The 108,781-nt window shown below is 62.9% G+C and carries 105 protein-coding genes, 3 tRNA genes and 1 pseudogene; 72 read left to right on the forward strand and 37 right to left on the reverse strand.

The genetic code is table 11. The features are described 5' to 3' along the window. The coding region (locus A3AC_RS29520) for an FAD-dependent oxidoreductase (RefSeq protein ID WP_035475900.1) at positions 1-182 on the reverse strand (182 nt) is incomplete at its 3' end. 187 nt (positions 183-369) lie between these two features. Here A3AC_RS29520 and A3AC_RS0126010 point away from each other — a divergent pair. Beyond that, positions 370-1,146: an SDR family oxidoreductase gene (locus tag A3AC_RS0126010; RefSeq protein ID WP_013339934.1), complete on the forward strand. Its 777-nt coding sequence runs from the start codon at positions 370-372 to the stop codon at positions 1,144-1,146. A 65-nt stretch (positions 1,147-1,211) separates the two neighbouring features. Beyond that, positions 1,212-1,655: an acyl-CoA thioesterase gene (locus tag A3AC_RS0126015; protein ID WP_025602366.1), complete on the forward strand. Its 444-nt coding sequence runs from the start codon at positions 1,212-1,214 to the stop codon at positions 1,653-1,655. 18 nt (positions 1,656-1,673) lie between these two features. Here A3AC_RS0126015 and A3AC_RS0126020 read toward each other — a convergent pair whose 3' ends face one another. After that, positions 1,674-2,219: a LuxR C-terminal-related transcriptional regulator gene (locus tag A3AC_RS0126020; RefSeq protein WP_025602367.1), complete on the reverse strand. Its 546-nt coding sequence runs from the start codon at positions 2,217-2,219 to the stop codon at positions 1,674-1,676. A gap of 242 nt (positions 2,220-2,461) precedes the next feature. Here A3AC_RS0126020 and A3AC_RS0126025 point away from each other — a divergent pair, with 242 nt between their 5' ends. The 15 genes from A3AC_RS0126025 (at position 2,462) to A3AC_RS0126095 (ending at position 16,446) form a co-directional block, all read left to right on the forward strand. After that, positions 2,462-3,166, forward strand: coding sequence for a CoA transferase subunit A (locus A3AC_RS0126025; RefSeq protein WP_025602368.1), 705 nt, complete (start codon positions 2,462-2,464; stop codon positions 3,164-3,166). Positions 3,167-3,168: 2 nt separating this feature from the next. Further along, complete coding sequence (locus tag A3AC_RS0126030; RefSeq protein ID WP_025602369.1) at positions 3,169-3,810, forward strand: CoA transferase subunit B; 642 nt, start codon at positions 3,169-3,171, stop codon at positions 3,808-3,810. A gap of 317 nt (positions 3,811-4,127) precedes the next feature. Beyond that, positions 4,128-5,039 (forward strand): alpha/beta fold hydrolase, encoded by a 912-nt coding sequence (locus A3AC_RS0126035; protein WP_025602370.1) that lies wholly within the window; start codon positions 4,128-4,130, stop codon positions 5,037-5,039. A gap of 86 nt (positions 5,040-5,125) precedes the next feature. Continuing rightward, positions 5,126-5,479, forward strand: a complete 354-nt coding sequence (locus tag A3AC_RS0126040; RefSeq protein ID WP_025602371.1) for a RidA family protein — start codon at positions 5,126-5,128, stop codon at positions 5,477-5,479. 82 nt (positions 5,480-5,561) lie between these two features. Next, a complete protein-coding gene (locus tag A3AC_RS0126045) occupies positions 5,562-7,805 on the forward strand; it encodes a RelA/SpoT family protein (RefSeq protein ID WP_025602372.1) in 2,244 nt (747 codons plus the stop codon). 138 nt (positions 7,806-7,943) lie between these two features. Beyond that, positions 7,944-8,020 (forward strand) — tRNA-Val (locus tag A3AC_RS0126050). 268 nt (positions 8,021-8,288) lie between these two features. Continuing rightward, a complete protein-coding gene (gene thrS, locus A3AC_RS0126055) occupies positions 8,289-10,196 on the forward strand; it encodes a threonine--tRNA ligase (protein WP_025602373.1) in 1,908 nt (635 codons plus the stop codon). A gap of 49 nt (positions 10,197-10,245) precedes the next feature. Further along, positions 10,246-10,770, forward strand: a complete 525-nt coding sequence (infC, locus tag A3AC_RS0126060) for a translation initiation factor IF-3 (protein ID WP_075643713.1) — start codon at positions 10,246-10,248, stop codon at positions 10,768-10,770. Positions 10,771-11,017: 247 nt separating this feature from the next. Continuing rightward, entirely contained in the window at positions 11,018-11,215 is a 198-nt protein-coding gene (gene rpmI / locus A3AC_RS0126065) for a 50S ribosomal protein L35 (RefSeq protein ID WP_006052501.1), read from the forward strand. A 29-nt stretch (positions 11,216-11,244) separates the two neighbouring features. Further along, a complete protein-coding gene (rplT, locus tag A3AC_RS0126070) occupies positions 11,245-11,604 on the forward strand; it encodes a 50S ribosomal protein L20 (protein ID WP_006052502.1) in 360 nt (119 codons plus the stop codon). A gap of 158 nt (positions 11,605-11,762) precedes the next feature. Continuing rightward, the gene (gene pheS / locus A3AC_RS0126075) at positions 11,763-12,776 is read left to right on the forward strand and encodes a phenylalanine--tRNA ligase subunit alpha (protein WP_025602374.1); all 1,014 of its coding nucleotides are present in this window, start codon (positions 11,763-11,765) and stop codon (positions 12,774-12,776) included. A gap of 162 nt (positions 12,777-12,938) precedes the next feature. Continuing rightward, entirely contained in the window at positions 12,939-15,374 is a 2,436-nt protein-coding gene (pheT, locus tag A3AC_RS0126080) for a phenylalanine--tRNA ligase subunit beta (protein ID WP_025602375.1), read from the forward strand. Positions 15,375-15,443: 69 nt separating this feature from the next. Beyond that, the gene (locus A3AC_RS0126085) at positions 15,444-15,854 is read left to right on the forward strand and encodes an integration host factor subunit alpha (protein ID WP_006052505.1); all 411 of its coding nucleotides are present in this window, start codon (positions 15,444-15,446) and stop codon (positions 15,852-15,854) included. Positions 15,855-15,900: 46 nt separating this feature from the next. After that, positions 15,901-16,308, forward strand: a complete 408-nt coding sequence (locus A3AC_RS0126090; RefSeq protein ID WP_025602376.1) for a MerR family transcriptional regulator — start codon at positions 15,901-15,903, stop codon at positions 16,306-16,308. Positions 16,309-16,369: 61 nt separating this feature from the next. After that, positions 16,370-16,446: transfer RNA gene (locus A3AC_RS0126095), tRNA-Pro, on the forward strand. A 99-nt stretch (positions 16,447-16,545) separates the two neighbouring features. On the opposite strand, the gene rng is transcribed toward A3AC_RS0126095, so the two are convergent. The 9 genes from rng to upp form a co-directional block, all read right to left on the reverse strand. Further along, entirely contained in the window at positions 16,546-18,015 is a 1,470-nt protein-coding gene (rng, locus tag A3AC_RS0126100; protein WP_025602377.1) for a ribonuclease G, read from the reverse strand. A gap of 9 nt (positions 18,016-18,024) precedes the next feature. Beyond that, the gene (locus A3AC_RS0126105; protein WP_025602378.1) at positions 18,025-18,654 is read right to left on the reverse strand and encodes a Maf family protein; all 630 of its coding nucleotides are present in this window, start codon (positions 18,652-18,654) and stop codon (positions 18,025-18,027) included. Positions 18,655-18,971: 317 nt separating this feature from the next. Beyond that, a complete protein-coding gene (gene rlmH / locus A3AC_RS0126110) occupies positions 18,972-19,442 on the reverse strand; it encodes a 23S rRNA (pseudouridine(1915)-N(3))-methyltransferase RlmH (protein WP_025602379.1) in 471 nt (156 codons plus the stop codon). A gap of 50 nt (positions 19,443-19,492) precedes the next feature. Then, positions 19,493-19,948, reverse strand: coding sequence for a ribosome silencing factor (gene rsfS, locus A3AC_RS0126115; RefSeq protein ID WP_025602380.1), 456 nt, complete (start codon positions 19,946-19,948; stop codon positions 19,493-19,495). Between the two features lie 4 nt (positions 19,949-19,952). Further along, on the reverse strand, positions 19,953-20,693 hold the full coding sequence (locus A3AC_RS0126120; protein WP_084515584.1) for a nicotinate-nucleotide adenylyltransferase: 741 nt from the start codon (positions 20,691-20,693) through the stop codon (positions 19,953-19,955). Positions 20,694-20,730: 37 nt separating this feature from the next. Next, entirely contained in the window at positions 20,731-21,654 is a 924-nt protein-coding gene (hemF, locus tag A3AC_RS0126125; RefSeq protein WP_025602382.1) for an oxygen-dependent coproporphyrinogen oxidase, read from the reverse strand. 110 nt (positions 21,655-21,764) lie between these two features. Then, positions 21,765-23,063 (reverse strand): phosphoribosylamine--glycine ligase, encoded by a 1,299-nt coding sequence (gene purD / locus A3AC_RS0126130; protein WP_025602383.1) that lies wholly within the window; start codon positions 23,061-23,063, stop codon positions 21,765-21,767. A 247-nt stretch (positions 23,064-23,310) separates the two neighbouring features. After that, positions 23,311-24,039 (reverse strand): YebC/PmpR family DNA-binding transcriptional regulator, encoded by a 729-nt coding sequence (locus A3AC_RS0126135; protein ID WP_013339911.1) that lies wholly within the window; start codon positions 24,037-24,039, stop codon positions 23,311-23,313. A 503-nt stretch (positions 24,040-24,542) separates the two neighbouring features. Then, positions 24,543-25,193 carry a uracil phosphoribosyltransferase gene (gene upp / locus A3AC_RS0126140; RefSeq protein WP_025602384.1) on the reverse strand — a complete coding sequence of 217 codons (651 nt, stop codon included), beginning with the start codon at positions 25,191-25,193 and terminating at the stop codon, positions 24,543-24,545. A gap of 254 nt (positions 25,194-25,447) precedes the next feature. Here upp and A3AC_RS0126145 point away from each other — a divergent pair, with 254 nt between their 5' ends. From A3AC_RS0126145 to A3AC_RS0126215, 15 genes are all read left to right on the forward strand, one after another. Next, positions 25,448-26,227 (forward strand): SDR family oxidoreductase, encoded by a 780-nt coding sequence (locus A3AC_RS0126145; protein ID WP_025602385.1) that lies wholly within the window; start codon positions 25,448-25,450, stop codon positions 26,225-26,227. A gap of 91 nt (positions 26,228-26,318) precedes the next feature. Continuing rightward, positions 26,319-26,708 (forward strand): methylglyoxal synthase, encoded by a 390-nt coding sequence (locus tag A3AC_RS0126150; protein ID WP_025602386.1) that lies wholly within the window; start codon positions 26,319-26,321, stop codon positions 26,706-26,708. Between the two features lie 63 nt (positions 26,709-26,771). Next, positions 26,772-27,746 (forward strand): quinone oxidoreductase family protein, encoded by a 975-nt coding sequence (locus tag A3AC_RS0126155; protein ID WP_025602387.1) that lies wholly within the window; start codon positions 26,772-26,774, stop codon positions 27,744-27,746. Positions 27,747-27,922: 176 nt separating this feature from the next. Then, positions 27,923-28,036, forward strand: coding sequence for a hypothetical protein (locus tag A3AC_RS31120; RefSeq protein WP_025602388.1), 114 nt, complete (start codon positions 27,923-27,925; stop codon positions 28,034-28,036). Further along, entirely contained in the window at positions 28,033-28,125 is a 93-nt protein-coding gene (kdpF, locus tag A3AC_RS0126165; protein WP_025602389.1) for a K(+)-transporting ATPase subunit F, read from the forward strand. The genes A3AC_RS31120 and kdpF overlap by 4 nt, the downstream gene beginning before the upstream one ends. Then, on the forward strand, positions 28,122-29,927 hold the full coding sequence (kdpA, locus tag A3AC_RS0126170; protein ID WP_025602390.1) for a potassium-transporting ATPase subunit KdpA: 1,806 nt from the start codon (positions 28,122-28,124) through the stop codon (positions 29,925-29,927). The genes kdpF and kdpA overlap by 4 nt, the downstream gene beginning before the upstream one ends. A 103-nt stretch (positions 29,928-30,030) precedes the next feature. Beyond that, positions 30,031-32,127, forward strand: coding sequence for a potassium-transporting ATPase subunit KdpB (kdpB, locus tag A3AC_RS0126175; RefSeq protein WP_025602391.1), 2,097 nt, complete (start codon positions 30,031-30,033; stop codon positions 32,125-32,127). Positions 32,128-32,157: 30 nt separating this feature from the next. After that, positions 32,158-32,736, forward strand: a complete 579-nt coding sequence (kdpC, locus tag A3AC_RS0126180) for a potassium-transporting ATPase subunit KdpC (RefSeq protein ID WP_025602392.1) — start codon at positions 32,158-32,160, stop codon at positions 32,734-32,736. Positions 32,737-32,825: 89 nt separating this feature from the next. After that, positions 32,826-35,717: a sensor histidine kinase gene (locus A3AC_RS0126185; protein WP_025602393.1), complete on the forward strand. Its 2,892-nt coding sequence runs from the start codon at positions 32,826-32,828 to the stop codon at positions 35,715-35,717. Next, positions 35,710-36,408: a two-component system response regulator KdpE gene (gene kdpE, locus A3AC_RS0126190; protein WP_025602394.1), complete on the forward strand. Its 699-nt coding sequence runs from the start codon at positions 35,710-35,712 to the stop codon at positions 36,406-36,408. The genes A3AC_RS0126185 and kdpE overlap by 8 nt, the downstream gene beginning before the upstream one ends. A gap of 120 nt (positions 36,409-36,528) precedes the next feature. Then, complete coding sequence (gene sugE / locus A3AC_RS0126195; RefSeq protein ID WP_025602395.1) at positions 36,529-36,849, forward strand: quaternary ammonium compound efflux SMR transporter SugE; 321 nt, start codon at positions 36,529-36,531, stop codon at positions 36,847-36,849. Positions 36,850-37,135: 286 nt separating this feature from the next. Further along, positions 37,136-37,747: a DUF4126 domain-containing protein gene (locus A3AC_RS0126200; protein ID WP_025602396.1), complete on the forward strand. Its 612-nt coding sequence runs from the start codon at positions 37,136-37,138 to the stop codon at positions 37,745-37,747. Further along, positions 37,744-40,326, forward strand: a complete 2,583-nt coding sequence (locus A3AC_RS0126205; protein ID WP_025602397.1) for an ABC transporter permease — start codon at positions 37,744-37,746, stop codon at positions 40,324-40,326. The genes A3AC_RS0126200 and A3AC_RS0126205 overlap by 4 nt, the downstream gene beginning before the upstream one ends. Before the next feature lie 22 nt (positions 40,327-40,348). Continuing rightward, the gene (locus tag A3AC_RS0126210; protein ID WP_025602398.1) at positions 40,349-40,762 is read left to right on the forward strand and encodes a group II truncated hemoglobin; all 414 of its coding nucleotides are present in this window, start codon (positions 40,349-40,351) and stop codon (positions 40,760-40,762) included. Then, on the forward strand, positions 40,755-41,447 hold the full coding sequence (locus tag A3AC_RS0126215; protein WP_025602399.1) for a DUF924 family protein: 693 nt from the start codon (positions 40,755-40,757) through the stop codon (positions 41,445-41,447). The genes A3AC_RS0126210 and A3AC_RS0126215 overlap by 8 nt, the downstream gene beginning before the upstream one ends. Before the next feature lie 101 nt (positions 41,448-41,548). On the opposite strand, the gene A3AC_RS0126220 is transcribed toward A3AC_RS0126215, so the two are convergent. From A3AC_RS0126220 to A3AC_RS0126270, 11 genes are all read right to left on the reverse strand, one after another. Continuing rightward, entirely contained in the window at positions 41,549-43,693 is a 2,145-nt protein-coding gene (locus A3AC_RS0126220; protein WP_025602400.1) for an ArnT family glycosyltransferase, read from the reverse strand. A gap of 357 nt (positions 43,694-44,050) precedes the next feature. Beyond that, on the reverse strand, positions 44,051-44,797 hold the full coding sequence (locus tag A3AC_RS0126225; RefSeq protein WP_025602401.1) for an SDR family oxidoreductase: 747 nt from the start codon (positions 44,795-44,797) through the stop codon (positions 44,051-44,053). Positions 44,798-44,901: 104 nt separating this feature from the next. Then, entirely contained in the window at positions 44,902-45,486 is a 585-nt protein-coding gene (locus A3AC_RS0126230; RefSeq protein WP_025602402.1) for a TIGR00730 family Rossman fold protein, read from the reverse strand. Positions 45,487-45,496: 10 nt separating this feature from the next. Then, positions 45,497-46,210, reverse strand: a complete 714-nt coding sequence (locus tag A3AC_RS0126235; RefSeq protein WP_025602403.1) for a TetR/AcrR family transcriptional regulator — start codon at positions 46,208-46,210, stop codon at positions 45,497-45,499. 218 nt (positions 46,211-46,428) lie between these two features. Further along, positions 46,429-47,154 carry a diacylglycerol kinase gene (locus A3AC_RS30260; protein WP_025602404.1) on the reverse strand — a complete coding sequence of 242 codons (726 nt, stop codon included), beginning with the start codon at positions 47,152-47,154 and terminating at the stop codon, positions 46,429-46,431. Positions 47,155-47,174: 20 nt separating this feature from the next. Further along, positions 47,175-48,206 (reverse strand): glycosyltransferase family 4 protein, encoded by a 1,032-nt coding sequence (locus tag A3AC_RS0126245; RefSeq protein WP_025602405.1) that lies wholly within the window; start codon positions 48,204-48,206, stop codon positions 47,175-47,177. A 52-nt stretch (positions 48,207-48,258) separates the two neighbouring features. Next, positions 48,259-49,206, reverse strand: a complete 948-nt coding sequence (locus A3AC_RS0126250) for a UDP-2,3-diacylglucosamine diphosphatase (protein WP_025602406.1) — start codon at positions 49,204-49,206, stop codon at positions 48,259-48,261. Positions 49,207-49,370: 164 nt separating this feature from the next. Next, positions 49,371-49,952 (reverse strand): RDD family protein, encoded by a 582-nt coding sequence (locus A3AC_RS0126255; protein ID WP_025602407.1) that lies wholly within the window; start codon positions 49,950-49,952, stop codon positions 49,371-49,373. A 13-nt stretch (positions 49,953-49,965) separates the two neighbouring features. Then, positions 49,966-50,730 carry a DUF3106 domain-containing protein gene (locus A3AC_RS0126260; RefSeq protein ID WP_025602408.1) on the reverse strand — a complete coding sequence of 255 codons (765 nt, stop codon included), beginning with the start codon at positions 50,728-50,730 and terminating at the stop codon, positions 49,966-49,968. A gap of 16 nt (positions 50,731-50,746) precedes the next feature. Next, a complete protein-coding gene (locus A3AC_RS0126265) occupies positions 50,747-51,169 on the reverse strand; it encodes a DUF3619 family protein (protein WP_025602409.1) in 423 nt (140 codons plus the stop codon). Beyond that, positions 51,166-51,729, reverse strand: a complete 564-nt coding sequence (locus tag A3AC_RS0126270) for an RNA polymerase sigma factor (RefSeq protein ID WP_025602410.1) — start codon at positions 51,727-51,729, stop codon at positions 51,166-51,168. The genes A3AC_RS0126265 and A3AC_RS0126270 overlap by 4 nt, the downstream gene beginning before the upstream one ends. Before the next feature lie 354 nt (positions 51,730-52,083). Here A3AC_RS0126270 and A3AC_RS0126275 point away from each other — a divergent pair, with 354 nt between their 5' ends. From A3AC_RS0126275 to A3AC_RS0126300, 6 genes are all read left to right on the forward strand, one after another. Further along, on the forward strand, positions 52,084-53,847 hold the full coding sequence (locus A3AC_RS0126275; protein ID WP_025602411.1) for an acetolactate synthase 3 catalytic subunit: 1,764 nt from the start codon (positions 52,084-52,086) through the stop codon (positions 53,845-53,847). A gap of 111 nt (positions 53,848-53,958) precedes the next feature. Further along, entirely contained in the window at positions 53,959-54,450 is a 492-nt protein-coding gene (gene ilvN / locus A3AC_RS0126280) for an acetolactate synthase small subunit (protein ID WP_025602412.1), read from the forward strand. A 145-nt stretch (positions 54,451-54,595) separates the two neighbouring features. Then, entirely contained in the window at positions 54,596-55,612 is a 1,017-nt protein-coding gene (gene ilvC, locus A3AC_RS0126285) for a ketol-acid reductoisomerase (RefSeq protein ID WP_025602413.1), read from the forward strand. A gap of 134 nt (positions 55,613-55,746) precedes the next feature. Further along, a complete protein-coding gene (locus tag A3AC_RS0126290) occupies positions 55,747-56,385 on the forward strand; it encodes a phosphatidylserine decarboxylase (protein WP_025602414.1) in 639 nt (212 codons plus the stop codon). 24 nt (positions 56,386-56,409) lie between these two features. Continuing rightward, positions 56,410-57,276 (forward strand): CDP-diacylglycerol--serine O-phosphatidyltransferase, encoded by an 867-nt coding sequence (gene pssA / locus A3AC_RS0126295; RefSeq protein WP_025602415.1) that lies wholly within the window; start codon positions 56,410-56,412, stop codon positions 57,274-57,276. Between the two features lie 525 nt (positions 57,277-57,801). Continuing rightward, a complete protein-coding gene (locus A3AC_RS0126300) occupies positions 57,802-59,349 on the forward strand; it encodes a 2-isopropylmalate synthase (protein ID WP_025602416.1) in 1,548 nt (515 codons plus the stop codon). A 136-nt stretch (positions 59,350-59,485) separates the two neighbouring features. On the opposite strand, the gene A3AC_RS0126305 is transcribed toward A3AC_RS0126300, so the two are convergent. From A3AC_RS0126305 to A3AC_RS0126315, 3 genes are all read right to left on the reverse strand, one after another. Further along, the gene (locus A3AC_RS0126305) at positions 59,486-61,054 is read right to left on the reverse strand and encodes a SulP family inorganic anion transporter (protein ID WP_025602417.1); all 1,569 of its coding nucleotides are present in this window, start codon (positions 61,052-61,054) and stop codon (positions 59,486-59,488) included. Positions 61,055-61,132: 78 nt separating this feature from the next. Further along, entirely contained in the window at positions 61,133-61,768 is a 636-nt protein-coding gene (locus tag A3AC_RS0126310; RefSeq protein ID WP_025602418.1) for a carbonic anhydrase, read from the reverse strand. A gap of 236 nt (positions 61,769-62,004) precedes the next feature. Then, positions 62,005-62,568: a hypothetical protein gene (locus tag A3AC_RS0126315; protein WP_035475926.1), complete on the reverse strand. Its 564-nt coding sequence runs from the start codon at positions 62,566-62,568 to the stop codon at positions 62,005-62,007. Positions 62,569-62,757: 189 nt separating this feature from the next. On the opposite strand from A3AC_RS0126315, the gene A3AC_RS0126320 reads away from it, so the two are divergent. The 30 genes from A3AC_RS0126320 (at position 62,758) to A3AC_RS0126465 (ending at position 91,353) form a co-directional block, all read left to right on the forward strand. Next, positions 62,758-64,071 (forward strand): branched-chain amino acid ABC transporter substrate-binding protein, encoded by a 1,314-nt coding sequence (locus A3AC_RS0126320; protein WP_025602420.1) that lies wholly within the window; start codon positions 62,758-62,760, stop codon positions 64,069-64,071. 253 nt (positions 64,072-64,324) lie between these two features. Next, on the forward strand, positions 64,325-64,597 hold the full coding sequence (rpsO, locus tag A3AC_RS0126325) for a 30S ribosomal protein S15 (RefSeq protein ID WP_006048211.1): 273 nt from the start codon (positions 64,325-64,327) through the stop codon (positions 64,595-64,597). Positions 64,598-65,001: 404 nt separating this feature from the next. Continuing rightward, positions 65,002-67,149, forward strand: a complete 2,148-nt coding sequence (gene pnp, locus A3AC_RS0126330; RefSeq protein ID WP_025602421.1) for a polyribonucleotide nucleotidyltransferase — start codon at positions 65,002-65,004, stop codon at positions 67,147-67,149. 258 nt (positions 67,150-67,407) lie between these two features. Then, positions 67,408-68,424: an NAD(P)H-quinone oxidoreductase gene (locus A3AC_RS0126340; protein WP_025602422.1), complete on the forward strand. Its 1,017-nt coding sequence runs from the start codon at positions 67,408-67,410 to the stop codon at positions 68,422-68,424. Positions 68,425-68,602: 178 nt separating this feature from the next. Continuing rightward, entirely contained in the window at positions 68,603-69,382 is a 780-nt protein-coding gene (gene tpiA, locus A3AC_RS0126345; protein ID WP_025602423.1) for a triose-phosphate isomerase, read from the forward strand. A gap of 81 nt (positions 69,383-69,463) precedes the next feature. Beyond that, positions 69,464-69,850 carry a preprotein translocase subunit SecG gene (gene secG, locus A3AC_RS0126350; RefSeq protein ID WP_025602424.1) on the forward strand — a complete coding sequence of 129 codons (387 nt, stop codon included), beginning with the start codon at positions 69,464-69,466 and terminating at the stop codon, positions 69,848-69,850. Positions 69,851-69,962: 112 nt separating this feature from the next. Then, positions 69,963-70,047: transfer RNA gene (locus A3AC_RS0126355), tRNA-Leu, on the forward strand. A 160-nt stretch (positions 70,048-70,207) separates the two neighbouring features. Continuing rightward, positions 70,208-70,567 carry an NADH-quinone oxidoreductase subunit A gene (locus tag A3AC_RS0126360; RefSeq protein ID WP_025602425.1) on the forward strand — a complete coding sequence of 120 codons (360 nt, stop codon included), beginning with the start codon at positions 70,208-70,210 and terminating at the stop codon, positions 70,565-70,567. A 63-nt stretch (positions 70,568-70,630) separates the two neighbouring features. Continuing rightward, positions 70,631-71,110: a NuoB/complex I 20 kDa subunit family protein gene (locus tag A3AC_RS0126365; protein ID WP_006052903.1), complete on the forward strand. Its 480-nt coding sequence runs from the start codon at positions 70,631-70,633 to the stop codon at positions 71,108-71,110. A 21-nt stretch (positions 71,111-71,131) separates the two neighbouring features. Further along, a complete protein-coding gene (locus A3AC_RS0126370; protein WP_025602426.1) occupies positions 71,132-71,734 on the forward strand; it encodes an NADH-quinone oxidoreductase subunit C in 603 nt (200 codons plus the stop codon). A 9-nt stretch (positions 71,735-71,743) separates the two neighbouring features. Continuing rightward, on the forward strand, positions 71,744-72,997 hold the full coding sequence (locus A3AC_RS0126375; protein ID WP_025602427.1) for an NADH-quinone oxidoreductase subunit D: 1,254 nt from the start codon (positions 71,744-71,746) through the stop codon (positions 72,995-72,997). Positions 72,998-73,128: 131 nt separating this feature from the next. Next, positions 73,129-73,614, forward strand: a complete 486-nt coding sequence (nuoE, locus tag A3AC_RS0126380; protein WP_013339869.1) for an NADH-quinone oxidoreductase subunit NuoE — start codon at positions 73,129-73,131, stop codon at positions 73,612-73,614. Then, complete coding sequence (gene nuoF / locus A3AC_RS0126385; protein WP_025602428.1) at positions 73,611-74,939, forward strand: NADH-quinone oxidoreductase subunit NuoF; 1,329 nt, start codon at positions 73,611-73,613, stop codon at positions 74,937-74,939. The genes nuoE and nuoF overlap by 4 nt, the downstream gene beginning before the upstream one ends. Before the next feature lie 171 nt (positions 74,940-75,110). Beyond that, positions 75,111-77,444: an NADH-quinone oxidoreductase subunit NuoG gene (gene nuoG / locus A3AC_RS0126390; RefSeq protein ID WP_025602429.1), complete on the forward strand. Its 2,334-nt coding sequence runs from the start codon at positions 75,111-75,113 to the stop codon at positions 77,442-77,444. Next, the gene (gene nuoH / locus A3AC_RS0126395; RefSeq protein ID WP_013339866.1) at positions 77,445-78,509 is read left to right on the forward strand and encodes an NADH-quinone oxidoreductase subunit NuoH; all 1,065 of its coding nucleotides are present in this window, start codon (positions 77,445-77,447) and stop codon (positions 78,507-78,509) included. Between the two features lie 15 nt (positions 78,510-78,524). Then, positions 78,525-79,013, forward strand: coding sequence for an NADH-quinone oxidoreductase subunit NuoI (gene nuoI, locus A3AC_RS0126400; RefSeq protein WP_013339865.1), 489 nt, complete (start codon positions 78,525-78,527; stop codon positions 79,011-79,013). Positions 79,014-79,227: 214 nt separating this feature from the next. Then, positions 79,228-79,911, forward strand: a complete 684-nt coding sequence (locus A3AC_RS0126405) for an NADH-quinone oxidoreductase subunit J (protein ID WP_025602430.1) — start codon at positions 79,228-79,230, stop codon at positions 79,909-79,911. A gap of 20 nt (positions 79,912-79,931) precedes the next feature. After that, positions 79,932-80,237 carry an NADH-quinone oxidoreductase subunit NuoK gene (gene nuoK / locus A3AC_RS0126410; RefSeq protein ID WP_013339863.1) on the forward strand — a complete coding sequence of 102 codons (306 nt, stop codon included), beginning with the start codon at positions 79,932-79,934 and terminating at the stop codon, positions 80,235-80,237. A 17-nt stretch (positions 80,238-80,254) separates the two neighbouring features. Continuing rightward, on the forward strand, positions 80,255-82,324 hold the full coding sequence (nuoL, locus tag A3AC_RS0126415; protein WP_025602431.1) for an NADH-quinone oxidoreductase subunit L: 2,070 nt from the start codon (positions 80,255-80,257) through the stop codon (positions 82,322-82,324). Positions 82,325-82,338: 14 nt separating this feature from the next. After that, positions 82,339-83,829 carry an NADH-quinone oxidoreductase subunit M gene (locus A3AC_RS0126420; RefSeq protein ID WP_025602432.1) on the forward strand — a complete coding sequence of 497 codons (1,491 nt, stop codon included), beginning with the start codon at positions 82,339-82,341 and terminating at the stop codon, positions 83,827-83,829. 24 nt (positions 83,830-83,853) lie between these two features. Continuing rightward, a complete protein-coding gene (gene nuoN, locus A3AC_RS0126425) occupies positions 83,854-85,326 on the forward strand; it encodes an NADH-quinone oxidoreductase subunit NuoN (protein WP_025602433.1) in 1,473 nt (490 codons plus the stop codon). Further along, positions 85,326-85,622 carry a DUF2818 family protein gene (locus A3AC_RS0126430; protein WP_025602434.1) on the forward strand — a complete coding sequence of 99 codons (297 nt, stop codon included), beginning with the start codon at positions 85,326-85,328 and terminating at the stop codon, positions 85,620-85,622. The genes nuoN and A3AC_RS0126430 overlap by 1 nt, the downstream gene beginning before the upstream one ends. Before the next feature lie 43 nt (positions 85,623-85,665). Next, a complete protein-coding gene (locus A3AC_RS0126435) occupies positions 85,666-86,250 on the forward strand; it encodes an NUDIX domain-containing protein (RefSeq protein ID WP_025602435.1) in 585 nt (194 codons plus the stop codon). A gap of 320 nt (positions 86,251-86,570) precedes the next feature. Beyond that, a complete protein-coding gene (locus A3AC_RS31125) occupies positions 86,571-86,828 on the forward strand; it encodes a hypothetical protein (RefSeq protein ID WP_084515585.1) in 258 nt (85 codons plus the stop codon). Between the two features lie 37 nt (positions 86,829-86,865). After that, on the forward strand, positions 86,866-87,390 hold the full coding sequence (locus A3AC_RS0126440) for a helix-turn-helix transcriptional regulator (RefSeq protein WP_025602436.1): 525 nt from the start codon (positions 86,866-86,868) through the stop codon (positions 87,388-87,390). 184 nt (positions 87,391-87,574) lie between these two features. Beyond that, positions 87,575-88,000, forward strand: a complete 426-nt coding sequence (locus tag A3AC_RS0126445) for a DUF1178 family protein (protein ID WP_025602437.1) — start codon at positions 87,575-87,577, stop codon at positions 87,998-88,000. A gap of 48 nt (positions 88,001-88,048) precedes the next feature. Continuing rightward, positions 88,049-89,245 carry an acyl-CoA dehydrogenase family protein gene (locus tag A3AC_RS0126450; RefSeq protein ID WP_025602438.1) on the forward strand — a complete coding sequence of 399 codons (1,197 nt, stop codon included), beginning with the start codon at positions 88,049-88,051 and terminating at the stop codon, positions 89,243-89,245. A gap of 10 nt (positions 89,246-89,255) precedes the next feature. After that, positions 89,256-90,383 (forward strand): acyl-CoA dehydrogenase family protein, encoded by a 1,128-nt coding sequence (locus tag A3AC_RS0126455; RefSeq protein ID WP_025602439.1) that lies wholly within the window; start codon positions 89,256-89,258, stop codon positions 90,381-90,383. A 35-nt stretch (positions 90,384-90,418) separates the two neighbouring features. Further along, positions 90,419-90,877, forward strand: a complete 459-nt coding sequence (locus A3AC_RS0126460) for a MaoC family dehydratase (protein WP_025602440.1) — start codon at positions 90,419-90,421, stop codon at positions 90,875-90,877. Then, positions 90,874-91,353, forward strand: coding sequence for a MaoC family dehydratase (locus A3AC_RS0126465; RefSeq protein ID WP_025602441.1), 480 nt, complete (start codon positions 90,874-90,876; stop codon positions 91,351-91,353). The genes A3AC_RS0126460 and A3AC_RS0126465 overlap by 4 nt, the downstream gene beginning before the upstream one ends. A gap of 199 nt (positions 91,354-91,552) precedes the next feature. Here A3AC_RS0126465 and A3AC_RS0126470 read toward each other — a convergent pair whose 3' ends face one another. The 6 genes from A3AC_RS0126470 to A3AC_RS0126495 all read right to left on the reverse strand — a co-directional run bounded on the left by A3AC_RS0126470 (position 91,553) and on the right by A3AC_RS0126495 (position 97,964). Continuing rightward, positions 91,553-92,254, reverse strand: coding sequence for a glutathione binding-like protein (locus A3AC_RS0126470; protein ID WP_025602442.1), 702 nt, complete (start codon positions 92,252-92,254; stop codon positions 91,553-91,555). 162 nt (positions 92,255-92,416) lie between these two features. Beyond that, positions 92,417-93,676: an acyl-CoA dehydrogenase family protein gene (locus A3AC_RS0126475; protein WP_025602443.1), complete on the reverse strand. Its 1,260-nt coding sequence runs from the start codon at positions 93,674-93,676 to the stop codon at positions 92,417-92,419. A gap of 92 nt (positions 93,677-93,768) precedes the next feature. Continuing rightward, positions 93,769-94,875, reverse strand: a complete 1,107-nt coding sequence (locus A3AC_RS0126480; RefSeq protein ID WP_025602444.1) for a phosphotransferase — start codon at positions 94,873-94,875, stop codon at positions 93,769-93,771. A gap of 20 nt (positions 94,876-94,895) precedes the next feature. Then, positions 94,896-95,612: a histidine phosphatase family protein gene (locus tag A3AC_RS0126485; protein WP_025602445.1), complete on the reverse strand. Its 717-nt coding sequence runs from the start codon at positions 95,610-95,612 to the stop codon at positions 94,896-94,898. 10 nt (positions 95,613-95,622) lie between these two features. Next, complete coding sequence (locus tag A3AC_RS0126490) at positions 95,623-96,411, reverse strand: oxepin-CoA hydrolase, alternative type (RefSeq protein ID WP_025602446.1); 789 nt, start codon at positions 96,409-96,411, stop codon at positions 95,623-95,625. Then, positions 96,408-97,964 carry a 3-hydroxyacyl-CoA dehydrogenase gene (locus tag A3AC_RS0126495; RefSeq protein WP_025602447.1) on the reverse strand — a complete coding sequence of 519 codons (1,557 nt, stop codon included), beginning with the start codon at positions 97,962-97,964 and terminating at the stop codon, positions 96,408-96,410. The genes A3AC_RS0126490 and A3AC_RS0126495 overlap by 4 nt, the downstream gene beginning before the upstream one ends. A gap of 127 nt (positions 97,965-98,091) precedes the next feature. Between A3AC_RS0126495 and A3AC_RS0126500 the strand changes: the two genes are divergently transcribed. Next, a complete protein-coding gene (locus tag A3AC_RS0126500; protein WP_025602448.1) occupies positions 98,092-98,739 on the forward strand; it encodes a glutathione S-transferase family protein in 648 nt (215 codons plus the stop codon). A 121-nt stretch (positions 98,740-98,860) separates the two neighbouring features. Here the strand turns inward: A3AC_RS0126500 and A3AC_RS0126505 are convergent, their stop codons facing one another. Next, positions 98,861-100,033 carry a pyridoxal phosphate-dependent aminotransferase gene (locus A3AC_RS0126505; RefSeq protein WP_025602449.1) on the reverse strand — a complete coding sequence of 391 codons (1,173 nt, stop codon included), beginning with the start codon at positions 100,031-100,033 and terminating at the stop codon, positions 98,861-98,863. Positions 100,034-100,302: 269 nt separating this feature from the next. Beyond that, positions 100,303-100,779: pseudogene (locus A3AC_RS0126510) on the reverse strand (putative toxin-antitoxin system toxin component, PIN family); the annotation flags it as partial. 57 nt (positions 100,780-100,836) lie between these two features. Here A3AC_RS0126510 and yaaA point away from each other — a divergent pair. Continuing rightward, positions 100,837-101,619, forward strand: coding sequence for a peroxide stress protein YaaA (gene yaaA / locus A3AC_RS0126515; protein ID WP_025602451.1), 783 nt, complete (start codon positions 100,837-100,839; stop codon positions 101,617-101,619). 49 nt (positions 101,620-101,668) lie between these two features. Further along, complete coding sequence (locus A3AC_RS0126520; RefSeq protein ID WP_025602452.1) at positions 101,669-102,823, forward strand: M14 family metallopeptidase; 1,155 nt, start codon at positions 101,669-101,671, stop codon at positions 102,821-102,823. A 215-nt stretch (positions 102,824-103,038) separates the two neighbouring features. On the opposite strand, the gene A3AC_RS0126525 is transcribed toward A3AC_RS0126520, so the two are convergent. The 4 genes from A3AC_RS0126525 to A3AC_RS0126540 form a co-directional block, all read right to left on the reverse strand. After that, positions 103,039-103,671, reverse strand: a complete 633-nt coding sequence (locus A3AC_RS0126525; RefSeq protein ID WP_025602453.1) for a BspC domain-containing protein — start codon at positions 103,669-103,671, stop codon at positions 103,039-103,041. A 197-nt stretch (positions 103,672-103,868) separates the two neighbouring features. Beyond that, positions 103,869-104,543, reverse strand: coding sequence for an energy-coupling factor ABC transporter permease (locus tag A3AC_RS0126530; protein WP_025602454.1), 675 nt, complete (start codon positions 104,541-104,543; stop codon positions 103,869-103,871). Between the two features lie 110 nt (positions 104,544-104,653). Then, positions 104,654-105,532 (reverse strand): helix-turn-helix transcriptional regulator, encoded by an 879-nt coding sequence (locus tag A3AC_RS0126535; protein WP_025602455.1) that lies wholly within the window; start codon positions 105,530-105,532, stop codon positions 104,654-104,656. A 205-nt stretch (positions 105,533-105,737) separates the two neighbouring features. Beyond that, positions 105,738-106,952: a DUF2863 family protein gene (locus tag A3AC_RS0126540; RefSeq protein ID WP_025602456.1), complete on the reverse strand. Its 1,215-nt coding sequence runs from the start codon at positions 106,950-106,952 to the stop codon at positions 105,738-105,740. Positions 106,953-107,221: 269 nt separating this feature from the next. Between A3AC_RS0126540 and A3AC_RS0126545 the strand changes: the two genes are divergently transcribed. Further along, the gene (locus A3AC_RS0126545) at positions 107,222-108,352 is read left to right on the forward strand and encodes an AI-2E family transporter (protein WP_025602457.1); all 1,131 of its coding nucleotides are present in this window, start codon (positions 107,222-107,224) and stop codon (positions 108,350-108,352) included. The last annotated feature ends 429 nt before the right edge of the window (positions 108,353-108,781 follow it).

A 108,781-nucleotide genomic window follows, 5' to 3' on the forward strand; every position in this document is an offset into this window, starting at 1 on the left:
TGCGCCCCGATTTCCGAGCCTTTTTCAAGCACGCAGACGCCAAGTTCGACCCCCTTGTCGGCCGCCAGCTGCTTCAGGCGGATCGCGGCAGACAGGCCAGCCGGGCCGCCGCCGACGATCACGACGTCGTATTCCATCGACTCGCGCGGGCCATACTGCTCGATGAGACTTGCGGGGGTCATTGAAGCTCCTCTTACCGTTAGAATGCTTTTTTCGGGATCGTATTGTGGGCGATGGATTCTTGCACCGCAACCGGGTCAGCAGAGATTAGCACGATCGTTCTATTTCTGTGATACGGTATTGACCCGAGCTTAAGCTCGGCCGCAACTGACAACCGCATCCGTAACAATCACCGAACAAGGAACGACAATGGGCCGTTCGATCAATCTGGAAGGCAAGGTCGCGCTGATAACCGGCGCCTCGAGCGGGTTGGGCAAGCGCTTTGCACAGGTATTGTCGCAGGCGGGCGCCAAGGTCGTGCTCGCGAGCCGGCGCACGGAGCGCCTCAAGGAACTGCGCGCCGAGATCGAGGCGTCGGGCGGCGCGGCGCACGTCGTCTCGCTCGACGTGACAGATTATCAAAGCATCAAGGCGGCCGTCGCGCACGCGGAGACCGAGGCGGGCACGATCGACATTCTGGTGAACAACTCGGGCGTGTCCACCACGCAAAAGCTCTCGGAAGTCACACCCGCCGACTTCGAATACGTGTTCGATACGAATACGCGCGGCGCATTCTTCGTCGCCCAGGAAGTGGCCAAGCGCATGATCATGCGCGGCAACAATGCGCAAAAGCCGTCGTATCGCATCATCAATATAGCCTCCATGGCGGGTCTGCGAGTGCTGCCGCAAATCGGCCTGTATTCGATGAGCAAGGCGGCCGTCGTGCACATGACCAAAGCGATGGCGCTCGAATGGGGCAAGCACGGCATCAACGTGAACGCGATCTGTCCGGGCTATATCGATACGGAGATCAACCATCATCACTGGTCGACCGAGCAGGGACAGAAGCTCGTGTCGATGCTGCCGCGCCATCGCGTCGGCAAGCCGGACGACCTGGACGGACTCCTGCTGCTGCTGGCGGCGGACGAATCGCAGTTCATCAACGGCTCGGTAATCGCTGCCGACGACGGCTTCGGCCTTGCGTGAGCCTTGCCGCTTTCCAGTTCGACGCCGGATTCAATCACTGAAGAAGCAGGAAGAGTAGAAGCACAATGAGCGATTTTCACGCAGTTTTCGAAATGTCGATGCCGATCCGCTGGGGCGACATGGACGCGTTCGGCCATGTGAACAACACGGTCTATTTCCGTTATATGGAGCAGGTGCGCATTTCCTGGTTCGAGCAACTGGGCTTGACCGGCAGCAACGCGGACGGCCAGGGGCCGGTGATCGTCAATGCGTCGATGGAATTTCTCAAGCAACTGCATTATCCCGGCGACGTGATCGGCCGCATGAGCGTCGCGACGCCCGGCCGCAGCAGTTTCGATACCGGCTTCGAGCTGGTGCGCGCGGACGATCCGAACACCGTTTATGCGCGCGGCGCCGCCCGTTGCGTGTGGATCGATTACGCGGCAGGCAAGTCGGTGCCGGTCCCGGACGTGCTGCGCGCGACGATCGAGCGTGCGGCTCTCGTCAAAACGGCCGAGCCGGCGGCATAAGTTCGCGAAGTGCGGCGCTTAATGGCCGAGCAGCCGCTGCAACAACTCGGTCGCATTCCCCGTATCGTATTTGCGCATCAGCCGCGCGCGGTACACGTCGACCGTCCGCGGGCTGATGTCCAGCGCCCGTCCAATCTGCTTACTCGTTTTTCCCGTCACCAGTTGTGCGGCGATTTCGCGCTCGCGCGGCGTCAGTTCGACGGCCACGCGGCGCGTCGCGCTCAGATCCTCGAAAGTCCAGACGCCCGCCGCGTGCGGGTCGGCGCGCCGCTGTGCGCGGCCGGTCACGTGGCACCAGAACAGTTCGCCGTTGGCGCGCTTCATGATGCGGTCGTCGGCGTAGCTGCCTTGCGCGGTCATGATGGGCGGAATGCGTGCGCCGATCCGCTCGAATTCGTCCGCGGACGGGTAGAGTATCTGGAACGACTGGCCGATCAGCGCCTCGCGCGGACAGCCGAAGATGGACGCAAGCTCGTCATTGCAGTCTTCGATAATGCGTTCACGCGACAGCACGAGCCCGATCGGCGCGAGATGAAAAGCGGTTTGATAATCCAGTGCGGGCATGGGCTGGCGGCAAGTACTTATGTATTTTTGCGTATTGTGCCGCATGGCGCGGCGAGCGTACTCTTTCGGGCACATGAGAACGCGGTGAGGCGTCCGTGGCGGCGTGTGCACGAGCCTTTAGCCAGGCCTCGCGCCCAGTGCGTCGTGGATGACTGCAATGACGTCTCGGGCCACGGCCTGTACGCGTCGTATCAGCCGCAACAAAACCGGTTTCGGGTTTCCATAAAGGAAGGGACAAACTGATGAACAAGGTCTATCCAGGCGCCGCCGAGGCGCTGAAAGACATCGTCAAGGACGGGCAGACGTTCGCCGTCGGCGGCTTCGGGCTGTGCGGCATTCCCGAGGCGCTGATCGCAGCGCTGCGCGACACGAAGGTGCAGGGCATCACGTGCATCAGCAACAACGCGGGCGTCGACGGATTCGGCCTTGGTCTGCTGCTCGAAACGCGCCAGATCAAGAAGATGATTTCGTCGTATGTCGGCGAGAACAAGGAGTTCGAGCGCCAGTATCTGGCCGGTGAGCTTGAGCTCGAATTCACGCCGCAGGGCACGCTTGCCGAGAAGCTGCGCGCGGGCGGCTCGGGCATTCCGGCTTTCTTCACGAATACCGGCTACGGCACGCTGATTGCCGAGGGCAAGGAAACCCGCCAGTTCGGCGAAAACCACTACGTGCTCGAACGTTCGCTGACCGCTGATATCGCCCTCGTCAAGGCATGGAAGGCCGACAAGTCGGGCAACCTGATCTATCGCCGCACGGCGCGCAACTTCAACCCGATGTGCGCGATGGCCGGCCGGATCACCGTGGCGGAAGTCGAGGAAATCGTCGAGGTGGGCGAGCTCGATCCGGACGCGATTCATACGCCTGGCATCTTCGTTCAGCGCATCGTGCTCAATGCGCATCCGGAAAAACGCATCGAACAACGCGTCGTCCGCGCGAAAGGAGACTGATCATGGCATGGACTCGTGACCAAATGGCCGCGCGCGCGGCGAAGGAATTGCAGGACGGCTTCTATGTGAACCTCGGCATCGGCCTGCCGACGCTGGTGGCGAACCACGTGCCGCCGGGCGTCGAAGTATGGCTGCAGTCGGAGAACGGCCTGCTCGGCATCGGCCCCTCGCCGACCGAAGACGAAGTGGATCCCGACCTCATCAACGCCGGCAAGCAGACTGTGACCACGTTGCCCGGCTCGTCGATTTTCTCGTCGGCGGATTCGTTCGCGATGATTCGCGGCGGCCACATCAACCTGGCGATTCTCGGCGCGATGCAGATCAGCAAGAAGGGCGATCTCGCCAACTGGATGATCCCGGGCAAAATGATCAAGGGCATGGGCGGCGCGATGGATCTGGTCGCGGGCGTCAAGCGCGTCGTCGTGCTGATGGAGCACGTCGCGAAGGGCGACCAGCACAAGATTCTCGAGGAATGCACGTTGCCGTTGACGGGCGTGGGCGTGGTCGATCAGATCATCACCGACCTCGGCGTGATCGAAGTCACGGAAGACGGCCTGAAGGTGACCGAACTGGCGCCGGGCGTGAGCGTCGACGAGATCAAGGCGAAGACGGGCGCGCCGCTGGATGTGAGCGCGGTTAGCTGATTCGCGGTTGTCCGGTCTATTGCCGGCTGACGTGTGTGACGCGTGAGCGTTGGCTGGCGGCATAGACAGCAGCGGGCATGCTTGACGTAGGCGTGCAGCGTGCATTGAAGCGGGCGAGGCGTAAGTCTCCTCCGCTTTTTTTCTTATGGGGCGGACGTTTTGCTTTGCTCGTCCTATGCGGTTTGGCCGATCGTTGCCATGTGCAAAGCGGTTTACAATCGTTCGAAGGCATCAATGGAGATTCGCCGCGAGCCGCTTCCTACCGCGTTGCGGTCCGCGCCCGCACCAGATCCGCAGCGCTTTTGCAAGGACCACAGATGACCGCAACGACAGCCTTCGCCGGCGAGCCGCCCACGCCTCGCCAACGTTACGTGCAGTGCGCGAGCGTCGCGGGCCTGCATCGTATCGCCTACACGGAGTGGGGCGATCCGGACAATCCTCGCGTGCTGTTGTGCGTGCACGGCCTGACGCGTTCGGGGCGCGACTTCGACCGGCTCGCCGCGCAGTTTGCGGGCACGTACCGTGTGGTCTGTCCGGATGTCGCCGGGCGGGGCTTGTCGTCGTGGCTCGCCAACCCCAACTTGTATGGCGTGCCGCAGTATGTCGCCGACATGGTCACGCTGATTGCTCGCCTGAACGTGGAGACGGTGGACTGGTTCGGCACGTCCATGGGCGGGCTGATCGGGCTCGGCCTGGCGGGCCTCGCCGACACGCCCATCCGCAAGCTGTTGTTGAACGACGTCGGCCCGCATCTGGAGCCGGAGGCCGTCAAACGTATCGGCGATTATCTCGGCAAGCCCGTGCGTTTCGACTCGCTGCGGCAAGGCGTCGACCACGCGGCTTTTCTTGCGCGCACCTTCGGCCCGCTCACGCCGGACGAATGGCGCGAGATCAATACGCCGCTGCTGCGCGAGGAAAACGGCACATGGCTGTTCCGTTACGATCCGCGCATCGCCCAGCCCTTCGCCGCAACCACCGAAGAAACCGCGAAGCTCGGCGAGGCCGCGTTATGGCATTCGCTTGCGTCTTTCCAGGGGCCGGTGCTGGTGGTGAGGGGCGAGTTGTCCGACTTGCTGTCGCGTGAGACGGTCGCGAAGATGGTCGAGACGGGGCGTGATGTTTCCAGCGTCGAAATCAGCGGTGTCGGGCATGCGCCGGCGTTTTTGTCGGCACATCAGATCGACATTGCGCGGCGGTTCTTCATCGGCCCAGGCGGCGACGCGTCATAATATGTGGTTGCGCGTGACGCTGCGCTGCGGGCGTCATGCAAGCCGTATTTCCATTCAACTCTCTTCTATCTACATCAGGATCTTCCATGGCAGTCATTCGTCACCATGTCGGCAAGCGCCTCTCGGAAATCGCCGTGCACAACGGCACCGTGTACCTCGCCGGCCAGATCGCGGAAGACGCGGACCAGGACATCACGGGCCAGACGCGCGAAGTGCTCGGCCACATCGACCGTCTGCTTGCCGAGGCCAACAGCGATAAATCGCATCTGCTGTCGGTGCAGATCTATATCTCGGACATGGTGCACTTCGCGGGCATGAACGCAGTGTGGGACGAGTGGGTCGCACAAGGGGCGACGCCGCCGCGCGCTACCGTCGAAGCCAGGCTCGCGAATCCGAAGTGTCTGGTCGAGATCGTCGTGGTCGCGGCGCAGCGCAGCTAACCACGGCAGTCAAGCCGCGCAGAACCGAGCAGTTGCAGTTGAAATTTCGTTGATTTGCCTCGCCCCGCTGGGCCGCCGCACCATGAATACCGAAACCGTTACGAGCGCGCCGCATTCCCTCCCGTCTTTCGACGAGGCGATGGCATTCGTACGGCAGCACGCGGGCGAGGTGCGCCTGTCATCGGGCGAATTGCTGGCGGATCACGCGGCGGGTACCGCGTCCATCATGCGTACGCTCAATGTCGATCCGCCGGCCGTGCTGGCGGCCGCGCTATTCGCATTGACGCCGCATTTGCAGGACCCCGAGCGCCTGATTGCCGACAAGTTCGGCGAAGAGGTCGCGCAACTCGTCTGCGACGTGCGCAAGCTTCTGCGCCTTGGCACCGTGAGCTTGCGCGCGGCGCAGAACGCGATGCCCGAAGCGGGGCGCGACGCGCAGGCCGCGCGGCGCGCGCAGGTCGAGGCGCTGCGCAAGATGCTGCTTGCGTTCGCGCAGGACATCCGCGTGGTGTTGATCCGGCTCGCGTCGCGGCTGCAGTCGCTGCGCTTTTACGCGGCGGCGAAGCTCACGCCTTCGCCCGACGTGGCGCGCGAGACGCTCGATATCTACGCGCCGCTCGCGAACCGTCTGGGCATCTGGCAACTGAAGTGGGAACTCGAAGACCTCGCGTTCCGCTTCGAGGAACCGGCCGTCTACAAGCGCATTGCGAAGCTGCTGGACGAGAAGCGCGTCGAGCGCGAAAGCTATGTGGCGCAGGCCATCGAGCGCCTGCAGCGCGAACTCGCCGCGGCCAACATTCGCGCCGAAGTGAGCGGGCGCCCGAAGCACATCTACAGCATCTGGCGCAAGATGCGCGGCAAGGAACTGGACTTCGCGGAACTGTACGACGTGCGCGCGTTTCGTGTGATCGTGCCGGACATCAAAGACTGCTACACCGTGCTCGGCATCGTGCACAACCTGTGGCAACCGGTTCCCAAAGAGTTCGACGACTACATCTCGCGACCCAAGCCCAATGGCTACAAGTCGCTGCATACAGTCGTGATCGGCGACGACGGCCGCGCGTTCGAAGTGCAGATCCGCACGCATGAGATGCATCAGTTCGCGGAATACGGCGTGGCCGCGCACTGGCGCTACAAGGAGGCTGGCACGCGCGGTTACGGCGGGCAGTTTGCGGCCAATGAGAAGTACGACGAGAAGATCGCGTGGCTGCGTCAACTGCTCGCGTGGAAAGACGACGTGTCCGAAGGCGAGCACGGCGAAAAGCGCGCTACGCAGCCGTGGGAGCAACTGCGCCAGGCCACGCTCGACGACGACCACATCTACGTGCTGACGCCGCAGGCGCGTGTGATCGCGTTGCCGCACGGCGCGACGCCCGTGGATTTCGCGTATCACCTGCATAGCGAGTTGGGGCACAGGTGCCGCGGCGCGCGTGTGGACGGCGCGATGGTGCCGCTCAACACACAGTTGCAGAACGGCCAGACGGTTGAGATCGTCGCCGTGAAGGAGGGCGGCCCGTCCCGCGACTGGCTGAACCCGCAACTCGGCTATCTGCATAGCTCGCGCGCGCGTCAGAAGGTGCGGGCCTGGTTCAACGCGGTGGAATTGCAGGAGCATATTGCGAGCGGACGCGCGATGGTCGAAAAGACCTTGCAGCGTGAGGGCAAGACCTCGGTCAATCTGGATCAGCTTGCCGCCAAGCTCGGCTTCAAGACGACCGACGATTTTTTCTCGGTCGTGGGCAAGGAAGAATTCAGTCTGCGGCTCGTCGAACAGGCGCTGCATGATGCGCCGCCGCCGGAACCGGTGGTCGAGGCGCCGGAGCAATTCGAGAAGCGCAGCAGTGGCGCGAGTGTCGCGCGGGGCGCGTCGACGGGCGTGCTGGTGGTCGGCGTGGACGCGCTCCTCACGCAGCTTGCACGTTGCTGCCGGCCGGCGCCGCCCGACGACATCTCGGGCTTCGTGACGCGCGGCAAGGGCATGTCGATTCACCGCAGCGATTGCCCAACGTTTTTGCGCATGGCCGAGCGCGCGCCGGAGCGGGTGCTGCAAACGGCATGGTCGGCGGATGTGATGAGCGGCCGCGGGCAATCGGTCTATCCGGTCGATCTGTCGATCGAGGCAACCGACCGTCAGGGCCTGCTGCGCGATATCTCCGAAGTGTTCGCGCGCGAGAAAATGAATGTGATCGGCGTGAAGACGCAGACACGCCGCAATGCCGCGTTCATGCAATTCACCGTCGAAGTCTCGAGTGCCGCGCAAATTCAGCGCGCCTGCACGCTGCTTGGCGAAGTGACGGGCGTCGTGCGGGCATCGCGCAAAGGCTGAGAGCGAACGAGCTTAATGAACTCCTGAGAATGCGGCCGTTGTACGAGTCGCGGAATGATCACGGGTCCGGGGATTCTAAAGTCGGTGCATAAAAGTACTTGCCAAGCAGTGTGGGGCTCCATATAATCTCGTTTCTTCAGGCTCGTAGCTCAGCTGGTTAGAGCACCACCTTGACATGGTGGGGGTCGTTGGTTCGAGTCCAATCGAGCCTACCAACGAAAAAGAAATTCCGGCATTGCCGGGGTTTCGCAAACTGCAGTAAGCGCCTGTGGCGCAATAGGCGAATACGGCGAAGGGCGAATACGGTTATGGCACCGCGAACGTTGACCGAAACCACTTCGGAGCGACGCTAGTCGAGGACCACTTTCGCCAGTGCAGTTTGCAGGAAATGTGAATGCGGCCCCTCGAAAGCGGGGCCGCATTTTTTTTGGCTTTTTCACCTGGTTGTATGTGCCGCCGCCGGTCGGCACCACGGAGAACGCAATGGTTTCGATACGTCTGCCTGACGGTTCTGTTCGACAGTACGAGCATCCGGTGACCGTCGCCGAAGTGGCCGCGTCCATCGGCCCCGGCCTCGCGAAGGCTGCGCTCGGCGGCAAGATCGACGGTGAACTGGTCGACACGTCCACGCTGATCGATCACGACGTGGCGCTGGCCATCGTCACCGAAAAAGACGCAGACGGTCTCGATATCATTCGCCACTCCACGGCGCACCTGCTCGCGTACGCGGTGAAAGATCTGTACCCCGAGGCGCAGGTCACCATTGGTCCGGTGATCGACAACGGCTTTTACTACGACTTCGCCTATAACCGTCCCTTCACGCCTGAAGATCTGGAAAAGATCGAAAAGCGCATGCAGGAGCTCGCGAAGAAAGACGAGCCCGTGTCGCGCCGCGTCGTGTCGCGCGACGAAGCGGTGGACTACTTCAAGAGCATCGGCGAAAAGTACAAGGCGGAGATCATCGAGTCGATTCCGGCGACCGACGAGATCAAGCTCTACTCGCACGGCGGTTTCACCGACCTGTGTCGTGGTCCGCACGTGCCGTCCACGGGAAAGCTCAAGGTCTTCAAGTTGATGAAGGTCGCTGGTGCGTACTGGCGCGGCGATTCGAAGAACGAGCAGTTGCAGCGCATCTACGGCACGGCCTGGACGAAGAAGGAAGACCAGGAAGCGTATCTGCACATGCTCGAGGAAGCGGAAAAGCGCGATCACCGCAAGCTCGGCAAGCAACTCGACCTGTTCCATATGCAGGACGAGTCGCCCGGCATGGTGTTCTGGCATCCCCGCGGCTGGACGTTGTGGCAGCAGGTCGAGCAGTACATGCGCCGCCGCGTGAACGAGGCCGGCTACCTCGAAATCAAGACGCCCATGATCATGGACCGGTCGCTCTGGGAAGCGTCCGGCCACTGGCAGAACTATCGTGAAAACATGTTCACGACGGAATCGGAAAAGCGCGACTACGCGATCAAGCCGATGAACTGCCCCGGTCACGTTCAGGTGTTCAACCACGGCTTGCGCTCGTATCGCGATCTGCCGCTGCGTTACGCAGAGTTCGGCTCGTGCCACCGCAACGAATCGTCGGGCGCGCTGCATGGTTTGATGCGCGTGCGCGGTTTCGTGCAGGACGACGCGCACATCTTCTGTACGGAAGATCAGTTCATCAGCGAGTCGATCGCCTTTAACACGCTCGCCATGAGCGTGTACAAGGACTTCGGCTTCGACAATGTCGAGATCAAGCTGTCGTTGCGCCCGGACGCGCGCGCGGGCACGGACGAAACGTGGGACCGCGCCGAGCAGGGCTTGCGCGAAGCGCTGACCGCGTGCGGCGTGACGTGGGAAGAGCTGCCCGGCGAAGGCGCTTTCTACGGTCCGAAGGTCGAGTATCACATCAAGGACGCGCTTGGCCGCTCGTGGCAATGCGGCACGTTGCAGCTCGACATGGTGCTGCCCGAGCGTCTTGGCGCGGAGTACGTCGCGGAAGACAACGGTCGCCGCCGGCCCATCATGCTGCACCGGGCAATCGTCGGATCAATGGAGCGCTTTCTCGGCATCCTGATCGAGCACCACGCCGGTGCAATGCCCGCATGGCTGGCGCCGATGCAGGTGGTGGTGATGAATATCGCCGAAAGTCAGGCGGAATACGCCCAGTCTCTCGCCCAAACGTTGCAAAAACAAGGGGTTAGAGTGGAGGCTGATTTGCGCAACGAGAAGATTAGCTATAAAATACGTGAGCACACGCTCGAGAAGGTGCCGTACCTGCTTGTGGTCGGCGACAAGGAGCGTGAAGCCCAAACGGTAGCCGTGCGTGCCCGTGGTGGTGTCGATCTTGGCGTGATGCCTGTCGATGCCTTCATTGAGCGTCTGCGCCAGGACGTGCAGTCGTTCAACTGAGCCACTTGGCAGCCCGGCTCGTTTTTTTAATTTTTAGAGGAAACGTAACATCGCTACTGATAAGTCTGCGCACCGCATCAACGGTGAAATTACGGCACCCGAGGTGCGTCTGGTCGGCGTCGAGAACGAACCGCTCGGCATCGTGAAACTCGCTGATGCGTTCCGCATGTCGGAACAGCAAGATGTGGATCTGGTCGAAATCGCTCCTCAAGCGGTCCCGCCGGTTTGCCGTTTGATGGACTACGGCAAGTTCAAGTACCAGGAAGCGAAGAAGCAACACGAGGCCAAGCTCAAGCAGAAGGTCATCCAGGTCAAGGAAGTCAAATTCCGCCCGGGTACTGACGACGGCGACTACAACGTCAAGCTGCGTAACCTCGTCCGCTTCCTCGAAGACGGCGACAAGACGAAAATCACGTTGCGTTTCCGTGGCCGCGAAATGGCTCACCAGGAAATTGGCATGCGCATGCTGGAACGCCTGCGCACCGACCTCGACGAAGTGGGTCAGGTCGAGCAAATGCCGAAAATGGAAGGGCGCCAGATGATCATGGTGCTCGCTCCGAAGAAAAAGAAGTAAGCAGTCAGGGCAACTGCGCGCCATGAGCGCGCGAGTTCTGGTTGTGACAGATACAATGACGCCGCGCCGGTTGCCCGGTGCAGCGTCAGCAGATTTCGGAGCAGCGCTTTTGCAAGTGAGCGCCGTTCCCGAAAAGCGGCTGCCGGCGGTATCGGCGGTCTGCATACCAAGTGGAATGGGTTTCGAAGGGCGGGTAATGGCCATCAGGCCGACCGCACACCCATGTCCATCAAATAATGGAGTTGTCATGCCGAAGATGAAGACCAAGAAGAGTGCTGCAAAGCGCTTCGTGGTGCGTCCGGGCGGTACCGTCAAGCGCGGTCAAGCCTTCAAGCGCCACATTCTTACCAAGAAGACCACCAAGAACAAACGCCATCTGCGCGGCTCGACGGCAGTTCATGATTCCGATCTGAACTCCGTGCGCGCAATGCTGCCGTTCGCTTAACCCTTAACCGAAACTCATAGGAGCGAAACATGCCTCGAGTAAAACGTGGGGTTACCGCACGGGCCCGTCACAAGAAGATTATCAAGCTGGCCAAGGGTTACCGCGGCCGTCGCAATAACGTCTATCGCATCGCCAAGCAGGCGGTCATGCGCGCAGGCCAGTACGCCTACCGCGATCGCCGCAACAAGAAGCGTGTGTTCCGCGCACTGTGGATCACGCGTATCAACGCGGCGGTGCGTCAGCACGACATGACGTACAGCGTGTTCATCAACGGCCTGAAGAAGGCTTCGATCGAACTGGACCGCAAGGTGCTGGCCGACATGGCTGTGTTCGACAAGGCTGCTTTTGCTGCGATCGTTCAGCAGGTGAAAGCCGCCGTTGCAGCCTGATTGCGCTTCTGGCAATTAACACTGCGTGGTTCGTTGCAGCGAACATCCGGTAGTCCCGGTGACGCTGCAACAAAAACGGGGCTCCTCACCGAGCCCCGTTTTTGTTGGTAGAACCGGTTTTGTTTCGATAGAACACTGACGTTGAAATGATGGGATCAATGGATCTGGACCAGATTGTCGCCGACGCGCAAAAAGCCTTCGCAGAAGCCTCCGACGTCACCACGCTCGAGAACGAGAAAGCGCGCTTTCTCGGCAAGTCGGGCGCGCTGACCGAACTGTTGAAGGGCCTTGGCAAACTCGATCCCGAAACGCGCAAGACCGAAGGCGCACGGATCAACCTCGTCAAGCAGCAAGTTGAAGCCGCGTTGACGGCGCGCCGTCAGGCGCTGGCTGACGCGTTGCTGAACCAGCGCCTCGCCGCTGAAGCAATTGACGTCACCTTGCCGGGCCGTGGCGCCAATACGGGCAGCCTGCACCCGGTGATGCGCACGTGGGAGCGCGTCGAACAGATTTTCGGCAGCATCGGTTTCGACGTGGCTGACGGCCCGGAGATCGAGACCGACTGGTACAACTTCACCTCGCTGAACAGCCCGGAAAATCACCCGGCGCGTTCAATGCAGGACACTTTCTACGTCGACGGCAAAGACGCCGACGGCCGCCAACTGCTGCTGCGCACGCACACGAGCCCGATGCAGGTGCGTTACGCGCGCACCAACAAGCCGCCCATCAAGGTGATCGTGCCGGGCCGCACGTACCGCGTGGACAGCGACGCGACTCACTCGCCCATGTTCAACCAGGTGGAAGGCTTGTGGATCGACGAGAACATCAGCTTCGCGGACCTGAAGGGCGTCTATACCGACTTTCTCAAGAAGTTCTTCGAGCGCGACGATATTCAGGTTCGTTTTCGTCCGTCCTACTTTCCGTTCACCGAACCGTCGGCTGAGATCGATATGCTGTTCGAAACGGGCAAGAACGCGGGCAAGTGGCTCGAGATTTCGGGTTCAGGCCAGGTTCACCCCACGGTGATCCGCAACATGGGCCTCGACCCGGAGCGCTACATCGGCTTTGCATTCGGCAGCGGCCTCGAGCGGCTGACCATGTTGCGCTATGGCGTGCAGGACTTGCGTCTGTTCTTCGAAAACGACCTGCGCTTCCTGCGTCAATTTGCCTGAGTGAGTGCGTGAGCGCGCGCGGCGCGCTCCGCATAGAGCGCGGCGATGCACCCGAAAGTGCATACCGCCAGAGCGTCCCGGCAGTGACTTGCAGTGAAGCTCGCATCTGCCTCATGCGGATTTAACCCGCGGACCTAACCCGATCAGAACGTACACAGAACCATGCAATTCCCGGAATCCTGGCTGAGAACCTTTGTCGATCCGCAACTCACGACGGACGAGCTGTCGCACGCATTGACAATGGCGGGTCTCGAAGTGGAAGACCTGCGACCCGCTGCGCCGCCGACCTCGAAGATCGTGGTCGGTCAGGTGCTGGAAGTCGTCAAGCATCCGGATGCGGACAAGCTTAACGTTTGCCAGGTCAACGCCGGCACTGGCGCGACGCTGAACATCGTATGCGGAGCACCGAACGTGGCGCCTGGCATCAAGGTGCCGGTCGCGCTGGTCGGCGCGCAACTGCCGCCGGCCGAAGAGGGCGGCGCGCCCTTCGCAATCAAACTGTCGAAGCTGCGCGGCGTGGAAAGCCAGGGCATGCTGTGTTCGGCGCGCGAACTGAAGCTATCCGAAGATCATAGCGGCCTCCTGATCCTGCCGGAAGATACACCGATTGGCCAGGACATCCGCGAGACGCTCAATCTCGACGACACTATTTTCGAAATCAAGCTGACGCCGAACAAGGCGGATTGCCTGTCGGTGTTCGGCGTGGCGCGCGAAACGTCCGCGATCACCGGTGCGCCGTTGCGTCCGCTCGAGATCAAGCCGGTCGAGGTCAAGCTCAATGAGACGCTGCCGGTCCGCATTTCCGCGCCCGATCTGTGCGGCCGTTTCTCGGGCCGTGTCATCCGCGGTGTGAATGCGCGTGCGAAGTCGCCGCAGTGGATGGTCGAACGTCTGGAGCGTTCCGGTCAGCGCAGCATCTCGGCGCTCGTCGATATTTCCAATTATGTGATGCTCGAGCTGGGCCGTCCGTCGCACGTGTTCGATCTGGACAAGATCCACGGCGGCATGGACGTGCGTTGGGGCCGCAAGGGCGAAACGCTGAAGCTGCTGAACGGCAACACGGTCGAACTGGACGAAACGGTCGGCGTGATCGCCGACGAGCGGCATATCGAAAGTCTCGCGGGCATCATGGGCGGCGACAGCACGGCCGTCACGCTGGACACGACCAACATCTATCTCGAAGCCGCATTCTGGTGGCCCGACAGCATTCGCGGCCGCTCCCGCAAGTACAACTTCTCGACGGACGCCGGCCATCGCTTCGAGCGTGGCGTCGACTACGCGAGCACCGTCGAACATATCGAGCGCATCACGCAGTTGATCCTGGATATTTGCGGCGGCGAGGCGGGGCCTGTGGACGACCAGATCGTCAACGTGCCGCAGCGCGAGCCCGTGAAGATGCGCGTGTCGCGCGCGAACCGCATCATCGGCGTTGCAATCAGCGCCGAGGAAATCGCGCAGATTTTCGTGCGCCTGGGCCTTACGTTCGAACGCGACGGCGACGCCTTCTCAGTGATGCCGCCGTCGTACCGCTTCGATATTGAAATCGAAGAAGACCTGATCGAAGAAGTCGCGCGCATTTACGGCTTCGAAAAGATTCCGGCGCGCCCGCCCGTTGCGAAAAGCGAGATGCGCGCAACCAACGAAACGCGCCGCTCGATCCACACAATCCGCCACACGCTCGCTGCTCGCGACTACGCCGAGACGGTGAACTTCAGTTTCGTGGACGCTGAGTGGGAACAGGACTTCGCCGGCAACGACAAGCCGGTGCGCCTGCTGAACCCGATCGCGAGCCAGTTGTCGGTCATGCGCACGACGCTGTTCGGCAGTCTGATCCACGTGCTGCGTACCAACCTGAATCGCCGCGCCGCGGATCGCGTGCGCGTGTTCGAAGCCGGCCGCGTGTTCCTGCACGATCCGTCGATCAAGGCCGGCGAACTGACTGTGGAAGGCTTCGCGCAGCCGAAGATGATCGGCGGCCTCGCCTACGGTCCGGCGCTCGAAGAGCAGTGGGGCGCGCCCGCGCGCACGGTCGACTACTTCGACGTGAAGGCCGACGTCGAGGCGCTCCTCGCGCCCGCGGTAGCGCGCTTCGTGAAAGCGGAGCATGCGGCGCTGCATCCGGGGCGCAGCGCGCGCATTGAGCTGAATGGTCGCGCGATCGGCTGGATTGGCGAACTGCATCCGCGCTGGATGCAAAAATATGATTTACCGCATGCGCCGATTCTGTTTGAACTGGAAGCGGACGCATTAATGCAACGGGTATTGCCCACACCGTCGGAAGTGTCTAAATTCCCGCCGGTGCGACGCGATATCGCGGTGGTTGTCGATCAGAAAATCGAGGTGCAGGCGCTTCTCGACGAGCTCCAGAAGGCCCAGTCAGAGCCCGCCTGCAAGACGGTTCAGAAGGTTGCGCTTTTCGACGAATTCCGTCCAAAATCAAACACTTCCGGTGGTCTGGCGGCTCACGAGAAAAGCCTTGCGTTCCGAGTTACCTTGCAAGATACTGGCGGGACCCTTCAGGACGAAACGGTCGATCTGGCCATTCAGACTCTGGTGGAACGTCTGGCTCGAGTATATGGCGCACGGTTGCGCGGATAACCCGCATTTAACAATTGCACGGCTGTTTCCGCATCCTTTGTTTTCTGTCTGGCGCGCCATTTGATAGATATGAATGAAATGAACTCGAGTGATTTCGAAGCCCTTCTTACGGCGCAACGCAGCGCCATGATTCGAGAAATTCCGACATCACCCGCCGCCGTTTCAACTGAAACGCCGACGCTCACCAAAGCGGAACTTGCCGAGTTGCTGTTCGACAATGTCGGGCTCAACAAGCGGGAAGCGAAGGACATGGTCGAAGCGTTTTTCGAGGTGATCCGCGACGCGCTGGAGAGCGGCGACAGCGTCAAGCTCTCGGGCTTCGGCAACTTCCAGTTGCGCGACAAGCCGCAGCGTCCCGGCAGAAACCCGAAAACCGGCGAGGCGATTCCCATCGCCGCGCGCCGCGTTGTGACGTTCCATGCAAGTCAAAAGCTGAAGGCTCTGGTCGAGAACGGCGCGGAAGCAAGCTTCACGCGTTGATCGACTGGCGCGTTCCTGCGCAACCCACCACGACGGCTAACTGACGATGACAGCGACGATGGAAAAAGTCGTCTTGCCTCCGATTCCGGCGAAACGCTACTTCACGATTGGTGAGGTCAGCGAACTATGCGGTGTCAAGCCGCACGTGTTGCGCTATTGGGAGCAGGAGTTTACGCAGTTGCGGCCGGTCAAGCGGCGCGGCAATCGCCGGTACTATCAGCATCATGAGGTGCTGTTGATCCGGCGGATTCGCGAGTTGCTGTACGAACAGGGCTTCACGATCAACGGTGCGCGCAACCGGCTCGATTCGCATGGCGGCGGCGCGCATGGTGCGCCGGCTGAAGTGGGCGAGCAGGTCGAGGGCATCGCTCCGCCGGCGCCCACTACCGTCGCGGTCGACGTCGAGCAGTTGCGCAAGGAACTGCTGCATGTGATCGATCTGTTGAATCGCTAAGGGCTTTGTTGGCGCGAGCGGTTCTCATCGAACGAAGTGTCTGTTATAATTTCTTGCTGTTCGGGGCGTAGCGCAGCCTGGTAGCGTACCTGCATGGGGTGCAGGTGGTCGGAGGTTCAAATCCTCTCGCCCCGACCAAAGAAATCAAGGCCTTATGGATGCATGTCCATAAGGCCTTTTTCGTTGGTATGGAGTGAGGGAGCCACTCAGTGCGCGCGCTACCTCGAAGCGCCGCTCCTACATCAGCACAATATCGTACTGCTCCTGACTCAGATTCGACTCCACCTGCAGCGAAACCGGCTTGCCAATAAAGTCGATCAACATTGCCAGATGCTGCGACTCTTCCTCGAGGAACAGATCGATCACCTGCTGCGACGCCACCACGCGAAATTCGCGCGGATTGAACTGCCGCGACTCGCGCAGAATCTCGCGCAGCACGTCATAGCAAACGGTACGCGGGGTCTTGACCTGGCCCTTGCCCTGGCAGACCGGGCAGGGCTCGCACAGCACATGCGCGAGCGATTCGCGCGTGCGCTTGCGCGTCATCTCAACGAGCCCGAGCTGCGAGAAACCATTGACGGTCACACGCGTCCGGTCGCGCGACAACGCTCGCTTGAGTTCGCCCAGCACCTGATCGCGATGCTCGACGTTTTCCATATCGATAAAGTCGATGATGATCACGCCGCCAAGATTGCGCAGCCGCAATTGACGCGCAATGGTATGTGCCGCCTCGAGATTGGTCTTGAAGATCGTGTCGTCGAAATTGCGCGCGCCGACATAGCCACCGGTATTCACGTCGATGGTGGTCATCGCTTCAGTCTGGTCGATCACCAGATAACCGCCCGACTTCAGATCCACGCGGCGCGATAGTGCGCGCTGAATTTCGGCCTCGATGTTGTACAGGTCGAAGAGCGGCCGTTCGCCCGTGTAGTGATGCAGTTTCGCGGATACCGCTGGCGTGAACTCGGCCGCGAAATCGGCCAGCATCTGATACGTTTCGCGCGAATCCACCTGGATGCGCGACGTCTCGTCGTTGACGAAATCGCGCAGCACACGCTGCGCAAGGTTCAGGTCCTGATAGAGCAAACTGGTAGGCGGCATGCGCTGACCTTGCGACAGGATCGTCGCCCACGTCTTGCGCAGATACGCGACGTCGGCGGCAAGCTCTTCACTCGTCGCGTCTTCAGCAATGGTGCGCACTATATAGCCGCCTTTCTCGTCGGCGGGCAGCACGGCGGTCAGGCGCGCGCGCACCGCTTCGCGCTCGGCCTCGCTCTCGATCTTCTGCGAAATGCCGATATGCGGCTCCTGCGGCAGATACACGAGCGTGCGCCCGGCAATGCTCACTTGCGTGGAAAGCCGTGCGCCTTTGGTGCCGATCGGGTCCTTGACCACCTGAACCATCAGCGTCTGCCCTTCGAAAACGATCTTCTCTATTGGCTGATGCGGGGTCTGATGTTGTGGCTCACCGGCAATCCGCGGATGCCAGATGTCGGCTACATGCAAAAACGCGGCGCGCTCCAGACCGATGTCGATAAACGCCGATTGCATGCCCGGCAACACGCGCACCACCTTGCCGAGATAGACGTTGCCGACGCGGCCGCGCGACAGCGTTCGTTCGACGTGAAGTTCCTGGACGGCGCCTTGCTGGACGAGCGCGACGCGCGTTTCCTGCGGCGTGACATTGATCAGGATTTCTTCATTCATGGTGTTGTTCTAGAAGTCGATGCGCGCTGCACGCAGAAGGGCAGCGGTTTCAAAAAGCGGCAAACCCATGATACCTGAATAGGACCCGTCGATATGCTCGATAAACTCCGCGGCGCGTCCCTGCACACCGTATGCGCCCGCCTTGCCGAGCGGCTCGCCGCTCTTCACGTAGCGGCGAATCGCGTCTGCGTGCAACGCAGCAACGCGCACCTTGGACACGGACAGCGCGGCAGGCAGCAACTCGCCCTGTGCATCCACCACGGCGACGGCGGTCAGCACTTCGTGAGCGCGGCCCGCGAGACGTGTGAGCATCGCCGCGGCGTCGTCGGCGTCGAGAGGTTTGCCGAGGATCGCGTCGTCGATCGTGACCGTTGTGTCCGCAACGAGAATGGGCCGCGCGACATGACCGCCGGCTACGAGGCGCGCATGCGCGGCACGCGCTTTGGCCACGCAGACGCGCTCTACATAGTCGCGCGCCCGCTCGCCGGGCAGCTCGGCTTCGAGCGCTTCGGCGTCTTCATCGGGGCGGGGCAGCAGCAGTTCAAAGCGCACGCCGATCTGCTGCAACAACTCCTGACGGCGCGGACTCTGCGAAGCAAGATAGACGAACGGATGCAGCGAAGCGGCGGACGTTGGCATGGAGAGTCTCGAACAAACGGATTATGTGAGCGTGCGATGAGGGTGGTGACGATTGCGCAAGCCGAGCGTGGCGAGTGTCGGTCAGCGATCCACCGTATCCACGTGCTAGCCGAACCGCAAGCCCGCCCAGGCACTCGCCGCACTGCACGATGATGCGCGCGGCTGAAACGCGTGGACAAGCAGGTGAGCGCTTCGCCACGCCTGCCGTTCGCGAGCGCCGTGAACCCTTGCGGCAACTGGGCAATGAAGGCCACCACGCCAGCAGACACCGGGACGCAAAACGCCTCCAGCGCCTCGGGCAGCCCGACCCCTCCCGCTCACGCGCGATGATAAGGATGATTCTGCGTGATGGTCCACGCGCGGTAAAGCTGTTCGGCGAGCAGCACGCGCACCATCGCGTGCGGCAACGTGAGGCTGGAGACGCGCAGCAGCATGTCCGCGCGCGCCTTCAGTTCGGGGTCCAGTCCGTCCGCGCCGCCGATCAGAAACGCGATGTCGCGTCCGTCCTGTTGCCAGCCGGGCAGGGCGCCCGCAAGCTGCATCGTGGTCCAGTCCTTGCCGCGTTCGTCGAGCGCGATAATGCGCGCGTTTTTCGGCAATGCGGCTTCGATCTTCACGCGCTCGGCGGCCATCACACTCTCGGCCGGCCGCCCGGACGAACGCTGCTCCGGTTTGATCTCGCGCAGTTCGATGCGCAGTTCAGCCGGCATGCGTTTCGCGTATTCGTCGAAGCCGGTGGCGATCCAGTCCGGCATCTTGTGGCCGACGGCGAGAATGTGCAGTTTCATGAAGGCTCTGAAGCTCTGGCCGCGGACTCGTACCGCGGCCGATCAGCCGCTTACTTGCGGCGCGCGGCGGTCTTGCGCGCGGGCTTCTTCACGGCCGGCGCTTCCTCGTCCTCGTCTTCTTCGTCGGGCTCGCTCGAACGCGCGCCGCCGAACGGGTCAGGCGTGGACAGCTTGATGCGCACCGGCTTTTCGCCCCAGATTTCCTCGAGGTTGTAGTACTGGCGCAGCGCCGGTTGCAGGATGTGGACGATCGCGTCGCCGCAATCCACCAGCACCCATTCGCCGATGTCCTCGCCCTCGGTGCTGACGATTTCGCCGCCGGCTTCTTTCACGCCTTCGCGCACGCTCGAGGCGAGCGCCTTGGTTTGCCGGTTCGAGGTGCCGCTCGCGACGATCACGCGATCGAACAGCGCGGTCAGATGGCTGGTGTTGAACACCCTGATGTCTTGCGCCTTGACGTCTTCGAGAGCGTCGACGATCACGCGTTGCAGTTTGCGAATATCCATAGGGTTACCGGTGGTACAGATGATGTTGAAGGATGTAGTCCCACACCGCGGTGGGGACATGGCTTGCGGCCTCGCCGTGCTGTTCGCCGCCCACATGAGCAAGCCGCTGGCTCACCTGCTCGCGCAGATGCGCGCGAATGTCGGTGGCCGAGACATTGAACGCAAGCGTCGTGTCGATCAGCAAATGGCCGCAAGGTGTGGCTTGCAGAACTTCGGCGCTGGCGCGGCGCGCGTCGATTTCTTTCGCGACCGCGGGCGGAATCGACGCGAGATCGAAACCGGGCCGCGTGGCCGCGCAGATGTGCGCGAGGTCGAACAGGCGCCGCCAGTCGCGCCATGTGTCGAGATGCACGAGTTGATCGGCGCCGATCAGCAAGGCAATCGATACGTCGCTGCCTTCCCGTTCGCGCCAGCGTTGCAGCGTGTCGACCGTGTAGGTCGGGCCTTCGTGCTCGATTTCGTCGGTTGCGACGCGTACCGTGACGCCAGGCACCTTCAGTTCGCTTGCCGCGGCGCGCGTCATCGCCAGCCGATGCACAGCGGGCGACACGTCCGCTTTCTGCCAGGGCTGGCCGGCCGGCAGCAGCACCAGCTCGGTCAGTCGCAGCACGTCGGCGAAACGCCGCGCGAGCGCGAGATGGCCGTCGTGGATGGGGTCGAAGGTGCCGCCGAGCAAACCGATCCGGCGAGGCAATGCAACGGGATGAGCGTTAGGCTTCAGGTGAAGATCCTTTGTCGTAGCCACGTATGAGGCAGTGCGCGGGTCCGGGTGTCCGGAGCGCTCACACCCACTCGCGCGGCACGAGAAAATCGCTGTAAAGGCGCGCCTCAGGCGTGCCCGGTTCGGGCTGCCAGTTGTAGCGCCAGTTCACCACAGGCGGCATCGACATCAGAATCGATTCGGTGCGTCCGCCGCTCTGCAGCCCAAACAGTGTGCCACGGTCGAAGACCAGATTGAACTCGACGTAACGTCCGCGCCGGTAAGCCTGGAAATCGCGCTCGGCCTGGCCGTACGGAATGTTGCGGCGCTTTTCGATGATCGGCAGATACGCCTTGAGGAATCCCTCGCCCACGCTTTTCAGCATCGCGAACGATTGATCGAAGCCCGGCGCCGAGTAATCGTCGAAAAAAATCCCGCCGATGCCGCGCGGCTCGTTCCTGTGCTTGAGGAAGAAGTACTCGTCGCACCAGCGCTTGAAACTCGGGTAGAGGTCGGCGCCATAAGGTTCGAGCGCGTCGCGGCAGGTGCGGTGAAAGTGTTGCGCGTCTTCTTCGTAACCGTAGTAGGGCGTCAGATCCATGCCGCCGCCGAACCAGAACACGGGTTCTTCGCCCGGCTTGGTCGCGATCAGCAGGCGCACGTTCATATGCACGGTCGGGCAGTGCGGATTGTGCGGATGCAGCACGAGCGACACGCCCATCGCTTCGAAGCCGCGCCCGGCCAGTTGCGGACGCGCCGCGCTCGCGGAGCCCGGCAGCGCGTCGCCGGCCACATCCGAAAAACCGATGCCCGCGCGCTCGAAGAAGTTGCCGCCCTCCAGAATGCGGGTGCAGCCGCCGCCGCGCAGCTTTTCGCCGGGCGTGCGCTGCCATGCGTCGGTGGCGAACGGCTTGCCGTCGAAAGCGCCCAGCGTGTCCGCGATATGGGTTTGCAGGCCTTGCAGCCAGGTGCGCACGGCCTGTGCGTCGTAGCTCGAATCGGTCATCAATGCAGGTGCAGAAGGCGGCACGGGTGCCGCAGGTTCGTCGTGAAGCGCCGCCGCGCACCCGCAGTGTAGCGCCGTTGACGCCACGCCCGGGCGCGGCGGCCGGCGTCTCAGTGCTTCCCTTCCGCTCTGGCGTCGTGCTTGCGGGTCAGCGCGCGGTAGCCGATGTCGCGCCGGTACTGCATGCCGTCGAATGAGATCTGGTTGATCGTTTCGTACGCGACCGACTGCGCGCTGCGCACCGAGTCGGCCAGACCCACCACGCACAGCACGCGCCCGCCCGAGGTGACCAGCTTGCCGTCCTTGAGCGTGGTGCCCGCGTGGAAGGTGACCGAATCCACGGTTTCCGCGGGAATGTCGTTGATGCGGTCGCCCTTGCGCGGCGTATCCGGGTAGTTGTACGCGGCGAGCACCACGCCGAGCGCGGTGCGGCGGTCCCACTCCAGTTCCACCGTGTCGAGCGTGCCGGCGATGGCCTGCTCGACCACCTTCGAGTAGTCGCCCTTCAGACGCGCCATGATCGGCTGCGTTTCCGGGTCGCCCATACGGCAGTTGAACTCGAGCGTCTTCGGGTTGCCTTGCGCGTCGATCATCAGGCCGGCGTACAGGAAGCCGGTGTAGCGGATGCCTTCCTTTTCCATGCCGCGCACCGTCGGCAGGATGATCTCGCGCATCACGCGCGCGTGCAGTTGCGGCGTGACGATCGGCGCGGGCGAATACGCGCCCATGCCGCCGGTGTTCGGGCCCTGATCGCCGTCGAGCAGACGCTTGTGGTCCTGGCTCGACGCGAGCGGCAGCACATGCTTGCCGTCCACCATCACGATGAAGCTCGCTTCCTCGCCGGCCAGAAACTCCTCGATCACCACGCGCGCGCCCGCGTCGCCGAGTTTGTTGTCCGAGAGCATCATGTCCACGGCGGCGTGCGCTTCTTCCAGCGTTTGCGCAACCACGACGCCCTTGCCGGCAGCGAGGCCGTCGGCCTTGATGACGATCGGCGCGCCCTTGGCGTTCAGATACGCGTGCGCGGCGGCGACGTCGGCGAAGGTTTCATACTCGGCCGTCGGGATCGCGTGACGCTTCATGAACGCCTTCGCGAAGTCTTTCGAGCTTTCGAGCTGCGCCGCTTCCCTGGTCGGCCCGAAAATCTTCAGCCCGCGCGAGCGGAACAGATTGACGATGCCCGCTGCGAGCGGCGCTTCCGGCCCGACCAGCGTGAAGGCAATCTGTTCTTTCTCGACGAAATCGGCGAGCGCGGCCGGCTCGGTGATGTCGACGTTGCGCAGGCGCTCGTCCTGGGCGGTGCCGCCGTTGCCAGGAGCCACGTAGACGAGCTGGACCCGCGGCGACTGCGCGAGCTTCCATGCGAGCGCATGTTCGCGACCGCCGGAACCGACGACGAGTAACTTCATGTGAATCCCCGAAACTTAGAAACCAAAAACGGCGGCCGCCCTATGCGGCGGCGAGCCGTGCAATAACTGTGAGTCCGCCATGCCGGCCGCCGGGTGAGGCGGGCGCAGCGCACGGCGGGACCGGATGAAGGCAGCGCACAGGCGCCGGCGCCGACGCGCCGGCTCGGCTACGCCCGTTCAGCAGCAACGTTGAAGCGAGCCGGCGGCATGCGCGGCACAAGCGCCGCGCGCGCCGGCAAGCAGTGCTTCATTCGTCGGCGATCGCGGCGTTTGTATAGACTTCCTGCACGTCGTCCAGATTTTCCAGCGCGTCGAGCAGCTTCTGCATTTTTACGGCGTCGTCACCGGTGAACTCGACTTCCGTCTGAGGTTTCATCGTGACCTCGGCCACTTCGGCCTTGAAGCCTGCTGCTTCCAGCGCGGCCTTGACCTTCGGGAAATCGTTCGGCGGACACAGCACTTCAATGCTGCCATCTTCGTTCGTGACCACGTCGTCGGCGCCGGCTTCGAGCGCGGCTTCCATCAGCTTGTCTTCGGGCGTGCCCGGCGCGAACAGGAATTGGCCGACGTGATCGAACATGAACGACACCGAGCCGTCCGTGCCCATATTGCCGCCGTTCTTCGAGAACGCGTGGCGCACTTCCGCCACCGTGCGCGTACGGTTGTCGGTCATGGTGTCGACGATCACCGCCGCACCGCCGATGCCGTAGCCTTCGTAGCGGATTTCCTCGTAGTTCGCGCCGTCCACACCGCCCACGCCGCGCTGGATCGCACGGTTGACGTTGTCTTTGGGCATGTTGGCGTCGTACGCCTTTTCGACGGCGAGCCGCAGACGCGGATTCGAGTCGATGTCGCCGCCGCCCATGCGCGCCGCGACCTGGATTTCCTTGATGAGCCGCGTCCAGACCTTGCCGCGCTTGGCATCGGCCGCTGCCTTCTTATGCTTGATGTTGGCCCATTTCGAATGACCCGCCATACCTTTCTCCGTCGCGCGCGCCAGCGGGGCGCACGCATTGTGCAATTGTCGTTGCGATTTTCCGGGCGCTCGTAAAAGGCGCGCCTCGATGTCAAATTCTTGCCGGTGGTTCTGTCTGACCGCTTTGCGCCGCGTTCGGCTGGCGGCCGCGCCTGTTTTTGCGTCTGCCTGACAAGCCATGGCCGATAAGCATGGCCAATAAGCATGACCAATAAGCGGGGGCCGGCTGCTCGTCACGCGGCACACGCCGCGCGGGCTTTTGCAGCTTTCCCGGTCAGCTCGCGAGGCGCACCGGAATGCCCGCCGCGCCTCGCGTTGCGCGCGAGGCCGTGGTTCGGGCGGATTCGAATTTTATCACGCCGCGGGGCTGCGGCAGTGGCCGGCGTGGCTTGAAACTGCACGAAAAGTGTGCGGAAAGTGTGCTTTTGGGGCGTGAATCCACACACCGCACGGCTGTTTTCCGACGTGAATCCACACACCGCACGGCTGTTTTCCGACAACCCTTAGTTCTTCGTGCCGAACAGGCGGTCGCCCGCGTCGCCAAGACCCGGCACGATGTACGCGTGCTCGTTCAGATGCGAGTCGAGCGACGCGACGTAGAGCTTCACGTCCGGATGCGCGTCCTGGAACACCTGCACGCCCTCGGGCGCGGCAACCAGCGCGAGGAAAAGAATGTTCCCGGCGGCCACGTTGCGGCGCTTGAGCACGTCGACCGCATGCACGGCGGAATAGCCGGTTGCGACCATCGGGTCGCAAAGAATGAACACGCGGTCTTCCAGGTCCGGCAGGCGCACCAGATATTCCACCGGCCGGTGGTCCTCGGCGCGATAGACGCCGATGTGGCCCACGCGCGCCGACGGCACCAGCTCCAGCAAGCCGTCCGACATGCCGATACCCGCGCGCAGCACCGGCACGATGGCGAGCTTCTTGCCTGCGATCACGGGCGCGTCGATTTCGACGAGCGGCGTGTTCAGGCGGCGCGTGGTCATCGGCAGATTGCGGGTGATTTCGTAGCCCATCAGCAGCGTGATCTCGCGCAGCAGTTCGCGGAACGTGCGCGTGGACGTGTCCCGGTCGCGCATGTGCGACAGCTTGTGCTGGATCAGCGGGTGATCGAGGATGAAGAGATTGGGGAAACGGCTGTCCTGAGTCATGGCGGGGGCACAAGCGGCGGGTGAAAGGTCGATCCGGCCGATCCATGTCGGTCCGGAAATCGGTTCGGCGCGCCGCCGGCCGGCCAAACGACCTTGCAACGACCGGGCAAACGCGCCACGCCGCAAGTTTACCGAAAGAGTGCCACCCGAAGATACCGGAGATTGCAGCCACCCGGCGCAGCCCGGCACCGATTCTTTTAGAATCGGCTGTAACTGACAATCATCGGCACGAGGCCAACGAGGAGAACGCATACATGGATATGGGAATCGCGGGGCGCACGGCGCTCGTCTGCGCAGCCAGCAAAGGTTTGGGGCGCGGCTGCGCCGAAGCGCTCGCGGCCGAAGGCGTCAACGTGACGATCGTCGCGCGCACTGCCGGGACGCTCGAGGCGACGGCCGACCACATTCGCCGCCAAAGCGGCGTGGAAGTGAAGACGGTCGCGTGCGACATCACCACGCCGGAAGGCCGTGCCGCGGCGCTGGCGATGTGTCCGCAGCCGGACATCCTCGTCAACAACGCGGGCGGACCGCCGCCGGGCGACTTCCGCAACTTCACGCACGACGACTGGATTCGCGCGCTCGAAAGCAACATGCTCACGCCGATTGAACTGATCCGCGCGACCATCGACTCGATGAGCGCACGCGGCTACGGGCGCATCGTCAACATCACCAGTTCGGCGGTGAAGGCGCCTATCGACGTGCTCGGCCTCTCCAACGGCGCGCGTTCGGGACTGACTGGCTTTGTCGCGGGCCTCGCGCGCAAGGTGGCGCCCACCGGCGTCACGATCAACAATCTGCTGCCGGGCATGTTCGACACGGACCGGATCGCCGTGACCATGGCGGCCACGGCGAAGTCGCATGGCATTTCCGTCGACGAAGCGCGCCAACGGCGCATGAAGTCAATTCCCGCAGGCCGTTTTGGCACGCCCGACGAATTCGGCCGCGCCTGTGCCTTCTTGTGCAGCCTGCATGCGGGCTACATCACAGGCCAGAACTGGTTGATCGACGGCGGCGCGTATCCCGGCACTTTCTAGTGCGCCTTCGTGCGTCGTCCCAGCACCCAGCGCAGTAGTTCAAGCAGCATTACAACAACGACAATCACAACGGTTTGAGGAGTCTTACGTCATGACTACCCGCATTGCGCTGATCGCGCACGATCACAAGAAGGACGACATCGTCCGCCTCGCCGGCGAATACGTCGACACGCTGCGGCGCTGCGACATCATCGCGACCGGCACGACGGGCGGGCGCATCAGCGACGCGCATGGCCTGCAGGTGGAGCGCATGCTGTCGGGTCCGCATGGTGGCGACCTGCAGATCGGCGCGCAACTCGCAGAAGGCCGCGTGGACATGGTGATCTTTCTGCGCGATCCGATGACACCGCAACCGCACGAGCCGGACATCAATGCGCTGGTGCGCGCGTGCGACGTGCACAACATTCCGTGCGCGACCAACATTTCGACGGCACGCATGGTTCTCGACGTGCTCACGCTGCGTCTCACGCAACAGGTCTGACGCCGCATGGGCCGGGTACATTGGCAAGACAATCAGCCCGCATTCGCCATCAAGGAGACGTGAATGGTCAAAGCAATCCGATTCGATAAAACAGGCGGCCCAGAAGTGATGAAATGGGTCGACGTCGAGGTGGGTGAGCCCGCAGCGGGCGAAATCCGCATCCGTCAGACGGCGGTCGGGCTCAACTATATCGACGTGTACTTCCGCACGGGCCTGTATCCACTGCCTTTGCCGGGCGGCCTCGGCATGGAAGCCGCGGGTGAAGTGACGGCGGTCGGCGCGGGCGTGAGCGATCTGAAAGCGGGCGACCGCGTCGCTTACGTCGCGCGGCCGCCGGGCGCGTATGCGCAGGAGCGCGTGCTGCCGGCCGCGCAGGTCATCAAGCTGCCGGACGCGATCAGCAACGAGCAGGCCGCCTCGGTGATGCTGCAAGGGCTCACCGCGCAATATCTGCTGCGCCGCACGTATCCGGTGAAAGCCGGCGACACCATCCTGATTCAGGCCGCGGCGGGCGGCGTCGGCCTGCTGGTGTGCCAGTGGGCGAAGGCGCTCGGCGCGACGGTGATCGGCACAGTCGGCTCGGACGAGAAAGCGGAAATTGCCAGGGCGCACGGCTGCGATCACGCCATCGTCTACACGCGCGAGAACTTCACGAAGCGCGTGCGCGAGATCACCAACGGCGCGGGCGTGCCGGTGGTGTACGACTCCATCGGCAAGGACACGTTTGCCGGCTCGCTGGATTGCCTCGCGCCGCTTGGCATGTTCGTGAGCTTCGGCAATGCGTCGGGGCCGCTGCCGCCCATCGACTCGTCGGAATTCGCCGGACGCGGCTCGCTGTTCTTCACGCGCCCCACGTTGTTTACGTATATGGGCAAACGCAGCGATTATGAGGCGATGGCCGCCGATCTCTTCGACGTGCTGGTCTCCGGCAAGGTGAAGACGAGCATCAATCAGCGCTACGCGCTTGCCGACGTCGCACAGGCGCATGCGGACCTGGAGGCCCGTAGGACCACGGGGTCGACGATTCTGCTGCCGTAGTCTTCTCACGCTTTTATTGCCGACCGAAGGGCCGCTCCATCTCGCGATGGAGCGGCCCTTTCCTTTATCTCCTCTGTTTACGCGATCTTTACGCGGCCTGCCCGAGCTTTGATCAGGTCTTTACGCGCCTGCGCCTATCGTTGCACCTATCCGGAATCCGTAATTGGAGAACAAAAATGGATGTGGTGTATGTCGGCGCCATTGCGCTTTTTTCCGCGCTGACCTTTGCAATGATTGCCGGCTGCGAGAAGCTGCTGCTGTCCCGGCGCGGTCAGGGAGCGCGCTCATGAACTGGATCTTGTGGATGTCCGGCGCGGCTACCGCGCTCCTGTTCGCGTACCTGGTTTACGCGCTGTTGCGCGCGGAGGACATTGAATGAACTCTAACAACGTCCTGCAGGCCGGGCTTTTCATTGTCGTATTGCTGGTCGCCGCGGTGCCCCTATCGCGCTATCTCGGCGGCGTGATGGACGGCACTTCGCGCGTGCTTCGCATCGGTGGACCGATCGAGCGCCTTTTGTACCGCATCGCCGGCGTCGATCCATCGACGGAAATGAACTGGAAGCACTACGCGATCGCCACGATTGCGTTCAACACACTGGGTGTCGTCTTTCTTTATCTGCTATTGCGCGTGCAAGGCTGGCTGCCCGGCAATCCGCAACAATTGGGCGCCATGACTGTCGACGGCGCATTCAACACGGCAGTCAGCTTCGTGACCAACACGAACTGGCAGGACTACACGCCTGAACAGACGGTGGGTTATCTCACGCAGATGCTCGGCTTCACCGTGCAGAACTTTTTCTCGGCGGCCACCGGGATCGTCGTGGTCATCGCGCTGATTCGCGGCTTCGCGCGCCATACCGCGCAGACCATCGGCAACTTCTGGGTCGACCTTACGCGGGTCACACTGTACATATTGCTGCCGATGTCGGTCATCGTCGCGGCGGTGCTGATGAGCCAGGGCGTGATCCAGAACTTCAAGGCCTATCAGGAAGTGCCGACCTTGCAGACCACGAGCTACGCCGCCCCGAAGCTCGACGCGCAAGGCAATCCGTTGAAGGATGCGAAGGGCAATCCGGTCACCGTCGACACGCCGGTTAAGACGCAGACCATTGCAATGGGCCCGGTCGCATCGCAGGAAGCGATCAAGATGCTCGGCACCAACGGCGGCGGCTTTTTCAACGGCAACTCGGCGCATCCGTATGAGAACCCGACGCCGTTCGCGAACTTCGTTCAGATCTTTTCCATCCTGATCATTCCGGCCGCGCTCGCGCTGGTGTTCGGCCGCATGATCGCGGATCGCAAGCAGGGCGTCGCGGTGCTCGCCGCGATGACGATTGCGTTCGGCGTCTGCGTGTTCGGCGAGATCCATGCGGAGCAAAGCGGCAATCCGGCGTTCGCCGCGTTGCACGTCGATCAGTCGGCGAACGCCATGCAATCGGGCGGCAACGCGGAAGGCAAGGAAACGCGCTTCGGCATTGCCCAGTCGGGCATCTTCACGGTCGCGACGACGGCGGCTTCGTGCGGCGCGGTCGCGAATACGCATGATTCGCTGACGCCGATCGGCGGCCTCTATCCGATGCTGCTCATGCAACTCGGCGAAGTGATCTTCGGCGGTGTCGGTTCGGGCATGTACGGCATGCTCGTATTCGCGCTGCTCGCGGTGTTCGTGGCGGGTCTGATGATCGGCCGCACGCCCGAATACGTCGGCAAGAAGATCGAAGCGTACGAGATGAAGATGGTGTCCATCGTCGTGCTTCTCACGCCGCTGCTCGTGCTCGTGGGAGCGTCCATCGCGGTGCTGAGCGCCGCGGGCAAGGCGGGGATCCTCAATCCGGGCGCGCACGGCTTTTCCGAAATTCTCTATGCGTTCAGCTCAGCTGCCAACAACAACGGCAGTGCGTTCGCAGGGCTCACCGTAAGCACGCCGTTCTACAACTGGCTTACCGCGATCGCAATGTGGTTCGGCCGCTTCGGCACCATCGTTCCCGTGCTCGCGATAGCGGGTTCGCTCGCGGGCAAAAAGCGTATCGGCGTGACGGGTGGAACGTTGCCGACGCACGGACCGCTCTTCGTCGTGCTGCTGCTCGGCACGGTGTTGCTGGTCGGCGCGCTCACTTATGTGCCTGCGCTTGCGCTCGGCCCAGGCGTCGAACATCTGATGATGATGGGCGCTCATTGACGGGGCTCTGTGCGCACTCAAGAGTCGATACGCGCACTAGCGCACAGGGTGGCAGTGCACGTATCGGCGCGCATCAGCAAGCAAAGCGAATTTCGAGGATTCAATGACTGAACATAATGCAACGCGGTCCATGTTCGATCCGGCGCTCGTGCGCCCGGCGATCGTGGACTCCTTCAAGAAGCTCACGCCACGCACGCAGTTCCGCAATCCGGTGATGTTTTGCGTGTACGTCGGCAGTATTCTGACGACGGTTTTGTGGATAGCGGCGCTCGGCGGCCAGGCGGAGGCGCCCGCAGGTTTCATCCTCGCCGTCACGCTGTGGCTGTGGTTCACGGTGCTGTTCGCGAACTTCGCGGAAGCGCTCGCGGAAGGCCGCTCCAAAGCACAGGCGGCGTCACTGCGCAGCGCGAAGAAAGACGTGATGGCGAAGAAGCTCAACGAGCCGCATCCGAAGTCGCCGATCCGCATTCTCACGGCTTCGGACTTGCGCAAGGGCGACGTGGTGCTGGTCGAAACCGGTGACGTGATACCGGCCGACGGTGAAGTAGTCGACGGCGTTGCGTCCGTCGACGAATCGGCGATTACCGGCGAATCCGCGCCGGTGATTCGCGAGTCGGGCGGCGACTTTTCGTCGGTGACGGGCGGAACGCGCGTGCTGTCCGACTGGATCGTCGTGCGCGTCACGGCGAATCCCGGCGAAGCGTTTCTCGACCGCATGATCGCGATGGTCGAAGGCGCAAAGCGCCAGAAGACACCGAACGAGATCGCACTAACCATTCTGCTCGTCGCGTTGACTATCGTCATGCTGCTGGCCACTGCAACACTGCTGCCGTTTTCGATGTTCTCCGTCGAAGCGGCGAAAGCAGGAAACGTGGTGACGATCACCGCATTGGTCGCATTGCTCGTATGCCTGATTCCGACCACCATCGGCGGATTGTTGTCGGCAATCGGCGTGGCCGGCATGAGCCGCATGATGCAGGCGAACGTCATTGCAACATCCGGCCGTGCGGTGGAGGCGGCGGGCGACGTCGACGTGCTGCTGCTCGACAAGACCGGCACGATCACGCTCGGCAATCGCCAGGCGTCGCAGTTCATTCCGGCGCCCGGTCTTGCCGAAGAAGCGCTCGCGGACGCGGCCCAGCTTTCATCGCTCGCCGACGAAACGCCCGAAGGCCGCAGCATCGTCGTGCTCGCGAAGCAGCGCTTCAATATTCGCCAACGCGATATGGCTTCGCTGCACGCGGTGTTTCTCGCGTTCACCGCGCAAACGCGGATGAGCGGCGTCGATCTGCCCAACCGCGAAATCCGCAAGGGCGCGGCTGACGCCGTGAAGCACTACGTCGAAGCAAACGGCGGCCGCTTTCCGGTTGAAGTCAGCAATGCCGTGGCCGAGGTCGCGCGGCGCGGCAGCACACCGCTCGTGGTTGCCGAAAAGGTCGCCGGAAATGGCGCGATGGGCGCGCGCGTGCTCGGCGTGATCGAGCTGAAGGACGTCGTGAAGGGCGGCATCAAGGAGCGCTTCGCCGAGCTGCGCAAAATGGGCATCAAGACGGTGATGGTGACGGGCGACAACCGCTTGACCGCGGCGGCGATCGCTGCGGAAGCGGGTGTCGACGACTTCCTCGCCGAAGCCACACCCGAAGCGAAGCTCGCCACAATCCGCGCGCACCAGGCCGAGGGCCGTCTCGTGGCCATGACCGGCGACGGCACCAACGACGCTCCCGCGCTCGCGCAGGCCGACGTCGCGGTGGCGATGAACACCGGCACGCAGGCCGCGAAAGAAGCGGGCAACATGGTCGACCTCGATTCGAATCCCACCAAGCTCATCGAGATCGTCGAAATCGGCAAGCAGATGTTGATGACGCGCGGCTCGCTCACCACGTTCTCGATTGCGAACGACGTTGCCAAGTACTTCGCGATCATTCCGGCCGCGTTCGCCACCACCTATCCGGCGCTCAACGCGCTGAACGTGATGCATCTGGCCACGCCCGCCTCCGCGATCATGTCGGCGGTGATCTTTAACGCGCTGATCATCGTGCTGCTGATCCCGCTCGCGCTCAAAGGTGTGCGCTATCGCGCGCTCGGCGCGGCGATCCTGCTGCGGCGCAATCTGCTGGTGTACGGCCTGGGCGGAATCGTGGTGCCGTTCATCGGCATCAAGTTGATCGATATGGTGCTGGCCGCGTTCGGCTGGGTTTGAGACACCGCGACTTACGAGGAATAAATCATCATGAAGAATCTGTTGCGTCCGTTGATCGTGATTTTCGCGGTGCTGAGCGCCGTGACCGGTCTGGCTTATCCGGCGGTGATGACCGCGGTCGGCCAGACGGTGTTTCGGCAAGAGGCCAATGGCAGCCTGATCGAGCAGGACGGCAAGGTGGTCGGCTCAAAACTGATCGGCCAGCAGTTCGACGCGCCCCAGTATTTCTGGGGACGTCTTTCGGCAACCGCTCCAATGCCGTACAACCCGCAGGCTTCCGGCGGCTCGAACCTGGGGCCGACCAATCCCGCGCTGCTCGATGAAATGAAAGGCCGCATCGACGCATTGAAAGCCGCGGGCACCGATATGTCCAAGCCGGTGCCGGTCGACCTCGTGACGTCGTCGGGGAGCGGTCTCGATCCTGAGATCACCCCGGCCGCTGCCGCTTACCAGATCGCGCGGGTCGCAAAGGCGCGCGGGCTTCCGGCGAACGAGGTGCAAGCGCTGGTTGACCGCTACACGACTGGCCGTCAGTTCGGCGTTCTGGGCGAGCCGCGTGTAAACGTGCTGGAACTGAACCTCGCACTCGACGAGATGAAGCGTGGTTGAGCGTGAACTTGTCATGGGCGATTTGCGGCCGAACCGCCGTCGTGCCACCATGCGTACACCGCCGCTCGCGATGATGAATCCACCCAGGCATGAACCGCCCCGATCCTGACGAACTCCTGGACAAACTGCAGCGTGACGAAGAAAAACGTCAGCGGGGCAAACTGAAGATTTTTTTCGGCGCGTCGGCGGGCGTCGGCAAGACGTATGCGATGTTGCAGGCGGCGCGCCGCCGTCACGACGAAGGTGTCGAGGTGGCGGTGGGCGTCGCGGAAACGCATGGGCGCAGCGAAACCGCTGCGCTGCTCGAGGGCCTGGACGTGCTGCCGCTTGCGCACATCGAATATCGCGGCCGCAAGCTGGCGGAGTTCGATCTCGATGCGGCGCTCGCCCGCAAGCCGCAACTGATTCTCGTCGACGAACTCGCGCATTCCAACGTGCAAGGCGCGCGGCATCTGAAGCGCTGGCAGGACGTCTATGAACTGCTCGATGCCGGAATCGACGTCTATACGACGGTCAATGTTCAGCACCTCGAAAGCCTGAACGACGTGGTAGGACAGATCACCGGCATCCGCGTGTGGGAGACAGTGCCCGACCGCGTGTTCGATCGCGCCGACGAAGTCACGCTCGTCGATCTGCCCGCGGAGGAACTGCTCGACCGCATGCGCGACGGCAAGGTGTACATGCCGCAGCAGGCCGAGCGCGCGGTGCGCAATTTCTTTCGCAAGGGCAATCTGATCGCGCTGCGCGAGCTCGCCTTGCGCCGTACCGCGGACCGTGTGGACGCGCAAATGCGCGAGTATCGCGCTGACCGGTCAATCGAACGAATCTGGCGGGCGCGCGAACGCCTGCTGGTGTGCGTCGGTCCCGGTCCCGAAGCGCCGATGCTGGTGCGCGCGGCGGCGCGTCTAGCCGCCAGTCTGAAAGCCGACTGGATCGCCGTGTATGTGGAAACGCCCGCCTTGCAGCGTTTGCCCGACGCGCGCCGCGAACGCACGCTCAACGCGCTGAAGCTCGCCGCCGAGCTGGGCGCTGAAACGGCGACGCTCGCCGGCGCCGACGCGGCTCTCGCACTGACCGGTTACGCGCAGGCTCGCAATGTGTCGAAGCTGGTGGCGGGCGCATCGACGCGCACGGGTTTCATGCGCTGGCTGCGCCGGCCGCTTGGCGAGCGCCTCGCTGAGCAGGGAAGTCATGCCGACATCACACTGATTCGCACATCGGCCGAAAGCGGCAATGGCGAGCAGCGCCGCCTGCTCAATACCACCGCGAATGCGTGGCGCGACGCGTTGAGCGCCGCCCGCGAGCGCCGCTCGCCGCCGCGCGCATACGGACTGGCGCTTGCCATCTGCGCGGGCATTACCGCGGTGGCGAGCCAACTGATCGATCGCATCGACCTGACGAACCTCGTCATGCTGTATCTGCTCGGCGTGATCTTCGCGGCGGTGAGGTTGGGGCGTGGGCCGGGCGTGCTGCTGTCGTTCATGAGCGTCGCCGCGTTCGACTTTTTCTTCGTGCCGCCGCGTTTGTCATTGTCGGTGTCGGATACGCAGTATCTGCTGACGTTCTTCGGCATGTTGCTGACCTCGCTCGTCATCAGCCATCTGACGTCGAGCCTGCGGCGCGAGGCGCGCGTCGCGCGGCGCCGCGAGCAGCGCACCGGCGCGATGTATGCGATGGCGCGCGAACTCGCGGCGGCTTTGACCAGCGAGCAGATCGTTGGCATAGGCAGCCGCCACGTGAGCGAGGTGTTCGGCGCACGTGTTGCTGTCCTGTTGCCGGACAGCGCCGACCGGGTGAAGCAGAAAATCGAGGACCCCGATGCGGCGATCACGCTCGAAGGCGAATTGCTCGATACCGATGTCGGCCAGTGGGTCTACGATCATCAGAAGCCGGCCGGGCATGGCACCGACACGCTGCCGGCGGCCGCCGCGCTGTATCTGCCGCTCAAGGCGCCGATGCGCACGCGCGGCGTGCTCGCCGTGGTTGCGCGCGACGAACAGGAGCTGAACGTGCCCGAGCAGCAACGCATGCTCGACGCATTCGCCGCGCAGATCGCACTGGCGCTGGAACGCGTGCATTACGTGGACATCGCGCGTGATGCGCTCGTCAATATGGAATCCGAACGATTGCGCAACTCGCTGCTGTCCGCGATCTCGCACGATCTGCGCACGCCGCTTACGACGATCGTCGGCTTTTCGTCGATGCTTGCACAAACGCGCGAGCATGGCGGCGACGCGCAGCGCGACGATGAACTGGTGGGCGCGATCCATGAAGAAGCGCTCCGCATGACCGCCATCGTGACGAATCTGCTCGACATGGCGCGCCTGCAGGCCGGCAGCCTGCAACTGAACAGGCAGTGGACGCTGCTCGAGGAAACCGTGGGCGCCGCGCTGCGCGCATGCAAGCGTGTGCTCAGCGGGCATCCCGTCAAGGTCGATCTCGCTCAGGATTTGCCGTTGCTGCATCTCGACGCCGTGCTGATGGAGCGGCTCTTCGCGAACCTCTTCGAGAACGCGGCGAAATACACTGCACAGGGGACACTCCTGACGATCGGCGCGCAACGTTTGGAGGCGGACGGCAAGTCGTTCGCGCGCGTCACAATCGACGATAATGGGCCGGGTCTGCCCGCCGGCATGGAAACGCGCGTGTTCGAGAAGTTCACGCGCGGCGAGAAGGAGTCGGCGAAGCCCGGCATCGGTCTCGGCCTCGCGATCTGCCGCGCGATCGTGGAAGCGCATGGCGGCAGCATCGGCGCGCTCAATCGCATGTCGGCAGGGGCTGCGGGATCCGCAGGGCAGGCCGACAACCGCGTCGAAGGCGCGCGTTTCTGGTTTACGCTGCCGGTGGAAACGCCGCCCGACATGTCCGAAGCGCCCGATGCGCTGGATGACGAAACCTCCGGCGTCCCTGCTTCAAACACGCTTTCAGATCCGCTTTCCAACACGCTTTCAAACGCGCTTGCCAAGCCAGCCCATGAGTGACCCGAGCATCACCGTCGTTCTTATCGAAGACGAAAAGCAGATCCGCCGTTTCGTGCGCGCGGCGCTGGAAGGCGAGGGCATCGTCGTGCACGACGCCGAGACCGGCAAGCAGGGTCTCGTGGAGGCCGCAACGCGCAAGCCCGACCTCGTGATCGTCGATCTTGGCCTGCCCGACACCGACGGGCTCGACGTGATCCGCGAATTGCGCGGCTGGAGCGAATTACCGGTGATCGTGCTGTCGGCGCGCACCCAGGAAAGCGAAAAGGTAGCGGCGCTAGATGCCGGCGCCGACGATTACCTGACGAAGCCGTTCGGCGTGTCGGAACTGCTCGCGCGGATTCGCGCGCATCTGCGGCGGCGCAATCAGGGTGGCGCGAACGAAATGCCGCAGGTGCGCTTCGGCGCGGTCAGTGTCGATCTCGCGTTGCGGCAGGTCACGCGCGAAGGCGCGGCGGTTCATCTGACGCCAATCGAATACCGGCTCCTCGCGACGCTGGTGCGCCATGCCGGCCGCGTGCTTACGCACCGGCAACTGCTGCGCGACGTGTGGGGGCCGTCGCACGTGGAGAGTCATCACTATCTGCGCATCTACATGGCGCATCTACGCGGCAAGCTCGAGCGTGATCCGGCGCAGCCCGAGCACATCGTCACGGAGACGGGCGTGGGCTATCGGCTCGTCGGCGTCGCCTGAGCATCGCGGCGCGCGCCGCCCCGGCACAATCGCGGCGGTGCCGTTATACTTACGGATCGTAAGGACGACCTTGCGCTATTCACAAACGGGGACGGCCCCATCTGATCATGGAGCTGTTTCATGTCCTGGATTCTTCTGTTCATCGCCGGTCTGCTCGAAGTCGCCTGGGCGGCTGGTCTCAAGAGTTCCGAAGGTTTCACTCGCCTGTGGCCTTCTGTTTTCACCTTGATTACGGCAACCGGCAGCTTCATTCTGCTTGCCATGGCAATGCGGCAGTTGCCGCTCGGCACTGCGTACGCGGTGTGGACTGGCATCGGCGCGGTCGGCGCTTTTGTGTTCGGCATCGTCATGATGGGCGAAGCGCTGACGCTCGCGCGCGTGGCGAGCGCGGCGCTGATCGTCGTCGGACTGATCGGGCTCAAGCTGTCGTCCGGACACTGAGCCCGCTGCTTGAAGCCTGCCTGAAGCCTGCCTGAAGCCCGCTGCCTCAGCATGCACCTGCACCGGTCGCAACCGGCGCGGCCCGTGTCGCCTGGCCCGCCATTTTGCGAACCACTCTGCGGTCTGCGAATTAACGTGGCTATAATGGGATGGAAACCAACCTGAAATTGCCCGCGGCCTGCTCGGCGCGGCCGGCTTGGCGCGGGTCTGACGACTTCGGTGTGGCGGCTCATCGCTGATTGGCCTCCCGGAGCGCCCGGCACGCGCAGCGAGCCTGGAGGCGGCCATGCTTGAATCACTTTCGCTTGCTGCGGGGCTCTCATGGGGCAGCGGCCTGCGCCTCTACCTGACGGTCCTGCTGGCCGGCGTATTCGAGCGCCTCGGCCTGATTCATCTTCCCGATACCTTGTCCGCGCTGTCTTCGCCGTGGGTGATCGGCGTGGCAGGCGTGCTGACCGTGACTGAATTTGTCGCTGACAAGATTCCCGCGTTCGATTCGCTGTGGGACGCGATCCACACCTTCATCCGCATTCCGGCCGGCGCGATGCTCGCGGCCGGCGCGTTGGGCCACGCCGATCCGGCGCTGCTGACGGTTGCCGCGCTCGCGGGCGGCACGCTGGCGGGCACCGCGCATCTCACGAAAGCGGGCACGCGTGCGCTGATCAATCTGTCGCCGGAACCGGTGTCGAATGTGGTGACTTCGACCGCTGAAGACGGTTTCGTGTTCGGCGGCATCCTGCTCGCGCTGTTTGTGCCGCTGCTGTTTCTGGTGCTGATCGTGGGCTTTCTCGTGCTCGCCGGCTGGGTCTTGCCGCGCTTGTGGCGCGGCGTGCAGGGCGGCTTTCGCGGCATGGCGACGCACATGGTGTCGCGCCTCGCGAGGAGCCGGCACGATTGAGCGATACGGTTCGACGTTCCTCGGCGCGGGTCGCCATACCGGCGGCGCGCCGCTTTAGCCGCGGCGATCTGTTGCGCCAGGCGCTGCGCATGACGGCGCGCGACTGGCGCGCCGGCGAACTCACCATGCTGCTGCTCGCGCTCGTGCTTGCGGTGGCGGCGCTTTCGAGCGTCGGTTTTCTCGCCGACCGTTTGCATCAGGGGCTCGAGCGCGACGCAAGGCGCATGATCGCCGCCGACTTCATCGTGCGCGCCGATCATCCGGTAGATGCGCAGTTCGCGCGCGAGGCCGCGGCGCTCGGCTTGAACACCGCGACCACAGCCATCTTTCCCAGCATGATCAACTCGACCGGCGCGCAGCCGGTGTCGCGGCTTGCCGCGATCAAGGCTGTGTCGCCTGGTTATCCGTTGCGCGGCGCGCTGCGCATCGCGGACAGGGTAGGCGCAGCGGATCGCCCCGCGCAATCCATTCCGGAGCCGGGCACCGTGTGGGTCGATCAGCAACTGCTCGACGCGCTGAAGGTACGCGTCGGCGATACGGTGAAGGTTGGCAACCGCCGCTTCACGATCGGCGCGATGATCACGCGCGAGCTGGACCGCGGCTTCTCGTTCGTCAACTTTTCGCCCCGCCTGATGATGCGCGCCGACGAAGTGCAGTCCACCGGCCTCATTACGTTCGGCAGCCGCGTGACTTACCGGCTGCTGGTGGCGGGCGCGGATGCGTCGGTGGCGCGCTTCGCGCAGTTCGCGCACGGCAAGGTGGATGGCGGCAAAATGCGCGGCGTCGCGCTCGAATCGTTGCAGGACGGCCAGCCTCAGGTGCGGCAGACGCTCGACCGTGCGAGTCATTTCCTGACGCTCGTGTCGCTGCTGACCGCGCTGCTCGCGGCGGTTGCGATCGCCATGGCCGCGCATCGGTATATGCGCCGGCATCTGGACGGCTGCGCGGCAATGCGCTGTCTCGGCGTCAGTCAGGCCACGCTGCGCGCACTGTTCACCCTCGAATTCGTCGGCGTGGGCGTCGCGGGCGGCGCGCTCGGCGTGGCGCTGGGCTTTCTCGGCCACCTCGCGTTGCTCACCTGGCTCGGCAGTCTGATCGATGTCGAACTACCCTATCCGACAGTATGGCCCGCGCTCCAGGGGATTGCCGCGGGTCTCGTGCTGCTGCTGGGTTTCGCGTTGCCGCCGCTGTTGCCGCTCACGCGTGTGCCGCCGGTGCGTGTGCTGCGCCGCGAGTGGGGCGAAGCAGGGCGCACCGCGTGGGCCGCGTACGGGCTCGGCATCGTGTTGTTCGCCGCGCTGCTGATCGTCGCGGCGGGCGAACTGAAGCTGGGCGGCATTGTTGCCGGCGGTTTCGCGGGCGGTCTGCTGGTGTTCGCGTGCATCGCGCGGCTCGCGCTGTGGGCGGCGGCGCGCGTGGTGCGCAGCGAGCGCGTGAATGCGGGAATCGGCTGGCGCTACGCGCTTGCGTCGCTGGAGAGGCGCAGCAGCGCGAGCGCGTTGCAGATCACCGCGCTCGGCATCGGCCTGATGTGTCTGCTGTTGATCGCGATGACGCGCAACGATCTTGTCGCCGGCTGGCGTAAATCGACGCCGCCCGATGCGCCGAACGAATTTATCATCGACATTCAGCCGGATCAGCGCGAAGCGGTCACGCATTATCTCGACACACACGGCGTGCCGGGCACGGTGCTTTCGCCGATGGTGCGCGGCCGGCTCACCGCGATCAACGACAAGGCCGTCAATCCAGATTCGTTCAAGGGCGACGACGCGAGACGGCTAGTCGACCGCGAATTCAATCTGTCGTACACGACGCAGTTGCCGGACGACAATCGCATTTCCGCCGGCACTTGGTACGGCGACACGAAGACTCCGCAGATTTCAATTGAAGAAGGGCTCGCGAAGCTGATCAACGTGAAGCCCGGCGACGTGCTGCGTTTCGACGTCACCGGCTTGCAGATCGACGCGCCGGTCACGAGCGTGCGCAAGCTCGACTGGGGTTCGTTCAAGGTCAACTTCTTCGTGCTGATGCCGCCCGCCTCGCTGCAGGATTTCCCGGCCACCTTCATCACCAGTTTCCATTTGCCGCCGGAAAAGCGCGCGACCATCGACGGTCTGATTGCCGCCTATCCGAACCTCACGGCGATCGACACCGGTCCGATTCTCGCGCAGGTGCAGCGCGTGCTGCAGCAGGTGATCGGCGCCGTGCAGTTTCTGTTCGCGTTCACGCTCGCGGCGGGCGTGCTCGTGCTGTACGCGGCGCTCGCCGGCACGCGCGACGAGCGTATGCGAGAATCCGCGCTGCTGCGCGCGCTGGGCGCGTCGCATGGCCAGGTGCGCACGGTGCAGGTCGCAGAGTTTGTCGCGGTCGGTGCGCTCGCCGGATTGATGGCCGCGGCCGGCGCGCAGGTTATCGGCTGGGTGCTCGCGACTCGCGTGTTCCAGTTCTATCTGGACTTCAACCCGTGGCTGCTGCCGGCCGGCGTCGCGGCCGGGATTGCCTGCGCGGCTGTCGGCGGCTGGCTGAGTTTGCGGCATGTGTTGTCGCGTCCCGCGTTGCAGTCGCTGCGGGAGGCCTGATTATTTCTGTTGACGAGTGGTTATGAGTGAGATCGACAACGAAGTGTCCGCGGCGCAGCCGACGGCCTTCGAACTGGTGGGCGGTGAAGCGCGCGTGCGCGAACTCGTCGACCGTTTTTACGACCTGATGGATCTCGAAGCCGAGTTCGCCGGCATTCGCGCGTTGCATCCCGAGTCGATGGACGGTTCGCGCGACAAGCTGTTCTGGTTTCTGTGCGGGTGGCTGGGCGGCCCGGATCACTACATCAGCCGCTTTGGGCATCCGCGCTTGCGGGCGCGGCATTTGCCGTTCGCGATCGCATCGAGCGAGCGTGACCAGTGGCTGCGCTGCATGGCCTGGGCGATGCAAGACATAGGACTCGATGAGCCGCTCAGGGAACGCCTGCTGGGTTCGTTCTTCGAAACGGCCGACTGGATGCGCAACCGCAATGGCTGATGCAGAAGGCGCGGTGCCGGATGGGGCGCCGGTAGACCGCCCGCCGGTAGACGACACCGCTTACAGCGCGCTCGCGCCGCAAGCGCGCGAGGTGCTCGACTGCTGGTTCGGCTCCCCGGATGCGCCGGGCTTCGGTCAGGCGCGCAAGCTGTGGTTTTCCGTCGATGAATCGTTCGACGCGATGCTGCGCGAACGTTTCGGAAACCTGATCGATGCCGCGCGCGATTCGCGCCTCGACAGTTGGGCGGCCACGCCGCTCGGTGCGTTGGCGCTCGTGATCGTGCTCGATCAGTTTTCGCGCAACTGCCATCGCGATACGGCGCGCGCATTCGCGGCAGATCGCAAAGCGCTGCAGATCGCGCAGCAGATGGTGGCGAGCGGTGCGGATCGCTGCTTGCCTGGCGTGCATCATCGCGCGTTCGCCTATCTGCCGTTCGAACACGACGAAGCGCCGGCGAGCCAGCAGGAATCGCTGCGCCTTTTCAAGGCGCTCGCCGATGAGCCGGGCGGCGAGTCCTATTATCCGTTCGCCGTGCGGCACGCCGAGATCGTCGCGCGTTTCGGACGCTTTCCGCATCGCAACGCGGTGCTCGGGCGGCAGTCGACGGCCGAGGAAACCGCTTTCTTGCGCGAGCCGGGCTCGTCGTTCCAGTCGCGGACGAAGAAGCGGGCGCGCAGCGGTTAGGAGGCCGCGTTGGCTTGTTTCAAGAGCTGCGCCGAGTACTTCATGCGCTGCGCTACCGGGTTATCCCCCTGGCGTTACTTGAACAGGCACCGGGCGGCGACTTACGGACCATCAGCATCAGCGTCAGCCGCAGCCGGCGCGGCGGCCGGCGTGCGCACGAACACGCGCAACAACTCGTCGGTATCGCCGGGACGTGCGCCGCTCCAGAAGAGCCGCCAGTCGCCCGCCGGCATGAGAGCGTTGTTGCGGCGGCTTTCGACTATCAGCCACGTGCACTCGGTCGTGCGCGCATTAGCAGTCGGCTGATGCTCGATGCCCGCGTAGTAGTCGAGCATCGGCGCCTCGGATTCGCCGAGCCCGACGCTCGCCATGCAATCGCCGTCGTTCCATTCCACATTCAAGGCGGCGCCGAGGTTTTCGAACACCGAGCGGTAGCTCTTCGCATAGTCGAGCCAAGGCAGCAGCAGCGTGCTGACGAGTCCCCACGCGATGATCGCGCCCGCGCACCAGCTCAGCGCACCGCGCCACTTGCCCGCGTATTTGAATACCGGCAGCAGCCAGAGCCAGCCGAGCGTCATCAACAGCGCGGCGGCGATCAGGCCGGGTCTCACCGGCAACACCCAGTCGAGCGGCAACCATCGGCCGAGCCGATGCAGCGAAGCGTGCGCGTTGACCGGACCGCTCATGATCGACCACACGATCCATGCGAGCGCCGCCGTGCTGCCGAACAGCACGCGGCTCATCATGTCCCAGACCGTGTGCAGACGCCGCGGCAGCCGCTCGACGCCTTGCATCGCGAGCAACGCAAGCGGCGCGATGAACGGCAGGATGTAGAGCTCGCGGATCGTCGCCGAGTTTTGCAGCACCGCGAAGCCGACGCCCGCGAAGATCGCCGGCAACGCGACGCGCGGATCGCGCCAGCGCCGCCAGGCACCGCCTGCCAGCGCGGCCAGCGCGAGCGGCACGGCTGGAAAACCGACGCTTAGCACGGTGCGCAGTACGAAGAGCCGGCTTTCGCTTTCCGAGCCCAGTTCCGCGACCGAAAAGCCGAAAAAGCGGCCGATGTTGTTGTCCCAGAGCCAGATCCTGAAGAGCGCCTCGGAGCGCAGATAGAAGCAGATCGGCCAGATCAGCGCGAACGGTGCGGAGACCAGCGCCGCGATGCCCAGCGCGGCGGCGAAACTGCGGCTGCGGCAGGCGGGATACAGCACAAGCAGGGCGCAGGTCGTCGCGCCGAATACCAGCGGCACAAACAGGCCCTTGGCGAGGAACGCCACGCCCACGCCTGCGCCGAACATCGCCGCGCCGCTCGCAATCGCATGCCGGCGCACGCGCGCGGCGTCCCCGGAGAGGCTGCTCTGCGCGCCGTCGTCGCGAAGATGCACCAGCACCAGTTCGAAGAGCCCGCAGAAGCCGATGGCCGCGCCGGCCATCAGCGCGACGTCGGTCATCATGTCGTGAACATGCTTCACGACGACGAGCGTGCCGCCGAACAGCGCTACCGTGCCGATCACGCGCACGTCGAACCAGTTCGACGCATCCACCGCGCGGCGTGCGACGCGGGCCGTGTAGTACACGGTCAGGCCCGCGAACAGCGCGCTCGCGAGCCGTGCCGCGTCGTGCAGCGGCAGATAGCGGCCGAACATCCATGCAAGGCCCGCGGCGACCCAGTCGTAGACAGGCGGTTTTTCGACGAACGGCTGGCCGGCATTGGTCGGCACGACGAGGTCGCCGGTGTCGAGCATGTGCTGGACGATGCCGAACGTATAGGTCTCGTCCTGCTTCCAGGGATCGTGCCCCAAGGTGCCCGGCAGCAACCATGCGCACAGGATCGCCAGCGCGACAAGCCACATCAGCGGACGGACGGTGCTCAGCGAGCGCCAGCGTTCGCTGCCGCCGCTCGCGCGTTCTGCTGCCGGCGAGCCGAAGGCGGGTTGGCCGGCCGCGCCGGATACGCGCGGTCGGGCAGGCTTCGCGGGGCGCGTGGGCGCCGCAGCTTCGGAGGTCTGGGTGTCAGCCGCGCTCAGGTTGTTCGGGATGGTTGCGCTGTTCAGGCTCTTGGGGTTGAGCGAGCTGATCGGGCTGATCGGGCTGATCGGGCTGTTTGGGCCGTCCAGGCCGCTCACGCCGGTCGTGGTGGCGCGCGCCGACCGCGCCTGTTGCGCGCTGTCGACGAGGCCGCCCGTCGCGGACACCGCCGCCGCGACGCTCCCCTGGCGCCGCACTGTGGAAGACTTTTCTTGCATGAAACGATCTCTGGTCGCGGTGCGCGGCAACAGGTTGGCGCGCACGATGTTCTAGCTTTGCGTCGCGCGAGTCCGCGCAATCGTCGCGATTGTAGTCTTCCATTATTACGATTGATTACAGGCGCGGTGGCGCACAGATGCAGCCATTGCGCGTGCCGCGGCGATGGCTGGCACTGCTCATGAGGCAACGGAGAGCGTGGAAGGCGTGGAAGGTGTGGACAGCGGGGAAAGAGCGGAAAGAGCGGAAAGAGCGGAAAGCGCAGACAGCTGCAGAAACCCGGCGCGTGTTCCTGTCACCGCATATTCGAAGACGGCGCATGAAACCGGGCACCGCACGAAGCGGCGAAAGAAGCGCGGCTAACGGCCGCCTGCAACGTCGAGCAGCGCGCCGGTGACATACGACGCCGCGTCGCTCAGCAGCCAGACGATGGTTTGCGCGACTTCGTCGGCGCGGCCCGGACGCCCCAATGGCGTGGCCGCGCCGAGCTGGGCCGCGCGCTCCGGCTTGCCGCCGCTCGCGTGGATCTCGGTATCGATGAGGCCGGGCCGTACCGCGTTCACGCGCACGCCTCGCGGCCCGAGTTCTTTCGCGAGACCGAGCGTCATGGTGTCGACTGCGCCTTTGGAGCCCGCATAGTCGACATATTCGTTGGGCGAGCCCAGCCGCGCCGCCGCGGAAGACACATTCACGATCACGCCGCCCGCGCCGCCGCGATCCGTCGACATGCGCCGCGCGGCTTCGCGCGCGCACAGATACGCGCCCAGCACGTTGACATTGAACATGCGCGTGAGGCGCGCGAGATCCATGTCGGCAAGCGGCATGGACGGGGCAACGATGCCCGCGTTGTTGACCAGCGCGTCGAGGCGCCCGAACTGCCGTGCGACCGCGTCGAACATGGCGAGCACGTCGGCTTCGTTGGCGACGTCGCCGGCAACCGGCAGCGCGCGTCCGCCGGCACGCTCGACCTCGGCGACGGTTTCTTCCGCCGCCTCGAGGTTCTGCGCGTAGTTCACGCCCACCGACCAGCCGTGCGCGCCAAGCAGGCGCGCGGTCGCGCGGCCTATGCCGCGGCTGCCGCCGGTGATCAGAACGGTTTGGGTCATCGCAGCCTCGACGGGCAAGTAGAGTAAGAGCCTGAATCCTGCGTAAGGCGAACCGAAACGCGCGGTCCGTCAGCGACAGCGGTAGCCGCAGCCAGATCCGCGCATCAAACGGCGTCGCGCTTGATGGCCCACTTGTCCGCGGCGGGCGGCTGATAGCGTTGCAGCTTGCCGATTAGGCCGGCGGGATCGGCGTCGATCTGCAGAATATCCAGATACGTTTGCCGCATGAAGCCTTCTTCCACCGTGTGCTGCAACAGCTTGATCAGCGGATCGTAAAAGCCGTCGATATTGAGCAGTGCCACGGGTTTCTGGTGGTAGCCGAGCTGCGCCCACGTGTAGACCTCGAAGAATTCCTCGAGCGTGCCGGCGCCGCCTGGCATCGCGACGAACGCATCGGACAGATCGGCCATCATCTTCTTGCGATGATGCATGTCGGGCACCACGTGCAATTCCGTCAAGCCGTTATGGCCGACTTCCTTGTTGACGAGCAGCTCCGGAATCACGCCGATCGCGCGGCCGCCTTCGGCCATGACTGTGTCGGCGATCACGCCCATCAAACCGACCTTGCCGCCGCCATACACGAGCGCGAGATCGGCCTCTACCAGCGCACTTCCGAACGCGCGCGCGGCCTCTGCATACAAGGGCCTGGCTCCATTCGCGGAGCCGCAATACACACACACCGACTTCATGAAAAACGTCCTATTCGTTGCGGGGCGCGGCGCCTTCCTTTGGCGGGAGATAGTCGTAGAACTCGCGCTTTTGCAGCTTGCCCGACACGAGATCGTCGAAAATCTGCCGTGAGCGGCCGCGCAGGTAAGGCGCCATCAACGACACGATCTGCACGCTCACCTGGTGCAGCTCCGCGCGAATCGCCTCCTGCTCGTTGTATTTGCGCGGATTCATCACGAACTGATACGACAGCCAATACGTTGCGATCACACCGATATTCGTCGCGATCACCTGCAGCTCGTCTGGCGTGGCGACCATTTCGCCGTCCGCGACGAGCTGGTCGCAGAACTGGCTCGCAAAGCGCACCTTGTGGCTGATGATCTGCTTGAAATGCGTTTCGAGCGTGCGGTTGCGGGCAAGCAGGTCGTTCAGGTCGCGATACAGAAAGCGGTAGCGCCAGGTGAAATCGACCATGTACTGCAGATACGACCACATTTCGTCGATGGTCGCGCGGTGGTCGTCGGGGAAACGCAGACGCTTTTCGATCTCCTGCTCGAACTGGCTGAAGATGCTGTTGATGATGTCGTCTTTGTTGCGGAAGTGATAGTACAGGTTGCCTGGACTGATTTCCATTTCCTCGGCGATGGTCGTCGTCGTGACGTTCGGCTCGCCGATTTCGTTGAATAGTTTCAACGACAGTTCGAGTATCCGTTCGCGGGTGCGGCGGGGAGGTTTGGCTTCCATGTCGTCCGGCCCTGGTTACGCCGGGTTGGGCGCGCGGCGGCGTGCCGCTGCTTTTCGGTCCACCCGGACGCGGTTGCTATTTTGAGACTGCCGGACGATTATAAACCGAGCGTTCTAATCTCAAGCGGGCACTCAGGGTTTTCATTGTCCGGGACGGCGTAGCGCGTTGCTGCGCGGGGCTTGCAGCGCCCTGGCTTCGCCCGTCGCCCCGGCGTAGATCAAAGCCACGCGTTCACCCAACGCACGACGAGCGGGCCGACAATCAACCCCCACGTCATCAGGCACATGCCGAGCGCGACCATCACCGCGGCACTGCCCAGGTCTTTCGCGCGACGCGAGAGCTCGTGCCGTTCGAGCGAAATGCGGTCGATGGCGGCTTCCACGCTCGAATTCAGCAACTCGACGATCAGCACGAGCAGCACCGAGCCGAGCAGCAACACGCGCGATACCGGCTCGACCGGCACCAGCACGCCGCACGGCAGCAGGATTGCGGCGAGCGTCAGCTCCTGACGAAACGCACTTTCCTCGCGGATCGCGACGCGAAAACCCGCGAGCGAGTTCTTCATCGCGTGCCAGGCCCGCGTGAGGCCGCGATTGCCCTTGTACGGATTGAAGGGCAGCGGCGCGAGCGGATCGTCGGGGCCGAGCGGTTCGTGCGGTGTTTCGTTCGGCGCGTGCGCGCCGCCGTCGGCGTCAGGATGGCCAGGACGGCCACGGTCGGTGCGGCCGTGCTGGCCATTGCGGCCATGTACGTCGAGGTGATCGAGTGCGCTCGCTTCATGGACGTCGTCGAACGGCTCGACGCCCGCGCTGTCGCGCTCGTCACGCTGGTCGCGCTCGTCGCTCTGGTCTCGCTCGTCGTCACGATGCGCGTCGCCGGCGTGTACGGCGCGCAGCGCGCCATTCGTGGATGCGCGGCTCGCGGGGAAGGATCGGCGTTGCATGGGCAGCCTGGCGCGCCGCCTCACGCGGCTGCGCTTTCCTCGCGATACGAGGCATGCGGCAATGGCTTCAGATGCGCGGCGAACTGCTCCGAGGCCGCCGCCCACGAGAAGCGCTCGGCCCACGCCCTTGCATGCGCGCGGTCGATCTTGAGCGCTTCGAGGCAGGCTTCGCGCAGGTCTTCGTTCATCGCTCCGGCGCCGCCGTCGCCGAGCACGTCGATCGGGCCGGTGACCGGATAGGCCGCCACCGGCGTGCCGCACGCGAGCGCTTCGAGCAGCACGAGCCCGAACGTGTCGGTGCGGCTCGGGAACACGAACACGTCCGCTGCCGCATACACCTTCGCGAGTTCTGCCTGCGTGAGCACGCCAAGATAATTCGCCTGCGGATAGCGCGACTTCAGTTCGGCGAGCGCCGGGCCTTCGCCCGCAACCCATTTCGAGCCCGGCAAGTCGAGCTTCAGGAAGGCTTCGACATTCTTCTCGACGGCCACGCGTCCCACGTAAAGAAAAATCGGGCGAGCGGTGTTGAGCACCTTCGAATCCATCGGGTGAAAAATGTCGAGATCCACGCCGCGCGTCCACAGCACGACGTTCGTAAAACCGTATTTTTCGAGGTCGCTTTTCACCACCGGCGTGGGCGCCATCACCGCGAGCGACGGCTTGTGGAACCAGTGCAGGAACTTGTACGTCGCCGCGAGTGGAATGCCGAAACGCGCCTGCACATATTCGGGAAAGCGCGTGTGATAGGCGGTAGTGAAGGGCAGCTTGTGCTGGATCGCGTAGGCACGCGCGGCCATGCCGAGCGGGCCTTCCGTGGCGATATGCAGTGCGTCGGGCTGGAACGCGTCAATACGCTCGCGCAGCTTGCGGCGCGGCAGAAGCGACAGACGGATTTCGGGGTAGGTCGGGCAGGGTATCGTTCTGAATTCGAGCGGCGTCAGCAGATCGACGCGGTGGCCGAGCCCGGTGAGCTCACGGGTGGTGTTCTTGAGCGTGCGCACGACGCCGTTGACCTGCGGTTCCCATGCGTCGGTGACGATCATGATCTTCATCGATTCGTTCCTCGATTGTGTGCCCGCTCCCGACGAGAGCAGTAAGGATGCGTTACGCGGTCGCCCGGGCTTTCTGCAGGCCCGCTTGCGGCGCGCGCATCACGGTCCAGTAGATCACCTTGAGTTCGCCCTCGTACGTTTCGACGAGTGCCGACAGGCTTTCGACCCAGTCGCCGTCGTTGCAATACAGCACGCCGTCTATGTCGCGTATCTCGGCTTTGTGAATGTGCCCGCAGACCACGCCGTCGCAGCCTCGGCGGCGCGCTTCGTCTGTCATCACGCGTTCGAACGACGAGATGAAGTTCACCGCGTTCTTCACCTGATGCTTCAGGTATTGCGACAGCGACCAGTACGGAAAGCCGAGCCGGCTGCGGATCCGGTTGAACCAGCGGTTCAGGATCAGGATCATCGTGTAGAGCGTGTCGCCCAGATACGCGAGCCATTTCGCGTGCTGGATCACGCCGTCGAACAGGTCGCCGTGCACGATCCACAGGCGCTTGCCGGCGAGCGTCGTATGAAACGCCTCGCCGCGCACGTGGATATCGCCGAACGCGAGGTCGCAGAACTGGCGCGCGGCTTCGTCGTGATTGCCCGGCACGTAGACGACCTGGGTGCCCTTGCGAGCCTTGCGCAGCACCTTCTGCACGACGTCGTTGTGCGCCTGCGGCCAGTACCAGCCTTTCTTCAACTGCCAGCCGTCGATGATGTCGCCGACGAGATACAGATACTCCGACTCGTTGTGACGCAGAAAATCGAGCAGATACGGCGCCTGGCAGCCGCTCGAGCCGAGATGGATGTCGGACAGCCAGATCGTGCGGTAGCGGTGCGGCTCGGCATGATCGTCGTCATGCTGAGGAGTGGGCGCGGGCGTGTCGAGCTGCTGCGGCGCGGCGGGCAGCGGCAAGCCGTGGCTATGAGTGGGGCCGGGGCGGAACGCGACGGGGTCGACGCTCGGGCCGGTCTGGCGGAACAGGGAAGTCGCGGACGTTCTGGAGTCCATGGCTCACGCGTCGAGTTGCAGTGCCCGTATTGGGCCTACGGCGCGTGACTGTGCCGTGACAGTCATGAGAAGTTCTTATTACTAAGGCGGGGCGCCGGGCGCGCATTCCGATGCGGCGCGCAACGCAGGTGGCGCACGCGTGGCGCGCCGCACTCATCCGGCGCCTAGCGCGCGACGTCGATCACGCGGGTGCCGGCAAGGCGGTCATGCAGGAACTGCCGGCTCGCGCCCACGCGGCCGGTTGCCGCCCAGAGTACGAACCAGACGCCGGCAAGCGCAAGGGTTTGCGGCAGGCGCAACCCGAAGAGCGGATGCAGCGCGAGCGGCGGCAGAAACCATAGCCAGGCCAGCACGTAGCGCGCGATGGCGCGCCATGCGGAAAGCGGCGCGCCGTCGGCGGTTACCACGCGCAGGCGCCAGGTTTTCATCGGCAGCGTCTGGCCGCTGTGGGTCCAGAACCACACGAAATACAGACCGACGACAAGGCCGATCCACGCCGCGAGCAGGTTGTGGTGCGTGAGCCCGTTGCGCTGCTGCGTGAGCGTGCTGAACAGATAGCCCGCGACGAATACGACGCCGAACAGCAGCAGCGCTTCGTACAGCAGCGCGGCGAGGCGGCGGCGCACGCTGGGCGGCCTGACGCCGGCCGACGGTGACGCCGCCGCCGGCCCTGCCGCAGGCGTACTTGCGCTGGACGCCGAACCGGCTTCCGGGTTGGGTTTGGAGGTCGCGCGCGGCTCGGACACGGGCAAGCGCGGCTTAGGAACCATTGAAGATGGACGGCGCTTCCGCCGGCGAAACCGGCACCGGCGTAGCCGGCACGAAGCTGCCGGCCGCCGGAATGCCCGGCAGCGACGCCGGGCTCGGCAACGACGCGGCAGCCGCCGCGCTCGCCGACGGCGTGCCGCTTGCAGCGCGCTCGCGCGCATTGACCAGCCGGTCGAGGCCCTTGATCTCACTGCGGCCCGACGGCGGCGCGCTGACCACGCTGGGGCGCCGCTTATGCTCGCTCGCGGCCAGCCGCTGCTTGAGTTCTTCCGGCAACTCCTGATACGCCTTCCAAGCGTTCTGACGTGCTTCGCGCGGCAACTGCTTCGAGACCTGATAATTTTCCCGCGCAACGCGCCGCTGATCGGGCGTCATGCGAACCCATTCGGTCATCCGCTCGTGCAGGCGTTTTTGTGCTTCAGGCGATAACTTCGAGTAACGCGACGCGATTTTCAGCCATTTGCGCTTGCGCTCGTCGCTAAACGAATCCCACTGCGACTCGAACGGCGCAAGGGCGATATGTTCGGCCGGGCTCAGGCGCGACCAGGCCAGCGGGCTTTTGCTGCCCGGCAGGCTGGGCAACTCGACGCCGAGCGTGGTCGTGGGCGAGGGTGCAGGCGCCGCGCCGCTGCCGTTCGCGGCAGGCGCTCCGGCGGGTGAGGGACTCGGGTAAAAGCGCGGATACGTCGCGGCAAACGACACGAGCGCCGCTATCGCACATCCGAAAACAACGGCAAGACCGCGCTTATAGCTCACCCGAACGATCTCCCGCTCAGTGGGCGCGCGAAAGATACGCGTTGAAGCCGTGGTCGAGATAGGCATTGAGCGGCAGGTCGTCGCTTAACATGGCGGCATCGATGTCGGCGAGCTCGGCCGTGCGTTGCTGGTCTTCCCAGTAGGCAATGCCGACGAGGCTCACAAGGAGCGCGGCGAGCGGCCACGCCAGCGCGAAGCGGCGCAGCGGCGAGCGGCGGCGCTGCGGCCGTGCTTCGTTCGGGACGCCGGACGGCACGCCGGCGAAGGCCGGGACGAAGACCGGCGCATTCACGGTTTCGGGCTTCTTGCGGGCAAGCGCGGCGCGGCGGGCGGCGGCCAACCGGTCGACGGTGGCGGACGGAATGCCGGCCGCGTTTTCGTCGAGCGCGCGGCGCACCTGGCGGGCGAACTCGAGTTCTTTTGTTTCGAGGGAGCTCATAGCGTGATTCCTTTGGCCTTGAGCGCTTGCGCCAGCGTGTGGGTGGCCCGCGAGCAGTGCGTCTTCACACTTCCTTCGGAGCAGCCCATTGCGGCGGCAGTCTCAGCGACATCCATATCTTCCCAATAACGCATGAGAAACGCCTCCCGTTGACGTGCCGGCAATTTTTGGATCTCGTCGTCGATTGTCTGCAGGACCTGTTCGCGCTCCAGTTTGCGCTCGTTGCTCTCGGCGCCCACCGAGCCTTGCTCGGCCTCGAACGTTTCGAGCGGATCGAATTCATCGTCGTCCGAATTGCCGAGCGACGAGAACAGACTCACCCACGTATTGCGCACTTTCGCACGACGGAAATAGTCGTGCATCGCATTCTGCAGAATACGCTGAAACAGCAGCGGAAGCTCGGCCGCGGGACGGTCGCCGTATTTTTCGGCGAGCTTGATCATCGCGTCCTGCACGATATCCAGCGAGGCGTCGTCGTCCCGCACGGCGTAGACCGTCTGCTTGAATGCGCGCCTTTCGACGCCCGCCAGAAAATCGGCGAGTTCCTTGTCTGATGCCATCCGTTTGGGGGTCGGCGCAGCGAGCGTGCGCGTAATCGGTCGAAAAATGTCGTAAAACTCGCGGATGCTAACAAATTTTTGCGTAACCAGGGGCGAAACGTGGGCCGGCGCGTGTCGTCACGACGCGCCGCGTCGGTCAGAACGGCTGCGCGCGGCGGGCGTTCGGGCAATATTTGCTTGACCGCGCGGGCGTCTGCCGCTATCGTCGCTGGTTCGCAACATAAGTGACTTGTCTCATTGAGGTGTGGCCCAAGAAGCTCACCTGTCAACTGGACGCGCCGCTTGAACCCGAGCCACAAGCCCGGCAGAGAGCACCCGATCAATTTTTTGCCGAAAATTCGAAAGGTGAATTGAATGAATATGCCCAGCGCGGAATTCTCCACGTCGGATACCACTCCACACCACGAAGCTGACTCTATCGGCGCCACCGTGCTCATGAAGGCACTGGCCGACGAAGACGTCGAGTTCATCTGGGGTTATCCGGGCGGTTCGGTACTCTACATTTACGACGAGCTGTACAAGCAGGACAAGTTCGAGCACATCCTCGTGCGCCACGAACAGGCCGCCGTTCACGCCGCCGACGCCTACGCGCGTTCCACCGGCAAGGTCGGTGTGTGCCTCGTCACCTCCGGCCCCGGCGTCACCAATGCGGTGACCGGCATCGCCACCGCCTACATGGATTCGATCCCGATGGTCGTGATCAGCGGCCAGGTGCCGACTGCCGCGATCGGCCAGGACGCGTTCCAGGAGTGCGACACGGTCGGCATCACGCGTCCCTGCGTGAAGCACAACTTCCTCGTGAAGGACGTGCGCGACCTGGCCGCTACCGTCAAGAAAGCGTTTTTCATTGCCCGTACCGGCCGTCCCGGCCCGGTGCTGATCGACATTCCGAAAGACGTGTCGAAGGCGCCCTGCCAGTACGAGCCGATCAAAAGCGTGTCGCTGCGCTCGTACAACCCGGTCACGAAGGGCCACTCCGGTCAGATCCGCAAAGCGGTCTCGCTGCTGCTGTCGGCGAAGCGCCCGTACATCTACACCGGCGGCGGCATCATCCTCGCGGACGCGTCGCGTGAATTGAACCAGTTCGCCGATCTGCTCGGCTATCCCGTCACCAACACGCTGATGGGTCTGGGCGGCTACCGCGCGAGCGACAAGAAATTCCTCGGCATGCTCGGCATGCACGGCACGTACGAAGCCAACATGGCGATGCAGCACTGCGACGTGCTGATCGCGATCGGCGCACGCTTCGACGACCGTGTGATCGGCGACCCGACGCACTTCGCGTCGCGCCCGCGCAAGATCATCCATATCGACATCGATCCTTCGTCCATTTCCAAACGCGTCAAGGTCGACATTCCGATTGTCGGCGACGTGAAGGAAGTGCTCAAGGAACTGATCGAGCAGTTGCAGACGGCCGAACATGGCCCGGACACCGCGGCGCTCGCCGACTGGTGGAAGGACATCGAAGCCTGGCGCGCGAAAGACTGCCTGAAGTTCGACCGCAAAAGCGACGTCATCAAGCCGCAGTACGTGGTGGAAAAGGCGTGGGAGCTGACCGACGGCAACGCGTTCGTCTGTTCCGACGTCGGCCAGCACCAGATGTGGGCCGCGCAGTTCTATCGCTTCAACAAGCCGCGCCGCTGGATCAATTCGGGCGGCCTCGGCACGATGGGCTTCGGCCTGCCGGCGGCGATGGGCGTGAAGATGGCGCACCCGGACGACGACGTGCTGTGCATCACCGGCGAAGGCTCGATCCAGATGTGTATTCAGGAGCTGTCGACCTGCAAGCAGTACGACACGCCTGTGAAGATCATCTCGCTGAACAACCGCTATCTTGGCATGGTGCGCCAGTGGCAGCAGATCGAATACAGCAAGCGCTATTCGCATTCGTACATGGACGCGCTGCCCGATTTCGTGAAGCTCGCCGAAGCGTACGGCCACGTGGGCATGCGTATCGAACGCACGGCCGATGTCGAGCCGGCGCTGAAGGAAGCGCTGCGCCTGAAAGATCGCACGGTGTTTCTCGACTTCCAGACCGACCCCACCGAAAACGTCTGGCCGATGGTCCAGGCCGGCAAGGGCATCACCGAGATGCTCATGGGTTCGGAAGATCTATAACGGCGGTTTTTAGTGTCGGCTTCGTCGCGCACGTCTTCATAAAAGGCGAAAGCGCACGAAGCGGCGCCCAACCGTTCGCAGACATCGACAAACATCTGGAAGAAGCGAAACATGAGACACATTATTTCCGTCCTGCTGGAAAACGAACCGGGCGCGCTCTCGCGCGTGGTCGGTCTCTTCTCGGCACGCGGCTACAACATTGAAACCTTGACGGTGGCTCCGACCGAAGACCGTTCGCTGTCGCGCATGACCATCGTCTCCATTGGCTCGGACGACGTGATCGAACAGATCACGAAGCATCTGAACCGCCTGATCGAGGTGGTGAAAGTGGTCGACCTGACCGAGGGCGCCCACATTGAGCGCGAGCTGATGTTGATCAAGGTGAGGGCGGTCGGCAAGGAACGTGAGGAAATGAAGCGGATGTCGGATATCTTCCGCGGCCGCATCATCGACGTCACCGAAAAGACCTACACGATCGAACTGACGGGCGCTAGCGACAAGCTCGACGCTTTCATCGAAGGGCTCGATTCCACGGCGATTCTCGAAACGGTCCGTACGGGCAGCTCGGGCATCGGTCGCGGCGAGCGCATCCTGAAGGTGTAACGCCAGAAGGAATTTTCGCGCCGTCAGGCGTTATCCGATCAGGCCGGTTTGTGCCTCAGGAATCCGGCCACGCAACACACACGCAACACACTATTCGCAGCATTTGAATTTCACTGAATCATCCGAATTTAGCCAAGGAACCGACATGAAAGTTTTCTACGACAAGGACGCCGATCTCTCCCTCATCAAGGGCAAGCAGGTCACCATCATCGGCTATGGCTCGCAAGGCCATGCGCACGCGCTGAACCTGAAGGAAAGCGGCGTGAACATCACGGTCGGTCTGCGCAAGGGCGGCGCATCGTGGAGCAAGGCCGAGAACGCCGGCCTGCAGGTGAAGGAAGTGGCGGAAGCCGTGAAGGGCGCGGACGTCGTCATGATGCTGTTGCCGGACGAGCAGATCGCTGAAGTCTACGCGAAGGAAGTTCACGCGAACATCAAGCAAGGCGCGGCGCTCGCGTTCGCGCACGGCTTTAACGTGCACTACGGCCAGGTGATTCCGCGTGCGGATCTGGACGTCATCATGATCGCGCCGAAGGCGCCGGGCCACACGGTTCGCGGCACCTACTCGCAAGGCGGCGGCGTGCCCCACCTGATCGCAGTCGCGCAAGACAAGTCGGGCGCAGCACGTGACATCGCGCTGTCGTACGCAGCGGCAAACGGCGGCGGCCGCGCCGGCATCATCGAAACGAATTTCCGCGAAGAAACGGAAACCGACCTGTTCGGCGAACAGGCCGTGCTGTGCGGCGGTACCGTCGACCTGATCAAGGCCGGTTTCGAAACGCTGGTCGAAGCAGGCTACGCGCCGGAAATGGCGTACTTCGAGTGCCTGCACGAACTGAAGCTGATCGTCGACCTGATCTACGAAGGCGGCATCGCGAACATGAACTACTCGATCTCGAACAACGCCGAGTACGGCGAGTACGTGACGGGTCCGCGCATCGTGACGGCTGAAACGAAGAAGGCGATGAAGGCCGTGCTGACCGACATTCAGACAGGCGAGTACGCGAAGAGCTTCATCATCGAAAACAAGGCCGGCGCTCCGACGCTGCAATCGCGCCGCCGTTTGACCGCCGAGCACCAGATCGAGCAGGTCGGCTCGAAGCTGCGCGCCATGATGCCGTGGATCGCGAAGAACAAGCTGGTCGACCAGTCGAAGAACTAAGAAGTCCGTTTTATCGCACAAAGCCGGCGCGGTGCGTCGCCGCATGCGCCGGTAATGCAAATAGCCGCCCAAGGGTGCTGAACCCTGGGCGGCTTTTGCTATCCTACGGTTTTACAAAAACACTGAAGCCATCCATGAATTACCCACATCCGATCATCGCGCGAGAAGGCTGGCCGTTCATTGCCATCGCGGCCGTCGTAGCATTACTGGTTCACGCTTTCGCGGGGTTCGGCTTTGCTTGGATCTTCTGGCTGATCCTGATCTTCGTCGTGCAGTTCTTCCGCGATCCGGCGCGCCCGATTCCCACGCAGGCAAACGCCGTTCTGTGTCCTGCCGACGGGCGCATCGTCGCGGTCGAGACCGCGCACGATCCGTATGCCAATCGTGAAGCGCTCAAGATCAGCGTGTTCATGAACGTATTCAACGTGCATTCGCAACGCTCTCCGGTGGACGGAGCGATCTCCAAGGTCGAATACTTTCCGGGCGCCTATCTGAACGCGGCAGTGGACAAGGCTTCGCTCGAAAACGAGCGTAATGCGGTCGTGATCGAAATGGCCGGCGGCCACACGGTGACCTCCGTGCAGATCGCCGGTTTGATTGCGCGGCGCATTCTTTGCTACGTCCGTGCAGGTGAGCCGCTTACGCGCGGTCAACGGTACGGCTTTATCCGCTTCGGCTCGCGCGTCGACGTGTATCTGCCGGTGGGCAGCCGTCCGCGTGTGTCGATCGGCGAGAAGGTGTCGGCGTCGTCGACGATCCTCGCTGAACTGTAAAGCGGCACAAAGGAGGTTGTCCGAATGGCCGCATTCAAACCGCGCCGCCCGCGCACCAGTGGACCGCTGCCGCGTCCGTTCCGCCGCAACAAGCCGATCGTGACGGAGTCGCCGGCCGTGGACAGCCGGCGCGCGCAGCGTCAGCAGTTCCTGAGAAAGCGCGGCATCTATCTGCTGCCGAACGCGTTCACCACCGCAGCGCTCTTTTGCGGTTTTTTCGCCGTCGTCCAGGCAATGAACGTGCGCTTCGAAATTGCCGCCATCGCGATCTTCGTGGCGATGGTGCTCGACGGCATGGACGGCCGGGTCGCCCGTATGACGCATACGCAAAGTGCGTTCGGCGAGCAGTTCGACAGTCTGTCGGACATGGTGTCGTTCGGTGTCGCGCCGGCGCTCGTCATGTATGAGTGGATCCTGAAAGACCTCGGGCGCTGGGGCTGGCTCGCTGCGTTCGTCTATTGCTCGGGTGCGGCGTTGCGGCTCGCGCGTTTCAATACCAACATCGGCGTGGTCGACAAGCGGTTCTTCCAGGGCATGCCGAGCCCGGCCGCGGCCGCGCTGATCGCGGGCTTCGTGTGGCTCGCCACCGACAATCGCGTGCCGCTCAAGCTCGTCTGGCTGCCATGGGTTGCCTTCGTGCTGACCATTTACGCGGGCGTGACAATGGTCTCAAACGCGCCGTTCTATAGCGGCAAGGCGCTCGACGTGCGGCATCGCGTGCCGTTTGGCGTGATCCTGCTCGTGGTGGTGGCGTTTGTGCTGGTGTCGTCCGATCCGCCCTTGATGCTGTTCGGCCTGTTCGTGCTGTACGGCTTGTCAGGCTATGTGTTCTGGGCTTACCAGGCGGTGCGGGGCAGGGGCAATCCGGCTCGTTCGGTCGCGCACGACTGATGATCGGCTGATAGGCGTTTCGCGCGTTCTCGTCGCGACGTGCGGGCATGAGACAACGGCGTCGTTCGGGGCGCCGTTTCTTTTTTGGAGTCTGCTTGCGAGGCTGTTTGCACGCGCCCGCATGACGCTCGAGGAAACACCCGCCCAACGCTTGAGGACTGCTCATCAAGCGCATATCAAGCGCACAGAAAGCGCCCGCCAGGCAGGCCTGGCGCCAATTGCACGGCGGGTGGATTGTCGCTATAGTCGTTGGATGACTGCGTCCACGTTCCCTTTTTGGATCGACGCCGCGGCTGCGAGCCGGGCCGGCATCAACCCGCGCTGACGGGCCTGCCGACTGGCGGCAACCACCGCGGCAACCACCGGCGGCAACCACCGCGGCGACTACCGGCGGCAACCAGGTCAACCGGCAATGTCGCTGTTCGCCTCGTGCGGGCCTCGGCGCCGCTCCTCGTGCAGACCACAACCGCATCCTGATTCCAACATCCACTTCCCCCAATTGAACGACTCCGCAGGAGACCCGACATGTCCGACAAACTGATCATATTCGACACTACGCTGCGCGACGGCGAGCAATCGCCTGGCGCCTCGATGACGAAAGAAGAAAAAATTCGTATCGCGAAGCAACTCGAGCGGATGAAAGTGGATGTGATCGAAGCCGGCTTCGCGGCCAGTTCAAACGGCGACTTCGACTCGATTCACACCATCGCGGGATTGATCAAGGAGAGCACGATCTGCTCGCTCGCCCGCGCGAACGACAAGGACATTCAACGCGCGGCGGACGCGCTCAAGCCCGCCGAGCGCTTCCGCATTCACACGTTCATCGCGACCTCGCCGTTGCACATGGAAAAGAAGCTGCGCATGACGCCGGACCAGGTGTTCGAGCAGGCGAAGCTTGCCGTGCGCTTCGCACGCAAATTCACGGACGACGTGGAGTTTTCCCCCGAAGACGGCAGCCGCTCGGATATGGACTTCCTGTGCCGCGTGCTGGAAGCGGTGATCGCGGAAGGCGCGACCACCATCAACATCGCGGATACGGTCGGCTATGGCGTGCCGGAGCTGTACGGCAATCTCGTCAAGACGCTGCGCGAGCGCATTCCGAACTCGCATAAGGCGGTGTTCTCCGTGCATTGCCATAACGACCTCGGCATGGCCGTCGCGAATTCGCTGGCGGGCGTGCAGATTGGCGGCGCGCGTCAGGTCGAGTGCACGATCAACGGTCTCGGCGAGCGGGCGGGCAATACGTCGCTCGAGGAAATCGTGATGGCGGTGAAGACCCGCAAAGATTATTTCGGGCTTGAACTGGGCCTCGACACGACGCAGATCGTGCCGGCGTCCAAGCTCGTGTCGCAAATCACCGGTTTCGTCGTGCAGCCGAACAAGGCCGTGGTCGGCGCGAACGCATTCGCGCATGCGTCGGGCATCCACCAGGACGGCGTGCTGAAGGCGCGCGACACCTACGAAATCATGCGGGCGGAAGACGTGGGCTGGAGCGCGAACAAGATCGTGCTCGGCAAGCTGTCCGGCCGCAATGCGTTCAAGCAGCGTCTGCAGGAACTGGGCATTGCGCTCGACAGCGAGGCGGAACTCAACACCGCATTCGCACGCTTCAAGGAGCTGGCCGATCGCAAGGCAGAGATTTTCGACGAAGACATCATCGCGATCGTCACCGAGGAATCGGCCGAGGCACAGGAGAGGGAGCACTACAAGTTCGTGTCGTTGTCGCAGCATTCGGAGACCGGCGAGCAGCCGCACGCGAAGATCGTGTTCGCGGTGGACGGCAAGGAAATCACCGGCGAGGCGCGTGGCAACGGTCCGGTGGATGCCACGCTCAACGCGATCGAAACGGAAGTGGGCAGCGGTTCGGAATTGCTGCTGTACTCGGTGAACGCAATCACCACCGGCACGCAGGCGCAAGGCGAAGTCACGGTGCGGCTCTCGAAGAGCGGGCGCATCGTCAATGGTGTCGGCACCGATCCGGACATTGTCGCCGCGTCGGCGAAAGCGTATATCTCGGCGCTCAACAAGCTGTACTCGAACTCCGACAAGCTTAATCCGCAGCGCTCGGAGTGAAGCTCTACCAAGCGCTTGCCATTAGCAGCCTGGCAGGCGCGCAACTGCTAAAGGCAGGAAGCCCCGCACCTCGAACGGCGCGGGGCTTTTTCCATGCGGCGTGCGGGTGCCGCTCGCACGCCGCAGTCTCCCCACGTTACTCGGTTGCCGGTCGCCGCATCGACCAGCTGCGCGCGGCGCGCGTCCTGGTGCGGGCCTGATGCCGCACTTCTACTGAAATGCCGCGGCGGGGCGCATCCTCGGCGAAACTGTCGAGCATTTCACGCACGTCGTGATCGACGAAGTCGGCGCGCGTCGCATCCGCGATCAGCGTTGCGCCGTCGGGAATCTGCTGCAGATAGTGCTTGAGCGGCACCTTGCCGAGAAACGACACGTCCTTGCGGAACGACAGCAAGTAGTGGTCGCCATGTTGCGCCAGCACGATAGGGCGGCGCAGATTCGCATACAACGCGAACAGCACGCTGCACAGAATGCCGAGCACGATGCCGATCAACAGGTCCGTCGCGAGCACGCCGACCAGCGTGACGATAAACGGCGCGAAGGGCGCGAATCCCTGCCTGGCGACCGCGACGAACAGCGACGGCTTGGCGAGCTTGAGTCCCGTGAAAATCAGAATCGCTGCAAGGCAGGCGAGCGGGATCAGGTTGATGACGCTCGTCAGCGCGAACACGCTGACGAGCAGCAGCACGCCGTGGATGATTGCCGACAGCCGGCTTTGCGCGCCGGCATGCACGTTCGCGGAACTGCGCACGATCACCGCGGTGATCGGCAGGCCGCCGATAGCGCCGGCAATCAGATTGCCCACGCCTTGGGCCTTCAGTTCGCGGTCCGGCGGCGCGGGGCGGCGCTCAGGGTCGATCTGCTCGACCGCTTCCAGACTCAGCAAGGTCTCGAGACTCGCGACGATCGCGAGCGTAATTGCCACGCGCCACACATCCGGATTGACGAGCTGGGCGAAATGCGGACCGAAGTCGGCCCATTCGAGCGCGACGCTCAAGGCAGCGAACGATTCGAGCGACGGCAACGCGACCCGGTGTTCGGCCTGTGGCGCGAGCGACGGCGCGAGCAGATTCAGCAGCAGCGTCGCGCCGATACCCAACAGCACGACGGCGAGCGGCGCGGGCACGATGCGCACGAGCGCGAAGCGGCGCATGGGGCGCGTTTCCCACGCCATCAGGATCGCCAATGAGAGCAGCGTGATCACGCACGCCACCACCGAAACGCCGCCGAACGGCGCCATGATCGTGCCGGCCGTCTGAGCGGCGCCTTGCGCTTGCCCGTTGACGAGCCCGAGCGCGAGCGGGAACTGCTTGACGATCAGCAGGACACCGATCGCGGCGAGCATGCCCTTGATGACCGGCGACGGCACATACGCGGCGAAGCGGCCCGCCTTAAGCATGCCGAAGCCGAACTGGATCGCGCCGGACAGCAGCACGGCCGCGAGGAACGCGGAAAAGCTGCCGAGCTGCGCAATGCCGTCGACGACGATCACGACGAGGCCCGCCGCGGGTCCGCTGACGCTCAGGCGCGAGCCGCTCAGAACGGCGACGACCAGCCCGCCGACGATGCCTGAGACGAGCCCGGCGAACGGCTCGACGCCGGACGCATTGGCAATGCCGAGGCACAGCGGCAGAGCCACCAGAAAGACGACGGTGCCCGCAAGCGCGTCGCGCTGAAACGTTGAAAAGAATTCTCGAAGATTCATGGTGTCGGGGCGCATGGGTTGATGCCTGATGACAGGCGAGGGCTGTACCGGATATGGCCGGCGCGAGGCGGCGCCGCGCTAGGCCGCGCTGTGGGCGGCTGTCTCGCAGGTCATCGCGTCGTCGGCCTCGTAGCCCGACGTGAGCACCTTCAGGCGCCCGTCTTCGAGCGCGAAGATCCAGCCGTGCACCAGCGGCGCGGGCTGTGCGTCGCGCACGATCGGATTCGCGCGAAGCTGGCGCACCTGCTCGAGCACGTTCAGTTCGGCGAGGCGGTCGACGCGCTCGCGTTCGCTCGCCCGCGCGTCGAGTTCGTCGCGATGCGTTCTCGCGAGCGAGCACAGCGGCGCGATACGGCGGTTCACATGTGGCAGCCCCGGATCGGGCGGCAGCAGCGAGGCGCGCACGCCGCCGCAGCCGTAGTGTCCGCAGACGATCACATGGCCGACCTGCAGCACGCGCACGGCGTATTCGAGAACGCTCGCGGAGTTGTCGTCGTCGGGATGAAAAAGGTTGGCGATGTTGCGGTGGACGAACAGGTCGCCCGGCTCGCAATGCGTAATGGTTTCAGCGGGCACGCGGCTGTCCGAGCAGCCGATCCACAGCACATGCGGATTCTGACCGCGCGCGAGATCGCGGAAAAACTCGGGGTTGCGCTCGGCGGTGTCGTGCGCCCATGCGACGTTGGCAACGAGAAGGCGTTTTGGACGATTCATCGATAGCGGCTCCATAAAGGGGCGCATCGTCCGGTGCAGGAATCACGGCCGTGCCGTGTGGCCGCGCTTCATTTTGAAGGGCTCGGCCAGCACCGGATCAATGCTTACAAAAGCCTTTCTATCAAAAAATTAACCGCTTGTGTGTGAAATAAAATTCGTCGCCATGCAAAATAAATAAAAAAAAGCCGCTTCGGGAGCGGCTTTTGGAGATGCATGCATATCGAATCACGCGCGGCCTAGAACAGGTTCCGGCGATCGGGATCGTGCAGCGGGTCGGGCGTTTTTTGCGTGAGACGCAGCACGCCCTGGTCGTCGAAATAGAAGCTGAACATCATGTACCAGTAGTTGTCTTCGAGATAGCGATAGGTCCAGACTTCGCGCTTCATCAACGGGAAATACGAGGTCTCCACCGGGCGGCCGAAATTCACCAGCACCTCGCCCCTGGTCCACTTGCCGACCTCGGCGCGATAGAACTCGTTGGGCTGCAAGACCTGGCGCACATTCACGATCTTGCCCGACGCATCGATGTCGGCCGCGGTGGTGGTTTCTCCCATCGGCTGGGTGGGCCACATCAGCCGCTTGCCGCCGTTCGGCAGATCGTAGGTTTCGCGCGGCGGGCCGAGGCGTGCAACGATCGTCGACGCGTCCGCGCCCTGCTGATACTGCTGCCAGGGCTGCGCGCAGCCGGCTAGCGTCAGCGCGGCGAGACAGACGAGTGCCGCGCGGTGCGCGCGCCGGGCGGCCGGCGCCCCCGAAGAGGCCGCCTTGCGGTGACGGCGGGCAAGCAGGCGGTTGAGCATGAATTCCTCCAGTGACTTTTTCAAATAGCGGTTTTTATCGTCAACATGGATCATTTTGACATGCGCCGCCGCAAAATGATTTGCTCGCCTGCACATCGGCCGGCTGCAAGATAGCGGCGCGAGCGGCTTGCCTATTGCGTTGCCGACGCCCTATGATCCGCGCTTTGACGAATCAGACGGGCACGGACGATGGCGATGTGGCACAGGAAGACGGCGGTGGTATTGGCGGCAATCTCGGTGGCGGCCGCGAACTGGGCCGTCGCGGCCGACATGGCGGCCACGGGGGCCACGACGCCGGCGCTGCCCAAGCCGGCCGGCGCGCCGATCCAGCTTGCGCTGATCGAGGGCATGTCCGGCCCGTTCGCGAACGCGGGCGCGGCGGTGGAGCGCAATCTGCGCTTTGGCGTCGAGCAGGTCAACGCGCGTGGCGGCGTGCGGCTCGCCGACGGTGCGCATCCGCTCGAGCTTGTCGTGCTGGACAGCAAGGGCGGCACCGAAGAGGCGCTCACGCAACTGCGCGCGGCGGCCGATCGTCGCATCGGCTATATCCTGCAGGGCAACAGCTCGGCGGTCGCCGCCGCGCTGATCGGCGCAATCGACAAGCAGAACGCCCGCGAGCCAGGCAATCGCGAGCTGTTCCTCAATTATTCCGCCGACGACCCCGCACTGACCAACGCCAACTGCAGCTTCTGGCATTTTCGCTTCGACGCGCACGCCGGCATGCGCATGGACGCACTCGCTGACGTGATCCAGCGCGACAAGACGCTGAAGAAGGTGTACCTGCTGAATCAGGACTACAGCTTCGGGCATGACGTCAGCAGCCTCGCGCGTTCCGCGCTGCGGGCGAAACGCCCGGACATCGCCGTGGTCGGCGACGAGTTCCATCCGATCGGCCGCGTCAAGGACTTCGCGCCGTACATCGCCAAACTGCGCGCAAGCGGCGCGGATGCCGTAATCACCGGAAACTGGGGCAACGACCTGACGCTGCTCGTAAAGGCGGCGCGCGAGCAGGGTCTCGACACCAGGTTCTATACGTTCTACGGCAACAGCCTGGGCGCGCCGGCCGCGCTCGGCGAGGCGGGCGTCGGGCGCGTGGTCGCGGTGGCCGACTGGCATCCGAACGCGGGCGGCCCGGCCTCGGACGCCTGGTACGAGGCGTTCCGCGCGCGTTTCCCGGCCGCGCAGGACGACTACCCGGTATTGCGCATGCCTTTGATGATCGAAACCCTGGCCGCGGCGATGAACCGCGCGAAGAGCGCCGACCCGACGGCGGTCGCGCGGGCGCTGGAAGGCATCCGCTTCGACAACGGCTTTCACGCGTCGTGGATGCGGGCGGAGGATCATCAACTGATTCAGCCCCTTTACGTGATGGAAATGGACAAGGCCGGCACGCGCGACGTGCGTTTCGACAACGAAGGCTCGGGCTTCGGCTTTCGCACGGTGCTGGCGCTGCCGGCGGAGCGCACCGTGCCGCCGACCGTGTGCAGGATGAAGCGGCCCTGAACGTCCAGCGGCGCAGGCTGGGGCGCTGTGCGGCGCGGTGCCCGCGGTGTCTTGCGTTGCCGTCTGCGGCCACGATCGGGCCTTACTCGGCGGGTTCGCGGCGGGTTCGTGCTGTGCTACAATACGCGTCCCGTTGCGGTGCAGGCGGTCCGCAAGCTGTCTGAAAAGGCGGTTTGCAGCGCCAGTTCGCATGGGTAATTCACGGCACGGCCTTTCTTCCGTGACCGCCTGTCCAGTTCTCAAGGAAATCGACATGTCCGCAGTTGACACAAGCAAGAAGTCCGAAGTCGTCGCGCAATTCGCACGCGCAGCCAACGACACCGGCTCCCCCGAAGTTCAGGTCGCGCTGCTCACGACCCGCATCAACGAACTCACCGTTCACTTCAAGGCACACGCGAAAGATCACCACAGCCGCCGCGGTCTGCTGCGCATGGTGAGCCGCCGCCGCAAGCTGCTCGACTACCTGAAGGGTAAGGACGCGGATCGTTACCGCGCACTGATCGAGAAGCTGGGCCTGCGTAAGTAAGCGGCCGGTAAGCGGCCAGTCGTTCAGCAAGATGCCTGTGTCAGTTCCGCTGATGCAGGCATTTTGTTTTTGCGCGGTGTGCTTCGTGTGAGGCGCACCGCCGCTTCGCAGCGGCGTGTCGGTTCGTGCGGCGGAGCGCGAGGCGGTAAAAGCAGTCAAAGCAGTAAAGAGCAGGTTCAGGAAGCAAAAAGCAGTAGTAGAACAAGCACAAATAGAAACATGGCCGGGCTTCAGGGCGGAGCTTTGTGTCATTCCAGCGGTTCGCGCGCTCAACTGGCGTTCGCATGTCAGCGACGCAGCACGTGGCTCTCTGGAATGGCATAACACTACTCTTCCCATGCGGCGCCGGTCCTGGCGTTGCCGCGCCGCTTCTGTTCCGCGCGGCATTACGATGAGGAAAAGCAATGACTATGTTCAGCAAGGTCGTCAAAGAATTTAAGTGGGGACAACACAACGTTCGCCTGGAAACCGGTGAAATCGCTCGCCAGGCGAGCGGCGCGGTGATCGTCGACGTCGAAGACACCGTGGTTCTCGCAACCGTGGTCGGCGCGAAGACTGCCAAGCCGGGCCAGGACTTCTTTCCGCTGACCGTCGACTATCTCGAGAAGACCTACGCCGCCGGCAAGATTCCGGGCGGCTTCTTCCGCCGCGAAGGCCGTCCGTCGGAAGGCGAAACGCTGATCTCGCGCCTGATCGACCGCCCGTTGCGTCCGCTCTTCCCGGAAGGCTTCTACAACGAAGTGCAGGTCGTCATCCACGTTCTGTCGCTGAACCCGGATATTCCTGCTGACATTCCCGCGCTGATCGGCGCGTCGGCGGCGCTCGCCGTGTCCGGCCTGCCGTTCAATGGGCCGGTCGGCGCAGCGCGCGTGGCTTACATCAACAACGAATACGTGCTGAACCCGACGCGTCCGCAAATGAAGGACTCGGCCCTCGACCTCGTGGTCGCCGGTACGGAGCGCGCGGTGCTGATGGTGGAATCGGAAGCGCAGCAACTGAGCGAAGAAGTGATGCTCGGCGCCGTTGTGTTCGGCCACGAGCAGATGCAAGTCGCGATCGACGCAATTCACGATCTGGTCCGCGAAGGCGGCAAGCCGGAATGGGATTGGCAGCCGGCCGCGAAGAACGAGCCGCTGATCGCGCGCGTGACGGAGCTGGCGCAAGCTGAAATGCTTGCTGCCTACCAGATCCGCGACAAGCAGGCCCGTTCGACCAAGCTGAAGGAAGTCTACGCAGCGGTTTCCGCAAAGCTGGAAGAAGAAGCCGCGGCAAGCGGCACGGTGGCCGCCGACAAGGCAACCGTCGGCAATGTGCTGTTCGACATCGAAGCGAAGATCGTTCGTACGCAGATCCTGAATGGCGAGCCGCGTATCGACGGCCGCGACACCCGCACGGTGCGCCCGATCGAAATCCGCACCGGCGTGCTGCCGCGTACCCACGGCTCGGCGCTCTTCACGCGCGGCGAAACGCAGGCGCTGGTGGTGGCCACGCTCGGCACGAAGGGCGACGAGCAGAACATCGACGCGCTCGAAGGCGAGTACCGCGAGCGCTTCATGCTTCACTACAACATGCCGCCGTTCGCGACCGGCGAAACGGGCCGCGTCGGTTCGCCGAAGCGCCGTGAAATCGGTCATGGCCGTCTGGCCAAGCGCGCGCTGGCGGCATGCCTGCCGAGCGCCGACGAATTCGGCTACTCGATCCGCGTCGTGTCGGAAATTACGGAATCGAACGGTTCTTCGTCGATGGCTTCGGTGTGCGGCGGCTGCCTCGCGCTGATGGACGCCGGCGTGCCGATGAAGGCGCACGTCGCCGGCATCGCGATGGGCCTGATTCTGGAAGGCAACAAGTTTGCCGTGCTGACCGACATCCTCGGCGACGAAGACCACCTCGGCGACATGGACTTCAAGGTGGCGGGCACCGAGCAAGGCGTGACCGCGCTGCAGATGGACATCAAGATCCAGGGCATCACGAAGGAAATCATGCAGGTTGCCCTCGCGCAAGCGAAGGAAGGCCGCATGCACATCCTCGGCAAGATGACTTCGGCTGTGTCGGGCGCGAACACGCAGTTGTCGGAATTCGCACCGCGCATGATCACCATCAAGATCAATCCGGAAAAGATCCGCGACGTGATCGGCAAGGGCGGTTCGGTAATTCGTGCGCTGACGGAAGAAACCGGTACGACGATCGATATTTCCGACGACGGCGTAGTCACCATCGCTAGCACCAGCAGCGAAGGTATGGCCGAGGCGAAGAAGCGTATCGAGAACATCACGCTGGAAGTCGAAGTGGGCCAGGTGTACGAAGGTACGGTGCTCAAGCTGCTCGATTTCGGCGCGATCGTGAACATTCTGCCAGGCAAAGATGGTCTTCTGCACATCTCCGAAATCGCCAACGAGCGCATCAAGGACATCAACGACTACCTGAAGGACGGCCAGCAGGTGAAGGTCAAGGTCATCCAGACGGACGAGAAGGGCCGCGTGCGTTTGTCGGCGAAGGCGTTGCTGAACGACGGCGCGCCGAGCGCACCGCAAGGCGAGCCGACGCAGCAGTAAAGCGTTAGCAGCATGACGGCCGGCAGCGCGAATGCGCGCCGGCCGTTTTTCTTGGTGGCCACAGGCTGGATTGCGTTGCAGATGGATGCCGGCGCCCGCAAGCGGTACTCTGCCTGCATCGGGCGGTTTGGCGAAAATCGGACGACCCGCACGTGATTGCCGCGATCCAGCGACAATGCGAATCAGGTCCACATAAGCGTCGACGAAAGCGCGGACCAACCCGGTATGCAACGCAATCCAATCTTGGAGCTGACGCAGATGAAAGCGATTGAAATCACGGAATTCGGAGCGCCGGAAGTGCTCAAGCTCGCCGAGCGGCCTACGCCGCAACCGAAGGCGGGCGAGGTGCTGATCAAGGTGACGGCTTTTGGCATCAATCGTCCCGACGTGTTTCAGCGCAAGGGCGCCTATGCGCCGCCTCCGGGCGCATCCGACCTGCCGGGGCTGGAAGTGGCCGGAGAGATCGTCGGCGGCGACATCGACGGGAAGAACAATCCGTTCGGGCTGAAAATCGGCGACCGCGTGTGTGCATTGCTGGCGGGCGGCGGCTACGCCGAATATGCCGTGGCGCCGCTTTTGCAGTGCCTGCCCGTGCCGAACGGTTTGTCGGATGTCGAGGCGGCCTCGCTGCCGGAGACATTCTTCACCGTGTGGAGCAACGTGTTCGACCGCGCGCAGCTCGGCAAGGGCGAGGGTGGCGCGAACGAAACGCTGCTGGTGCAGGGCGGTTCGAGCGGCATCGGCGTGACCGCGATCCAGATCGCGCATGCGCTGGGCTTTCGCGTGTTCGCGACCGCGGGCTCGGACGAGAAATGCCGCGCGTGCGAAGCACTGGGGGCCGAGCGGGCGATCAACTACAAGACCGAAGATTTCGTCGAGGTGATCAAGTCGCTGACCAACGACCGTGGCGTCGACGTGGTCCTCGACATGGTGGCGGGCAGTTACGTGTCCCGCGAGCTGACGGCGCTGGCGGACGGCGGGCGCATCGTGCTGATCGCGCTGTTGGGCGGCGCGAAGGCGGAACTGAATCTGAACGAGGTGCTGCGCCGCCGCTTGACGCTGACCGGTTCGACCTTGCGTCCGCGGCCGGTGGAATTCAAGGCGAAAATCGCCGCGCAGCTCAAGGAGCAGGTGTGGCCGCATCTGGAAGCCGGGCGGATCAAGCCGGTGGTGCATCGCGTGTTTCCCGCTGCCGAGGCCGCCGAGGCGCACACGTTGATGGAGAGCAGCACGCACGTCGGCAAGATCGTGCTGACGTGGGGTCAGGAGGCTTGATGTAAGCCGTCCGGGTGCGGGTCGGCGCGTACGTGTTCGTTTGACCCGATCTCCCCCACGCAGTAAAATTGCGCGTTTTGCGCGCGCCGTATGAATCCGAAAGGCGGACTGTAAGCGCAACGAAACACGCGCCACAACGCCCAAGGCCCGCCGTCAACAGAAACGACAAGACGAGACAATGTCGACACAACGAGCCAAACTGGTAGTTGGAAACTGGAAGATGCACGGGCGCCTTGCCGACAACGCGGGGCTGCTGCAGGCCGTGGCGAAAGGCGCGGGCGAACTGCCGGCCGCGGTGCGCGTGGGTGTATGCGTGCCGAGCGTTTATCTCGCGCAAGCGCATTCGCTGCTCGAAGGCAGCCGGGTGGCGTGGGGTGTGCAGGACGTCTCGGCGTTCACGCACGGCGCCTATACCGGCGAAGTCGCTGCGCAAATGGTGACGGATTTCGGCGCCACGTTTGCCATCGTCGGGCATTCGGAGCGCCGCGCCTATCATCGCGAAAGCGCCGAACTCGTCGCGGTCAAGACGCAGCGTGCGCTCGAGGCAGGCCTGACGCCGATCGTCTGCGTCGGTGAAACGCTCGAAGAGCGGGAAGGCGGCGCGACCGAGCAGGTGGTTGGCGCGCAGCTAGACGAGGTGGTGGCGAAACTGTCGGTGCAAGAAGCGGCGCGTATCGTTGTCGCCTATGAGCCCGTTTGGGCAATCGGCACGGGCAAGAGCGCGAGCTCGGAGCAGGCGCAGGCGGTCCACGCATTCCTGCGCGCGCGTCTGGCGGCGAAAGGCGCTGAAGTTGCGGATGTACCGCTGCTGTACGGCGGCAGTGTGAAGCCGGACAACGCGAAAGAATTGTTCTGTCAGCAGGATATCGACGGTGGTCTGATCGGCGGCGCGTCGTTGAAGGACCAGGATTTTCTGGCGATCTGTAAGGCGGCGGCTGAAGCGACAGCCGCCGGTTGAGCAGGGCGCCTCGTCGAGGATGACCCATCCCGAGCCTCGCGGTCCGCGAGGCTCGGCTAAATAAAGACTCAGGTGAGTGTGATGCTGTATTTGAAAACTTTGATTATCGTCGTTCAGCTGTTGTCGGCACTCGGGGTCATCGGCCTCGTCCTGCTGCAGCACGGCAAAGGCGCCGATATGGGCGCTGCGTTCGGCAGCGGCGCGTCGGGCAGCCTGTTCGGCGCGACCGGCTCGGCGAACTTCCTGTCGCGCACAACGGCCGTGCTCGCCGCAGTATTTTTCGTCACCACCCTGGCGCTTACGTACCTCGGTGCTTATCGGGCGAAGCCTTCTGCCGGCGTGCTCGGTGCTGCGGTTACTGCGCCGGTCGCTGCTTCGGCTGCTCCCGCCGCCTCGGTAACGGCTGCTGGTTCTGCCGCGCTGGCGGCGTCGGCTGCATCCGTGCCCGCTACGGACGTGCCGAAATAAATTTTCGTGGAAAGTGCTTTTGTGCGTTGAACAAACTGTTTAAAGCAGTTACAATCTAAGTCTTGAAGCGATTCGCGGGTTTTATAAGTTGTTTTCCCGGATTGCATACAGTGCCGACGTGGTGAAATTGGTAGACACGCTATCTTGAGGGGGTAGTGGCGAAAGCTGTGCGAGTTCGAGTCTCGCCGTCGGCACCAAATGTTATCTAAATGCCAGCCGCTTGCTTCGCTTCGGCTGGCATTTTCACTTCTGGCGCGCCGTTTGCGTTGGTCTGCGGCGTGTACGTCCCGGAAGTGATTTCGCGTCAGGGGTGCTATGCTCCTGACGGCACTCAGAACCAACCGATTGAGGATAGTCTTGAACCTCGCAGCCTATTTCCCCGTCTTGTTGTTCCTCGTTGTGGGCACTGGTTTAGGCGTAGCACTGGTCAGTATCGGCAAGATCCTCGGTCCCAACAAGCCCGATACCGAGAAAAACGCACCGTACGAGTGCGGCTTCGAAGCATTCGAAGATGCGCGCATGAAGTTCGACGTGCGCTATTACCTCGTCGCCATTCTCTTCATCATTTTCGATCTTGAAACCGCGTTCCTGTTTCCGTGGGGTGTTGCCCTGCGCGACATCGGCTGGACTGGCTTCATGGCGATGATGATTTTCCTGCTCGAATTCCTGCTGGGCTTCGCCTATATCTGGAAGAAGGGCGGCCTCGACTGGGAATGATGGTTTAATCGCCGGTTTGCGTGGGTGGCCAAGGCTTGCCGCCCCGTCTGGAGTGGAAAGCAAATGAGTATCGAAGGGGTCTTGAAGGAAGGGTTTGTCACCACGACCGCTGACAAACTGATCAACTGGACGCGCACCGGTTCGCTGTGGCCGATGACGTTCGGTCTGGCGTGCTGCGCGGTCGAGATGATGCATGCGGGCGCGGCCCGTTATGACCTCGACCGTTTTGGCGTGGTGTTCCGTCCGAGCCCGCGTCAGTCGGACGTGATGATCGTCGCCGGCACGCTGTGCAACAAAATGGCGCCGGCTCTGCGCAAGGTATACGACCAGATGGCCGAGCCGCGTTGGGTGATTTCCATGGGTTCGTGCGCGAACGGCGGCGGCTATTACCACTACTCGTATTCGGTAGTGCGTGGTTGCGACCGCATTGTGCCGGTCGACGTCTATGTGCCGGGTTGCCCGCCCACAGCGGAAGCGCTGGTCTACGGCGTGATCCAGTTGCAGGCCAAGATTCGCCGCACCAACACAATCGCCCGTCAATAAGGCAACGCCTCTCCCCACAATATGGCAAGCAAACTCGAGACCCTGAAAGCGAACCTCGAGGCGGCCTTTGGCGGCCGCCTGCTGAGCACTACCGAGGCAATCGGTGAGTTGACGATCGTCGTGAAAGCGAGCGACTACCTCGACGTGGCAACGCGTCTGCGCGACGACCGCTCGTTCGGTTTCGAGCAGATGATGGATCTGTGCGGCGTCGACTATCAAACTTATGCCGACGGCGCTTACGACGGTCCCCGTTTCGCCGCCGTGCTGCATCTGTTGTCCGTGCAGAACAACTGGCGTTTGCGTGTTCGCGTGTTCGCTCCGGACGACGACATGCCCATCCTGCCGTCCGTGGTCGACATCTGGAATTCTGCGAACTGGTACGAGCGCGAAGCATTCGACCTGTACGGCATCGTCTTCGAAGGTCACCCGGACCTGCGCCGCATTCTGACCGACTACGGTTTCATTGGTCACCCGTTCCGTAAAGATTTCCCCGTCTCTGGCTACGTCGAAATGCGTTACGACCCGGAAGAAAAGCGCGTCGTCTATCAGCCTGTGACGATCGAGCCGCGGGAAATCACGCCGCGCGTGATCCGCGAAGATCGCTATGGCGGTCTGAAACACTAAGAGAACGCCATGGCAGAGATCAAGAACTACACGCTCAACTTCGGTCCTCAGCACCCGGCAGCACACGGCGTGCTGCGTCTCGTGCTGGAGCTCGACGGTGAAGTCATCCAGCGCGCCGATCCGCACATCGGCCTGCTGCATCGCGCGACTGAAAAGCTCGCCGAAACCAAGACGTTTATCCAGTCGGTGCCGTACATGGACCGTCTCGACTATGTGTCGATGATGGTCAACGAGCACGGCTATGTGATGGCGATCGAAAAGCTGCTCGGCATCGACGTGCCGGTGCGCGCCCAATACATCCGCGTGATGTTCGACGAAATCACGCGCGTGCTGAACCACCTGATGTGGATCGGCGCGCACGCGCTCGACGTCGGCGCAATGGCCGTGTTCCTGTACGCGTTCCGCGAGCGTGAAGATCTGATGGACGTGTACGAAGCGGTGTCCGGCGCACGCATGCATGCGGCGTACTACCGTCCGGGCGGCGTTTATCGCGATCTGCCTGACGCAATGCCGCAATACAAGGCGTCGAAGATTCGCAATGCGAAGGCATTGTCGAAGATGAACGAGAACCGGCAGGGTTCGCTGCTCGATTTCATCGACGACTTCTTCACGCGTTTCCCCACGTACGTCGACGAATACGAGACATTGCTCACCGACAACCGGATCTGGAAACAGCGTCTGGTCGGCATCGGCGTGGTCAGCCCTGAGCGCGCGCTGCAACTGGGCATGTCCGGCGCCATGCTGCGCGGCTCGGGCATCGAATGGGATTTGCGTAAGAAGCAGCCGTACGAAGTGTACGAAAAGCTCGATTTCGACATTCCGGTCGGCGTGAACGGCGACTGCTACGACCGCTATCTGGTTCGTGTCGAAGAAATGCGTCAGTCCACGCGAATCGTGAAACAGTGCATTGAGTGGCTGCGCAAGAATCCGGGCCCCGTGATGATCGACAATCACAAGGTTGCGCCGCCGTCGCGCGTCGGGATGAAGTCGAACATGGAAGAGCTGATTCACCACTTCAAGCTGTTCACGGAAGGCTTCCATGTGCCGGAAGGCGAGGCTTACGCCGCCGTCGAACATCCGAAGGGCGAGTTCGGTATCTACCTGATTTCGGACGGCGCGAACAAGCCGTATCGCCTCAAGATTCGTGCGCCTGGCTACGCGCACCTGTCCGCGCTCGACGAAATGGCGCGCGGTCACATGATCGCCGACGCTGTGACGATCATCGGCACGCAGGACATCGTGTTCGGCGAAGTGGATCGCTAGGACGTAATCATCGGCGCGCGTCTCAAAGTCGTACCGAGGCGCGCGTCAAGCAAAGGAACGCCGGGTCTGTCGCAGCACGAAGTGAGCGACAGGTTTTCGTTCGGTAGGAATTGAAAGAGTCGTGTCTGAAAATGATCTCAGCTGAAGGCCTGAAAGAAATCGATCGTGCGATCGCGAAGTATCCCGCCGATCAGAAACAGTCCGCCGTAATGTCGGCGCTGGCCACTGCTCAGGAAGAGCATGGCTGGCTGTCGCCCGAACTCATGCAGTTCGTCGCGGACTATCTCGGCATGCCGGCAGTCGCCGTGCAGGAGGTGGCAACCTTCTACACGATGTACGAGACGTCGCCGGTCGGCAAGTACAAGATCACGCTCTGCACGAACCTGCCGTGCCAGCTCGGCCCGGACGGCGGCTCGGAGAGCGCCGCTGAATATCTGAAGCAGAAGCTCGGCATCGACTTCGGCGAAACCACGGCCGACGGCAAATTCACCTTGAAAGAAGGCGAATGCATGGGTTCGTGCGGCGACGCGCCGGTGATGCTGGTGAACAACCATCGCATGTGCAGCTTCATGAGCCGCGAGAAGATCGACCAGCTGCTCGAGGAACTTTCGAAATGACGTCTTTACACGATCGTCACATCAAACCGCTGATTCTCGCTGGCCTGAACGGCGACAACTGGCATCTCGAAGACTATGTGGCGCGCGGCGGTTACGCCCAGCTGCGCCGTATTCTGGAAGAAAAGATTCCGCCCGAGCAGGTGATCGCCGACGTCAAGGCGTCGGGTCTGCGCGGCCGTGGCGGTGCAGGCTTTCCGACCGGCCTGAAGTGGAGCTTCATGCCGCGTCAGTTTCCGGGCCAGAAGTACCTGGTCTGCAACTCGGACGAAGGCGAACCGGGCACATTCAAAGACCGCGACATTCTGCGCTTCAATCCGCATTCGTTGATCGAAGGCATGGCGATCGGCGCGTACGCGATGGGCATTACGGTCGGCTACAACTACATTCACGGCGAAATCTGGGAAGTCTACAAACGCTTTGAAGAAGCGTTGGACGAAGCACGCCGCGCCGGGTTCCTCGGCGAGAACATCATGGGTTCCGGCTTCTCGTTCGAGCTGCATGCGCATCACGGCTACGGCGCCTACATCTGCGGCGAAGAAACCGCGCTGCTCGAGTCGCTGGAAGGCAAGAAAGGCCAGCCGCGCTTCAAGCCGCCGTTCCCGGCGAGCTTCGGCGTGTACGGCAAGCCGACCACGATCAACAATACCGAGACGTTTGCCGCAGTGCCGTTCCTGCTCGCAATCGGGCCGCAGAATTATCTGGAAATCGGCAAGCCGAACAACGGCGGCACGAAGATTTTTTCGGTTTCGGGCGACGTCGAACGTCCGGGCAATTACGAAGTTCCGCTCGGCACGCCGTTCGCAACGCTGATGGACCTGGCGGGCGGCATGCGCGGCGGCAGAAAGATCAAGGCGGTCATTCCTGGCGGGTCGTCTGCGCCGGTGATTCCGGGCGACATCATGATGCAGACCGACCTCGACTACGACTCGATCGCGAAGGCGGGCTCGATGCTTGGCTCGGGCGCGGTCATCGTCATGGACGAGACGCGCTGCATGGTGCGCTCGCTGCTGCGTCTGTCGTACTTCTACTACGAAGAGTCGTGTGGTCAATGCACGCCTTGCCGTGAGGGTACAGGCTGGCTGTATCGCGTCGTGCATCGTATCGAGCATGGCCTTGGCCGTCAGGAAGATCTGGATCTGCTGAACTCGGTCGCGGAAAACATCATGGGCCGCACGATCTGCGCGCTCGGCGATGCAGCGGCCATGCCGGTTCGGGGCATGCTCAAGCATTACTGGGACGAATTCGAATATCACGTCGCTCACAAGCATTGCCTCGTCGGCGGACATGCCGGCGCTGCGGCGGCAGTCGAAACTGTGGCTGCCTGAGCGAGTTCGCAATTGCCCGGCGCGCGCCCACAGGTGCCCGGGCAAGCGCCCGCACAGGCGGCATGCCTGACAGGCACGCACCAGAACACGTCAACCACGGGGCTCATTGCCTGACCGGCAATGAACGGGGCGAACGATTGAGCGGTAACAGGTTAAGGAAGATTGACCATCATGGTTGAACTTGAAATAGACGGCAAGAAAGTAGAAGTGCCCGAAGGCAGCATGGTGATCCAGGCTGCGCATAAGGTCGACACGTACATTCCTCACTTCTGCTATCACAAGAAGCTGTCGATTGCGGCCAACTGCCGGATGTGTCTCGTCGATGTCGAAAAGATGCCGAAGGCCGTGCCCGCATGCGCGACGCCTGTCTCGGCCGGCATGGTCGTGCGCACGAAGTCGGAAAAGGCAGTGAAGGGTCAGCAAGCCGTGATGGAATTCCTGCTGATCAACCACCCGCTGGATTGCCCAATCTGCGATCAGGGCGGCGAGTGTCAACTGCAGGATCTGGCGGTTGGCTATGGCAAGTCGTCGTCGCGCTACAGCGAAGAAAAGCGTGTGGTGTTCCACAAGAACGTCGGCCCGCTGATCTCGATGGAAGAAATGTCGCGCTGCATCCACTGCACGCGCTGCGTGCGCTTCGGCCAGGAAGTGGCCGGCGTGATGGAGCTGGGCATGCTCGGCCGCGGCGAGCATTCGGAAATCACGTCGTTCGTCGGCAAAACGGTCGACTCCGAACTGTCCGGCAACATGATCGACCTGTGCCCGGTCGGTGCGCTGACCAGCAAGCCGTTCCGCTACAGCGCGCGTACCTGGGAACTGTCGCGCCGCAAGTCGGTGAGCCCGCACGATTCCGTCGGCGCCAACCTGGTGGTGCAAGTGAAGAACAATCGCGTGATGCGGGTTCTGCCGTTCGAAAACGAAGCAATCAACGAGTGCTGGATTTCGGACAAGGACCGCTTCTCGTACGAAGGTCTGAACAGCCCCGAGCGTCTTACGCAGCCCATGCTGAAGCAGGGCGGCAAGTGGGTCGAAACCGACTGGCAGACCGCGCTCGACTACGTGGTCAAGGGCCTGAGGGGCATTAAGGGCGACCACGGCGCGAACGCGCTGGCGGCGCTCGGCAGTGCCCACAGCACCGTCGAAGAACTGTTCCTGCTGAAGCAACTGGCGCAGGCAGTCGGCACGCCTAACGTCGACTTCCGTCTGCGCCAGTCGGATTTCTCGGCTCCGGTCAGCGGCACGCCGTGGCTCGGCACCACGATTGCCGATCTGTCGAATATCGATTCGGCGCTCGTGATCGGTTCGGACCTGCGCCGCGATCACCCGCTCTTCGCCGCGCGGCTGCGCCAGGCTGCAAAGGGCGGCGCGAAGCTCACGCTGGTGCAAGCCACCGGCGACGACGCGCTGATCCCGCAGGCGCAGCGTATCGCTGCGGCGCCGTCGGCATGGCTCGAGGCGCTCGGCGGCATCGCATCGGCGGTCTCGCAAGCGAACGGCGCGGCACTGCCGGAAGCTTTCTCCGGCGCGCAAGCCACGGAAGCCGACAAGCAAGTTGCGAAGTCGCTCGCTACCGGCGAACGCCGCCTTGTGCTGCTCGGCAATGGCGCCGTGCGTCATCCCGACTTCGCGGTCATTCATGCGGCGGCTCAATGGATCGCCGACGCAACCGGCGCGACGCTCGGCTTCCTGACGGAAGCGGCGAATTCGGTCGGCGCGCATCTCGTCAACGCATTGCCGGGCGAGGGCGGCTTGAACGCGCGCGAAGTGTTCGAGCAACCGCGCAAGGGCTATCTGCTGCTGAACTTCGAGCCGGAGTTCGATACGGCAAATCCGGCGCAGGCTTTGGCGGCGCTGAAGCAGGCTGAAATGGTCGTGGTGATGTCGCCGTTCCAGACCGGCGCCGAATACGCCGACGTTCTGTTGCCGATCGCGCCGTTCACTGAAACTGCCGGTACCTTCATCAATGCAGAAGGCACGGTGCAGTCGTTTAACGGTGTCGTGCGTCCGCTCGGCGACACGCGTCCCGCCTGGAAAGTGTTGCGCGTGCTGGGCAGCCTGTTGGGCGCGCCTGGTTTCGAATACGACACGGCAGAAGAAGTTCGCCAGGCCGCGCTCGGCGGCGGCGAACTGCAAGAGCGTCTGTCGAACCGCACGGGCGTGGCGGTTGCTCGCGGCAAGTCGGCAAAGGCAGCGGAAGGCAAGTTCGAACGCATCGCCGACGTGCCGATTTATCATGCCGACGCGCTGGTCCGTCGCGCTGAATCGCTGCATCTGACGGCAGCGGCGCGCGCCGCGAACAAAGTCGGCCTGCCGGCGGCGCTGTTCGACAAATTGGGTTTGAAGGAAGGCGACGCGGTTCGCGTGCGCCAGGGCGAGCAATCGGTGCAGTTGCCGGCCGTGCGCGACGCGAATCTTGCGGAGACAGTCGTCCGCGTGTCGGCGGCTACGCCTGCCGGTGCAGCGCTGGGCAGCCTGTTCGGTGAACTGGTGGTGGAGAAGGCGTAAATGAGCTTGTTCGATACGATCAACTCGGGCGGCACCCAGCTTCTCGGTGTGGCATGGCCCACGGTGTGGGCGCTGGTGCGCATCCTGGTGGTAGCCGTCGTGATCCTGCTGTGCGTGGCTTACCTGATTCTATGGGAGCGTAAGCTGATCGGCTGGATGCACGTGCGTCTCGGCCCGAACCGCGTCGGCCCCGCAGGTCTTCTGCAGCCAATCGCCGACGTGCTGAAGCTGTTGCTCAAAGAAGTCATTCAGCCGACCCAGGCAAGCCGCTGGATTTACATGATCGCGCCGATCATGGTGGTGGTGCCGGCTTTCGCAGTCTGGGCGGTGATTCCGTTCCAGGCGGGGGCGGTGCTGGGCGACATCAATGCGGGTCTGCTGTACGCGATCGCGATTTCGTCGATCGGCGTGTACGGCGTGATCCTGGCCGGCTGGGCATCGAACTCGAAGTACGCGTTCCTTGGCGCAATGCGCGCCGCGGCGCAGATGGTCTCGTACGAAATTTCGATGGGCTTCGCACTGGTCGTCGTGCTGATGACGGCCGGCACGCTGAATCTGTCGGATATCGTCGGTTCGCAGGAACGCGGCTTTTTCGCGGCGCACGGCCTGAACTTCCTGTCGTGGAACTGGCTGCCGCTCTTGCCGATGTTCGTCGTGTACTTCATCTCGGGCATCGCCGAAACGAACCGTCACCCGTTCGACGTGGTGGAAGGTGAATCGGAAATCGTCGCGGGTCACATGATCGATTACTCGGGTATGGCGTTCGCGCTGTTCTTCCTCGCCGAGTACATCAACATGATCGTGATCTCGGCACTGGCGTCGACGCTGTTCCTCGGCGGCTGGAGCGCACCGTTCGGCTTCCTGTCGTTTATCCCTGGAATCTTCTGGCTCGTCCTCAAGGTTTTCCTGCTGCTGTCGGTATTCATCTGGGCGCGCGCCACATTCCCGCGCTACCGCTATGACCAGATCATGCGTCTTGGCTGGAAGATTTTTATTCCGGTGTGCGTGGTGTGGCTGGTGGTGGTCGGCTTCTGGATCATGTCGCCGTTGAATATCTGGAAATAAAGGGCGGATGAACTCATGACCGCAATCCAAAATTTTTTCAAGACCTTCTTTCTGACGGAGCTCGTCAAGGGCCTCGCGCTGACCGGACGTTATACGTTCCAGCGCAAGGTGACCGTGCAGTTCCCGGAAGAGAAGACGCCGATCTCGCCGCGCTTTCGCGGCCTGCATGCACTGCGCCGCTATGAAAACGGCGAAGAGCGCTGCATCGCGTGCAAGCTGTGCGAAGCGGTGTGTCCGGCGCTCGCCATCACGATCGAATCGGAAACGCGCGAAGACAACACGCGCCGCACCACGCGTTACGACATCGACCTGACGAAGTGCATCTTCTGCGGTTTTTGCGAAGAGAGCTGCCCAGTCGATTCGATCGTCGAGACGCATATTCTCGAATATCACGGCGAAAAACGCGGCGATCTGTACTTCACGAAGGAAATGCTGCTGGCCGTGGGCGATCGCTACGAAGCGGAGATCGCCGCAAACAAGGCTGCCGACGCACCGTATCGTTAAAGCGTTCAAGTGAAGCGATAGATGCGGCAGTCACGCATCAAGTAAATGCAGCAGTAACACGGCCTGTTGTCGGGCCGAGCGCCGCGGCGTGAATGCCGCGGCATGGCGCACCTGTGCGGCTGTTCTGGCGGTTATCGCGCTGTTGCCAGCGCGCTTGCCAGATGCACGTGCCAAAGAAAATGCCTGACGATGGCCTAACGATGAACCGGTAATCATGGAATTCACGACCGTACTGTTCTACATCTTCGCGCTGCTCCTGGTGGTTTCAGGGGTGAAGGTGATCACCTCGCGCAACGCGGTGTCGTCCGCACTGTTTCTCGTGCTGGCGTTCTTCAACGCGGCGGCTATCTGGATGCTGCTGCAGGCCGAGTTCCTCGCCATCCTGCTGGTGCTGGTCTATGTGGGCGCGGTGATGGTGCTGTTCCTGTTCGTGGTGATGATGCTGGACATCAACCTCGACGTGCTGCGCAAGGACTTCAAACGCTTTGTGCCCATGGCGACGCTGGTGGGCGCGATCATCGTGCTCGAAACCGCGCTGATCCTGTGGCACGGCTACGGCGCGACGAGCACGGTGGTGCGCGACACGACCGCCGCGGCCAACGGCATGGGCGACTGGTCGAACACGCGCCTGATCGGCAAGGTGATCTACACCGACTACATCTTCGCGTTCGAAATTGCCGGCCTCGTGCTGCTGGTGGCGATCATCGCGGCTATCGCGCTGACCACGAGCCACAAGAAGGACAGCAAGCGTCAGAGGATCAGCCAGCAGGTCAAAGTGCGTGCGCAGGATCGCGTGCGCGTCGTGAAGATGCCGTCGGAAAAGAGCGCGGCGACCGTCGCGGCGGAAGAAGCCGCAGCGGCGGCAGCGGCCGAATCGGCACCTGCCAAGAACAGCTGAGCGGACAGGAGATAGAAATCATGTTGACCCTCGCCCATTACCTCGTGCTCGGCGCGATTCTGTTTGCGATCAGCGTCGTCGGTATTTTCCTGAACCGCCGCAACGTCATCATCATCCTGATGGCGATCGAATTGATGCTGCTCGCGGTGAACACCAATTTCGTCGCTTTCTCGCATTACCTCGGCGACGTGCATGGCCAGATTTTCGTGTTTTTTGTGCTGACGGTGGCGGCAGCTGAAGCGGCGATCGGCCTCGCAATTCTGGTGACCCTGTTCCGTAGTCTCGACACGATCAATGTCGAAGATCTCGATCAGCTCAAAGGTTAATCTCAGGAAAAGCGGTTATGTCCACGATACTCAATGAAAACCTGCTGCTGGCGATTCCGCTGGCACCGCTGGCCGGTTCCCTGATCGCGGGGCTGTTCGGGAAGGCGGTAGGGCGCGCGGGCGCGCACTCGGTCACGATTCTCGGCGTCGCCATCTCGTTCGTGCTGTCGATGATGGTGTTCTTCCAGGTGCTGGACGGCGCGAGCTTCAACGCCACCGTCTACGAATGGATGATGATCGGCAAGACGAAGTTCGAGATCGGCTTCCTCGTCGATTCGCTGACGGCCATGATGATGTGCGTCGTCACCTTCGTGTCGCTGATGGTGCACATCTACACGATCGGCTACATGGCCGACGACGACGGCTACCAGCGCTTCTTTTCGTACATCTCGCTCTTCACGTTTTCGATGCTGATGCTCGTGATGAGCAACAACTTCCTGCAGCTGTTCTTCGGCTGGGAAGCGGTGGGTCTGGTGTCGTACCTGCTGATCGGTTTCTACTTCACGCGCGAATCGGCGATCTACGCGAACATGAAGGCGTTCATCGTGAACCGCGTCGGCGACTTCGGCTTCCTGCTGGGTATCGGCCTGCTGTTTGCGTTTGCCGGTTCGATGAACTACGGCGACGTGTTTGCGAAGCGTACGGAACTCGCCGCATTGAGCTTTCCAGGTACGGACTGGGGCCTGTTGACCGTGGCCTGCATTTGCCTCTTCATCGGCGCAATGGGTAAGTCGGCACAGTTTCCGCTGCACGTGTGGCTGCCGGATTCGATGGAAGGCCCCACGCCGATTTCCGCGCTGATTCACGCGGCAACCATGGTGACAGCCGGCATTTTCATGGTGACGCGTATGTCGCCGCTGTTCGAACTGTCGGATAGCGCACTGTCGTTCGTCACGGTGATCGGTGCGATTACCGCACTGTTCATGGGTTTCCTCGGGATTGTTCAGAACGACATCAAGCGTGTGGTGGCTTACTCCACGCTGTCGCAGCTCGGCTACATGACGGTCGCGCTCGGCGTCTCGGCTTACCCGGTTGGCGTGTTCCACCTGATGACGCACGCGTTCTTCAAGGCGCTGCTGTTCCTCGGCGCTGGCTCCGTGATCATCGGCATGCACCACGATCAGGACATGCGCAACATGGGCGGCCTGCGCAAATACATGCCGATCACGTGGATCACGTCGCTGATCGGCTCGCTGGCCCTGATTGGCACGCCTTTCTTCTCGGGCTTCTACTCGAAAGATTCGATCATCGACGCGGTGAAGCTGTCGCATCTGCCGGGCTCGGGCTTCGCATATTTCGCGGTGGTCGCAAGCGTGTTCGTCACCGCGCTCTATTCGTTCCGTATGTATTTCATGGTGTTCCACGGCGAAGAGCGTTTCCGCCATCCGAAGCATCCGGATTCGCCAATGGGCGCCGAAGCCGCGGCACACGGTCATGGCAACAACCACGACGCGCACGGCCATGGTCACGACGACCACGGTCACGCACACGAGCCGCATGAAACGCCGTGGGTGGTCTGGGTACCGCTGGTGCTGCTGGCGATTCCGTCTGTCGTGATCGGTGCGATTGCGGTCGGTCCGATGCTGTTCGGCGACTTCTTCCAGCATGGCGTGGCGTTCGAGAAGGTGATCTTCATCGGCGAAAACCATCCGGCATTGCGCGAAATGGCGGAAGAGTTCCACGGCTGGGCGGCAATGGGCTTGCACTCGGTGGCGGGCCTGCCGGTCTGGCTGGCGCTCGCAGGCGTCCTCGTTGCGTGGTTCCTGTATCTGGTTCGTCCTGAACTCCCGGCTACCATCAAGCGCGCGTTCGGGCCGATCTACACGCTGCTCGACAACAAGTACTACATGGACAAGATCAACGAAGTCGTGTTTGCGCGGGGCGCGGTGGCAATTGGCCGTGGTCTCTGGAAGGAAGGCGACGTCGTCGTGATCGACGGTATCGTCAACGGCAGCGCACGCTTTATCGGCTGGTTCGCCGGCGTGATCCGCTTCCTCCAATCCGGCTACATCTACCACTACGCGTTCGCCATGATTATCGGCATGTTGGGGCTCCTGACCCTGTTTGTAACGCTCGGCGGCAAATAAGGCGAGGGACACTAATGCACGCTTATCCGATTCTCAGTATTGCAATCTGGTTACCGATCCTTTTTGGCCTGCTGGTTCTGGCCATCGGTTCCGACCGCAACCCGGGGCCCGCGCGCTGGGTCGCATTGATCGGCTCGATCGTCAGCTTCGTCGTCACGATCCCGCTGATCACCGGGTTTGATTCGAGCACCGCCGATCTGCAGTTCGTCGAAAAGGCCAACTGGATCGAACGATTCAACATTACGTATCACCTCGGTGTCGACGGCATCTCGATGTGGTTCGTGGTGTTGACCGCATTGATCACCGTGATCGTCGTGATCGCGGCATGGGAAGTGATTACGAAGAACGTGGGCCAGTATCTCGCCTCGTTCCTGATCCTCTCGGGCATCATGGTCGGCGTGTTCAGCGCGGCCGACGGGATGCTGTTCTACGTGTTCTTCGAAGCAACGCTGATTCCGATGTACATCATCATCGGCGTGTGGGGTGGGGCGAACCGCGTCTACGCGGCGTTCAAGTTCTTCCTGTACACGCTGATGGGCTCGTTGCTGATGCTTGTCGCGCTGCTCTATCTGTACATCGAAACGGGCACGTTCGATCTCGCCACCTGGCAGCATGCGCAGATCGCGATGACGCCGCAGGTCCTGCTATTCATAGCGTTCTTCATGGCGTTCGCCGTGAAGGTGCCGATGTGGCCGGTGCACACGTGGTTGCCTGATGCGCACGTGGAAGCGCCGACGGGCGGCTCCGTCGTGCTGGCTGCGATCATGCTGAAACTGGGCGCATACGGCTTCCTGCGTTTCTCGATGCCGATCGCGCCGGACGCAAGCCACTTCCTCGCGCCGGTCGTCATCACGCTGTCGCTGATCGCGGTGATCTACATCGGTCTGGTCGCGATGGTGCAGGCCGACATGAAGAAGCTGGTCGCGTATTCGTCGATCGCGCACATGGGTTTCGTCACGCTCGGCTTCTTTATCTTCAATCAGCTCGGCGTGGAAGGCGCGATCGTGCAGATGATCTCGCACGGCTTCGTGTCCGGCGCGATGTTCCTTAGCATCGGCGTGCTGTACGACCGCATGCACTCGCGTCAGATCGCGGACTACGGCGGCGTCGTCAACGTCATGCCGAAATTCGCGGCCTTTGTGATGCTGTTTTCAATGGCGAATTGCGGCTTGCCGGGTACCTCGGGTTTCGTCGGCGAATTCATGGTGATTCTCGCAGCCGTCCAGTACAACTTCTGGATTGCGGGCGGTGCCGCCGTGACGCTGATTCTCGGTGCGGCCTACACGCTGTGGATGTACAAGCGCGTCTACTTCGGCGCGGTCGCGAATGACCACGTGAAGAGTCTGCTCGACATCGGCCGCCGCGAATTTTTCATGCTGGCAGTGCTCGCCGCACTGACGCTCTTCATGGGCCTGTATCCGAAGCCCTTTACCGATGTGATGCACGTATCCGTGGAAAACCTCCTCTCCCACGTTGCGCAATCGAAGCTGCCGTTGTCTCAGTAACGCAGAGCGGAGGAATTAAAGACCATGCAAAACGCCCCTATGACTGCTCTGTTGCCCGACGCGCTGCTGATGCTCGCCGTTGTCGTCGCGTGGCTCAACGACACGTTCGTCGGCCAGGCCGGTCGCCGTACCACGTATTGGATCGCGGTCCTGTCGACGCTCGTCGCCGGCATCTGGTTCGCGGTCAATGCGTTCGACCCGTCGGTGCACTACTTCTTCAGCCGCATGTACGTGGTGGACTCGTTCGCGAGCCTGATGAAAGCGGTGGTGACGCTCGGCTATACCGTCACGATCATCTATTCGCGGCGCTACCTCGACGATCGCGGGCTGTACCGCGGCGAGTTCTTCCTGCTGGGCATGTTCTCGCTGCTCGGTCAGCTTGTCATGATCTCCGGCAACAACTTCCTGACGCTGTACCTCGGTCTGGAGCTGATGTCGCTGTCGCTGTACGGCGTGATCGCGCTGCGCCGCGAGGCCGCACCGTCGAACGAAGCTGCGATGAAGTACTACGTGCTCGGCGCGCTGGCTTCCGGCTTCCTGCTGTACGGCATTTCCATGCTGTATGGCGCGACTGGCTCGCTGGAGCTGAACGAGGTCTTCAAGGCAATCGGTCAGAGCCACTATGATCCGGGCGTGCTGCTGTTCGGCGTGATCTTCATCGTCGCGGGCGTCGCCTTCAAGATGGGTGCCGTGCCGTTCCACATGTGGGTGCCTGACGTCTATCAAGGCGCGCCGACGGCGATGACGCTGCTGGTCGGCGGCGGCCCGAAGGTGGCGGCGTTCGCATGGGGTCTGCGCTTTCTGGTGATGGGTCTGCTGCCGCTCGCGGTCGAATGGCAGCAAATGCTGGTGATTTTGGCGGCGCTGTCGCTGATCGTCGGCAACATCACCGGTATCGTGCAGCGCAACGTCAAGCGTATGCTCGCGTACTCGGCCATCTCGAACATGGGCTTCGTGCTGCTCGGCCTGCTGGCCGGCGTGGTCGACCACAAGACGACGGGCGCGGCCAGCGCGTACGGCTCGGCCATGTACTACAGCATCGTCTATCTGATCACGACGATGGGTACTTTCGGCGTCATCATGCTGCTCGCGCGCCGCGAGTTCGAAGCGGACACGCTCGACGACTTCAAGGGCCTGAATCAACGCAGCCCGGTGTTCGCGTTCGTGATGATGGTGATGATGTTCTCGCTCGCCGGCATTCCGCCTGCAGTCGGCTTCTACGCGAAGCTCGCAGTGCTGCAGGCCACGATGAACGCGGGCCTGACCTGGCTGACGGTGCTGGCCGTGATCACGTCGCTGTTCGGCGCGTTCTACTACCTGCGCATCGTGAAGCTGATGTACTTTGACGAGCCGCAAGACAAGTCGGCCATCACTGCCGACACGGGCACGCGCGCGTTGCTCGCACTGAATGGCGTGGCTGTGCTGGTGCTCGGCATCGTGCCGGACCCGCTGTTGAAGGCTTGCCTGCAGGCTATCCAGCACACGCTGTCGTTCTGATGTCCGCAGCTGGCTGGTTTATCGTGCTGTTGGCGCTGGTCGGCGCCAACGTGCCGTTCCTGAATCAGCGACTCTTCGCCGCCGTGCCGCTTAAGGCGGCGAAGAAAAGCGCCTGGATCCGCATTGCCGAGCTGATCGTGCTGTACTTCGTGGTCGGCGCGCTCGGCTTTCTGCTTGAAGCGCGTGCCGGCAATCGCTTCGAACAGGGTTGGCAGTTCTACGCCATCACGTTCGCGCTTTTCGTTGTCTTCGCCTTTCCCGGCTTCACCTTCCAGTATCTCGTCAAACGCCGCTGACGGCCTCACGCCGTCGCGCACCAAGCTGTTCCGAGGTCCGCATATGGCTGAACTTCCTGATCACGACGCTGTTCTTACCGAGACCTGTGTCGACAGTAAGACGGTCCATGAAGGGCCGTTTCTGACGCTTAAATGTGACACCGTTCGCCTGCCGGACGGCAAGCATGCCACTCGCGAGTATGTGCAGCATCCCGGCGCAGTCATGGTGATTCCCTTGTTCGACGACCATCGCGTGCTGCTGGAAAGCCAGTATCGTTATCCGATGGGCAAGGTCATGGTCGAATATCCGGCAGGCAAGCTGGATCCGAACGAGGGCGCGCTCACTTGCGCGATTCGCGAGTTGCGCGAGGAGACGGGTTACACAGCGCGCGAGTATGTGTACCTCACGCGTATTCACCCGATTATTTCCTACTCGACTGAATTCATCGACATCTATCTCGCTCGGGGACTCACGTCTGGCGAGCGCAATCTCGACGACGGCGAGTTCCTCGAAATGTTCACTGCGACGCTTCCCGAAGTGTCAGAGTGGGTGCGGACCGGCAAGATCACAGACGTGAAAACGATTATCGGCACGTTCTGGCTGGAGAAGGTGTTGTCGGGCGAGTGGCCGATGGCCCAAGCCCAATAGTTCCTGACGTCCGCCGGCGCAAAAGACGTTTGTGCCATATGCAGAAGCCCCTGCCGGTCCTTGACTGGCAGGGGCTTTGTCATTGTCGGGCACGACAAGACTTCGCTCCATATTTCCTATGGTCTCTGAACAAATGCGCTGTTGTCCTATGCCATCCGACAGTCTCGCGTCATTGCCGCGGTAATCGTAGTATGGAACTCCGGCAAACCGGTCCATTGCTCGATTAGTTGGGATGCCGAAGCATATCCGACGCATGGGGCTGGCCCGGAACAGGTTGTCACTTGACAACCTGTTCCGGCAGTATTAAATTGGAGGGCAGGATGGTTCGTGGAGTCCACGCTAAGAAAGAGATCGAGGCCGCGTTGGCATATGCAGAGCGGCGTGGGTGGCGCATAAAGGGCGGAGGCAAGGGCCACGCGTGGGGAAAGATGTATTGCCCTTACAAAGACGCGGAGTGTCGTTGTGGAGAATTCTGCATCTCAAGTATATGGAGTACACCCAAGAATGCCGTCAATCACGCCCGGCACTTGCGGCGTGTGGTCGACAACTGCACGGCGCACCGTTCAGATCGGCATTGAATGAGAAGGTCTTGGCTGAATAGAGCAGGAGTAGCAAATGGAATATACATTCACGTTGAAGTACAAGCTTGCGTCGCAAGACTGCGATCTTGACGCAATTGTCGACCGCCTGGGCGAGGCGGGGTGTGACGACGCCACTATCGGCGTCGGGCAACCGGGGCGGCTCGCGCTCGTCTTTTCTCGAGAAGCCGCGTCCGCATTTGAGGCGCTCATCAGCGCGCTTGGCGACGTCAAGCAAGCCGTGCCGTCCGCGCGGCTAGTCGAAGCCGGCCCGGATTTCGTGGGCCTGACTGACGTAGCGGAGATCGCCGGCGTGTCGCGGCAAAACATGCGCAAGCTCATGTTGAACCATGCAGTTGAATTTCCGTCGCCGGTGCATGAGGGAAGCGCGTCGGTCTGGCATCTGTCGGACGTACTGGACTGGCTGAACTCGCGCGGTGGATACGACATCAAGCCAGACGTTTTCGACGTCGCGAAGTCGGCAAAGCAGATCAACCTTGCCAAAGAAGTGCGGGAACTCGAACCGCGGCTCAATCGTCGGTTGGAATGCCTGGTAGCGTGAGCGTTCAATACATCCGGCAGCGTTGCGCAGCATTCGGCAATGGTTTGCGCGAAACGTTAAAATCGCTCACCACTTCTGGTTTCTGGCAGCGCCTTGGCATTGGCACGCTGCCTCCAACTTTTTGCGAACGACCGTTCACATATTTTCGTTTTGCGCTAAACTGGCACGCAAGCCCTAACTCCACATGAAGGTCCTCGATTTACAGTGTCCGCACGGCCATCGGTTCGAAGGCTGGTTTGCTTCGGCTGATGACTTCGAATCGCAGCAGTCCCGCAAGCTGGTCGAATGTCCGATTTGCGGAGCGAACGAGGTGAGCCGTTTGCCGTCGGCTCCGCGCCTGAATCTCTCGGGTGCGGTAGAGACGAAAGCGCCCGCGGCCCCCACCGAGTTGCAGGCGCGTGTCATGCGGGCATTGCGCGAGGTACTGGAAAAGACCGAGAACGTGGGCGACCGCTTCGCCGAGGAAGCGCGGCGCATTCACTATAACGAGGCGCCCGCACGCAATATTCGCGGCGTCACGACACCGGAAGACGCGCGAGCTTTGGTTGAAGAAGGCATCGAAGTGATGCCGCTGCCGGTCCCGGCTGCCTTGAAGGAACCGCTGCAATAGCGCGGTGGCTTCCTGGCGGCGGGTGGTGGCGGCCAGGAGACACTACGCATGAATCTGGACTATTCCCCCGCTGAAAAGGCGTTCCGCGCCGAGATCCGCGCCTGGCTCGAAGCCAATCTGCCTCGCGAACTGAGCGAGAAGGTGCTCAATCACAAGCGTTTGAACCGCGAAGACTTCGCAAGCTGGCACAAGCTGCTGGGCACACGCGGCTGGTCGGCTGTGGCGTGGCCAAAAGAATACGGCGGTCCCGGTTGGGACGCGACCCAGCGTCATATCTGGGACGAAGAGTGCGCGCGTGTCGGCGCGCCTACAGTGTTGCCGTTCGGCGTGTCGATGGTGGCGCCGGTCATCATGAAGTACGGCAACGAGGCGCAGAAACGCTACTACCTGCCGCGCATTCTCGACGGTAGCGACTGGTGGTGCCAAGGTTATTCGGAGCCGGGCTCGGGTTCGGACCTCGCGTCGCTGCGCACGCGCGCCGAGCGGGTAGGCGATCATTACGTGGTCAATGGTCAGAAAACGTGGACCACACTCGGGCAGCACGCGGACATGATGTTCTGCCTCGTGCGTACGGACAGCGGCGCAAAGAAGCAGGAGGGAATTTCCTTTCTGCTCATCGACATGAAAACGCCGGGCATCACGGTTCGGCCGATCATCACGCTCGACGAGGACCATGAAGTCAACGAGGTCTTCTTTGAAGACGTGAAAGTGCCCGTCGAGAACCTGGTCGGCGAAGAAAACCGCGGCTGGACCTATGCCAAATATCTGCTCGGACACGAGCGCACCGGCATTGCACGCGTCGCGCAGTCAAAGCGCGAGCTTGTCTTTCTTAAGCGACTTGCGCTCGATCAGAGAAAGGGCGGAAAACCGCTTTTGCGCGATCCCGTGTTCGCTGCGAAAGTCGCGAATCTGGAAATCGAACTCATGGCGCTCGAAGTCACCGTGCAGCGCGTGGTCGCCAACGAAGCAGGTGGACGCGGACCGGGACCCGAGGCCTCGATGCTGAAGATCAAAGGCACCGAGGTGCAACAGGCGTTGACCGAACTTATGTTCGAAGCCATCGGGCCGCTAGCCGCGCCGTTCGACGTGCCGTTCCTCGAAGGCGAGCGCGAACACAGTCTGGCGGAAGACGACGATGCCGCGCCGTTGGCCGCGTACTACTTCAACTTCCGCAAGACGTCGATTTACGGCGGCTCAAACGAAATTCAAAAGAACATCATCGCGCAGATGATTCTTGGACTTTGAGGAGCGGCGCATGGACTTCACTTTCAACGACGAGCAACAGCAGTTCGCCGACGCGCTGCGCCGCTATCTGGACAAGAGCTACGGCTTCGAAGCACGCCAGGCGATCGTGCGGTCGGACACCGGTGTGTCGGAAGCTCACTGGGCAGCATTCACGGAATTGGGCCTGACGGCATTGCCGGTACCGGAAGCTCACGGCGGTTTCAACGGTGGGCCGGTTGACATGCTGGTCGTCATGCAGGAGCTCGGCCGTGCTTTGGTAGTCGAGCCGTATTGGGCGACCGCGGTGAGCATCGAGGCAGTGCGCCTTGCCGGCACCGGGATCGGCGAAGACGCAGCGCTGCTCGAGCGCGCAGCTCAGGGCGAGATCAAGCTCGCGTTCGCTTTTCACGAGCCGCATGCGCGTTACGATCTGTTCGCCGTCGCAACCACCGCAAGCGGAGAAGGCGAACAGCAGACGCTTAGCGGCAAGAAGTCGGTGGTGCTGCACGGCGCTCAGGCGCACTACTGGATCGTTCCCGCGCGCGCCAACGGCGAGATTGCACTATTCGTCGTCGCGCGCGAGGCCGCAGGCGTAAAGTTCACCGAATACCGCACTATCGACGGCCAACGCGCCGCTACGCTGGAGTTCGACAATACGCCGGCACGCCGGTTGAGCGGCTCGCATTCGGGCGCTGCGGCACTTGAGCACATTGCGGACTACGCGACGCTACTGTTGTGCGCGGAAGCGATCGGCGCCCTCGACGCATTGAACACAGCCACCGTCGACTACACTAAAACGCGCCAGCAGTTCGGTCAGCCCATCGCGCGGTTTCAGGTATTGCAGCACCGCATGGTCGAGATGCTGATTCACGCTGAGCAGGCGCGCTCCATCACTTACCTCGCCGCCATGCGCTATTCGAGCGAAGACGCCGATGAGCGCCGCCGCGCAATCTCCGCAGCCAAGGTGCGCGTGGGGCAAGCCGCGCGTTTCGTCGGCCAGCAGGCGGTCCAGTTGCACGGCGGCATGGGCGTCACGAACGAGGTCGCGGCCGCGCATCTCTTCAAACGTCTCGCCATGATCGAAACGACCTTGGGCGATGTCGATCATCACCTCGCGCGGTTTGCCGCGCTGCCCGGGTTTGTCAGCACCGAAGTCTGATTGGCCGATTGAATCGATAGCAAGGAGATAACGAGATGGGTCTGAGTTACGAGGACATGACGGTCGGCTCCACGACTGAAATCGGCAAGCACACGTTCACGCGCGAGGAGATCGTCGAGTTTGCGGAGAAATTCGACCCGCAGCCTTTTCATGTCGACGAGGCCGCGGCTGAGCATTCCCCGTTTCGCGGATTGGTGGCGAGCGGCTGGCATACCTGCTCTGTCATGATGGGCATGCTGGTGCGCAACGCGTTGGCGGGCTCGACGTCGATGGGGTCGCCCGGCATCGACGAAATACGCTGGCTGAAGCCGGTGCGTGTCGGCGATACGATCACCATGACGAATTCGGTGCTCGACAAGCGCATTTCGGAGAGCAAACCGGACCGCGGCATTGTGTCGACGCAATGGGCCGGCATTAATCAGCATGGCGAGACGGTAATCACCGTGCGCTCAAAAGGCCTGTTCGGCTTGCGCAATCCGGGCGCTGCCTCATGACTACGGGGAACGCGTCGACGCCTGCTGCGTTTCGCGATGGAGCGGCGTTGCGTGCGCTCGTCGGCGGGCCGCCGCTTGTCAGCGAGTGGGTGACGGTAGATCAGCCAAGCGTCGATCGTTTCGCCGAAGCGACAGGCGACCAGCAATGGATCCACGTCGACCCCGAGCGAGCGCGACTCGAGTCGCCATTCGGCGGTGCTATCGCGCACGGCTTTCTGACGCTTTCCCTGATTCCTGCGCTGCTGCAACAAACCGTGCGCGTCGAGCAACGCATGGCTGTCAATTATGGGCTGAATCGCGTGCGGTTCACGTCGCCGGTATTGGTGGGTTCGCAATTGCGCGCACAGTTCGCGGTCGCGTCCGTCGTCGATGTAGACAATGCGGGCGTGCAAGTGGTGTGGAACGTCACGTTGGAGCGGCAGGGTGATGGCCGGCCAGTGTGCGTCGCCGAGTTCATCACGCGCCATTATTTCTGACGCTTGACGCGCTGCTTTCCCAAGCACACGGCGCATGCGGCATGCAAGCCGTCACCCGCCTGTGTGTGCGAAAGTAACTGGCACCCGCGCCCACCACCCGCACCCCGCGCGCCGCGCACATGGCAACCCGCCGCAGCGACACCCGGCGCAAACACCCGCGCCAAACCCGCCGCGACGCCCGGCAGCAATACGCGGCGCTCTAATGTTTCGCGTACTGCGTCGCGCCGAACAGCATTTCCTTGGCCTTGTCGTCCATCAGCGGCTTGCGAGCGGAGGCCAGGACTTCGACGCCGCGCATCACCGCTGGGCGCGCGGCGATTTCCTCATGCCATCGCTTCACGTTCGGAAACGCGTCGAGTTCAACGCCCTGGTTTTGCCACGAACGCGTCCATGGAAATGACGCAATGTCGGCAATCGTGTAGTCGTTTCCGGCGAGGTACTGTGTCTTGCCGAGTTGTTTGTCCATCACGCCATACAGGCGCCGCGTTTCGTTCGTGTAGCGGTTGATCGCGTACTCGATCGGCTCCGGCGCGTAAATGCGGAAGTGGTGCGTTTGCCCGAGCATGGGGCCGAGACCGCCCATCTGAAACATCAGCCATTGCAGCACGGAATAGCGGGCAGCCGGGTCGGCCGGCAGAAAGCGGCCGGTCTTCTCGGCGAGGTAAATCAGTATCGCGCCGGATTCGAACAACGCGAACGGTTTGCCATCTGCGCTGCGCGGACCCTCCGAATCGGTGATGGCCGGAATCTTGTTATTCGGACTGATGTCGAGAAATTCGGCTTTGAACTGATCGCCGGCGCCGATGTCGACTGCATGCACGGTGTACTCGAGACCGGTCTCCTCGAGCATGATATGAACCTTGTGGCCGTTAGGCGTTGCCCAGCTATAGATGTCGATCATCCTTGCTCGCTCCTTTTGTTCGTGACAGCGGCGCCACGGTGGGCGCCGCGCTTTGCGAAAATTAGAGCATAGATCGCGCGATGTTGCTGGCGACACCTCGGGCACGGCCACGCAAAACGCGCCGCCAACAAGGCATCAACAAAACGCCACTGAAGCAGCGCGTCAAACCCGCGTGACCGGCGTCTCCACACGAGCCGCCGCGCCCGGATCGATGTAGCGCGCGAGTTCCAGTTTCGCGATCGCGTTGCGATGCACTTCGTCCGGACCGTCGGCGAAGCGCAGCGTCCGTGCCGATGCATAGGCGTACGCGAGCGGGAAGTCGTCGCTGACGCCGCCGCCGCCGTGCGCCTGGATTGCCCAGTCGATCACCTGACACGCCATGTTGGGCGCGACGACCTTGATCATCGCGATCTCGCCGCGCGCGGCCTTGTTGCCGACCGTGTCCATCATGTACGCGGTTTTCAGCGTGAGCAACCGCGACTGTTCGATCATGCAGCGTGCCTCGGCAATGCGCTCCTGCGTGACGCCTTGCGTCGCTACGGGCTTGCCGAAGGCGACGCGTTGCAACGACCGTTTGCACATCAATTCGAGCGCGCGCTCGGCAAGACCGATCAGACGCATGCAATGATGGATGCGTCCCGGTCCCAGACGACCTTGCGCAATCTCGAAGCCGCGGCCTTCGCCAAGCAGCATGTTGGTCGCCGGCACGCGAACGTTGTCGAGCGTGATTTCCATGTGGCCATGCGGCGCGTCGTCATAACCGAAAACGGAAAGAGGGCGGTGCACGGTGATGCCGGTGGCGTCCGCGGGAACCAGGATCATCGACTGCTGTTGATGGCGCGGCGCGTCGGGATCGGTCTTGCCCATCACGATATAGATCTTGCAGCGCGGATCGCCCGCGCCGGACGACCACCACTTGTGACCGTTGATCACGTAGTAGTCGCCGTCGCGCACGATGCTGGTCTGGATATTGGTGGCATCCGACGAAGCGACTTCAGGCTCCGTCATCAGGAATGCCGAGCGAATGTGCCCTTGCAGAAGCGGTTCAAGCCATTCGCGCTTGTTCTCCTCGCTGCCGTAGCGCTCGATCGTTTCCATGTTGCCGGTGTCGGGCGCATTGCAATTGAACACCTCGGGCGCCCACGGCACGCGTCCCATGATTTCGCACAGCGGCGCGTATTCGAGGTTCGTCAGCCCGGCGCCGCGCACCGAATCGGGCAAGAACAGATTCCAGAGCCCTGCATCGCGCGCTTTCTGCTTGAGCGTTTCGATGAGCTCCGTCGGCTGCCATGCGTTGCCGTCCTGCCGGTTTCGCGCGATTTCCGCGTAAAACGCGTGCTCATTCGGATAAATGTGCTCGTCGAAAAAGGCGAGCAGTTTTTCGCGCAGCGCCTGAACCTTCGGTGTGTAATCGAAATTCATCTATGACCTCATGGATAACGGACGACATTCAAGGTGCGCGCTGCCGAAAGCACGCACGCGTGTCTGATGCGGCGAGGCGCAGTCTGCTGTACTCAGCGCACTTTCTGCGCGTAGCGCCAGGCCAGTTCGGCCATCGGCCGCGCGCGTCGGCCGGCATCCAGCGCCTGAGCGCTGGCCGCTGTGCCGTCGGCGACACGCTTCATGATTCCCTGCAGAATCGCAGCAATGCGAAACATGTTGTATGCCAGGTAGAAATTCCAGTCGCCGCGAATCTCGAAACCGGTGCGCTTGCAATAGCGCTCCACGTATTGCTGCTCGTCGGGTATGCCGAGCGCCGTCCAGTCCAGACCGGCAATACCGCGGAACTGCGCGGGATCGACGTGCCACGCCATGCAGTGATACGCGAAATCCGCGAGCGGATCGCCAAGCGTCGACAATTCCCAGTCGAGCACCGCAAGCACTTTGGGTTGGTCGGGATGGAAGATCAGGTTGTCGAGCCGGAAGTCCCCATGCACGATCGACACGCGCTCGCCGGATTCGGCCGGCATATGCTGCGGCAGCCATTCGATCAGGCGCTGCATGGCCTCGATCGGTTCGGTTTCGGACGCAAGGTACTGTTTGCTCCAACGGCCGATTTGACGCGCGAAATAGTTGCCCGGCTTGCCATAGTCGGAAAGACCCACGCTCACCGGGTCGACGCTGTGCAGCGCGGCGATTACGCGATTCATTTCGTCGTAGATCGCGGCTCGTTCATCGGCGCTCATGCCGGGCAGCGACGGGTCCCACAGCACGCGGCCCTCGACGAACTCCATCACATAGAAGGCGCGGCCGATCACGCTTTCGTCCTCGCATGACGCGAGCATCCTGGCGACCGGCACGTCGGTGCCGGCGAGCGCATGCATCACGCGGTATTCACGTTCGACGGCATGCGCGGACGGCAACAACTTCGACGCCGGCCCAGGCTTTGCGCGCATCACGTACGCACCCGACGGTGTGACCAGTTTGAACGTGGGATTGGACTGACCGCCGGCGAACTGCTCGACCGTGAGCGGCCCTGAAAAACCGTCGACATGCTGGGTCAGCCACGCGGCAAGCGCTTTGTCGTCAAAGCGTTGACGCTCGTTGACGGGGCGCGTGCCCTCGAACGCTGAGTAATCCGCCTGCTGTTTCGGCTCGCCGCTTTGTGACGCTTGCACCATGTGTCTCCTCCAGTTCGGGTTCAGCTACGCGTATATTGGATGAACTGTGCGTAGAGAATTTCCATCGTCGTATTGCGAATGTCGCGATGCAGCGGCGACGGCGGCGAATAGTTGATCGCGCGCAGCACCCAGTCGCGTGGTGCGGAGCCGACGTCGAGCGCGTTGATGCAGCCGGTGGCCTGCGCGAGATGGCCGAAGAAAGTGCGTCCGCCGGCGGTGAGCGCATGCGACAGAATCGCGCGATTCACGCCGCCGTGCAGCACCAGCAGCGCCGTGTCCCACGAGCTGTCCTCGCGCAATGCGGCCACGGCGGGCAACACTCGATCGAACAGCTCGCCGATCGTCTCGCCGTCAAGAAAGCGCGTGCTTTCCGGCACGATGCCGTCGAACACGCCGAGAAACGCGGCTTCGAGATCTTGCAGCGGAATTTGCCGCAGCTTGCCGCCGCGAATCTCCTGCCATGCGGGCTCGATCTCCAGTTCGATGTGCTGGCCCGTCTCGGCCAGCACGCGCCGTGCGGTTTCGACCGTGCGCGGCAATCCACTCACGATCACTCGATCAAAGCGAACCTGCTGCCCGGCAAACACCCGGCCCGCCGCGCTTGCCTGCTCACGGCCGTTGGCGTTCAAAGGGACGGTTTCCGGGTCGATGGTGCGGCCGGAGTCGTCGAAGTACGTCACGTCGCCGTGGCGCATCAGGAAAATGCGGCGACGCTTGGGTAGCTGATAGGCTGGCATGTTGCTTCGCTCACTTGTAGACGGGCGCGCGCTTCTCGAGGAAAGCGGAAATGCCTTCCAGCCCGTCTCGATGATGCAGCGAAGCGACGAAGTTATCGCGCTCAGCAACAAGGTGCGTGGAAAGCGGTTGCGTGCCGGCCGCGCAGACCAGGGTCTTGATGCGCGCCACCGAATTAGGTGAGAGCTTGCCGAGTTCGTCGGCCCATGCGACAGCGGCGTCGCGAGCGGTGCCCGGCTTCGTCAGCTTGTTGACGACGCCCAGTTCATGCAAACGCGCCGCGCCGATCGGCTTGCCTTCGATCAGCACTTCCGTTGCCAGCTGGCGAGGCAGCGCCTGCGCGAGAAACCATGAGCCGCCGCCGTCCGGCGTGAGGCCGACGCGTGCATACGACATCACGAATTTGGCGTCTTCGGCCGCGACGATCAAATCGCATGCAAGCGCAAGCGAAAAGCCGGCGCCTGCTGCGGCGCCGTCGACGGCGGCAATCACCGGCTTCGACGAGAAGCGCAGCGCCGAGATCCATTCGGCCAGCAGATCGATGCTTTGCGCCTGCACGGAAGGATCTTTCGCGCGGTTTTCCAGCAGACGGTTCAGGTTGCCGCCCGCGCAAAAAAAGTTGTCCGCGCCCGCAATCACAACGGCGCGAATAGACGGATCGCGTTCCACCGAATCGAGCGCTTCGATCCCGGCTGCGTACATGTCGGGATGCAATGCGTTCCGCGCGCCCGGATTGGACAGCGTCAGGACGAGCGTCGATTCGCTTTCGGCCGGGCGCGAGGTGAGCAGTTCAGCGCTCATGGTTGGGTCTCCGTGTGGTTGTCGGCGGCGTCGCACTGAGTCAGCGACATGCCCAGTTGCGCGCGGCGCGCGAGCCACGGCGAGGGCCGGTAGCGCGGATCGCCGAGCACGTCGAACATGTTGCGCAGAATGGTGAGGATGGTCTTTGCCCCGAGCGCGTCGCCGAGCGCAAGCGGCCCGCGGGGATAGCCGAGGCCGAGCATCACGGCGAGGTCGATGTCTTCCGGCGACGCGATCTGCTTTTGCGCGATGTCGCAGCCGATGTTGATGATCGTGGCCACCACGCGTTGCGCAACGAAACCTGTCGAGTCGCGGATGACCGTGACCGCCACGCCGTCGGCGGCAAAGACCGCGTGGCCCGCATCGCGCATGGCGCGCGTGGTCGCGGGCGTGGTCATCAGCGTGCGGCGTTGCGCGCCGACGAGCGGAAAGAGCGCATCGATTGCGACGACGCGGCTCGCATCGAGTGCTTCGTCGACGGCGGCCGTGGTGGCGTCGTGACCGAACGGCGTTACCACGATCAGCGAGTCGGCTGCGGGCGTCGCGCCCTCGTCGAGCTTCACGCCGGCTTTGCCGATGAGTTCCACGACGGCTTCATAGGCTTGCGGATAGCGCTTGCTGACCCACACGCTTGCAGGCAGCGCGGTAGGCGCGGGCGCTTCCGCGGCTGCTTGCTGCTTGCCGTCCTGATAGCGATAAAACCCTTCGCCGCTCTTCCTGCCCAGCAGTCCGCCCGCGAGCCGCGTGCCGGTAATGGGCGAGGGCGTGAAGCGCGGCTCTTCATAGAACTGATGGTAGATCGACTCCATCACCGGATGCGAGACGTCGAGTGCGGTCAGGTCGAGCAGCTCGAACGGCCCGAGGCGAAAGCCCGCTTGCTCGCGCATGATCCGGTCGATGTCGATGAAGCTCGCCACGCCTTCGCCGGCCACACGCAGGCCTTCGGTATTCATGCCGCGGCCTGCGTGATTGACGATGAAGCCCGGCATGTCTTTCGCGCGTACCGGCGTGTGGCCCATGCGCCGCGCGAGGTCCATCAGGGCGTCACCGGCCTCGCGGTCGCTGCGCAAGCCGTCGATTACTTCGACGACTTTCATCAGCGGAACGGGATTGAAGAAGTGATAGCCGACCACGCGCGTCGGATCGGTACAGCCGGCGGCGATTGCCGTGATGGACAGCGACGAGGTGTTCGACGCGAGCACGCAGCGCCCGCTCACGACGGTTTCCAGTTCGCGAAAGAGCACCTGTTTTGCGTCGAGTTTTTCGACGATTGCCTCTATCACGAGATCGCAATCCACCAGTTCGCTGATCGCATGCGCCGCCTTGACGTTGGCGAGCGCGGCGAGCGAGCGTGCGTCGTCGAGTTTGCCTTTGGCCGTGAGTTTGGCGAACGTCTCGGCGAGGTAGTCGCGTGCGGCTCCGATTGCAGCCGGATTGGCGTCGTAGAGGCGCACGTTGAGCCCGGCGAGCGCCGCGATCTGTGCAATCCCCCGGCCCATTGCTCCGCTGCCGACAATGCCGATAGTTTCGATGCTGCTATAACGAGAGGTCATTTGAGTTGCTCGACTCCATGGTTATTCTAGAATGGCACGCTCGTGCAATTTACCTCATGTTTGTCCGGCGAGCGCCGCATCTGCGCGGACCCGCGGTTTCATCTACCGAAGAAGCAAGGAGACAACGATGATCAAGCTCTGCGGGTTTGCGCTTTCCAACTACTACAACAAGGTGAAGTTCGTCTTGCTCGAACACGGCATCGAGTTCGAGGAAGTGTTTGTCGAGCCGAGCCAGGACGAGGCCGTGCTCGCCCACTCGCCGCTCGGTAAAGTGCCTTACTTGCAGACGGAAGAGGGCGATCTTTGCGAGTCGCAATGTATCGTCGAGTATCTGGCCGCGCGCTTTCCCGACAAGCGGATTTTCTCCGCCGATGCGTGGGAGGCAGCCAAGGAGCGCGAGTTGATCACGTTCGTCGACGTGCATCTCGAACTGACGGCGCGCAATCTCTACAAGGAAGCGTTTTTCGGCGGCACAGTGACCGACGCGACTAAGGGCCGCGTTGAGAAACTGCTCGCGCATCACATCGCGGGCTTCAGGCGGATCGCGAAGTTCGCGCCGTATTTGCGCGGCGAACGGTTCAGTGTCGCGGACGCAGCCGGATATGTGAGCTTGCCGCTTGTCGGCATGGCGACGCAGGCGATATACGGCCGCGATTTTCTGCTCGACGCCGGTGTGGACTGGAAAAGCTATGTGAAGGCGATCAACGGGCGGCCTGCCGCGCAGCGCGTGACTGAAGACCGCAAGGCTTATATCGCGGCATCGCGTGGGGCTTGACTTCTCGCGCGGCAAACCACAACGCGCGGCATGAAGCGGGCCGCGGCGCCCGGCGCACCCGCTAGCCGCTGCGCGCGATGGCGAGGAACGTAGGTTCGTTCGCAGCATCGCGCGTGGTCTCCTAAAGTCGCGCCAGCCGTTCGAGCGCCGTGGCGAGCGTGCTTTCCTGCTTCGCAAAGCAGAAGCGCACCACGCCCGACTCGTGCGCCTCGTGATAAAACGCCGAAACCGGAATGGCCGCGACGCCGATCTCACCCGTCAGCCATTGCGCGAACTCGGCTTCGGGTAGGTCGCTGATGGCTGAATAATCGACGCACTGAAAGTACGTGCCCGTGCAAGGCAGCAGCTTGAAGCGCGAATTGGCGAGCCCGGCGCGAAAGAAGTCACGCTTTCTCTGATAGAACGCCGGCAATTCCAGATACGGCGCCGGATCTTTCATATATTCGGCGAGACCTATCTGCATCGGCGTGTTCACGGTGAACACATTGAACTGGTGCACCTTGCGGAATTCCGCGGTCAGCGCGGCCGGCGCGGCCACATAGCCGACTTTCCAGCCTGTCACGTGATAAGTCTTGCCGAAGCTCGACACGACGAAACTGCGCTGCGCCAACTCCGGATAACGCGCCACGCTTTCATGCGGCGCGCCGTCGTAGACCATGTGTTCGTACACTTCGTCGGAGAGAATCAGCACGTTCGTGCCGCGCACGATGTCTTCCAGCTTGCGCATGTCTTCGGCGCGCCAGACAGTGCCGGTCGGATTGTGCGGCGTGTTGATGAGCAGGAGTCGTGTTTTCGGCGTGATTGCGGCGGCGAGCTTGTCGAACGGAATCGCGTAGTCCGGCGCCTCGAGCGTGACGAATACCGGCTTGCCGCCTGCCAGTTCGATTGACGGAAGATAGCTGTCGTAGGTCGGCTCGATCACGATCACTTCGTCGCCAGGATGGACCGTGCACAGGATCGCGGTCAACAGTGCCTGGGTCGCGCCCGCCGTGACCGTGATTTCGGTGGTGGCGTCGTAGCGGCGGCCATACAGATCGGTAATTTTGCCGGCGATCGCTTCCCGCAGCGGCGCGGCGCCTGCCATCGGCGGATACTGGTTGTGGCCGTCGCGCATTGCGTTCGCGACCGCCTCCACGATGCGCGGATCGCAGCCGAAGTCGGGAAAGCCCTGGCCCAGATTCACCGCGCCTTTTTCGGCGGCGAGCGCGCTCATCACGGTGAAGATCGTGGTGCCGACGTTCGGCAGGCGCGAGGGGAACGAGGGACTCATGGGCGTGTCGTGCGGTGCATTCATGGCGCTGTTCGGGCGGTGCGGGTGAGTGGGCGAAGGCATCGTTTTCAAACCGGCGAAGCCTGATTGTAGGGAATCCCGGCGCTGCGTGCGCAATCGCGGTGTGCCGTTGGCCGGGAGGCCGTGCTCCGTCGGCCGCGAGGCACGGCTTATACCAGGCTTTGCACGGCCGCCGCCGCAGGGTTTGTCGAGCCGCCGGGCGCGTTCTCGGGCGAGTTGCCAGGCGCGTTGGCAGGCGAGCTGTCCGGCGAGTTGGCAGGCGAATCACCATGCGAATTGCCCGGCGAATCGGCCAGCAAGGCGGCGAACGGCGCCGGTTGTGCAATCTGAAAGCCAAAGTCGCGCGCGATCCGCTTCGCGAGCTTCAACACGGCGCGATCTTTCGAAATCAGCCAGTGCGCCTGAGCGGCATGCGCCAGTTCGAGGAATTTCTGGTCGTCGCGGTCCTTGCATTTCGGCAGCGGCTGCGCGTCTTCTGGTTGTGCCGCGAGCTCGACAATCTGCGCGAGCCGTGCGACGACCGCCAGTGCGGCGGACTTGTCCACGTTACGTTCGACGAATTGCGGATAGTCGAGCACGTAGGTCAGTTCGGCGAGGCAGCGCGCATCGATCAGCGCCGAGAGGGCGCCGCTTTCGAGCGCGGCGCGAATGGGCCGCGTGTGCGGATCGTCGAACACGAGGATGTCGATCCAGACATTGGAATCGAGAACGACGCGCAAAGCGCCGCGTGAGGCATGGGAACCGGGCATTCGTTACAATCTGGCTTTCGTCTTTGACCGCCAGGCACGGCGTGCCTGCAAGCCTCTATGATAATCGTTCTGTCGCCGGCGAAATCGCTCGACTACGAAACCCCGCCTCACGTCAAGAAGCACACTATCCCCGATTTCATCGACGATGCCGCCGAACTGATCAGCGGTCTGCGCCGTTTGTCGCCGCAACAGATCGCTTCGCTAATGAGCATTTCGGACCAACTGGCGCATCTCAACTTTGAGCGCTATGCACAGTGGTCGCCGCGCTTTGGCACCGACAACGCGAAGCAGGCCGTGCTCGCGTTCAATGGCGACGTGTACGAGGGCTTCAACGCGAAGACCTTGTCGTCGTCGGATCTGGACTTTGCGCAGAACCATGTGCGCGTGTTGTCGGGGCTTTATGGTCTGCTGCGTCCGCTGGATCTGCTGCAGCCGTACCGTCTGGAAATGGGCACGCGTCTGGCCAATCCGCGCGGCAAAGACCTCTACGCGTTCTGGGGCGAGCGCATCACGCACGCCTTGAACGGGCAATTGAAGAAGCGCGCTGCGGGCTCGCGCGTACTCGTGAATTGCGCGTCCGGCGAGTATTTCAAGTCGGTCAAGCCGAAGCTGCTGGAAGCGCCGGTCGTCACGCCGGTGTTCGAGGACTGGAAGGGCGGGCGCTACAAGATCATCAGCTTTCATGCAAAACGCGCGCGCGGTCTGATGGCGCGCTACGCGGTCGAGAACCGCCTCGACAAGGCCGAGCAACTCAAAGCGTTCGACTCGGAAGGCTATGCGTTCGACGCTGAAGCGTCGAACGATTCCACGTACGTATTTCGCCGCCGCGTCGCTGAATAGGCAGCGTGCGGTCCGGCGGCGTGCCGCCCATCCTGCAGGGAACCCAATCATGAGTTTATCGATTACGAGCAACTTCGACGCGGGCGCGATCGAGGTGCTGTCCTGCGCGAAGGCCGCGGACATCCGCCTGCGCGTCAGGCCTGACAGTCACGCGGAATTTGCGCAGTGGTTCTACTTCCGCCTCTCCGGCGCGGCGGGCGAGCGCTGCTTGATGACGTTCGAAAATGCGGCGGCGTGCGCGTTCGCCGAAGGCTGGCGCGACTACCAGGCTGTGGCGAGCTACGACCGCGTGAACTGGTTTCGCGTGCCGACGTCCTACGACGGCCGTGTGCTTACCATCGACCACACACCGCAGTTCGACCGCATTTATTACGCGTACTTCGAGCCGTACAGCGAGGAGCGGCACTCCGAGTTTCTCGGCGCAGTTCAACAGATGCCGCAGGCCACGCTGACCGAACTGGGCACGACTGTCGAAGGCCGGCCGATGTCGCTGCTCACGCTCGGCACGCCGCAAAGCGGCAACACGCCGAAAAAGAAGGTCTGGCTGATCGCGCGGCAGCATCCCGGCGAGACCATGGCCGAATGGTTTATCGAAGGGCTCGTGAAGCGGCTCGTCGGCTGGGGCGATTGGGCGGGCGATCCGGTCGCGCGCCAACTTTACGAGCACGCCGTGTTCTACATCGTGCCCAACATGAACCCGGACGGCAGCGTGCGCGGCAACCTGCGCACCAACGCGGCGGGCGCCAATCTGAATCGCGAGTGGATGGAACCGGACGCCGCGCGCAGTCCCGAGGTGCTGTTGGTGCGTGACGCGATTCACGCAACCGGCTGCGATCTGTTCTTCGACATTCACGGCGACGAGGCGCTGCCTTACGTGTTCGTGGCCGGCTCCGAGATGCTGCCGGGATTCACGGAGCGGCAAGCGCAGGAACAGAAAGCGTTTATCGAAGCATTCAAACAGGCGAGTCCCGATTTTCAGGACAAGTACGGTTACGCCGCGAGCAAGTATCGCGAAGATGCGCTGAAGCTGGCTTCCAAATATATCGGCAAGGAATTTGGCTGCCTGTCGCTGACGCTGGAAATGCCGTTTAAGGACAACGCTAACTTGCCCGACGAGCGGGTAGGCTGGAACGGCGAGCGCAGCGCCTCGCTTGGCGCGGCGATGCTGCAGGCCATTTTGCGGCACGTGCAGACGTTTGCCTGATTGGCGACCTTGAAGAAAAGGCACACACTGAGCGCGTGTGTGCCTTTCTGAGTTGACGGGTTTGCGTCAGTCATGGGCCGGGTGATGCACGCCGCGTCAATGTTCTGCTGACGCTCGTCGAAAATCGGCCCGTCTTGCTCGATTGCTCGCCGCGCTATTGGCAAACGACGTAATGCAGTGGTCGTGGAGCGCATGCAGTTAGACGCTTCTCTCGCCTAGTGCTTCTTCTTCGCCAACGTTTTGTTGCTCGACGATTTGCTCGAGGAGCTTTTCGAAGACTTGGCGGTGCTCTTCTTCACACTCTTGCCGCTTGCCGCCTGTTTGCCCTTGCCCCCACGATGCTTGCCCGACGTCGCTCGCGACGGAGAATGGTCTGCGCTGCGCGCCGCTCGCGCAGGAGGCACCGGGTCGTTCCAGCTGAACGCGAGCATTTGCGAGCCGACATAGCCGCAGCGGAATTTCAGGTCGGCTGCATCGCCTGCGCCGTTCGGGCGGATGCCGAGTCCTTCGACAGTGACGATGTTGTCGACCTTGACGCGTTGCTTGCCCTCGTCGAACGAATCGTTCCACGGTGTGATCGAGGCGTGCGCGCTGTCGAACGAGCTCGGCGGAAATTCGACGTGGTCAAAGGCGGTAGATGTGCTCGCGACGAAATTGCCATGTGCGGCGCAATCCGCCACGAGCGGATCGGCGCGCATTTCATTGACAAATTTGTTGACGAGATCGTTGTGCTGTTCGAGTTGGTCGGCGAATGCGGGCACGCTGCAGGCGAGCGAGAGGCTCGCTGCGAATCTTGCCAACCGGCCGACCAGCCGCAGCAATCGGCGCGGTGCGTTGGTGCAATCCATCAAGTTCGTTAGACGCTAATGAGACGTGAGGCACGTAAGATGCCTGGCGATACGGTTGAGTTCAATCGTGTCGCAACTATTTTTCGACTGCCGTTTTACTGCTACTTTGCTGGCGTTGCGCATGCTGAATATGCGGTCACGCAATCTGCGCGATACGCTTACTTGCACGCGCGCCGCGCATGCAAGCTTGCCCGCGCTCACGTGCGCGGTCCGCCGAGCCGGTATCGTCGAACATCATAAGTGGTGACCCATGCAGGACGATAGACGGCGATCAATGCCGTGGACATTCCCGTGAACCATGCCTCGCCCGTAGCCAGCAAAAGCACGCTGAGCGCGTAGCCCGCAGGCACGACCGTAGGCGAGCCGCCAGCAAGCGCAACGTGAACGCCAAGCGCCGCAGCCGCCGTGAGCGACACTGCGATAGCCGGCGACACGAAACCCTGGCCGAAGATGAACATGAAGAGATTGCGGGGCAGCCACGCAATGCTGGCCCGCTGAAGCAACGTGGAGATGCCGACCGGCACGGCGCCGAACACAAGGAAAGTCAGCGCGATGCCTTGCCATGGTGCGTCGAAGATCAGGCCCGCGAGGCCCGTGACCACCGCCATTGCAATCAGCGCCAATGCCCAGTCGAACAGCGTGACGACGAGCGTGGCGCCCAGCAGATGCATGACGGTTCCGTCGTCGAGCCATGCGTTGCTTGCCCACAGCACCGACACAGCGACGATGATGGCCAGCCAGACATGCTGCAACGTGCCGTCCTGAAGACGTTTGAAAGGGTTTTTCCACAGCGCGAGCGCGACCACTATCGCAGTGACGATCCAGCCACCGACAGCGACCCAGAACGGAAGCGGTGTGTAGAGGAAACCCATGAGTCTCATATTACTCGTTGGACGACAAAACGTGTGAGCGGATTCCATGCCAGCCGGTGCACGCACCGGCAGAAATCGCGCGTCACGCTACCCGCGCGCGGTGCGTCACCTCAGGAGGAACTTTCCGCGACGGGCTCGGACGCAGGCCCGGAGGCGACCTCTTCGTCATAGGCCGGGCTTGGCTCCGCTGCCATCGGCAAGGGCGCGGCCGTGTCGTTAGCCGACACCGGGTATTCAAAAGGCCGCTGTGAGGCGCGCCGCAGCGGCACCGCACCGGCTTGACCCATGACCGGACGCAGCAGGTTTTCGCCTTTGTTGCGCAGTACTTGCAAATGGTTGGTCAGCCAGCCGTTGTAAAGCGCGACCGCGGCGGCGCGATTCGGCGCGCCGAGCTGCTGGAATATGCTCGTCAGATGGATCTTGACCGTACCCTCGCTAATGCCGAGCGTGCGCGCAATCATCTTGTTGGTGCTGCCCATGTGGACGCAGCGCATGATCTGCTCCTGGCGGGGCGAGAGTCCGTTCGACAACCTCGCGCGGCGCGGCGGCGGGTTCTTTTCGTCGAACGGCCGGATGGCGGTGTCGGCCGGCAGCGGCGGGTCGAGCGGCAGCGCGCCGGAAGGCACATAGTGCCCGCCGAGCAGCACCATTTCGAAGGCGCGCACGATCAGGCAGGGATCGGTCTCGCGCGCGACCACGCCCCGCACGCCTTCGTCCATGAGCTCGCCGACCACTTCCGGCGAAATCCTGTCGGTCAGCACGGCGATGCGCAGATCCGGGTAATGGCTGAGCAGGTGCCGGACATCTGCGACCGACATCCAGTCCTGCCAGTCGATCACGAGCAGGTCGGGCCACTGACGCTTGAGCCCGCGTTCGACCTGGCGCCAGTCTTGTGCTTCGTTAAAGCGCGCGAGCCGGTTGATCTGCCGTAACAGCGCTTTGAGGCCGTCGCGTCGTTCCGCGTCTGAGTTGAGTATCGAGAATCGCATGCATGTCTCCAGATGAATCGGGCGAATTGGCGCGATGCATTCGCCAGGCGTTGGGCCGGGCGTTGCGATGCGTCGCCGTGACTATGATGACAAATTCCCTTCGATTTGACGGCCTGTCCAAAAGGCATAGGAGGGATGAGGCATAAAAAAGCCCCGCACACGGCGGGGCTTTGGCAGGGCTGCAACGTGCCGGCGGCGGGTTTCTCTAGTGGAAGTGCGGCTGCGCGGGCTCGGCGTCTTCAGGCATTTCGGCATGGACGATTTCTCCAAGCGGGTCCGCGTACAAGGGCACGCCGCAGTCGTCGCAATATTCTGGCTCGAAGCGGCCCGCGTGGCGGCGCACGTCCGTGACGCCGGTTTCCTTCAGCAACGCGACGATTTCTTCGAGCGGTGCGTCAGGCGCGGCGGCTTCCTGCGGCTCTTCGTCGCTGCCGGCTTCGCCGTTCTCACGGCCGTAGAGCGGCCATACGACACCGTAGATCACGTCGTTGCTGCCGCGGCGCGTGAAGCCGACGCGGTATTCGTCAATGCGGCGCTCGCCGAAGCCGGCAACCACCGCGCGCAGGTCTTGCGGGGCCGCGCCAATTGTGTCGAACAGATAACGCACGGCGGTCCGCACGGTGTGAGGGCGTACGCGTTCGTCCGCGTCGCGGCACGCGGAGTAATACGCATCGGGCAGCAGACACTCAAATTCGCAGCCCGGCAGAACAAGCGAAAGGTTCGCTCCGCCTTGGGTTGCCCACTGCTCGAGACATTGGCCGCGCTCGATCCGGCTGCCGTGTTCCTCTTCCTGCCAGCGGAAGGTCGCTTCGCCGACTGGCGCGGCCACTACCGCGAGTAAAAAGCGGGGGTCGGCGAGAATCGGCGAGGTCTCTGGCAGTTCGCCGAAATTCAGCTTGAGATTGCCGCCGGCCATGGCGGCTTGCGCGAGCTGCTGCGCAATGCGCCAGGTTTCGACGTGATGGCGCGGCAGCTGGTCGATGCTGTACAGGAACGGAGCCATGGCGACGCGCGTGTTGGCCGCGAGCACATGCGCTTGCAGATGCGCGCGCAAGGCGTCGGCCGCGTCAGCTTTGAGCGGACCGGACGGGATCATGTAGCGGGTCCACGCAAGGACCGGCGCGGCAATCAGCAATGCCTCATAGGACACGCCTTCATGCTCGATGACGAACGACTCGCTGTGCGTTTCGGCCATGTCGGCGAGTGCACCGTAGGCATCGGGATGATTCTGCTGCAGATGGTCAAGCGCTGCGTCGAGCGTGGTCTGGTTGGCGTTGCGCACTATCCTGGCCAGCAGCGCGTCGAGCTTCGCTTCCCAGAAGCGGTCTTCGGTGCGGCTGCCCGACGCGAAAAGCGCGAGCGAAAGACCGACAAGCTTGTCGGCATCGGGGGGGAGACGTTTGGCGATTCGCGAGCGCATAAATCCGGAAGTTTGGGGTGCACAGAACCTTATATTCTAGTCGTTTCCGTGGCGCCATATTGTTTGGCGCGCAGCGCCTGAGCGATTAGGACGTTTCGACGCGAAAAATCAGACTGCCGGTGTGTGTCCGACCGACCTCGCGTCGCAACTTCGTCAAATAATATAAGACGGCAGGTGGGCGGAAGTCGCTTCTATATACTGACCGCTTTTTACGGGCGCCGAAATGCGCCCGGGCCGCTCGCCGCGGTCTGGCGCAACGGGAGATACATGTGAAATCCGACCAATTGATCGAACGTCTTGCGGCGGTGTTTGCGCTGATAATCCTGGTGGGCGGTTCCTTGCTGGTTCTCGCGCCATTCACGACAGCTCTGCTGTGGGGTGCGATTCTCAGCTACAGCTCGTGGGGGCTCTACCGGAGACTGACGGCGGCAGTTGGCGGAAGGCGCAGGTGGGCCGCAACGTTGATGGTGCTCGTCATCCTGATTGTGGTGCTGGGACCCTTCGTCTACGCGGGTTTTGCGTTTGGCGCGCACGTTCACGACATAGTTGCGCTCGTCCAGCGGCTGTTCGAAGCGGGATTGCCTGACCTGCCGCCGTGGGTGGCACGGATTCCCGTGGTCGGTTCAAGCATCCAGACTTTCTGGGAAACGCTGACAAGCAGCAATTCCGAGCTGATTGCACAGTTGCGGACCCTCGCGGCGCCGGCCGGCAAGTGGATACTTTCCGCGGCGATTGCCGTCACGCACGGTCTTGGCCTGCTCGCGTTAAGTATCGTATTGGCCTTCTTCTTTTACACCGGAGGAGAGGGGGCGGGCGCCTGGCTGAATGCGGGCATGCGACGTATCGCGGGCGAGCGCGCCGACTATTTGCTGGCGCTGGCGGGCAGTACAGTCAAGGGTGTGGTGTACGGAATCCTCGGCACTGCGCTGGTTCAGGGAATTCTCGCCGGCTTCGGCTGCTGGATCGCCGGTGTGCCGGCACCGGCGTTATTGGGACTGGCGACGTTCTTTCTTTCGGTGATACCCGGCGGCCCGGTGATCGTATGGCTGCCCGCGGCAATCTGGCTGTATCACGGCGGCGCAACGGGGTGGGCGATCTTTTTGGTGGTCTGGGGCGTGCTGGTCGTCGGCATGTCGGACAATGTCATTAAGCCGATTCTCATCGGCAAGAACAGCGATATGCCGTTGATCCTCGTCATGTTGGGTATTCTCGGCGGCGCGTTTGCGTTTGGCTTCCTTGGCGTTTTCATCGGACCGACGTTGCTGGCGGTTGCGTACACGGTGCTGCATGATTGGACCATCGGGGCTCCCGCTGCCGGTGCCTTGGCGCCGGACGCAAAACCGCCTGTCGCCGGAGAGCCTGTCGCCGGAGAGATAGGCCGCGTAAAAAAGACGCCGTGAATTAATGCAGATTGGGCTTGCAAGGCGTCGCCCGTCTCGCTAGAATCTCGCTCTTTCGTGCTCCGGACGCCGGGGCACGGGAAGCGGGAAAGCCAGTAGTGGCAAGGCTTCCGGCGGTGGCGGCAGGTTCAGGCAGTAGCAAAAACCTGTTGACGGCGCAGCGGAAGTTCTGCATAATCCCGCTTCTCTGCTGCTGATGCAGCGACGCAGAACGAAGCAGTGCCGGGTAGTTTGAAACAGGCGCTTGCGGAGTATGCGGACCGATCTTTAAAAACTAACAGCCGATAAGTGTGGGCGCTTGATGCGCGACGCGAGCCGGGTTCTTCGGAGCCGGGCGTTAAAGCGAAAGTATCAAGTCTCACACAGTAATGAAAGGAAGGTTTTTCTGTCGGAAGATGGAGAGATCATTCGTCAGTACGTTGAGTGAGC

Source organism: Burkholderia sp. WSM2230, from assembly GCF_000472445.1.
Lineage (GTDB): Bacteria > Pseudomonadota > Gammaproteobacteria > Burkholderiales > Burkholderiaceae > Paraburkholderia.

What these genes read in the sequence shown, in the direction of transcription:
- A3AC_RS0126010 (WP_013339934.1), top strand. Translation starts at nt 370, where the DNA reads ATGGGCCGTTCGATCAATCTGGAAGGCAAGGTCGCGCTGATAACCGGC.
- A3AC_RS0126015 (WP_025602366.1), top strand. Translation starts at nt 1,212, where the DNA reads ATGAGCGATTTTCACGCAGTTTTCGAAATGTCGATGCCGATCCGCTGG.
- A3AC_RS0126020 (WP_025602367.1), bottom strand. Translation starts at nt 2,219, where the DNA reads ATGCCCGCACTGGATTATCAAACCGCTTTTCATCTCGCGCCGATCGGG.
- A3AC_RS0126025 (WP_025602368.1), top strand. Translation starts at nt 2,462, where the DNA reads ATGAACAAGGTCTATCCAGGCGCCGCCGAGGCGCTGAAAGACATCGTC.
- A3AC_RS0126030 (WP_025602369.1), top strand. Translation starts at nt 3,169, where the DNA reads ATGGCATGGACTCGTGACCAAATGGCCGCGCGCGCGGCGAAGGAATTG.
- A3AC_RS0126035 (WP_025602370.1), top strand. Translation starts at nt 4,128, where the DNA reads ATGACCGCAACGACAGCCTTCGCCGGCGAGCCGCCCACGCCTCGCCAA.
- A3AC_RS0126040 (WP_025602371.1), top strand. Translation starts at nt 5,126, where the DNA reads ATGGCAGTCATTCGTCACCATGTCGGCAAGCGCCTCTCGGAAATCGCC.
- A3AC_RS0126045 (WP_025602372.1), top strand. Translation starts at nt 5,562, where the DNA reads ATGAATACCGAAACCGTTACGAGCGCGCCGCATTCCCTCCCGTCTTTC.
- thrS (WP_025602373.1), top strand. Translation starts at nt 8,289, where the DNA reads ATGGTTTCGATACGTCTGCCTGACGGTTCTGTTCGACAGTACGAGCAT.
- rpmI (WP_006052501.1), top strand. Translation starts at nt 11,018, where the DNA reads ATGCCGAAGATGAAGACCAAGAAGAGTGCTGCAAAGCGCTTCGTGGTG.
- rplT (WP_006052502.1), top strand. Translation starts at nt 11,245, where the DNA reads ATGCCTCGAGTAAAACGTGGGGTTACCGCACGGGCCCGTCACAAGAAG.
- pheS (WP_025602374.1), top strand. Translation starts at nt 11,763, where the DNA reads ATGGATCTGGACCAGATTGTCGCCGACGCGCAAAAAGCCTTCGCAGAA.
- pheT (WP_025602375.1), top strand. Translation starts at nt 12,939, where the DNA reads ATGCAATTCCCGGAATCCTGGCTGAGAACCTTTGTCGATCCGCAACTC.
- A3AC_RS0126085 (WP_006052505.1), top strand. Translation starts at nt 15,444, where the DNA reads ATGAATGAAATGAACTCGAGTGATTTCGAAGCCCTTCTTACGGCGCAA.
- A3AC_RS0126090 (WP_025602376.1), top strand. Translation starts at nt 15,901, where the DNA reads ATGACAGCGACGATGGAAAAAGTCGTCTTGCCTCCGATTCCGGCGAAA.
- rng (WP_025602377.1), bottom strand. Translation starts at nt 18,015, where the DNA reads ATGAATGAAGAAATCCTGATCAATGTCACGCCGCAGGAAACGCGCGTC.
- A3AC_RS0126105 (WP_025602378.1), bottom strand. Translation starts at nt 18,654, where the DNA reads ATGCCAACGTCCGCCGCTTCGCTGCATCCGTTCGTCTATCTTGCTTCG.
- rlmH (WP_025602379.1), bottom strand. Translation starts at nt 19,442, where the DNA reads ATGAAACTGCACATTCTCGCCGTCGGCCACAAGATGCCGGACTGGATC.
- rsfS (WP_025602380.1), bottom strand. Translation starts at nt 19,948, where the DNA reads ATGGATATTCGCAAACTGCAACGCGTGATCGTCGACGCTCTCGAAGAC.
- hemF (WP_025602382.1), bottom strand. Translation starts at nt 21,654, where the DNA reads ATGACCGATTCGAGCTACGACGCACAGGCCGTGCGCACCTGGCTGCAA.
- purD (WP_025602383.1), bottom strand. Translation starts at nt 23,063, where the DNA reads ATGAAGTTACTCGTCGTCGGTTCCGGCGGTCGCGAACATGCGCTCGCA.
- A3AC_RS0126135 (WP_013339911.1), bottom strand. Translation starts at nt 24,039, where the DNA reads ATGGCGGGTCATTCGAAATGGGCCAACATCAAGCATAAGAAGGCAGCG.
- upp (WP_025602384.1), bottom strand. Translation starts at nt 25,193, where the DNA reads ATGACTCAGGACAGCCGTTTCCCCAATCTCTTCATCCTCGATCACCCG.
- A3AC_RS0126145 (WP_025602385.1), top strand. Translation starts at nt 25,448, where the DNA reads ATGGATATGGGAATCGCGGGGCGCACGGCGCTCGTCTGCGCAGCCAGC.
- A3AC_RS0126150 (WP_025602386.1), top strand. Translation starts at nt 26,319, where the DNA reads ATGACTACCCGCATTGCGCTGATCGCGCACGATCACAAGAAGGACGAC.
- A3AC_RS0126155 (WP_025602387.1), top strand. Translation starts at nt 26,772, where the DNA reads ATGGTCAAAGCAATCCGATTCGATAAAACAGGCGGCCCAGAAGTGATG.
- A3AC_RS31120 (WP_025602388.1), top strand. Translation starts at nt 27,923, where the DNA reads ATGGATGTGGTGTATGTCGGCGCCATTGCGCTTTTTTCCGCGCTGACC.
- kdpF (WP_025602389.1), top strand. Translation starts at nt 28,033, where the DNA reads ATGAACTGGATCTTGTGGATGTCCGGCGCGGCTACCGCGCTCCTGTTC.
- kdpA (WP_025602390.1), top strand. Translation starts at nt 28,122, where the DNA reads ATGAACTCTAACAACGTCCTGCAGGCCGGGCTTTTCATTGTCGTATTG.
- kdpB (WP_025602391.1), top strand. Translation starts at nt 30,031, where the DNA reads ATGACTGAACATAATGCAACGCGGTCCATGTTCGATCCGGCGCTCGTG.
- kdpC (WP_025602392.1), top strand. Translation starts at nt 32,158, where the DNA reads ATGAAGAATCTGTTGCGTCCGTTGATCGTGATTTTCGCGGTGCTGAGC.
- A3AC_RS0126185 (WP_025602393.1), top strand. Translation starts at nt 32,826, where the DNA reads ATGAACCGCCCCGATCCTGACGAACTCCTGGACAAACTGCAGCGTGAC.
- kdpE (WP_025602394.1), top strand. Translation starts at nt 35,710, where the DNA reads ATGAGTGACCCGAGCATCACCGTCGTTCTTATCGAAGACGAAAAGCAG.
- sugE (WP_025602395.1), top strand. Translation starts at nt 36,529, where the DNA reads ATGTCCTGGATTCTTCTGTTCATCGCCGGTCTGCTCGAAGTCGCCTGG.
- A3AC_RS0126200 (WP_025602396.1), top strand. Translation starts at nt 37,136, where the DNA reads ATGCTTGAATCACTTTCGCTTGCTGCGGGGCTCTCATGGGGCAGCGGC.
- A3AC_RS0126210 (WP_025602398.1), top strand. Translation starts at nt 40,349, where the DNA reads ATGAGTGAGATCGACAACGAAGTGTCCGCGGCGCAGCCGACGGCCTTC.
- A3AC_RS0126215 (WP_025602399.1), top strand. Translation starts at nt 40,755, where the DNA reads ATGGCTGATGCAGAAGGCGCGGTGCCGGATGGGGCGCCGGTAGACCGC.
- A3AC_RS0126220 (WP_025602400.1), bottom strand. Translation starts at nt 43,693, where the DNA reads ATGCAAGAAAAGTCTTCCACAGTGCGGCGCCAGGGGAGCGTCGCGGCG.
- A3AC_RS0126225 (WP_025602401.1), bottom strand. Translation starts at nt 44,797, where the DNA reads ATGACCCAAACCGTTCTGATCACCGGCGGCAGCCGCGGCATAGGCCGC.
- A3AC_RS0126230 (WP_025602402.1), bottom strand. Translation starts at nt 45,486, where the DNA reads ATGAAGTCGGTGTGTGTGTATTGCGGCTCCGCGAATGGAGCCAGGCCC.
- A3AC_RS0126235 (WP_025602403.1), bottom strand. Translation starts at nt 46,210, where the DNA reads ATGGAAGCCAAACCTCCCCGCCGCACCCGCGAACGGATACTCGAACTG.
- A3AC_RS30260 (WP_025602404.1), bottom strand. Translation starts at nt 47,154, where the DNA reads ATGCAACGCCGATCCTTCCCCGCGAGCCGCGCATCCACGAATGGCGCG.
- A3AC_RS0126245 (WP_025602405.1), bottom strand. Translation starts at nt 48,206, where the DNA reads ATGAAGATCATGATCGTCACCGACGCATGGGAACCGCAGGTCAACGGC.
- A3AC_RS0126250 (WP_025602406.1), bottom strand. Translation starts at nt 49,206, where the DNA reads ATGGACTCCAGAACGTCCGCGACTTCCCTGTTCCGCCAGACCGGCCCG.
- A3AC_RS0126265 (WP_025602409.1), bottom strand. Translation starts at nt 51,169, where the DNA reads ATGAGCTCCCTCGAAACAAAAGAACTCGAGTTCGCCCGCCAGGTGCGC.
- A3AC_RS0126270 (WP_025602410.1), bottom strand. Translation starts at nt 51,729, where the DNA reads ATGGCATCAGACAAGGAACTCGCCGATTTTCTGGCGGGCGTCGAAAGG.
- A3AC_RS0126275 (WP_025602411.1), top strand. Translation starts at nt 52,084, where the DNA reads ATGAATATGCCCAGCGCGGAATTCTCCACGTCGGATACCACTCCACAC.
- ilvN (WP_025602412.1), top strand. Translation starts at nt 53,959, where the DNA reads ATGAGACACATTATTTCCGTCCTGCTGGAAAACGAACCGGGCGCGCTC.
- ilvC (WP_025602413.1), top strand. Translation starts at nt 54,596, where the DNA reads ATGAAAGTTTTCTACGACAAGGACGCCGATCTCTCCCTCATCAAGGGC.
- A3AC_RS0126290 (WP_025602414.1), top strand. Translation starts at nt 55,747, where the DNA reads ATGAATTACCCACATCCGATCATCGCGCGAGAAGGCTGGCCGTTCATT.
- pssA (WP_025602415.1), top strand. Translation starts at nt 56,410, where the DNA reads ATGGCCGCATTCAAACCGCGCCGCCCGCGCACCAGTGGACCGCTGCCG.
- A3AC_RS0126300 (WP_025602416.1), top strand. Translation starts at nt 57,802, where the DNA reads ATGTCCGACAAACTGATCATATTCGACACTACGCTGCGCGACGGCGAG.
- A3AC_RS0126305 (WP_025602417.1), bottom strand. Translation starts at nt 61,054, where the DNA reads ATGAATCTTCGAGAATTCTTTTCAACGTTTCAGCGCGACGCGCTTGCG.
- A3AC_RS0126310 (WP_025602418.1), bottom strand. Translation starts at nt 61,768, where the DNA reads ATGAATCGTCCAAAACGCCTTCTCGTTGCCAACGTCGCATGGGCGCAC.
- A3AC_RS0126315 (WP_035475926.1), bottom strand. Translation starts at nt 62,568, where the DNA reads ATGCTCAACCGCCTGCTTGCCCGCCGTCACCGCAAGGCGGCCTCTTCG.
- A3AC_RS0126320 (WP_025602420.1), top strand. Translation starts at nt 62,758, where the DNA reads ATGGCGATGTGGCACAGGAAGACGGCGGTGGTATTGGCGGCAATCTCG.
- rpsO (WP_006048211.1), top strand. Translation starts at nt 64,325, where the DNA reads ATGTCCGCAGTTGACACAAGCAAGAAGTCCGAAGTCGTCGCGCAATTC.
- pnp (WP_025602421.1), top strand. Translation starts at nt 65,002, where the DNA reads ATGACTATGTTCAGCAAGGTCGTCAAAGAATTTAAGTGGGGACAACAC.
- A3AC_RS0126340 (WP_025602422.1), top strand. Translation starts at nt 67,408, where the DNA reads ATGAAAGCGATTGAAATCACGGAATTCGGAGCGCCGGAAGTGCTCAAG.
- tpiA (WP_025602423.1), top strand. Translation starts at nt 68,603, where the DNA reads ATGTCGACACAACGAGCCAAACTGGTAGTTGGAAACTGGAAGATGCAC.
- secG (WP_025602424.1), top strand. Translation starts at nt 69,464, where the DNA reads ATGCTGTATTTGAAAACTTTGATTATCGTCGTTCAGCTGTTGTCGGCA.
- A3AC_RS0126365 (WP_006052903.1), top strand. Translation starts at nt 70,631, where the DNA reads ATGAGTATCGAAGGGGTCTTGAAGGAAGGGTTTGTCACCACGACCGCT.
- A3AC_RS0126370 (WP_025602426.1), top strand. Translation starts at nt 71,132, where the DNA reads ATGGCAAGCAAACTCGAGACCCTGAAAGCGAACCTCGAGGCGGCCTTT.
- A3AC_RS0126375 (WP_025602427.1), top strand. Translation starts at nt 71,744, where the DNA reads ATGGCAGAGATCAAGAACTACACGCTCAACTTCGGTCCTCAGCACCCG.
- nuoE (WP_013339869.1), top strand. Translation starts at nt 73,129, where the DNA reads ATGATCTCAGCTGAAGGCCTGAAAGAAATCGATCGTGCGATCGCGAAG.
- nuoF (WP_025602428.1), top strand. Translation starts at nt 73,611, where the DNA reads ATGACGTCTTTACACGATCGTCACATCAAACCGCTGATTCTCGCTGGC.
- nuoG (WP_025602429.1), top strand. Translation starts at nt 75,111, where the DNA reads ATGGTTGAACTTGAAATAGACGGCAAGAAAGTAGAAGTGCCCGAAGGC.
- nuoH (WP_013339866.1), top strand. Translation starts at nt 77,445, where the DNA reads ATGAGCTTGTTCGATACGATCAACTCGGGCGGCACCCAGCTTCTCGGT.
- nuoI (WP_013339865.1), top strand. Translation starts at nt 78,525, where the DNA reads ATGACCGCAATCCAAAATTTTTTCAAGACCTTCTTTCTGACGGAGCTC.
- A3AC_RS0126405 (WP_025602430.1), top strand. Translation starts at nt 79,228, where the DNA reads ATGGAATTCACGACCGTACTGTTCTACATCTTCGCGCTGCTCCTGGTG.
- nuoK (WP_013339863.1), top strand. Translation starts at nt 79,932, where the DNA reads ATGTTGACCCTCGCCCATTACCTCGTGCTCGGCGCGATTCTGTTTGCG.
- nuoL (WP_025602431.1), top strand. Translation starts at nt 80,255, where the DNA reads ATGTCCACGATACTCAATGAAAACCTGCTGCTGGCGATTCCGCTGGCA.
- A3AC_RS0126420 (WP_025602432.1), top strand. Translation starts at nt 82,339, where the DNA reads ATGCACGCTTATCCGATTCTCAGTATTGCAATCTGGTTACCGATCCTT.
- nuoN (WP_025602433.1), top strand. Translation starts at nt 83,854, where the DNA reads ATGCAAAACGCCCCTATGACTGCTCTGTTGCCCGACGCGCTGCTGATG.
- A3AC_RS0126430 (WP_025602434.1), top strand. Translation starts at nt 85,326, where the DNA reads ATGTCCGCAGCTGGCTGGTTTATCGTGCTGTTGGCGCTGGTCGGCGCC.
- A3AC_RS0126435 (WP_025602435.1), top strand. Translation starts at nt 85,666, where the DNA reads ATGGCTGAACTTCCTGATCACGACGCTGTTCTTACCGAGACCTGTGTC.
- A3AC_RS31125 (WP_084515585.1), top strand. Translation starts at nt 86,571, where the DNA reads ATGGTTCGTGGAGTCCACGCTAAGAAAGAGATCGAGGCCGCGTTGGCA.
- A3AC_RS0126440 (WP_025602436.1), top strand. Translation starts at nt 86,866, where the DNA reads ATGGAATATACATTCACGTTGAAGTACAAGCTTGCGTCGCAAGACTGC.
- A3AC_RS0126445 (WP_025602437.1), top strand. Translation starts at nt 87,575, where the DNA reads ATGAAGGTCCTCGATTTACAGTGTCCGCACGGCCATCGGTTCGAAGGC.
- A3AC_RS0126450 (WP_025602438.1), top strand. Translation starts at nt 88,049, where the DNA reads ATGAATCTGGACTATTCCCCCGCTGAAAAGGCGTTCCGCGCCGAGATC.
- A3AC_RS0126455 (WP_025602439.1), top strand. Translation starts at nt 89,256, where the DNA reads ATGGACTTCACTTTCAACGACGAGCAACAGCAGTTCGCCGACGCGCTG.
- A3AC_RS0126460 (WP_025602440.1), top strand. Translation starts at nt 90,419, where the DNA reads ATGGGTCTGAGTTACGAGGACATGACGGTCGGCTCCACGACTGAAATC.
- A3AC_RS0126465 (WP_025602441.1), top strand. Translation starts at nt 90,874, where the DNA reads ATGACTACGGGGAACGCGTCGACGCCTGCTGCGTTTCGCGATGGAGCG.
- A3AC_RS0126470 (WP_025602442.1), bottom strand. Translation starts at nt 92,254, where the DNA reads ATGATCGACATCTATAGCTGGGCAACGCCTAACGGCCACAAGGTTCAT.
- A3AC_RS0126475 (WP_025602443.1), bottom strand. Translation starts at nt 93,676, where the DNA reads ATGAATTTCGATTACACACCGAAGGTTCAGGCGCTGCGCGAAAAACTG.
- A3AC_RS0126480 (WP_025602444.1), bottom strand. Translation starts at nt 94,875, where the DNA reads ATGGTGCAAGCGTCACAAAGCGGCGAGCCGAAACAGCAGGCGGATTAC.
- A3AC_RS0126485 (WP_025602445.1), bottom strand. Translation starts at nt 95,612, where the DNA reads ATGCCAGCCTATCAGCTACCCAAGCGTCGCCGCATTTTCCTGATGCGC.
- A3AC_RS0126490 (WP_025602446.1), bottom strand. Translation starts at nt 96,411, where the DNA reads ATGAGCGCTGAACTGCTCACCTCGCGCCCGGCCGAAAGCGAATCGACG.
- A3AC_RS0126495 (WP_025602447.1), bottom strand. Translation starts at nt 97,964, where the DNA reads ATGACCTCTCGTTATAGCAGCATCGAAACTATCGGCATTGTCGGCAGC.
- A3AC_RS0126500 (WP_025602448.1), top strand. Translation starts at nt 98,092, where the DNA reads ATGATCAAGCTCTGCGGGTTTGCGCTTTCCAACTACTACAACAAGGTG.
- A3AC_RS0126505 (WP_025602449.1), bottom strand. Translation starts at nt 100,033, where the DNA reads ATGAATGCACCGCACGACACGCCCATGAGTCCCTCGTTCCCCTCGCGC.
- yaaA (WP_025602451.1), top strand. Translation starts at nt 100,837, where the DNA reads ATGATAATCGTTCTGTCGCCGGCGAAATCGCTCGACTACGAAACCCCG.
- A3AC_RS0126520 (WP_025602452.1), top strand. Translation starts at nt 101,669, where the DNA reads ATGAGTTTATCGATTACGAGCAACTTCGACGCGGGCGCGATCGAGGTG.
- A3AC_RS0126525 (WP_025602453.1), bottom strand. Translation starts at nt 103,671, where the DNA reads ATGGATTGCACCAACGCACCGCGCCGATTGCTGCGGCTGGTCGGCCGG.
- A3AC_RS0126530 (WP_025602454.1), bottom strand. Translation starts at nt 104,543, where the DNA reads ATGGGTTTCCTCTACACACCGCTTCCGTTCTGGGTCGCTGTCGGTGGC.
- A3AC_RS0126535 (WP_025602455.1), bottom strand. Translation starts at nt 105,532, where the DNA reads ATGCGATTCTCGATACTCAACTCAGACGCGGAACGACGCGACGGCCTC.
- A3AC_RS0126540 (WP_025602456.1), bottom strand. Translation starts at nt 106,952, where the DNA reads ATGCGCTCGCGAATCGCCAAACGTCTCCCCCCCGATGCCGACAAGCTT.